The following is a 112,540-nucleotide window of genomic DNA, read 5'->3' on the forward strand; positions in this document are numbered from 1 at the left end:
GTCGCCATCACCTTGCGCCACTGCTCGTTGGTGATTTCAGCCAAGTCGCCGCCCTCATAGACGCCGGCATTGTTGACCAGGACGTCCAGCCGCCCAAATCGCTTCACCACCGTCGTCACCATGGCGTCGACGGCTTCGCTATCCGAGACGTCGGCGAGGTGAGACAGGGTGAACTGCGCCGGCAGATCTTTCGAGACATCGGCCAGCGGCAATTCGTTGCGATCCACCAGCGCGACGCATGCGCCTTCGGACGAAAAGCGCCGCGCGGTGGCTTCGCCAATGCCGGAGGCCGCCCCGGTTACGATGACGACCTTTCCCTCAAAGCGCTTCATGCTCGCTCATGTCACAACAGGGGCATTGCACAGATCAAACTTGTGTATGCTGCCCGCCAGGCCGTGAAATTTCACTCAATGCCGCGCCCGTGCCATTGCCGCTCTGGACCAGCGCGATGTCGCCCAGCGCAATGATGCCGACGAGCCGCTTGTTGCGATTGAGCACTGGCAGGCGGCGGACCTGGATGTCGCCCATGTTCGCGCTCACCTCGTCAAGGTCCTGATCCTCGTAGCAATATTTGACGTCGGCGGTCATCACGTCGCCGACCCGTCCCTCCGGGCCTCGGCCCATGCCGATCCCGCGGATCGCGATATCGCGGTCGGAGATCATGCCGACCAGGCGCTCGTTATCGGTCACCGGCAGCAACCCGACGCCGAGCGCCGCCATCGCCTGCGCGGCGTCCTTTAACGTGTCATCGGGAGTGCAGAGCTGTACTTCAGGTGTCATCGCATCGGAAACTTTCATAGGAGCCTCTCCTTTTGCTTTGTCCGTTGCTTCATCCGCTAACAGGCGCCGCCGCCCGCCGTTCCTGAAAGGAAAATGAAATATTTCCGACGCGGGCGGAGAGACTTCAGACTGAGCTGAAGTCTCTCACCGACCCGTTTCTCTTCGTCCGCCTACCAGCGATCGTTGTCGACGCCGACGCCCACGCTTACGCCAGGTGCGCGAATGCCGACGCCGGCTCGCGGCCCATCATCCCAGTCACGGTAGCGTCGATGCTCGATATATCGCTCGCGCGGCGCATAAGCGTATGAATCGCGGACGACCGTGCGGCTGCTGCCGCGGGTGCGATAGCAGCGTCCGTTATCGTCACAGACCATACGAACCTGCTGTATCAGGTCGGAGTTGCTATATTCGCTGCTGGTGTAGATGTCAGACGCATTTGCGCTGCCGGCCAGGAGCGCGCCCGCGCCGGCCAGCAGGCCGATTGCGATCTTCCTCATAAGTTCCTCCTTGCTCGAATGCTGCCCTCGGCCCTCAAAGCATCGCACCCGCTTTGGTTCCGTCGCGGGGAAGCAATGAGACCGGAGTTCCATTCGTGCGCGCGGGAGCAGGCGGTGTTGAGGTGCGGATCATGGTCGGTGACCGGGGCGCCGTCGTCGCAGAGGCAACCACGCGGCTACTCATGCGTTGGCCCACATGGAGGCATCAAGTAATGACAAATGAGTCTACCCCGGTCATCTCCCACAATGCACTCGTTCTGATCGGCGACGGCCAGAAGGCTCTCTTTCTGCGCAACAAAGGCACCGCGCAGCAGGTCAAGCTCGAAGTCGAGCATATCCTGGAGCAGGATAATCCGGCAACGCGCGAGCAGGGCACCGATCGTCCGGGGCGCTCCGTTTCGAGCGTCGGTACGGCGCGAAGCGCGGTAGAGGAGGTCGACTGGCACCACATCGCAAAGGAGCGGTTCGCCGGAGAGATCGCGGAAGCGCTCTACCGTCATGCCCACGACAATCGTTTCGACAAGCTCATCGTCATCGCGCCGGCGAAGATTCTCGGCAATTTGCGCAAGGCATTTCGTGCCGAGGTGACGGACAAGATCGTGGGCGAGATTCCAAAGGAATTGACGTCGCATCCGATCCCGCAGATCGAAAGGTTGGTCGCGGCCTAGCCACGTATCGGCTGGGCCGTGGCGCTTGCAGCCCATTCCGACGATGGGGCGCCGAGCCGTCGTTATGTCACCGGGCCCGGATTGAACAGCGCAAGCGAGTTGGTGAGATTCCAGTGTTCGGCCCAGGTCTCGCGGCCGCTTGCCACGTCAAGCATGAGACGGAAGAGTTCCCAGCCGACATCCTCGATCGTTGCGTCACCGGTCGCGATACTGCCGGCGTCAACGTCGATCAAATCGTGCCAGCGTTGCTTCAACTCACTGCGCGTCGAGACCTTGATGACCGGCACGGCGGCAAGCCCGTAGGGCGTGCCGCGGCCGGTGGTGAAGACATGCAGCGTCATGCCCGAGGCCAGTTGCAGTGTACCGCAGACAAAATCGCTGGCTGGCGTGGCCGCAAAAATCAGCCCTTTTTGGCTGACCCGCTCACCCGGCGCGAGCACGCCCGCGATCGGGCTGGTGCCGGATTTGATCACAGAGCCCATCGCCTTCTCGACGATGTTGGAGAGGCCGCCCTTCTTGTTGCCCGGCGTCGTGTTGGCGCTGCGGTCGGCCTCGCCGCCGGCGAGATAGCGGTCATACCAGGCCATCTCGCGCACCAGGGCGTCCGCAACGTCCTGGTTCGCCGCGCGCGGCGTCAGCAAATGGATGGCGTCGCGCACCTCGGTGACTTCGGAAAACATCACGGTGGCGCCGGCGCGCACCAGAAGATCCGCGGCAAAACCCAGCGCCGGATTGGCGGTCACACCCGAGAACGCATCGCTGCCGCCGCATTGCATGCCGACCACCAACGCCGACGCCGGGCAGGTTTCGCGGCGGCGCCGGTTCAATATCTGCAGGCGCGCATCGGCCATCTGCACGATGTCCTCGACAATTTCGCCGAAGCCGGTGAGGCCTTCGTCCTGCATGCGCATGATGTCGTCGTCGGCGCTCATGCCATCAGGCAGCAACAGCTCGGGCTGCAGCTTCTCGCAACCCAGCCCAACGATCATCACCTCGCCGCCGAAATTGGGATTGCGGGCGAGGTTCTGCAGCGTGCGGATCGGGACCGCAGCACCCGGCGCGTTGATCGCGACTCCGCAGCCATAGGCATGCGTGACCGCCACCACGTCGTCGACGTTGGGATATTTCGGCAACAGCTCCTTGCGAATCCGGTCCAGCGCGAACTCGACCGTGCCGGCGACGCATTGCACGCTGGTCGAGATCGCGAGGATGTTGCGGGTGCCGACCGAACCGTCGGCATTGCGATAGCCTTCGAACGTGTAGCCTTCCAGCGGCGGCAGCTTGATCGCGCCGCCGTTCGGCTGCGGCAGATTGTCGAACGACGGCGCGTCGGGCATCTGCACCAGCGATTCCTTGACCCAGCTGCCGCGGGCGATCGGCGCTGCGGCACGGCCGATGACCTCGCCGTAGCGGCGAATGGCGTCGCCTTCTACAATGTCGGCGAGGGCAACCTTGTGGCCCTGCGGAATCTGCTCGACCAACCGCAAGCCGCACGCGAACTCAGCGCCCGGGTGCAGGCCTCCGCGGTTCGCGACGATCGCAACGTTATCGTCCGCGTGCATGCGGATGTAGAGCGGTTTCGCGGTGACGGGCTGCATGTCGAATCCTTGTTCACGGGCGGCATCAGGCAACGCGTAGCTGCGCGGCATGATCGAGGCAATCAAGGTCAAACCGCGGGTGTGAGGCGTCTAGAGAACTCAATAGTCAAATAATATTACTAGTCAGGGCCGATCTTCCGTGAAATATTGCCCGCGCTGCCGTCAATGGACAGCTTAAACGGTGCCGTGATACCGAATTCGGGCATGCACCCTGAACAACATTTGGGAGAATGCGCCTCATGACCTCCAAAGCCCTCCTTGCGGCCACCGCGCTGGTCGCCATTACCCTCGCGCTTCCGGCAACAGCCGCTGAGCTTACCGTCGGCTTTTCCCAGATCGGATCCGAATCCGGCTGGCGGGCGGCGGAAACCTCTGTCTCAAAAACCGAGGCCACCAAGCGCAAAGTCACGCTCAAGATCGCCGACGCCCAGCAGAAGCAGGAAAACCAGATCAAGGCGATCCGTTCCTTCATCGCCCAGGGCGTTGACGCCATCTTCCTCGCGCCTGTCGTGTCGAGCGGTTGGGACGCGGTGTTGAAGGAGGCCAAGGAAGCCAAGATTCCGGTTGTGCTGCTCGATCGCGACATCGATCCGTCGGGCAAGGAGCTTTATCTCACCGCCGTCACCTCGGACAGCGTGCACGAAGGTGCCGTCGCCGGCGAATGGCTGGCAAAGACCGTGGGCGGGAAGGCATGCAACGTCGTCGAGTTGCAGGGCACGGTCGGCGCGAGCGTCGCCACCAACCGCAAGAAGGGCTTTGACAGCGTCGTCGCCAAGAACGCCAATCTCAAGGTGGTGCGCAGCCAGACCGGCGACTTCACCCGCGCCAAGGGCAAGGAAGTGATGGAAAGCTTCATCAAGGCCGAAGGCGGCGGCAAGACGATTTGCGCCGTCTATGCCCACAACGACGACATGATGGTCGGTGCGATCCAGGCGATGAAGGAGGCCGGCCTCAAGCCGGGCAAGGACGTCCTGACGGTGTCGATCGATGCAGTGCCTGATATCTTCAAGGCAATCGCGGCCGGCGAGGCCAACGCCACCGTGGAGCTGACGCCGAACATGGCGGGTCCGGCGCTGGACGCCGTCATGGCCTTCAAGGCAAAGGGAACGGTGCCGCCGAAGTGGATCCAGACGGAGTCGAAGCTCTACACGGCTGCCGATGATCCGCAAAAGATCTATGACAGCAAGAAGGGCCTCGGCTACTGATCGGCCGGCGCTACGCCGCCGGGCTCAAGCCAGCCCCGGCCCGGCGGCAAAAGCTTTCTCGACGAATCCGCCGCATGAGGCGAACATGCCGGGCGTTCGCGTTGACGCGAGCGTCGGTGGGAGTGATGCCGGCATGACTGCAAGTTCCGATCATGGCTCGGCCCTGCTGGAAGTGCGGGCCTTAAGCAAAAGCTTTGGCACGCTGCGCGCCCTGCAGGAGGTGGATTTCACCTTGCGGGCCGGCGAAATTCACGCGCTGCTCGGCGAGAACGGCGCGGGCAAGTCCACTTTGATCAAGGCCGTGACCGGCGTGTTCCCGCGCGATGCTGGCATCGTCAGGCTCGGCGGAGTGGAGGTTGCGCCGCGCTCGGCCAAGGCAGCGGTCGATGCGGGGATCGCGACCGTCTACCAGGAGGTCAATCTGCTGCTGAACTTGTCGGTGGCGCAAAACCTCTATCTCGGCAGGCAGCCGACGCGGTTCGGCCTGGTGCGCGAGGGCGAGATGCGGCGCCGCGCCACCGAACTGCTTGCGGAGTTCGACCTGCATATCGATGTCGCCGAGCCGCTCGGAAATTATTCGGTCGCGGTGCAGCATATCGCCGCCATCGCGCGCGCCGTCGACCAGTCGGCGCGCGTGCTGATCCTCGACGAGCCGACCGCGAGCCTCGATCGCCATGAGGTCGAGATCCTCTTCGCGGTCATGCGCAAGCTCGCGCGGCGCGGCATCGGGGTCGTCTTCGTCACGCACTTTCTCGATCAGGTCTATGAGATCTGCGACCGCATCACGGTCCTGCGCAATGGCCGGCTGATCGGTGAGCGGACGACTACCGAACTGCCGCGGATCGAATTGATCCGCATGATGCTCGGCCGCGAACTCGCCGAGACGACCAGTGAACGCGCGGCGACGCAGGCGCGGCAAATGGGGGAGGTCTGCGCGCGCTTCGAGGGTTATGGCAAGGCCGGCTATGTCGCGCCGTTCAATCTCGCGCTTCGCCGCGGCGAGGTGGTTGGCCTCGCCGGCCTGCTCGGATCGGGGCGCACCGAAACCGCGCGGCTGGTGTTCGGCGCCGAGCGGGCCGATAGCGGCAGCGCCACCGTCGAAGGCAAGCCGGTCCGGCTGCAATCGCCGCGCGACGCGGTCGCCCATGGCTTCGGCTATTGCCCCGAAGAGCGCAAGACCGAAGGCATCATTGCTGACCTGACCGTGCGCGAAAACATCGTGCTGGCGCTGCAGGCCAAGCGCGGTCTCGCAAAACCGCTGTCGCGCGCCGAGCAGGACGAGATTGCGATGCGGTTCATCAGGCTGCTCGACATCCGCCCGCCGGAACCGGAGCGGCCGATCGGATTGTTGTCCGGCGGTAACCAGCAGAAGGTGCTGCTCGCCCGCTGGCTCGCCACCGCGCCGCGCGTTCTGGTGCTCGACGAGCCGACCCGCGGCATCGATGTCGGCGCCCACGCGGAGATCATTCGCCTGATCCGCGAATTGTGCGATGACGGCCTGGCGCTGCTGGTGATTTCGTCCGAGCTCGATGAGATCGTGACCTATTCGGACCGGGTGATCGTGCTGCGCGACCGCGCCCATGTCGATGAGCTGGAAGGGGAAGCCATCGACGTCTCCAATATTCTGGCAGCGATCGCTGTCGCCGGCACTGCCGGTGCGGAAGCCGGGCAGCCATGATGCCAAGACTTCTACAAAGACTGCTGCAAAGCCGTGGCCTCGCCCAGATCATCGCCTTGCTGGTGATCCTTGCGGTCGACCGCGCCGTCTCACCGCAATTCTTCGATCTGCGGATGCAGGACGGCCGGCTGTTCGGCAGCCTGATCGACGTCCTGAACCGCGGCGCGCCGGTCGCGCTGCTTGCTTTGGGCATGGTGCTGGTTATCGCGACGCGGGGCATTGATCTATCGGTGGGCGCGGTGATGGCGATATCAGGTGCCATTGCCGCGAGCCTTGCCGATGCCCACGGCCTGCCGCTGGCGCTTGCCGCTGCCCTCGGCGCCGGGCTGCTGTGCGGGCTGTGGAACGGCTTTCTCGTTGCCGTGCTCGGCATCCAGCCGATCGTCGCCACCTTGATCCTGATGGTGGCCGGCCGGGGCGTTGCGCAGCTCATTACCGAGGGCCGCATCGTCACCTTCACCGCGCCCGATCTGGTCTGGCTCGGCAACGGCGCCGTGCTCGGCGTGCCGGCGCCGGTGGTGGTCGTGCTCGGCATGCTGATCGTCACCGGCGCGGTGGTCCGTGGCTCGGCGCTCGGCCTGTTGATCGAGGCGACCGGCGGCAATGCAAAGGCGAGCGAACTGGCCGGGATCGGCACGCGCGGCATGATCCTCGCGGTCTATGTCTGGTGCGGCCTGTGCGCGGCGCTCGCCGGCGTCATCGCCGCCGCCGACATCATGGGCGCGGACGCCAACAATGCCGGGCTCTGGCTCGAACTCGACGCTATCCTTGCGGTGGTGATCGGCGGCACCTCGCTGTTCGGCGGGCGCTTCAGTTTGGTGCTGGCGATGGTCGGCGCGCTGATCATCCAGGCCATGAACACCGGCATCCTGCTGTCGGGCTATCCGCCGGAGTTCAATCTGGTGGTGAAAGCGGCCGTGGTGCTGATCGTCCTGCTGCTGCAGTCGCCGCGCTTCGCCAACGCCGGGGCCGTGCTGGGGAGGGCCCGCCAATGAGGGGTCTGCCGCCGGTGGCGATCACGGCGATGGTTTTCGTCGTCGGATTTGCGCTCTGCACGGTGCAATTTCCCAATTTCGCGTCCACCCGCGTGGCCGCCAATCTGCTGACCGACAACGCCTTCCTCGGCATCGTCGCCGCCGGTATGACCTTTGTGATCATTTCCGGCGGGATCGACCTGTCGGTCGGGTCGGTGATCGGCTTCACCACCGTGTTCGTCGCGCTGGCGATCGAGCGGCTCGGCGTGCCGCCGCTCGTCGCCTTCGCCGCGATCCTGCTATTGTGCGCCGCCTTTGGCGCGGCCATGGGCGCCATCATCCACTTCTTCGATATGCCGCCGTTCATCGTCACGCTGGCGGGCATGTTCCTCGCCCGCGGCGCCAGCTTCCTGATGTCGACGGAATCGACGCCGATATCAGCGCCGCTCTATTCGACGGTGTCGGATTTTGCGTTGCGGCTGCCCGGGGGCGGCCGGCTCACGGCCATCGCCCTCATCATGCTGGCGGTGGTCGCGGCGGGCGCCGTGCTGCTGCATTTCACCCGCTTCGGGGCCAACGTCTATGCGCTCGGCGGCAGCCGCGCGACCACGGCCCTGATGGGCATTCCGGTCGGGTCCATGACGGTGCGCATCTACATGCTGTCGAGCGTCCTTGCCGGGCTCGCCGGCATTGTGTTCTCCTTCTACACCGCAGCGGGCTATTCCCTGTCGGCCGTCGGCGTCGAACTGGATTCCATCGCGGCTGTGGTGATCGGCGGTACCTTGCTGACCGGCGGCCAGGGGTCGGTGGTCGGCACGTTGCTCGGCGTGCTGATCCAGGGCCTGATCCAGACCTACATCAATTTCGATGGAACCTTGTCGAGCTGGTGGACCAAGATCGTGACCGGTGTTCTTCTTTTCGCGTTCATCGCCCTGCAGCAGGCCATGCTGGGCATCGCCCGCCGCGCCGGCCCTCGTAAGGCAGGAGTCCTCAAATCATGACGTCCCGGCTTGTCGTCATCCCGACGCGGCGCGCGCATTCCAACCACGCCGAGGTTGCCCGCAGCATCGGCGTCGACATCATCGCCGGCCGTTACGCCGAAGGTGGCCGCCTGCCGGGCGATGTCGAACTCACGGCGATGTTCGGCGTATCGCGGCCGGTGTTGCGCGAGAGCGTGAAAACGTTGGTCGCCAAGGGGCTGCTCACCACCAAGGCGCGGGTCGGCACCGTCGTGCGCGAGCGCGGCGCCTGGAACATGTTCGACGCCGATGTGCTGGCCTGGCATCTCGATGCTGGCATCGACCGCCGCTTTCTCAACGATCTCGCCGAGATTAGGCTCGCCGTCGAGCCGCGCGCCGCCGCGCTCGCGGCTGGCCGCCGCTCGGAGGCCGACATCGCCGAATTGCACCGGAGCATGGCGCGGATGCGGCGCGAGGCTTCCGACTCGGTGGGTTTTGCCGACGGCGATCTTGCCCTGCACCTGGCCGTGGCCAACGCCTCCGGCAATTTGTTCATGCGCTCGATCGGCAACGTCATCGAGGCGGCGTTGCGCGCCTCGTTTCTGCTCAGCGCGCCGGTCGAAACGCAGGACCGCGAGACGGTGCTGTTGTGGCACCAGCGCATTGTCGATGCGATCGAGAGCGGCGATGCCGAGGCAGCCACGGCCGCTATGATCGAGGTGATCCATAATGGATTGCGTCGGCATGAGGGTGGTCCGGCATCGTCCGGAGCCGCACCTGCGACATCAGCGGCAGTCGAGTCCGGAGAGCAATCATGAACCCGCTTCGCGTCGCCATCGTCGGCTTCGGCAAGATCGCACGCGACCAGCACGTGCCGGCGATTGCCGCGGCTGACGGCGTGGAAGTCGTTGCAGTCGCCAGCCGCAACGCCTCGCTTCCCGGCGTACCGCATGCGGCGACGCTCGATGAATTGTTGCGCGACGGTCCGCCGATCGACGCGGTGGCGCTGTGTACCCCGCCGCAGGTTCGCCACGCGCAGGCGGCGATGGCGCTTGCCGCCGGCAAGCATGTGATGCTGGAAAAGCCGCCGGGGGCAACAGTCGCTGAAATCACTCCGCTCGTGACCGCCGCAAGGGCAGCACAACGCACGCTGTTCGCCACGTGGCACTCGCGCTTCGCGCCGGCGGTCGAGCCGGCGCGGCAGTTGCTGGCCCGCCGGAAGGCCACATCAGTCAAAATTACCTGGAAGGAAGACGTGCGGGTCTGGCATCCGGGGCAGGTCTGGATCTTTGAGCCGGGCGGGCTCGGTGTGTTCGACCCCGGCATCAACGCGCTTTCGATCCTGACGCGCATTCTGCCGCAGCCCTTGTTCGTGACGTCGGCCGATCTCGCATTCCCCGCCAATCGCGACGCGCCGATCGCCGCCACGCTCGCGCTCAGCGATGCGCAGGGACTGAAGATCACAGCCGAGTTCGACTTCCTGCAGACCGGCCCGCAGAGCTGGGACATTGATCTCGACACCGACGGCGGCCCGGTCACCCTGTCCATGGGTGGGGCGAGGTTGCGGGCAGGGGGCAAGCAACTCGTCGATGCCGCCGAAGCCGAATATGTCGGGCTCTACCGCCGCTTCCGCGAACTCGCCGCCACCGGCGAGTCCGATGTCGATCTCGCGCCGCTCCAGCTCGTTGCCGACGCGTTCCTGCTGGGGCGACGCCGCACGGTCGAGCCCTTCGAGGAGGCGACATGAACGTGTCTTCGAATCCTCACGTCGCGCGTTCCACCTTCGGGCTGCTGCCCGACGGCACCGAAGTCGAACGCGTTACGCTGCAAGCGGCTGACGGACTGGAAGCGCGCATCATGACCTATGGCGCATCGCTGCAGGCATTGTTGGTGCCGGATACCGCCGGTCGCCGCGACGACATCGTGCTCGGTCATGACACGTTCGAGGGATATCTCGCCCGGCGGCAGTTCTTCGGCGCAACCGTCGGACGCTATGCCAATCGCATCGCCGGCGCGCGCTTCAGGCTCGACGGCGCCAAGGTGCAACTCGCGGCAAATAACGGTGCCAATGCGTTACATGGCGGGCTGGAGGGCTTCGATCGCCGCAACTGGCGGATTGTCGCGATCGAAGATGGAGATCATCCGGCCGTGACGCTTGCCTACACCAGCGCTCATGGCGAGGAAGGATATCCCGGCGCGCTGGAAGTGGAGGTGACCTGGCGTCTTGCCGGGCCGATGGACCTTATGCTCGACATGACGGCGCGGACCGATCGCCCCACCGTGGTCAATCTCACCAATCACAGCTTTTTCAATCTGGCCGGTGCGCGGTCGGGCCGGAATATTCTCGATCATCGCCTCACCGTGGCGGCAGATCATTTCCTCGCCATTGATGCCGGCGCGATCCCGCTGCCGCAGCCGCCCAGTGCGGTAACGGATACGCCGTTCGACTTCCGGGCAGGCGTCGAGGTTGGCGCGCGGATCCGCAACGACCATCCGCAACTGCGAGTGGGCCGCGGCTATGACCATAATTTCTGCCTCGCGCCGGCCAACGGCGAGCCTCGCTTCGCTGCGCGGCTCGCGGAGCCCGCGTCCGGCCGCGTGCTCGAACTGTTCACCAACCAGCCCGGGCTGCAGGTCTATTCCGGAAACTTTCTCGACGGCTCCACCGCCGGAAAGGGCGGCCGCCTCTATCGGCAGTCGGACGCCATGTGCCTTGAGCCGCACGCCTGGCCCGATACGCCGAACCGGCCCGACTTCCCGACCGCACGGCTTTCGCCGGGCGAGGTCTATCGCCACACCACGCTGTACCGCTTCACGCATGCAAACGGGGGCGCAATCGGGACACAATCCGAGGTAGAGTTGCCTGGAGGGGGCGGGCAATGATCGGCGATCGCACGATGGAAGAGGTGCCGACGACCGTTCTCTGTAGCGAGCGGTGCCATCTTGGCGAGGGACCGACCTACGACGCCGCCACCGATACGGCCTGGTGGTTCGACATCGTCGAATGCCGGCTGTTCGAGGCGCGGCTCGATACCGGCCGGATCACGATCCATTCGCTCGACGTGATGGGCAGTGCGCTTGGGCGGATCGATGCGCACCGCCAGCTCCTCGTTGCCGATGACGGCCTCTATGTCCGCGATGCGGCCGATGGTCGGATGACGCTGTACTGTCCGCTGGAAGCCGACAATGCGGCGACGCGTTCGAACGATGCGCGGGTTCATCCGTCCGGCACCTTCTGGATCGGCACCATGGGGCGCCAGGCCGAGCGGGAACTGGGCGCCATCTATGCGCTGCATCGCGGCGAGCTGTCGTGTCTCTATGAGAGCATCACGATCCCGAACGCGATCTGCTTCTCGCCGGACGGGACGATCGGCTATTTCGCCGACACCGGGAAGAACATGCTGCTCCGCGTCGACCTCGATGCGGCGACCGGCCTGCCGCGCGGCGCGCCGGTCGCGCTGATCACCCGGCGAGGTGGCGGCGGCATCGACGGCGCGGTGGTCGATGCCGACGGGCTGATCTGGAATGCGCGCTGGGGCGGCGGCTGCATCGATGTCTACAGCCCGCAAGGCGAGCATCTGCGCACGCTCCGCGTTCCGGCGCGGCAGTCGAGTTGTCCTGCCTTTGTCGGGCCAGATTTCTCACGCCTGCTCGTTACCTCGGCCTGGCAGGGGATGGCGGAGGACGCGAAGCGCGCCGATCCCGATCATGGCCGCACCTTCGTGCTCGATGTAGCAGCGCGTGGCCGCCCTGAACCGGACGTAAAACTTGCAACAGGTTGATGGAGGAAGACGAGGCGCACACAAATGCGCGAGAACGACTGAGTTTCAAGAACCGCATTCAGCGGTCCGACAATCCAGGAACCATAGATCCTCGATATCAAGGGAGTGAAGCATGACTAGTCTGAAGACGACATTGTCGGCCCTGGCGCTGGCAGCAACCGTGGCCGCAACGGCGGTGACCGGCGCTTTCGCCCAGAGCAAGGGAACGGTCGGCATCGCCATGCCGACAAAATCCTCGGCACGCTGGATCGACGATGGCAACAACATCGTGAAAATCCTGAAGGAGCGCGGCTACGGCACCGATTTGCAATACGCCGAGGACGACATTCCGAACCAGCTCTCTCAGGTCGAGAACATGGTGACCAAGGGCGCCAAGGTGCTGGTGATCGCGGCGATCGACGGCACCACGCTGTCGGACGTGCTGAAGCAGGCCAAGGCCAAGGGGATCACGGTTATCGCCTATGATCGGTTGATCCGCGACACGCCCAACGTCGATTACTACGCCACGTTCGACAATTTCCAGGTCGGCGTGCTGCAGGCGCAGTCGATCGAGCAGGGGCTCGGGCTGAAGGAAGGCAAGGGGCCCTTCAACATCGAATTGTTCGGCGGCTCGCCGGACGATAACAACGCCTACTTCTTCTACAACGGCTCGATGTCGGTGCTGCAACCCTATATCGACAGCGGCAAGCTGGTGATCGGCAGCGGCCAGAAGGGCATGGACAAGGTCTCGACCTTGCGCTGGGACGGCGCCACCGCCCAGGCCCGCATGGACAACCTCCTGAGCGCGTTCTATGGCCGCAAGCGGGTCGATGCCGTGCTCTCTCCCTATGATGGCCTGTCCATCGGCATTCTCTCTTCGCTGAAGGGCGTCGGCTATGGCAGCGGCAACATGCCGATGCCTGTCGTCAGCGGCCAGGATGCCGAGGTGCCGTCGATCAAGTCGATGCAGCGCGGCGAGCAGTATTCGACCATCTTCAAGGACACCCGCGATCTCGCCCGCGTCACCGCCGACATGGTGGACGCCTCGCTCAGCGGCAAGGAAGTGACCGTCAACGACACCAAGACCTACAACAACGGTGTCAAGGTGGTACCGTCCTATCTCCTGAAGCCTGTCGTCGTCGACAAGAGCAACTGGGAGAAGGTGCTGATCGACGGCGGCTACTACAAGCGTGCGCAGTTCGACTGAGCGGGACGGCGGCGCCGGCGATTACCGGCGCCGCCACCTGCCTGTGTGCGACCGCAGCGAGATAAACAGATAATGGACGTGATGGCGCGATGACCGCAATTCTCGAAATGCGCGGCGTGAGCAAGAGCTTTTCCGGCGTTCAGGCCCTGCGCGACGTCAACTTCACGGTTGAGGCGGGCCAGATCCATGCGCTGGTCGGCGAGAACGGCGCCGGCAAGTCGACCCTGATGAAGGTTCTCAGCGGCGTCTACCCCCATGGCGATTATGAAGGCAGCATCATCTTCGACGGCGAGGAGCGGCGCTTTCGTGACGTCAATGATTCCGAAGCGCTCGGCATCATCATCATCCACCAGGAGCTGGCGCTGATTCCGCTGATGTCGATTGCGGAGAACATCTTCCTGTCGCATCCGCCGTCCCGTCTTGGCGTGATCGACCGCGACACGGTCTATCGCCGGACCCAGGAACTGCTCGCCCAGGTCGGCCTCACCGAGATGCCCGATACGCTGGTGACGGACCTTGGCGTCGGCAAGCAGCAACTGGTCGAAATCGCCAAGGCCTTGTCCAAGCGGGTGCGACTATTGATCCTCGACGAGCCGACCGCCAGCCTGAATGAGAACGACAGCGCGGCGCTATTGGATCGTCTGCTTGCGTTCCGCGCGCAGGGCATCGCCTCGATCCTGATCTCGCACAAATTGTCGGAGGTCGCCCGCGTCGCCGACCGGATCACGGTGCTACGCGATGGCCGCACCGTCGACAGCATCGATTGCCGGGCCGAGCCGGTGGAAGAGGACCGTATCATCCGCAGCATGGTCGATCGCGACCTGGCCCATCGCTTTCCGCAACGCACGGCCGCGATCGGCGAACCGGTCTTCGCCGTGCAGGACTGGACGGTGTACCACCCACAACACCGCGAACGCCGGGTGATCAAGGAAGTCGATTTCGAGGTCCGGCGCGGCGAGGTGGTCGGGATCGCCGGATTGATGGGCGCCGGCCGCACCGAATTCGCCATGAGCCTGTTCGGCCGCGCCTGGGGAGATCGCATCAGCGGCCGCGTCTGGCTCGATGGCAGGGAAGTCAACCTGTCGAGCGTGGCGGCGGCGATCGATGCCGGGCTTGCTTACGTCACCGAGGACCGCAAGCAACTCGGCCTGATCCTGGACAGCGACGTCCGCAAAAACATCACGCTGGCAAGCCTCGACCGCGTGGCGCGGCAAGGCATGATCGATGACATGTCCGAATTGCGCGTTGCGAGCGAATACCGCAACCGGATGCGGATCAGGTGTTCCGATGTCTATCAGGAGACCGGCCAGCTCTCCGGTGGCAATCAGCAGAAAGTCGTGCTGTCGAAATGGCTGATGACCGATCCGAAAGTATTGATCCTCGACGAGCCTACGCGCGGCATCGATGTCGGGGCAAAGTACGAAATCTATTGTATCATCAACGAGCTTGCCGAGGCCGGCAAGGGGGTGGTGATGATCTCGTCGGAGATGCCGGAACTGCTCGGGGTTTGCGACCGCATCTGCGTGATGAATGACGGCGCCTTTGTCGGCGAATTCGCGGCCGCCGAGGCCACCCAGGAAAGGATCATGCGGGCCATCATGCGCAACAAGGAAATACACAAGAAGGTACTTCAGGGAGATTTGCGGCCATGACCGACAAGGCGGTTGCGCTGCCCGGGCACACCGGCTTCATCAAGAACAATCTGCGCAACTACGGCATGCTGCTGTCGCTGTTTGCGATCATGCTGTTCTTCCAGGTCATGACCGACGGCACGCTGCTGCAGCCGCTGAACCTGACCAATCTGGTGCTGCAGAACAGCTACATCGTGATCATGGCGCTCGGCATGCTGCTGATCATCGTCACCGGGCATATCGACCTGTCGGTGGGCTCGGTCGCGGGCTTCGTCGGCGCCGTCGCCGCGGTGCTGATGGTGCGCTATCACGTGGCCTATCCGCTGGCCTTCCTTGCCTGCCTGCTCGTCGGCGCGGCGATCGGCGCTGCACAGGGCTATTGGGTTGCCTATTTCAAGATCCCGTCCTTTATCGTCACGCTGGCCGGCATGCTGGTGTTCAAGGGCCTTGCGCTCGCGATCCTGGCGGGCCAGTCGGTCGGGCCGTTTCCGCCGACCTTCCAGAAGCTGTCCTCAGGCTTCATCCCCGAACTGTTTCCCGGCGCCGGCACGCTTTATCCGACCTCGCTGTTGATCGGTGCGATATTGGCGGTGGCCCTGGTTTACACCAGCGCCAAGAGCCGGGCGCGGCAGGCGTCGCACGGTATCGACGTGGAACCCTTTGGCTTCTTCGTCGCCAAGAGCGCGGTGCTGTTCGCCGTGATCGTGTTCTTCGCCGGCCTGATCGCCTCGCATCGCGGCCTGCCCAACGTGCTGGTGATCATGACGGCGCTGATCGGGCTCTACGCTTTCGTCACCACGCGCACCGTGATTGGCCGTCATATCTATGCCATCGGCGGCAACGCCAGGGCCGCGAGCCTGTCCGGCATCAAGACCGAACGGCTGACGTTTCTGACGTTCGTCAACATGGGAGTGCTGGCCGCATTGGCCGGACTGGTGTTCGCCGCGCGGCTCAATACGGCGACGCCGAAGGCGGGAGCCGGCTTCGAGCTCGACGTCATCGCGGCCTGCTTTATCGGCGGCGCGTCCGCCTATGGCGGCGTCGGCCGGGTCGGCGGCGCGGTGATCGGGGCCATGATCATGGGGGTCATGAACAACGGCATGTCCATCCTCGGCATCGGCATCGACTACCAGCAGGTGATCAAGGGGCTGGTGCTGCTCGGCGCCGTGTGCCTCGACGTCTACAACCAAAGGCGATAGGGCAGGATGAGCTCAGGTTGGGCCGTGAAGACGGGCCATTTGGTGCTCCAATCCTACCTTGCATGGGGTTGTTTTCGATATTTTGATTCTGGTACGCTGGCCCGTCATTCCTGCAATGGCCAGCGGCCAATGACCCGAAACCGCGCGTTCGGAGTTTCCTGGCGGCACAGGGCAATCGCGTCGATCGCGAGCGGCCCGATGCCCGTTGCCGCAAACCTCTCGCGCAGCATTGCCACAACATGCTCGCGCCGTTCTGCGGGAAGCCGTCCCGTCAGCGTCATATGGAATCGAAATTCCTCGAAGACGTAGGGGTAGCCCCAGCGGTCGAGATAATCGCGCTGGCGCGGCGTCAGCTTGTCGGGCTTTCGCCGCGCACGGTCTTCCGGGCTGAGGGGAGCCCGGAACGGATCGAATGCCTTCGTCGCTTCGGCGGCGAGCAGTTCGAGCTCTGCCGACGGTTCGGCCGGAATCACCGCGATGAAACCGCTGATCGAATCGACCACCGGTTGGATCACCGGTACGGGCCGGGCCAGATCGGCGAATAATTCGCATGCCGCGGCAAGCCGTGCCTCGGCCTTGCCGTCGGCCAGCGCCATCGGCGCCTTCAGCGTGGCGTGAAAGCCGTATTTGCGGGGATCCTGCGTCAGGTCTCGCCAGTCCAATGGGAGCCCATCCGGAAAGGGCAGTTCGTCGCCGCCATGGGCGTCGTAACCGAGCAGCGACGCACCGAACCGGTCGAGCACGCTGCCTTGCGCTGAGGTGTAATAGATCGCGTAACGGGGATAATTTGCCATCGCGCCAGAATAAGGCCGTCTTACGCGGCTGCAACTGCCTTGCGGGAAGCGACGGACGAGCGGACGAGACGGTTTGCCTCTGTCAGATGCACCAGGCGCCCCGCGGCAACGACCGCGACGATTCGTGGCCGCAGCGGCGCCGTGTCGTCGACCAGAACGATGTCGGCGCGCTGTCCCGCGGCGAGCATGCCGCGATCGGCGAGGCCGGCGGCGCGCGCCGGTGCTGATGAGATCAGTTGCCATGCCGCGGCCAGCGGCAGCACACCGTCGGCCGCAAGCCGGAATGCCGCCAGCAGCGGCGCCGGGTAGTAATAATCCGACGCCAGCACCGAACACAGACCCTTGGCGACCATGTCGGAGGCCTTGGTCCAGCCGGTGTGGCTGCCGCCGCGCACGACATTGGGCGCGCCGAACACGATGAAGTCAGAGGCTGCGGCAGCGTCGCGGGCGGTTTCCTCGTTGACCGGAAATTCGGCGATGGCAACGCCCTGCGCACGATAGGCTTGCCGCATCGCCGGGCTTTCATCGTCATGCGAGAGCATCCGGACATCAGCCGCGCGGGCGGCCTGCGCCAGCCGGGCGATCGAAGCCGGCACGTCGTGGCCGCGGGTGACCACGCTTTGCACCAGGCGGTCGAACGCCTCATTGGTGAGCCCCGTGCGCTCAACCATCCGGCTGCGCTTCAGCGGCTTGGCGAGGCTGGCGACGGTCGAGTCCATGTGGTCGTTGAATGCGAACAGGTCGACGCGGCCTTCCGACAGCCAGTCGATGATTTCGCTTTCCGCGTCGAGATTGTAGGTCTCGTGGCGCAAATGGAAGCGGGTGTCGGCGGCGAGCTGCGGCCGCATCTGCTCGATCGCCTCCAGTAACTTTCGCGCATTGTCCGCGCTGCGCAGGCCAGGCTCCCACGACCAGGTCGTGGCGTGATAGACGGTCGTGATGCCGTTGCCGACCGCCTGCCGGTCGCTGTCGATCAGTGCGACGTCGATCGGAAAATCGACGCCTGGCCGCGGCATCATCTGCCGCTCGAAGGCATCGCCATGCAGATCGACGATGCCCGGCAGCACCAGCAAGCCGCCGGCATCGATGCCGGGCGAGCTGTGGCTGTTGTCCGTGCCCACGGCGACGATCTCGCGGCCGGCAATCCGCAACGTGGTTTCTGATATCTCATGGCCGAGCAGCGCCCGGCCACCTTCAATGAACAGTTCGGTCACGATGCGGCACTCTGGTTGAATTGCTGACGGACGGATGCTTCGGCCGATTCGTACTTGTCGAGAAAGGCCTCGACATCGAGCTCGCGGAAATCGGGCAGGGCGCCGGCCATCGGTGTGGGTCCATCAGCAATCGAGGAAAGGATCATTGGCGCCGCCCGTCTTCGATGCGCTTGATGACGGGATCATGACGGATACGTGACGCTGGCCGGGGCTGTGGACGAACGTCGCACCGCAGTAGCCGTGTCACACAACTGTAAGATCGAGCCGTTAGCGATGCTTCACGATCGGAACTCTGGAGCAGCGCATGCTGGTGGTGGAAGGTTTGACGTGTCGGTTCGGCACCAAAGCCGCGGTGGACAACGCGTCATTTTCGATTCAGCCCGGCAGCTTCGTCGGTGTGATCGGCCGCTCCGGCGCCGGCAAGTCGACGCTGCTCCGGATGATCAACCGCCTCGCGGAACCTTCCGAAGGGCGCATCCTCTTCGAAGGCGTCGACGTGACCGCGCTGCGCGGCAAGGATCTGCGGCAGTGGCGTGCGCGCTCCGCGATGATCTTTCAACAATTCAATCTGGTCGGACGGCTCGACGTTCTGACCAACGTGCTGATGGGCCGGCTGGCCGAAATTCCGTCATGGCGCTCGCTGACGCAGCTTTGGCCCGAAGAGGACAGGGCACTGGCGATGTCGGCGCTGGAGCAGTTCGATATGGCTGGTATCGCCGCCCAGCGCGCCGACCAGCTTTCCGGCGGCCAGCAGCAGCGCGTCGCGATCGCACGCGCGCTGGTGCAGGAGCCCGACATTATCCTTGCCGACGAGCCGATTGCTTCGCTCGACCCGCGCAACACGCGGATCGTGATGGACGCACTGCTGCGCATCAACAAGCATTTCGGCATCACCGTGATCTGCAACCTGCATTCACTCGACCTGGCGCGAAGCTATTGCGACCGCCTGATCGGCATGTCGGCCGGGCGCGTGGTGTTCGACGGCGCGCCTGAGACGCTGACCGATCGTATCGCTCGCGAACTGTACGATCTCGAAGCCGATGACGTCATGGGTGCCGCGCCCGCGCAGGCACCCGACGGTGCGGCGATGCCTGAACTGGGCACGGCCGCCGCAGCCTGAGTTTCACTTCGGTACAGGGTAGCCGGTTGCAAACCTGCAACCGGCGAAGAGGCGTAACCACAACAAGAGGGCTCACCATGATCACTCGTCGTATCGTTCTTGCAGGCGCGGTCGCGCTGGCGTTTACCGCTTCCGCCGCGGCGCAGGACTGGAAGAGCAAATATCCGGAACTGACTTTTGCGGTGGTGCCGGCCGAAAACGCTTCGGGCGTGACCGAGCGTTGGACGCCTTTCGTGGCCTATTTGTCGAAGGAGCTCGGCATCAAGGTCACACTGCGCATCGCCAATGACTACGCCGCCGTGATCGAAGGCCAGCGCGCCGGCAACATCCATATCGCAAGCTACGGCTCGGCGTCGTTCGCCCGCGCCCGGCTGACCGGCGTCAAGACCGATGCCTTCGCCAACGACATCAATGCCGACGGTTCGACCGGCTATTATTCCGTGTTCTTCGTCAAGGCGTCGAGCTCTTACAAGAATATCGATCAGTTGAAGGGCAAGAACCTCGGCCTGGTCGATCCGAATTCGACGTCGGGCAACAACGTGCCGCGCTTCGAGCTCGACAAGCTCGGCATTTCCGACGCCGATGGCTATTTCGGCAAGGTCGTGTTCACCGGCAGCCACGAGAACGCCATGCTGGCGCTGTCGCAGGGCACCGTCGAGGTCGCCGCCAACCAGTGGACCAACGACGAGGATTCGACGCTCTCCCAGATGCTGCACAAGGGCATGCTGAAGAATGCCGACGGCTCGCCGGTGAAGAAGGACGATTTCCGGATCATCCACAAATCGGCTCCGATCATCAACGGACCCTATGCCTATAATTCGGATTTACCCGCCGATCTGAAGGCCGCGATTGCCAAGGCGTTCACCGAAGCGCCGACCAAAGACAAGGCGGCGTTCGACCGCCTGTCCGACGGCCAGAAGAAAGGTTTCAATCCGGCCACCACCAAGGATTGGGATGGCACTATCGAATTGATCAAGTTCGTCGATGCGTTGCGTAAAAAGAAGGCGTCCTGATCAATAGACCTAGACGAGCTTGGCCGGGTCCAAGCGACCCGGCCTTTTTTGTCTGACACCCGTTCTGTTTAACACTCGTTGGCACAGTGATCCCGATGGCGAATGCCATATCCATCCTTCCAGACCAGCAACTTGCGGTGCTCAACGATACCTATCGCAAGGCGGTCGCGCGCAAGCGTTTGAAGGTGACTTTGGCGGCGGTGGCATTCTTCGCCGCGTTGATTATCGCAGCGATCGGCGCGGAAGTGAATCTGCGCACGCTCTTCAGCTATTTCGGCAACTTCGTCAGCTATTTCGACCGCATTCTTACCCTGGAAGACGGCACGCGGGTATGGACCAATTTCGGTGAATGGTTCTGGGGCTGGCAGAAGTGGCTCAAGATGCTCGGCGAGACCATTCTCATCAGCTATGTCGGCACCCTGACCGGCGCGGTCATTGCCTTTGCGCTGAATTTCTTCGCCGCGCAAAACACGTCGCCTGCGCCATGGCTGCGGTTCGTCCTCCGGCGTCTCCTCGAATTAGCGCGCACCGTCCCCGGCATCGTATTCGCGCTCATTTTCGTCATCGCCTTCGGCCTCGGGCCGATGGCGGGCGTACTTGCAATCGCCGTACATTCCGCCGGTGCGCTCGGAAAGTTGTTCTCCGAGATCGTCGAGAACGCCGACATGAAACCGGTCGAGGGTGTGCGTTCGACCGGTGCAAGCTGGCTCTCCTGCATGCGCTTTGCGGTGTTGCCGCAGGTTACGGCCGGCTATGCCAGCTACGCGCTGTTGCGCTTTGAGATCAATGTCCGAGAGGCCTCGGTGATGGGTTTTGTCGGCGCCGGCGGCATCGGGCAGGAGCTCGTCGTCGCGATCCGCAAGTTCTATTACTCCGACGTCAGCGCGATCCTCGTCACCATCATCGTCACCGTCTGCGTCATCGATATCACGACCGGCTGGCTGCGCGGAAAACTGTTCGGCAAGGAGGCGCGCGCATGAGCCAGTTGCCGAAACCGGATACAGATGCGCTCCGGACCAAATATCCTGACGTCTTCGACCGGCCCGCATCCGCGCGCCTCGCCATGCCGGCGATGATTTTGGCTGTGTTCGCGATCTTCGTATTCGGGTTGGTCGATCTCGGCTTCTCGCCGGCCAAATTGGTGTCGGGCCTGAGCCAGCTCGGCTGGATCACGGTGATGATGATTCCACCCGATCCCGGCTCCTCGCTGCCCGCCTACCTCGCAGCCCTCGGTGAGACGCTGTCGATCGCGCTGCTTGGTACGACCTTGGCCGCCGTTGCAGCGCTGCCGGTCAGCCTGCTGGCGGCGCGGAACATCATTCCGTCGAACCTGCTTCGCTTCCCGGTGCGCCGGTTCCTCGATTCCGTCCGCGGTGTCGATACGCTGATCTGGGCGCTGGTGTGGATCAACGTCGTTGGCCTCGGCCCGTTTGCCGGTGTGCTGGCGATCGCGCTGTCCGACTTCGGCGCGTTCGGCAAATTGTTTTCCGAAGCCATCGAGGCCGCCGACAGGAAGCAGGTCGAGGGCATCAGGGCTTCCGGCGGCAACGCGCTGCATGAAATACGCTTCGGCCTGATGCCGCAGGTGCTGCCTGTTATAGCGGGGCAGGTGCTCTATTTCATTGAATCGAATACCCGCTCGGCCACCATCATCGGTATCGTCGGCGCGGGTGGCATCGGCTTGCAGCTGGCCGAGCAGATCCGGGTGCTGGAGTGGCAGAAGGTCTCGTTCCTGATCCTGATGATTTTGGTCGCGGTCGCCGCGATCGACTGGATCTCGGGCAAATTGCGCTTTGCCATCATCGGACAGCGGGCAATCGCGTGATGAATCCGTAACTCAGTGGGGTGGGCAAAGCGAAGCGTGCCCACCATCTTTCCGAATCTTTGGCATAAAGGGTGGGCACGCTTCGCTTTGCCCACCCTACGAGCTGTCAACTATTCTCCACCAAAAACTCGACGCGTTCCGCAGCAAAGCGCGAACGCTTGGTCGTCAGCGGCTCGCCGCCGGTATCGACGTCGGTGCTGTCGACCACGAGCACGGGACGTCCGAGCGCGAGGTCCAACCGCGCGGCGTCGGTCGCGTCAACGATACCGGCGGTGATCCGGGTCGACGCACGGCGAAAATCCCGGATACCGTAATGCGCCACTAGCTTGGTCATCGAACGCACATTGGCAAACACCTTCCCGGCGTTGGGAAAGCGTTCGGCCGAAAGCCAGGTGGTGCTGACGCAGATCGGCGCGCGGTCGGCTAGCCGCACCGATTCGATCCGGATCAGGGGTGCCCCGGTCTTCAGTCCGAGTTCCCGCGCCAGCTCGCGCGTAGCGGCTTCCTCGGTCGCGTCGATGAATTGGCCGCGCGGCTCGCGGCCGCCGGCGCCGACGATTTCGGAAAACCGCGTTCGCGAGTGCAGGGGGTAGGCGAGGCGCCGGGTCTCGACATAGGTCCCGCTGCCGCGCTCGGCGCGCACCAGGCCGCGTTCAGCGAGCGTGGCGAGCGCTCGGCGAACGGTGTGGCGGTTGACCCGATAGGTTTCGGCGATCTCCATCTCGCCCGGCAGCTTTTCGCCGCCAACAAAGCGGCCGTCGGCGATGCCGCGTTCGATGCCGTCGGCGACCTGCCGCCACAGCGCGACGCCGGAGGGCGTATCCTGGATGCTCATGGCGTAAAGCGGGCCATCTGGAAAAATCACCTCATTGTCACGAAATCGTCATGGCGCTTCGTTATCAAGTTGTCTAGTATCATAGACAACTTGATTCCGGCAAGGCCGATATGATGGTGAGCGACGAAAGTATGGAAAACAAGGGTGGCGGGCAGGCGCGGCGCAGGGCCGTGATGGCGGTGCTGGCTCATTCTGCAACGGCCGACATAGAAGGGCGTCTCGGAATGGTCGCGTTGCCCGCGCACGAAGACCTGCGCGCGCCCGAGAATGGGCTCGTCATGGTGCGCGGCCGCGTCGGCGGCGACGGCGCGCCGTTCAATCTCGGCGAAGCGACAGTATCGCGTGCCGCGGTGCGGCTGTCGACCGGCGAGGTCGGTTTTGGCTACACGCTCGGCCGCGATCGGGAGAAGGCCCGGCTGATCGCGCTTTGCGACGCCATGGTGCAGTCGGCTGAGCTTGCTGGCGCGATCGAAACCCAGGTCGTTGCACCGCTGCGTGCGGCGATGATCGAAAAACGAAACCGCAAGGTCGCAGAGGCCGCGGCAACACGGGTCGATTTCTACACACTGGTGCGGGGTGAGGGCTGACATGACGAGCGTTGCCGAACTGCCCGCAGGATTTGCCGACAAGGTGTTGTCGGCGCAATCGGTCTTCCGTTCCGTGATGGATGCGATGGCGTGTCCGGGCAGCGTCCAGCGCGTCCAGCTTGCAGCGGGCGGGCCTGATACGATGATGCGTGGCGCCGCCGCCATCGCGCTGACCTTGTTCGACCACGATACGCCGGTCTGGCTCGACGGCCGGATGTCGGCCGCAGCTGATGTCGCCAAGTGGCTCAAGTTCCACACCAGCGCGCTGGTCGTTGTGGATTCGTCGATCGCCAGTTTTGCATTGATAGGCGATCCGCAGAGCCTGCCGGCGCTCGATCGCTTCGCGTTCGGCAGCAATGAATATCCGGACCGTTCGACAACGCTGATCCTGCAGGTCGAGAGCCTGACGGATGGCCCCGTGGTCGAGCTGCAGGGCCCCGGCATCGACGGCTCGGCAGCGCTTCGCGCTTCAATCCAGCCGCGTGATCTGTTCGAGCGGTTGGCCATAAACGCCGCACTGTTTCCGCGCGGCATCGATGTCGTGCTGGTTCATGACGATTCCATCGTCGCCATACCGCGCACGACGCGGCTCGTGAGGGGAGGCTGACCATGTACGTTGCCGTCAAGGGAGGCGAGCGCGCCATCGAGAATGCCCACCGTCTGCTGGCGCATGAGCGGCGCGGCGACCGTGATGTTCCCGAACTGTCGCTGGCTCAGATATCCGAGCAGCTTTCGCTTGGCGTCGACCGCGTCATGACGGAGGGCTCGCTCTACGACCGCGAATTGGCGGCGCTCGCCATCAAGCAGGCGCGCGGCGACTTGATCGAGGCAATTTTCCTGGTGCGCGCGTTCCGCGCCACGTTGCCTCGCTTTGGCGCGACCGAGCCGGTCGACACCAGCGCGATGCAGGTGCGGCGACGGATTTCGTCGACGTTCAAGGATATTCCGGGTGGACAGATTCTTGGTCCCACCTTCGATTACACCCATCGCCTGCTCGACCCCCAGCTCGCCGATGGCTTCTCACCCGAGGTGCCCGCGATCGGAGAGGCGTCCACTGCTGCGACCCCGCGCGTCACCGACATTCTCGGCCGCGATGGATTGATCGAGCCGTCGCCGGCGGCAGATGCCGATGCACCGGTTGGTGATCTCACGCGCGAGCCGCTCAATTTCCCGGCGGATCGCGATCTGCGCCTGCAAAACCTGGCGCGTGCCGACGAGGGCTTTCTGCTGGCGCTCGGATATTCCTCGCAGCGCGGCTATGGCCGCAATCACCCCTTTGCCGGCGAGATTCGCTTCGGCGAGGTGGAGGTTGAATTCATGGCCGAGGATGCCGGCTTTGCCGTTCCGCTCGGTTCGGTCGCGCTGACCGAATGCCAGATGGTCAATCAATTCAAGGGATCGGCGACCGAAGCGCCATGTTTTACACGCGGCTATGGCCTGGCGTTCGGGCAGAGCGAGCGCAAGACCATGTCGATGGCGCTGGTCGATCGCAGCCTGCGCGCTCGTGAGCTCGGCGAGGAAGTGATCGCGCCCGGCCAGGACGAGGAATTCGTGATGTCGCACTCGGACAATGTGCAGGCGACCGGCTTCGTCGAGCATCTCAAGCTGCCGCATTACGTCGATTTCCAGTCCGAACTCGGCCTGCTGCGCAAACTGCGCAAGGAATTCGCCGAGGCGAACGAGGCCCCGCAAGTGCAGGATGCCGCCGAATGAATGCGCCAGCTTACAATTTCGCCTATCTCGATGAGCAGACGAAGCGGATGATCCGCCGCGCGATCCTCAAAGCGATCGCGATTCCCGGCTATCAGGTGCCGTTCGCCAGCCGCGAGATGCCGATGCCCTATGGCTGGGGCACCGGCGGCGTGCAGGTGACGGCGGCGATCCTTGGGCCTGATGACGTGCTCAAGGTGATCGACCAGGGTTCGGACGACACCACCAACGCGATCTCGATCCGAAAATTCTTCGGCAAGACGGCTGGCGTCGCGACCACCACGTCGACGGCGGATGCCACCGTGATCCAAACCCGGCATCGCATTCCCGAAGCGCCGCTGCATGCGGGACAGGTGCTGGTCTATCAGGTGCCGATCCCCGAGCCGCTGCGGTTCCTGGAGCCGCGCGAGACCGAGACGCGGCGCATGCATGCGCTCGGAGAGTATGGCCTGATGCACGTCAAGCTGTACGAGGACATTGCACGCTTTGGTCATATCGCGACCTCCTACGCTTATCCGGTGAAAGTGAATGCGCGCTATGTGATGGACCCGTCGCCGACGCCGAAATTCGATAATCCGAAGATGGACAATTGTCCGGCGCTGCAACTGTTCGGCGCAGGGCGCGAAAAGCGCATCTATGCGATCCCGCCGCACACCGATGTGGTATCGCTCGATTTCGAGGATCACCCGTTCACGCGCTACCGCTTCGACGCGCCCTGCGCGCTGTGCGGCGCCGGCGATTCCTATCTCGATGAAATCGTCACTGACGACAAGGGCGGCCGAATGTTCGTCTGTTCCGACACTGATTATTGCGAGTCTCGCCAGTTGGCCGGTCATCGCGGCAGCGAGACCGCCGCGCCGCACAAGGAGAGGGCGCATGGCTGAGCTGCAAGACGTTGTGCAGGACGATGAGCCGCTGTTGGTCGCCGAACACCTCGGCAAGAACTACGGCCGGCTGACTGCCTGCCGCGATGTATCCTTTGCGCTCTACCCCGGTGAAGTGCTGGCCATCGTCGGCGAGTCCGGGTCGGGGAAGTCGACGCTCTTGCAGTTATTGTCGGCGCAACTCGCGCCGAGCGCCGGGCGGGTGTCCTATCGGATGCGCGATGGCGTGTTGCGCGATCTGGCCGCGTTAGGTGAAGCAGAGCGCCGTTTTCTGTTCCGCACCGACTGGGGCTATGTGCATCAGGACCCCGCGCTGGGTCTGCGGATGGCGGTTTCGGCCGGCGCCAATGTCGGCGAGCGGCTGATGGCAGCAGGCTGGAATCACTACGGCCGCATCCGCGATACCGCCTCGTCCTGGCTGGAGCGAGTCGAGATCGATACCGCGCGCATCGATGACGCGCCGCGGACCTATTCGGGCGGCATGCGGCAGCGGCTGCAGATCGCGCGCAATCTGGTGACAGAACCGCGCCTGGTGTTCATGGACGAGCCGACCGGCGGGCTCGACGTATCGGTGCAGGCGCGGCTGCTCGATCTGATGCGCAATCTCGTCAGTGAGCTCGGCCTTGCCGCCATCGTCGTCACCCATGACCTCGCCGTGGCGCGGCTGCTGTCGCATCGCGTGATGGTGATGAAGGGCGGTCGCGTCATCGAGACCGGCCTGACCGACCAGGTGCTTGACGACCCCCGCGAGCCTTACACCCAATTGCTCGTTTCCTCGATTTTGCCGGCATGAGCGCGCCAATGACAGCGATGATCGACATTACCAACGCCGAAAAGACCTTTACGATGCACCTGCAAAGCGGCGTCGAGCTGCCCGTGGTGCGCGGCGTCTCGTTCCATGTCGAGCCGGGGGAATGCGTGGTGCTGTCGGGTCCTTCAGGCGCCGGCAAATCCTCGATCCTGAAAATGATTTTTGGCAATTACCGCTGCGATGGCGGCCGGATCGGCATCCGCCATCAGGGCGCGGTGATCGATCTTGCCACGGCCGAGCCGCGGCAGGTGCTCAGTGTGCGCCGTTCGACCATCGGATATGTCAGTCAGTTCCTGCGTGCGGTGCCGCGGGTCGCCACCATCGACGTGGTGGCGGAGCCCTTGATCACGAACGGATTCGCGCGCGCGGAAGCCCGCGAGAAGGCGGGCTCGCTGCTGCGCCGCCTCAACATTCCCGAGCGGCTGTGGGCGCTGCCGCCGTCGACGTTCTCCGGCGGCGAACAGCAGCGGGTCAACATCGCGCATGGCTTCATCTCCGACCTGCCGATTTTGTTGCTGGATGAACCCACGGCCTCGCTCGACGCGGCCAATCGCGCGGTCGTGGTGGAGTTGATTGGAGAGAAGAAGCGTCAGGGGGTCGCAATGGTGGCGATCGTCCATGACGATGAAATACGCCATCTGATCGCCGACCGGATCGTTGACGTGACGTCATTTGCCGCTGCGGCATGAAGGAAGAATGTGAGATGACTTCGAAGCACGAAACCATCCTCGGTAACGCCCGCATCGTGCTGGCCGATCGCGTGATAGAGCGCGGCTGGGTTGCTTTCGCCGACGGCCGCATCGCCGAGTTTGGCGAGGGAAGCGCGCCGTCAGGTAGCGAGAACGCCGGCGGCGACCTGATCATGCCTGGCCTGATCGAGCTGCACACCGACCATCTGGAAATGCACTATGTGCCACGCCCAAAGGTATTCTGGAATCCGATCGCGGCGGTGGTCTCCTATGACGGACAGTTGGCCACTTCGGGCATCACCACCGTGCTGGATTCGCTGCGGGTCTGGCGCGAGGATGGCGCCGAGGAGGTTGACGGCAGGGCGGGAGTGCTGGCGGAGGCGATCACATCCGCCCGCGATGCGAACCTGCTCCGTGCCGATCACTTCCTGCACCTGCGCTGCGAAATTCCGATGCCGAGCGTGGTCGAGGAAGCCAGGGAGCTGATCGACCGGCCCGACGTGCGGCTGATGTCGCTGATGGACCATACGCCGGGGCAGCGCCAGTTCCGCGATGAGGTCAAGCTGCGCGACTATTATCGCGGCAAGGGGGGCGGCAAAACCGACGCCGAACTCGATGCGCTGTTCGAGAAGCGCTTCCACTATCAGAAGACCTATGCCGCGAGCAACATGCGCGAAATCGTGGCCCTCGCGCATCAGTATAAAATCCCGCTTGCCAGCCACGATGATACGACCGAAGAAAATGTCGCCGACGCGATACAGGATCGCGTTGCGGTGGCGGAATTCCCGACCACAATGGAAGCCGCGCGCGGGCTGCATCAGGCCGGCATCGGCATTCTGATGGGGGCGCCGAACGTGGTCCGGGGCGGCTCGCATTCCGGCAACATCGCCGCCGTCGATCTCGCCCGCGAGGGGTTTTTGGATATCCTGTCGTCCGACTACATCCCCTCGAGCCTGCTGATGGCTGCACTGCAACTGCCGCGACACGTGCCCGAGATCGATCTGGCATCGGCCGTTCGCACGGTGACAAAAACGCCGGCCGAAGCCGTGGGCCTTGCGGACCGTGGCGAGATCGCACCCGGCAAGCGCGCCGATCTGATCCGGGTGCACGTCGCCCGCGACATTCCGGTGGTGCGCAGCGTCTGGCGGGAAGGGACGCGGGTCGCATGACGGAGACGCTGACACCCACAACCGAAGACAAGACCGCTGCAATCGGGCCGGGCCGCCTGGTGCTCGTGGTCGGCCCAAGCGGCGCGGGCAAGGATACGCTACTCGGCCTTGCCAGGGCAGCCTGTGCCGATGCTGGCAACATCGTGTTTCCGCGCCGCGTGATTACGCGTGAAGCCTCGGCATCGGAGGAAAACGAAGAGGTCAGTGCCGGAACGTTTCAGGAGGCGCTGACGCGTGGCGAATATGCCATGCATTGGGAAGCCCACGGTCATTGCTACGCGCTGTCGCGCGCGATCGATGACGAAATCCGCGCCGGACGCACCATCGTCGCCAACGTATCGCGCACGGTGATCGGTGCGATGCGCCGCGCCTATGCCGACGTGGTGGTGATTTCGATCACCGCGCCGCCAGACGTTCTGGCCGAACGGATTGCGATGCGGGCACGAAGCAGCGACGGCAGGGTCGAAAACCGTCTGCGCCGCACGGTGGAAGACGCCTCGGCAGCGCCCGACGCGACCATCGTCAACACCGGCAGCGCCGAATATCATTCCCGCCAGCTCGTCCGCGTCATCAAGGGCGAGAAATGGGACGATTGAAAGGAGACTGGAAATGACCGTCGTCGCGACCATCGAGCAGCTCGAGGCCATCTACGGCTTTCCCAACGATGCCTCGACGGTCAAGGTCGCGGACAGGGTCACGCCGGCCTATCGGGTGTTGATGGACAAGTCGCCGTTCGCGGCGCTGGCAACCTGCGGGCCGGAGGGACTGGATTGTTCGCCGCGCGGCGACCTGGCGGGCTTCGTTCGCGTCCACGACGAGAAGACGCTGATGATGCCGGACCGCCGCGGCAACAACCGCTGCGATTCGCTGCGCAATATCGTGCGCGATCCGAGGGTCGCGCTCCTGTTTCTCATCCCGGGCTCCGGCAGCACGCTGCGCATCAACGGCCGCGCGCATGTCTCGATCGATCCGGAACTGCTCGCGTCATTCAAGATGGAGGGCAAGGCGCCGCGCACCGTCATCGTCATGACGGTGGAGGAGGTTTACTTCCAGTGCGCGCGCGCCATCGTGCGCGCCGATCTCTGGAATCCCGACAAGCGCGTCGATCCCCGAAGCTTGCCGACGCCGGGCCAGATCCTTGCCGAGATGAGCGATAACACCGTTGGCGGCGAGAAATACGATCGGGAATGGCCGGAGCGCGCGCGGCAGACGATGTGGTGATGTGCTGTCAGGCGTAGCGGATCACCTTTTCCGCGCATTTGAGAAAATTCCGGACCAGCGGATTGAGAGAATCCCTCCGCCAGCAAACCGCGACGTCGATGGCATCGTCGGCGTCGAGGAAAGGCCTGAACACGACGCCGGTCGGGCATCCGAGCTGGGCGCAGGCGGGAAGGATCGCCATGCCCTCTCCGGCAAGGACGAGGCTGAGCGCCGAATGCACCGTCTCGACCCGGTTCGCGACCGGCATGCTGACCTGATGCCGCCGCAGCAGCGACGTGACAACGGAGGTCGACGGATCCTCGGCAGCCCCGGGCAAGCTTATCAGCGGGCGGCCCTGCAGCTTTCTCACCGGCACGGCCGCTGAGCGCGCCAGCTGCGAGCCGGCCGGCATGGCCAGCATCAATCGTTGCTTTCCGATCGTGGAAATCTCGATCTCGCTGTGGCGAATGGCGGGCATGCACAGCGCGACAGTCACGCTGTGATCCAGCAGCCGCGCCTCACGCGTCGATGCGCTCAGTTCGATGAACTCCAGATCGACCTTTGGAAGGGACCGTCGAAGTTCCGGAACGAGCCTCGGCAACACGGCGTGGGCCAACGCGAACATGTAACCGACCGACAATCTTCCCCGGCGTCCCGCCGCCACCGCGCGGGCTGCCTCAAAGCCTTCGGCCGTCAGGGCCAGCGCTTCACGCGCACGCGACAGCAAGGCGCGACCGGCCGCTGTCAGCTCCATTCCCCGCGTGCCGCGGCGAAACAGCGGTGTTCCTACTTCCGATTCCAGCTTGCGGATCTGGACCGACAGTGGCGGCTGCGCCATGCGCAGGCGTACGGCCGCCCGGCCAACGCTGCGTTCTTCTGCGACGGCAACGAAATACCGGAGACGCCGGAGATCCATTTTTGCCATACCAAAATCGTATGGGTCAGTTGTGCGATGGTATTGGACCTGAAGTCAATGTGAATGTCATCCTTGCGTCATTCGACCCTGGGGACTTTAGCGCGATGAGCGATGAACTGTGCTTTCTGCCTGCGACCGAACTCCGCGCGCGGATCGTCCGCAGGGATGTTTCACCGGTCGAAATTACGCGTGCCGTTCTTGCGCGCGCCGAGCGGATGCAGCCCGAGTTGAACTGCTTCATCACGCTGTGTGGGGATGAAGCCATGGCCGAGGCGAGGAACGCAGAGCGCGAGGTGGTGGCCGGGGGGCGGCTCGGCCTTCTTCACGGCATTCCGTTCACCGTGAAAGATCTGGTCAACACCAAGGGAGTGCGAACGACCTTCGGTGCGGTCCCCTACAAGGACAACGTGCCTGACCATGATGCGGTCGCCGTGGCGCGAATGCGGGCAGAGGGTGCCATTCTCGTGGGCAAGACCACGACGCCGGAGTTCGGCACCAAGTGCCTGACGGATTCGCCGTTGTTCGGCCGCACGCGCAATGCCTGGAGTGGCGCACGCTCGAGCGGTGGTTCAAGCGGGGGAGCGGCGGTTGCGGTTGCCAGCGGCATCGCGCCGCTTGCCATCGCGACGGATGGCGGCGGCTCGACGCGGATTCCGGCGGCCTGCAACGGCGTCGTCGGGCTGAAGCAAAGCAACGGCGTTATTCCGCACAGCCAGGTGCAGGACGCGTTCGGCAACCAGACCTATGTGACGCCTACGACGCGCACCGTCGCAGATACCGCCCTGATGATGCAGACGATGTCGGGAGAAGACGCTTCCGATCCGTGGTCGATCGGATTGCCGCCTTGGAATTTTGTCGAGGGATCGGCGCCAAACGGCGATCTGCGCGGGCGCAGGATTGCATTCTGCCTCGCGCCGCTCGGTCGACCGGTTGCGGCCGATGTCGTCGCTGCATTCAAGGTCGCGCTTGCCAGGCTGGAGGCCCTCGGGGCCGAGGTTGAGGAAATGTCCGCCGACGGATTTGAGGTTGAGCCGATCTGGCGCGCCATCAATCACACCGCGTGGCGCGCGCGGTTCGAGAAGCTTGCGGCCGACCATGGCGACGTGCTGAGCGAGACTTTCATGAAGCAACTGGCGCTGGCCACGAAGGTTAGCGGTGTTGACTATCAGCGGGCGATGTTTGACCGTACGGCTCTGTTTCGGCGGGTTCAGACATTGTTGCAAAGGGTCGACATTCTCGCGATGCCAACCATCACCCGAACCGCACTTCCGATCGACCAGGACCTGTTCGGCACGATCGAAATCGACGGCCGGGTCTTCAGCGACGTGCGGCCGAGCTGGTTTCCCTGGACGATGCCGTTCAACATGACCGGTCATCCCGCCGTCAGTCTGCCCTGCGGCTTTGATGCGGACGGCCTGCCGATCGGCATCCAGTTGGTCGGGCAATTCCGTGGAGACGTCGAATTGCTGCGCGTCAGCGCGCTGTTTGAGGCCTCGCAAGATCTTCTCGGCCGGTGGCCGAATCTAGCCGGCTAAACGAAAATGCGGCTGCCACCACACCTGATCGCTAACAAGGGATTGGCCGCTAACAAGGGAATCGGGACTTGAGCGTCTTCATTTTCCGCCGCTTTCTGACGCTGATAGCGACGCTGGTCGGCGCGTCGCTGATTATCTTTCTGGTTCTGGATGCCTTGCCCGGCAACGCCGCGCAGATGCTGATGGGCGCAGATGCTTCGCCCGATGCTGTCCGGGCGCTGACGATCAAGCTCGGGCTGGATCAACCGTTGCACTATCGGTATGTCCATTGGATCGCGGGGATGCTGACGGGTGATCTCGGCAACAGCTATGCCTATGGCACGCCTGTTGCAGGATTGATCGCCGAGCGTCTCACGCTGACAATTCCATTGGCGATCATGTCCATGTCCATGACGGTTGTGCTGGCCCTGTCCGCCGGCATCTATACGGCGGCAAATCACAACAAGCTCGGCGATGTGGGCGTGATGTCGCTGACGCAGTTCGGCATAGCGCTTCCCAACTTCTGGTTCGCCATCCTGCTTATTCTGTTGTTCTCGGTGAAGCTGCAATGGCTTTCGGCCGGCGGATTTGCGGGCTGGGACGAAAGCATCATTGCCGGGATCAAGTCGCTGCTGTTGCCTGCGATCTCGTTATCGGTGGTGCAGGCGGCGATCCTCGCTCGCGTCACGCGCTCCGCGGTGCTCGAGGTGCTGCGCGAGGATTTTGTGCGCACCGCGCGCGCCAAGGGCTTGAGCAAGCGCGACGTATTGTGGCGGCACGTGCTGCGCAATGCGATGATCCCTGTCATGACGGTGATGGGCCTGCAGTTCGCCAACCTGCTGGCGGGCACGATCGTGATCGAGAACGTGTTCTATCTGCCGGGTCTTGGCCGGCTGATCTTCCAGTCGATCGCCAATCGCGACCTGATCGTGGTGCGCAACTGCGTGATGCTGCTGGCAGCCGTGGTCGTCATCGTGAACTTCGTGGTCGATGTGCTCTATGCCTTCATCGATCCGCGCATCAAGGTACACAACCTATGAGCACCCCGCTGAGCGCCTCAGTCGAGGTTGCGGCCACCACTGCGCGTCCGCGGCTTGCGAACGGCTTCTGGCGCCGCGCGCTGCGCCATCGCAGCTTCGTTGCGGGCGGCACGCTCAGCCTGATGGTGCTCTGCGCCGCCTTGCTGTCGCTGGTCTGGACGCCGTGGTCGGCCTATGAAATCGACGTGGCCTCCAAGCTGCGGCCACCGTCGGCGGCGCACTGGCTCGGCACCGATGTGCTTGGCCGCGATATCGTGTCGTTACTGCTGGTCGGCGCCCGCTCCACCATCATGGTCGGCATCATCGCGGTCGGGATCGGCCTCACCTTCGGGGTGTGTCTCGGGCTGATCGCCGCCGCGCGCAAGGGCTGGACCGAAGAGCTCATCATGCGGATGAGCGATTTCACCTTCGCGTTTCCCGCGGTGCTCTCGGCCATCATGCTGGCAGCCGTCGCCGGCCCGGGCATGGTGACCTCGATCATCGCCATCGGCATCTTCCAGATTCCAACCCTGGTCCGGCTGACCCGTGGATCGGCCAATGCGATCTGGGCGCGGGAGTTCGTGCTGGCCGCGCGCGCCTCCGGCAAGGGTGGCTTCCGCATCACCATCGAGCACGTGCTGCCGAACGTCCTGCCGATCCTGATCGTGCAGGGGACGATCCAATTCGCACTCGCGATCCTGGCCGAAGCGGCGCTATCCTATCTCGGGCTCGGCACGCAGCCGCCGCAGCCGTCCTGGGGCCGCATGCTGAACGATGCACAGACGCTGTTGTTCCAGTCGCCGATGCTCGCGGTCTATCCGGGCGCTGCGATCGCCGTCGCCGTGCTTGGTCTCAATCTGCTCGGCGACGGGTTGCGCGATCTGCTCGATCCCCGGCTGGCGCGGGAGCGTTGAATATGAGCAAGTCCGCCAACGCACCTCTGATCGAAGTCCGGGATCTCGGCGTCCGGCTCAACACAAGCCGCGGGCCCGCGCAGGCCGTTCGTGGCGTCAGCTTCGCGCTGAAGCGTGGCGAGACCTTGGGCCTCGTCGGCGAATCCGGCTGCGGCAAGTCCGTCACCGCGCTCGCGCTGATGGGCCTGCTGCCCGACAGCGCCGTCGTCAGCGGCAGCATCCGGCTCGATGGCAGCGAGCTGGTGGGCCTGTCGGATACGAATTACTGCAAGCTGCGCGGCAATCGCATCAGCATGATCTTCCAGGAGCCGATGACCGCGCTCAATCCGATGCACACGATCGGCCGTCAGGTGGCCGAGCCGTTGCGGCGCCACACCAATTGCTCGGCGGCAGAGGCCCGCAAGGAAGCCATCGCCTTGCTCGATCGTGTCGGGCTTCCCGATGCGGCGAAACGCGTCGATGCCTATCCGCACCAGTTCTCCGGCGGACAGCGGCAGCGCGTCACTATTGCCATGGCGCTGGCCTGCCAGCCCGACGTGCTGATCGCCGATGAGCCGACCACCGCGCTCGACGTCACCATCCAGGGACAGATCCTCGACCTGATCGCAGACCTCGTTGCCGAGCGCGGCATGTCGATGGTTCTGATCTCGCACGATCTTGGCGTCATCGCCGAGAATGTACAGCGTATGATGGTGATGTATGGCGGCACCGTCGTTGAGAGCGGCGCGACGAATGCCGTGTTCACGCGCATGGGGCATCCCTATACGCAGGGCCTGTTTCGCGCTCGCCCGCGCCTCGGTGCGCGGAAGGGGACCCGGCTGCAGACCATTGCCGGCACCGTGCCCGAGCTTGCCGATCTGCCCTCGGGATGCACCTTCGCGGACCGTTGCGCGATCGTCGAAGACCGTTGCCGCGTGGCGTTGCCGGCGGCGGTTGATGTCGGCGCCGGCCACGGCGTGCGCTGCCTCAGGACGGATGTTTCGATGGCTGAGGCGGCCGGAGTTTTGAGTGCATGACCATGCTGGACCAGGCGTCACCGTCCGCCGAACCGCCGCTGCTCGAGGTCAAGGATCTGGCCCAGCGCTATACACTGCCGCGCGAAAGCGTGTTCAAGCCGGCCGGGCAGGTGCATGCGCTCAACGGCGTCACCGCGCAGGTGATGGCGGGCCGAAGCCTCGGCGTGGTTGGCGAGTCCGGATCGGGCAAGTCGACCTTCGCGCGGCTGGTGATGGCGCTGGAACAGCCGTCGTCGGGATCGGTGTCGCTGATGGGCCGTGACCTGCACCGGATGCCGGCTGCCGAGTTGCGCCGCGCCCGGCGCGATTTCCAGATGGTGTTTCAGGATCCCTATGGCTCGCTGGACCCACGACAGACCATTGCGCGTATCGTCGCGGAGCCTTTGACCGCGCTCGGGCGCATGGATCGCGCCGCGCTGCGTCAGCGCGTTGCCGGCGTGCTGCGCCAGGTCGGCCTGCGCGACGCCGACATGGACAAGTTCCCGCATGAATTCTCCGGCGGCCAGCGCCAGCGCATCGCGATCGCGCGTGCGCTGATCACCCAGCCAAAACTGATTGTCGCCGACGAGCCGGTCAGCGCACTCGATGTCTCCGTGCAGGCGCAGGTGCTCAATCTCCTGCAAGACCTGCAGGATGAGTTTGGGTTGAGCTACATCCTGATCAGCCACGATCTGGCGGTGGTGGATTATCTCTGCGACGAGATCGCGGTGATGTATCTCGGCCGGATCGTCGAGCAGGGCCGGCCGGAAGATCTGTTCGCGCACTGCGCCCATCCTTATACGCGAGCGCTGCTTGAGGCCGTGCCGCGCGCCCGCGCGGGTGGGCTACGCCGCCGCCGCGGCGCCCAGTCGATCGCCTCCCAGTCGACCGGCGCGACAGGATGCGCCTACGCATCGCGCTGTCCACTGGCTGACCAGCATTGCCGCGACACCGCACCGGCGCTGAGCAATTTCGGCATAGCGCACCTTGCGGCATGCCATCACGCGGAGGCCGTGATGGCATTGCCTCCAGTGTCGTCGGAGGAGAGTTAGTCTTTTGTGCGGGACTGGCTTAGTCTGGTCACGCGATATGTCAGGGGAGCAAGCGAATGTTCAGGAAGCTAGCCGTTTTTGCACTTATCGCCGCGTTCGCCGCAACGCCGCTGCCGAGCCTGGCGCAGGGCAAGAAGGACAGCGTCGTCATGGGCATGGGGCTGGAGCCGCCGGGGCTCGATCCCACCAACGCGGCGGCGGCGGCGATTGCCGAGGTCACGCTCTATAACCTCTATGAGACGTTGACCAAGATCAACGAGGACGGTTCGGTATCGCCGTTACTCGCCGAGAGCTGGCAGGCGTCGGCCGACCTGAAGACCTATACGTTCAAGCTTCGCAAGGGCGTCAAATTCCATAACGGCGAGCCGTTCGATTCCGCGGCGGTAAAGTTCTCCTATGATCGCAACGCGGTGCCGACCAGCACCAACAAGGACAAGAGCCTCTACCAGGCGTTTGAGCAGGTCACCGCGCCCGATGCGGAGACGATCGTGGTCGCGCTCAAATATTCCGAACCGAACCTGCCGTTCCTGCTCGGTCAGGCGGGCGGCTCGATCGTCGAGCCGAAGAGCGCGCCGACCAATGCGACGCAGCCGGTCGGCACCGGACCCTATACGCTCGGCGCCTGGGCCAAGGGATCGTCGATCACCCTGAGCAAATGGCCGGATTATCGCAACGCCGCCGCGATCAAGCTTTCCAAGGTGACCATCCGCTTCATCAGCGATCCCTCAGCGCAGGTCGCGGCGCTGCTGTCGGGCGACATCGACGCATTTCCGCGCGCCGCAGTGGCGCGCAGCGTGGCGCAGTTCAAGGCCGATCCGCGCTTCAATGTGTTGATCGGCGGCTCCAAGGCCAAGACCATCGTCGGCATCAACGAACGGAAGAAGCCGCTCGATGACGTGCGGGTTCGCCGCGCCATTCTCGCCGCCATCGATCGCAAGGCGATGATCGACGGCGCCGTCGATGGCTTTGGCACGCCGATCGGCAGCTTCTATACGCCGGGATCGCTAGGCTATGTCGACACGACAGGCATCAATCCCTACGACCCCGAAAAGGCCAAGAAGCTGCTGGCGGAAGCCGGCGTGAAGACGCCGCTTGAGCTCAGCCTCAAGCTGCCGCCGCCGCCCTACGCGCGGCAGGGCGGCGAAGTCCTCGCAGCCCAGCTCGCCAAGGTCGGCATCATCGCCAAGATCGAGAACGTCGAATGGGCGCAGTGGCTGTCGCAGGTGTTTGCCGGCAACGGTCCGCATAACTTCGATCTCACCATCGTCTCGCATGTCGAGCCGTTCGATCTCGTGAAGATAACCGAGTCCGATTACTATCTCGGCTATAACAACGAGGCCTTCAACGCGCTTTACCAGCAGATCAGGGCAACACCGGCCGAGGCCGAGCGCGCCAAACTGCTCGGCGACGCACAGCGCATGCTGGCGACCGACGCGGTCGCCGGCTTCCTGTTCCAGCCGCAATGGATCACCATCGCGAACAAGAAGCTGAAGGGCGTGTGGAAGGAAGTCCCGCAATTCGAGAACGACTTCTCCGCCTGGTCCTGGGATTAGCCGCCTGGGATTAACCGCGGCGGGCACGAGCCCGCCGCCGCTTTGGCTTCCATCGCACGGCTGATGCCGTGCGGCTGAACCGTGGCACTGCTTGAGTTCAGTCGGTCGGTGTCGCCGTGTCGCGGACAGCGCGACGGCGCTGGATCACATTGCGCAGCCGTGGCGTTGCACCGTCGTCGCCGATCATCCCGACGGAACATGCGGGCAGGTGCTGGATCGTGGCCTGGTCCCGCGCTTGTCGATCGGCACGTTGCAATTGTCGATCCGTTGCTCGTCCATCCACTTCTTGCCCATGCGCTCTTTTCCGGTCAGTGACAGCCCGTTGACGGGATCAGCGGTCTCGGCCTTTGGTGCGGTTTGGTCAGGCTGCCTGTCCTGCGCAAAGGCCCCCGACGCAAAGCACACCGCGAAAAGAAAACTGATCAACCCTCGGTGAATCGGTTCCATCGGCTGTCCTCACCAAAAACCCGGACGTCAGATTAAACATGCCGCGATTCGCGTAGCCACCCGGAACCTGCAGGCAGCGGGTCGGTTGCCTCTCATCATGTCGTGCGTACTTCACGAGAACAGGAGTGAGACAGATGAAAATGAAACAGCTCATGATTGCTGGTTGCTCCGTCCTGGTTTTGAGCACCGGCGCAGCATTGGCTGGTCCCTGTGATACGAGCCGTGCCGCCAACTTGAAGGATGCAGGCTCCGGACCGGCCAAGATGGGCGACAGCCAGACGACGGGTATGGCCAGCAGCACCGATCGACATCCGCCGACCGAAACGATGAATCAAAAGACCGGAGACGTTGCGGCGTCTTCGCAGGATACGCAGCGGCAGATGCAGGGCGAACCAACGGCGGCACAGCAGGCCGAAGGCGCCAAAGCGGACAGCAAGACCGCAGACGCAGACAAGGATTGCTGAGGCGTGTAGCTGAGGCGGTGTCGGATTGTCGGCGCTTCGGCCGGCGCTCCGACATCCCCGAAGTGTCCGACTGCAACAGACAGTTTTTGTCAAGCGAACCGAATTCGCCAATCGTGACCGACGCGACGTATACGTCGATTCGTCGCTTTCGCTCGTTCGCCTTGTCCAAGAGCGAAGTGGCTTTGCCCAAGAGGGAAGTTTCCGGCGTCAGATGCGCCGGGATGCCGTCAATGTCTGATGTTCCGAGCTTGCGCTACGTTCGAGGTCAACCTAGTTTTGGTGCCGGCACGAATGTCGTGCCAGCACTGCTTGGGAGAAACCCTGATGAGTTGGAAAACTCCGAAGATTGTGGAAGTGCCGGTGGGCATGGAAATCAACATGTACGCCTGCGCGGCGCGTCAATAGACGCGTCGAAACGGTCTGCCCGGCTCCGACAACAGCTTGTTGCTGCGGGCCGGGCAAGCTGTACGATCCCAAGCTGTACGACCCAGGGAAGTTCTCCACTGCCTGCAGCAAGAGCAGGGCGCGGATCCTGCAAGGTGGACAGGACCCCCCTGTAGACGGCCGCCGGAAGGCGATCCGGTCCTGATTCCTCTCTCCCACATGTTCGCATGGCTCGCCCACGGTCCCCGCACCATGCTAGGGTATGTTCTCGGCTGACGCCGCCGGAGTTACCCGTTTCAACCCCATGACCTGCTGAATGCGAATATCTACGCGTGCAAAGACCTTCCAGGCGGCGGTCGTGTCTCTTGCTGCGCTGCTGCCGGTCTGCGTCCATGCCGAGGGCATCGATACCGAGCATCTGTTCGGCTTCATGATCGGTACCGATGTCGGCAATGTCGGCGAACGAGAGTTTCAAAGCGAGACGACCGGCCGCTTCGGCAGGAACGGCGGGCGTTATCGGGCCGTCGGCCAGGAGTTCGAGCTTGAGTTTGTGCCGGTCCAGAATTTTCGAATCGAGATCGGGAGCGCGTTTGCGTCACATCTGATCAATGGCGTACCAGGTCTTGACGACCAGCGCCGGACGTCGTGGCAGGGCGGGTCCGTCGATTTGCGCTACCGCTTTCTCGATCGGGAAACGGCCCCATTCGGGCTCACTTTCGCGACGGAAGCGCATGCTCATCGGATTGATGAGACAACGGCAGAAAGGGTCCGGAGTTTCGGGACGGAATTCAGGCTGGCGTTCGACCGGGAGCTCGTGCCGAACCGCGTCGTCGCGGCGTTCAACCTGATCTACGAACCGGAGTGGACGCGCCTTGTCGGCAGTGGTGTGATGGAGCGGGAATCCACCGCAGGTGCGGCGCTTGGGCTAATGGCGCAATTGCATCCCGCTTTCCTGTTGGGCGGCGAAGCGCGTTACCTGCGGAAATATGAGGGGATCGGCCTGGAGGAACTGGCAGGACAGGCATTGTTTGTCGGTCCGACCGCTTATTTCCAATTGTCGAAACACTCGCGGCTGACCGCAAGCTGGAGCGTTCAGGCGTGGGGGCGTCCGGCCGGGTCAATTGCCAGCCTTGATCTCGTCAATTTCGAACGCCATCAGGCACGGCTGGTATTTGGCGTTAACTTTTAGGGTTGACGCGCGGCCGGGTTCCGACTTTTCACGGGGTAGTGAAACTTTACGCCGCCCGTTACCGTAGCTTTTGCGTTATCTATTCGGGAGCAATTCAAGGGATATCGAGCATGACCCCTATAGATTTGATCGTGACCGTCTGTGCGGTGCTCTCGCCGGCCACCTGCGAGGAAACCCATCTGGTGTTTTCTTCAGATGTTTCGTTGCGGCAATGTGCCATGGCCGCGCAGCCCTATATCGCCCAGTGGGTGGGCGAACATCCGAAATGGACCGCGGTCAAATGGCGTTGCGAATACCCCCGCAACAACCAAAAGGCTTCTGGAGAGGCCGTGTGGTCTCTCGGCTGAATATTCGTCCGGTCGTAGCGGCTACTTGTTGCAGTCTTTCAAATCCTTGTCTGCGACCGAAAACACGGCGTCAGCCTTGATATCAATGTCGCGAACGAAGCAGTGCTTTGCGCCGCGATAGCCGACCTTGGCGTCATAGCGTCCCGGCTGTACCCCCGTGATGCGCAGGCGCTCGTCGTGATCAACTTCCTTGTCCTTGTCGTTCAGGGTCTGGTTGGGGCCCCAGTCGCTCTTTCCGGCCGGGGAAAGCTGAAACTCCGAAATAGTCGCGGTGGTCAGATTCCACAATCGGATGCCTTTTCCTTGCGCGGCCAGTTCATTGACGCTCGCTGACAACAGCGCCACCAAAGCCAGGATCCATCGCATCGGGCAGTCCTTCATCAGGGAATGTCTAGAGCAGTCATTGCTTTATCAGGCGCTCTCGATTTTTTGCTTTATCGAAGTTTTTCGCCCGGTCGAGGCCGATTGGGGCGATCAACCTGGCTGAATCGAGATCGGCACCATCGAAATCGGTATCGATGACGGTGATGCCGGTCAAGTCGGCTCCCCCGAGCTGGGTTCCCTTGAGAGAGGCGCCCGTGAGGTCGCTACCCTTCAGCGCGGCAAATTCGAGGTCGACGCGGGACAGGTCGGCGCCGCGCGCATTCAGCCGTTCCAGATTGGCGGATTTCAGTATTGCGCGCATCAGGCCCATCGACTGGTTACGCATGTCGGCGCCCAAATTCGCGCCCGCGATCGAGGCTCCGACGAGGCTCGCGCCGGTGAGATCGGCGGCGATGCGCGAGCCTGAGAGATCGGCGCCGTCGAGGCGGGCGCGAGGCATCTGCGAGGCGAACAGGTTTGCGCCCTTCAGGCTTGCGCCGGTCAGGTCCGCCTCCAGCAGCCATGCCTGGTCGAGGATGGCACGGTCGAGCCTGGCGCCGGCGAGCCTTGTCTTGTTGAGCCGTGCCGCGCGGAAAATTGCGCCGGACAAATTGAGCCCGGAGAGGTCGAGGCCGGATAATCTCTTTCCCGTGAAATCGGCGGGCGCGACGGTGGTCGCCGCAGCGAGCGCTGCCTCGACCTCGGCGCGGGTCATTTCGGCAGAGACCATGTCGGGCGACGACAGGTCCACATGACGCATCATGTCCTGCGCCGTTGCCGTTATGGTCAGAAGCGCGAGACCGAGCGTTGCGATTCCGATCGAGCGTTTCATCTCCAACCCCGTCGGTGCTGCATGTTAGCACTGGTCTCTGGCAATGCCTATGAGGCATCCCGCTCGGCGGGAGCGCCGTTGATCCGCCGCATGACGTCCAACTTGATCGCGGCGATCTCGGCGTCGCCGCGCTTGCTGCGCGGTGTGCGGATAGGCAGCTGGGCGAGAATCCGAGCCGGTCGCGGCGAGAGCAGGAACAGGCGGTCGCCCAGACGAACCGCGTCGTCCACGTCATGGGTGACCAGCAGCGTTATCATGGAACGGCCGTCCATCAACATGGCAATCTCATCGCGCAGACGGGCGGCGAGGGCGGCATCGAGCGAGGCCAGTGGTTCGTCGAGAATGAGGAACTCCGGCTCGACGGCGAACGCACGGGCGAGCGCAACGCGCCGGGCTAGACCTAGCGATAGTTCGCCGGGAAAGTGATTACGATGCGCTTTCAGTTCGAGAGTTTCGAAGAGGGCTGAAAGCTTCGCTTCATCGGCCAGGGGCGCAGCAAGCCGCACATTTTCTTCGACCGACCGCCAGGGCAGCAGCCGTGGCTCCTGAAAGACGAAGCCTACTCGTGCGCCAGCGGGGCGCGAGACGCGCCCTTGAAATTCGTGGTCGAGGCCGGCGAGAATCCTGAGCATCGTACTCTTGCCGCAGCCGGATGGACCGACAAGGACGCCTACCTCTCCGGCATCAAGCGCGAAGGCCACGCCGGCGATCACGTCGTGCTGCTCGCCCGCCGCGTTCTTGAACGTCTTGCTGGCGATATCGACCTCAAGCCGCACGGGGACGCCACCGGGATAACCGGGCCTCAAACGGCTGCACCAACACGGTTTCAATGAGGAGCACGACCACAGCGAAGCTCAGTGAATAGGCCAGCAATAGCGGAATGTCGAACAGCTGGAACGCCACGCCAATCTCGAAACCAACCCCGTTCGGACGTCCGAGTAACTCCGCAACAAGGACGATCTTCCAGACCAGGGAAAGTCCTGATCGTGCGGCGGCTGCAATGTAGGGCGATAGTTGCGGCAAAATAACGTGCCGGAATTTCTTCCAGCGCGACAACGCAAATACGGTCGCCATTTCGTCGAGCGCCGCATCGAGGGCGCGCGCCCCCTCGCGCAGCGTAACGACGGCGGTCGGGAGCTTGTTGATGGCGATTGCCGCAATTGCGGCGACTTCAGTCAATCCAGCCCAGATGTAGGCGAGCACGATGACCACGAGCGCCGGCAGATTGAGCAGCAGGATCAGCCAGGGGTCGCCCAGCCGGTCGGCAAGCCGTACCCGGCCCATCAAATATCCAATCGCGGCGCCCAACGACATCGCCAGCGTGAAGGCGAGCGCAACGCGCGCCAATGTCACGCCGAGATGGAAGAACAAATTACCCGATCTTGCTTCCGCAATCATGACCGCGAGCACGGTGGGGGGAGGTGGCAGTTTCGCATCACCGGCAAGCAGCGAGCCGATCCACCAGGTTGCGAGGAGCACGGCGAATGACAGCAGGCGCGGCACCTCAGCCTCCCGGGATCGCGTGATAGAATGTTCCGGAATCGAGCTCAGGCGCCGGCCCGACAAGTTCGCGGCCGCCGATCTCAGCCAGCACGCGGTAGAGAATGCGTGCGTCGGCTTCTTCGTCGGCGACCGGGCGACGCGGAATTCCTTCCCGATAGCGATCGCGATAGGCGCGCAACGTTGTGGCGTCGGGAGCACCGGTTAGGGGCACAATTTTCTCCCATTCCGCATCCGAGGTCGACAGGATCTCTTTCGCCGCGCGGGTGATGGCGATGAAGCGGGCAAGCTTGTCCTGGTTTGCGTTCGCCCATTTTTCGTCGAAGACGTAGCCGATCATCGCGGTGCGGCCTTTGGCGCCGAGTTTCGGCAGCAGATCTTCAATGCCGGCGACGCGGCGGAAGCCCTTTGCTTCCAGTGCGGCGCAGAAATTCCAGTAGTTCAGGGTCGCATCCATTTCGCCGCTGAGCGTCTTCGCAGCCAGCAGCGGTGGCGCGCCGTAGGCGATTGTCGCCTCCGACTTCAGGTCGATTCCCCCTTGCTTCAACCACGCCAGCAGCAGCAGCCAGCTCTTGTCGATCGGGCCACCAGCGACGGCGAGCTTGCGGCCCTTGAGATCGGCCAGGGTCTGGATCGGTGATGGGGCAGGTACCATCACGGCGCCGAGCGCGCTCGAATAAGGATAGAATGTCAGCTTGGCGCCAAGCCCGCGTTCGCGCGATACCCAAAGCCAATCGGTGACCACAATGTCGGCGTTTCCGGCGCGAAGCGCGATCTTGCCCGCCTCGGGGCTCGCCAGTTCGAGAACCTCGACCGAAAGGTTGGCCCGCTTGTCGAGCCCGTGCGCACGGATGACAGCGAGTTCCCAGGCGAATGTTCCGGTCTTCTGCACCGCAACGCGCAAAACCTCGGCGCTGCAGCACGTGCCGAGCGAGACTGAAACAATCGCAGCGAGCAGCATGCGAACAAAAAACTTCATGGTGCCTTGAGCCGTTTCCTCGAACATCCGCTTTTCTGTGGGACAGTCATAGCATAGCTTCCACAATTACTAGCGGGAGGAAGACGATGACGCTTGTCGGATTGGTACGACCTATTGTCGCCGTGTCGACGGCGCTGTTGACGATGACAGCGGTCACGCGCGCCCAGGACTTCAACGATTATCCGACGTCGACGCGCGTCGAATACGCGTTTGGCTGTTTGAAAGCGAACGGCGAGAGCCGGCAGTCGATCGAGCAATGCTCCTGTTCGATCGACGTTATCGCTTCGCTCGTGCCCTATGATCGCTATGTCACGGCCGAAACCGTGCTCAGCCTGTCGCAGGTGCGGGGCGATATGGGCGGCCCGTTCCGCACGTCGGAGCAGGCGGCAAATGCGCTCAACGAGCTCAGGCGGGCCCAGGCCGAAGCGGAAGTGCGCTGTTTCTGAGGCGCTGCACGCGGCCCTGCGTCACATCCCGGAATCGTCGATCTTCCATTCGCGCTGGAAGACATGTCCCTCGGTATCCTTGGCCTCGGCGCGGAAGCGCTTCGCGCCATTCGAGACATAGGTGAACCTGATATTGGGATCCTCCGAAATTGAAATGCCGCCTTCCATCGTCAACACCAGGCTGTCGTCCTGCCAGAGACGCAGTTCGTTGACGAAGAATGCCGGCACATACAATTGCGTGACCTGGTCCATCTGCAGGCCGGAATTGTTGGGATGCCCGATCATGATCTGGGCCTCGCGCGCGCCGCTGGCGGGGCCTTCGCCGGTTTTTGCGAACTGCCGGTAGCGCATCTGGCCGAGCCTGCCTTTGGCTTCATCGGCGTTCTTGGCGGCAGGCGCCGAGCAGCCGCCGGATGCCTTTACATAGGTCTTGGTCATGTACAGTTTGCCGTCGCTGAGTTCGGCCACCGCATGAACATCGGTGTAATTGTTAACGCGGACGCGGGTGGAGATCTCAGACACCTTGGCGTCCGGCCCGAGCTGGAATTTGGCCGCCATCGGCGCAGGGTTCTGGTCGATGACCAGCGTAATGCTCAGCACCTGCCTGCTGTCGCCGGGCGACAGCTTCGTTCGCAAGGTCACCGGGACGATTGCAGCATCCTCGGCACGGGTGGGCATTTCGATGCCGATCACGTCGTTGCCGTCGTTCATCGGGCGGTTGTTGAAGATGTCTTGCGCCAGGCCGGGCCAAGGGTCATTCGCCTCGGCCGCGAGCGCCAGCGGCGCGCCAAACAGCAGCAGGCCAGCGACACCGAACAGGCGGAAGAGAGATCCGGGCATGCACCACCTTCACAGGGATGAAAGCAACGAAAGGGCAATATAGGGCAATGCGCCTGCTATTCCCATTCAATTTCCGAAAATGCTGCGGTTGCGTTGCGGGTGTTGAAGTCGTCGAACAATTCCCATCGGGATCGCTCGGAGCCCGCTGCCGTGCCTGCCGCCGCAATCGGCTCGCCGCGAGCGACGAGCCCGCGTATGTCTGCGGCCAGTGTTTGGAGATAGCGGCGCTCGTCGGCGAGGGCGGCCGGCCATCCGCTCACAGGGCCGTGACCGGGAACCACGCGTAGCGCGGGCAGGGCGCCGAGTTCGCCGAGTACGCCCAGCCAGCCGCGGATGCTGCCGTCCAGCACGGGCGTGTGGGCCAGAAACACCAGATCGCCCGCAAACAGGGTTCCGGATTTTTCATCGAGCACCGTGAGATCGCAATCGCTATGCGCAGCAGGCCACGCCCGCAGGACGAGGGTTCGTGCGCCAAGATCCAGATTCAGCGTGCCGCTGACGAGCAACGTTGGCGGCACGATCCGTATCTCGTCGATCAGCTCGTCGCCCATGGTACGGCGAAATGCATCGAGATAGAATTGTCCGCGCGTGGCCAGGGCGCGTGGCAGGTTCGCGTGGCCGACAAAGGTCGTTTCGTTCTGCACGAAAGCGCCATTGCCGAAAAAATGATCGGGGTGGCCATGCGTATTGATAACGTACCGGATCGGCTTGTCGGTCCGGGCACGAATAGCTGCCATCAATCGTCGTCCCTCGCGGACGCTGCCGCCGGTATCGATCACCGCGACTGCATCCTCTCCGACGATGAAACCGACATTGGCGATCGCACCGTCGTTCTCACGTGTCATCTGCGCGGTTCGGCCGTTGTGAACGAATACGCCATCCGCAATGGAGTTGACGGGCAACTCCTGTTGCTGCGCGCGCGAAGTTGTCATCGTAGCGAGCATCGCGAGCGCAGTCAGGATCCATGCGGCATGAGCCATATTTGGGCCTCGGCAATTCCATGTTTCATCGCAGCGACGTTTGCGTCGCAGCACAGGCGGCGAGTCCGCTACGGGGATTATTCCTGTTGCGCGCTCCAATTGACAAGCATAGCATTTTGCTCATCTGCGGCTTCAACGGAACTTGGTTCGTCGAGGTTGCCGATATTTTCTGAAGCAACCATGGTGGACCGGAAGTGCAGCAACTTTCGATGACATATGCCGGACAAAGGCGCTGGCTGGCGATCGCAATATTGGCGGTCCTCGCCATACTCGTCGGGCGCGACTGCGCGCGTGCGCAGATCAAGGAAACCGGCGATCTGTCGATCGAGCTCGTCGATCCCAAGGTGTTGCGCGTCTGCGCCGACCCGCACAATCTGCCGTTCTCCAACGACAAGGGCGAGGGATTCGAGAACAAGCTCGCCGAGCTGTTCGCCGAGAAGCTGAACAAGAAGCTGGACTACATGTACTTCCCGCAGGCGACCGGATTCGTCCGGATGACGCTTGGGGCCCATCGTTGCGACGTCATCATGGGCTTTCCGCAAGGCGACGACCTGGTCCAGGGTACCAATCCCTACTACCGCACCGCCTATGCACTGGTCGCCAAGAAGGGCAGCGGCCTCGAGGACGTTGCGACGCTGGAAGACGAGCGCCTGAAAGGCAAGCATATCGGCATCGTGGCCGGCACGCCGCCTGGCACGAACATGGCAGTCAACGGCCTGATGGCGAATGCCAAACCCTATCAGTTGATGGTCGACACGCGTATCGACTCGTCAGCGGAGGCCATGATCGGCGACCTGATGGCGGGCAAGATTGACGCCGGCATCCTGTGGGGGCCGATGGCGGGCTTCCATGCGAAGAATGCGAACCCGCCGCTCCATGTCACGCCGCTCGTGAAGGAAAAGACCGGCCCGCGACTGGCCTTCCGCATCGGCTTGGGGGTGCGGGCGGCTGACCAGAACTGGAAGCGGCAGCTCAACCGCCTGATCCAGGAGAACCAGCCCGCCATCAACAAGATATTGCTGGACTACGGCGTTCCCTTGCTCGACGACAACGACCGGCCGATCGGCGCAGAGACCGCAACGAAAGCGCCATGAAGGAAGCGCTCGCGGGCCTGATCCTTGCGGCACTCACATTCATCGTTTCGACATCAGCGCAGGAAAAACCTCCCGAGCCCGACGGGTATCGCATGGAAGACTATCGTGCGCCGGTTCCCGCGACCCTTGCCGGCGCGCGTGTTCTAGCGACAGCTGAGGCCGAGGCGATCTGGCGAACCAAGGCGGGCGTATTCATCGACGTCATGCCGCGCGCGCCGAAACCGCCAAACCTTCCTGAAGGAACGGTCTGGCGCGACCAGCCGCGGCTCAACATTCCTGGCAGCGTGTGGCTGCCCGATACCGGCTACGGAAAGCTGGCGGCTGTGACGGAAGACTACCTGCAGCGCGGGCTTGTCCGCGCGACGGCAGGCAACAAGACCGCGCTGGTGGTGGTTTACTGCCTGGCCGATTGCTGGATGTCCTGGAACGCGGCAAAGCGAATCCTGACCTTCGGCTACTCCAACGTTGCGTGGTACCCCGAAGGAACGGATGGTTGGGAGCGGGCCGGCCTGGCTCTGACGGAGTCGCAACCGGAACCGCGGGCAGGTGGGGCGACGCCGTCGCCGCACTAGAGCGGAACACAAAATCGCGAAAACAACCCCATGCAAAGTAGAATGGCCCCGGGGGGCGCGGCCCTCAAGCCGCTTGGGTCGGGGGCACGAGAGGGTCCGTCACGGCCCAGCCCAATCTCATCCTGCTGGCGATTATTCGATTTCCTGCTGAATCGTTCGTCCGAGCGCGAACAGCCGCTGATCGATCGCCGTCGGCACCTCGCAGACGAATTTGATGACGCGCTGCCGGTCCTCGAAGATGCGCGTCTGCCAAACAAGCTGATTGCCGAGGTCGTCGACCTTGGCCTGGTCGGGCGGCGTTTCGCCCTGCAACGCATGCAAGGCAAGCGTGTCGCTGCGGATTTTCTCCGCCGCCTCGCGCTGCTTGCGGGTGACGCGTTCCAGCCCGTTCAGAACCTGGGAGCGTTGAGCATTGAGGGAGTCGAACAGGCCGGCAAACAGCAGCTTTCCGCTTCCGGTCTTGTCGGCCGCACCGTTCAGATATTCCGCAATCGCCTTCTGTGCTTCCTCGAGCGGGGTCCGCCGTGCCGCCAGCTTCGCGACCAGCGCGCTGACCTTGGCATCGTCCTTCCATTTGCCGGAAACGTCGTCGAGCGGCGGGCCTGTCCACACCGCTGCGAGAGAAATCTCCGGTACCTTGGCCTGGGTACACGGCCAGTCCGGATAGCGCGGATCGGCATGGGCGACGCCGATCGTCGCCGTAACGGCAAGCCATGCTGCTATCGCGGTCCGATATTTCATGTCTCGCCTCCGGCCGGCCCGCGGCGGATCAGGCCGCGCGATGGATCGTAGGCGAGGATTGCGCCGACCATGAAGGCGATCGTGCAGCCCCCTACGACCGCGAGCGCAATCCAGTTGATCTGTCCGTACAGCGCAAAACGTATCAGCTCCACGGCATGCGTGAACGGATTGAACAGGCAGACATAATAGAGCATCGGGCTGCTCTCCAGGATACGCCACAGCGGATAGAGCGCTGAAGAAGCGAAGAACATCGGAAAGATGACAAAGTTCATCACGCCCGCAAAATTCTCAAGCTGCTTGATGCCGGAGGAGATCAGCATCCCCAGCGCGCCGAGCATCAGGCCTGATAGCACCAGCGCCGGCAGCACCGTCAGATAGCCGGCCGGCGGCGGCGCGATATCCCAGAACCAGGCAATCAGCAGGAAGGCATACACCTGGAGCAGCGAGACCGCGGTTCCCGCCAGAAGTTTGCAGGACAGGAGAAACCATCGCGGCAGCGGGCTCACCAGCAAGGTGCGCATATTGCCCATCTCGCGGTCGTAGACCATGGAGAGCGAGGACTGCATGCCGTTGAAGAGCTGGATCATCGCCATCAGGCCGGGCGCGATGTAGACCTCGTACAGGATGTAGGTTTCGTATGGCGGGATGATGGAGAGGCCGAGCACCTGACGGAAGCCGGCGGCGAAGATGAACAGCCATACCAAAGGCCGCACCAGCGCCGAGATGAAGCGTTCGCGCTGATGGAGGAAGCGAAGCGCCTCGCGCCAAACGATGCCGTTGAGGCAGGTGAGATACTCGGCGAGCGAGAAGCCGCTCCTGACTGGCCTTATGGTTGCGGAAGTCATGATGTCGGGCTCCCGCTCTGCGCGGTGGAGCCGGTCAGCCGCATGAACGCCGTGTTGATATCGCTGCCACCGGCATCGGCGATGACCTGCGCGACTTTGCCCTTGGCCAGTACCCGGCCCTGATGCAGGACAACGAGATCATCGTTCGAACCGATCTCGTCGAACAGATGGGTTGCCCACAGCACGCTTATTCCCTGTTCGGTAACGAGCTGGCGGACGTGGTTGAGGATGTCGGCGCGGGCCTTGACGTCGAGGCCGACGGTTGCCTCGTCGAGCAGCAGCAGGCGCGGGCGGTGCAGCAGCGCCCGCGCGATTTCCAATCGCCGCATCTGGCCGCCGGATAGGTCGCGTACCTTGCTGCCGGCGCGATCGGCAAGGCCGATGCGCGCCAGCACCTCGCGGCTTCGTTCGCGGGCATCGCGCCTGGCGATGCCGTGCAAGGCTGCGTGATAGAGCAGGTTCTGCGTCACCGAGAGGTCGAGATCGAGCGTGCGGGGCTGAAACACCACGCCGAGCAGCCGCAATGCTTCGCCGGGCGCTTGTGCGACGTCATGGCCGAAAATGCCGATATGTCCGCGCTGGATTCCGAACAGCCGCGTGATCAACGAGAACAGGGTGCTCTTGCCGGCGCCGTTCAGGCCGAGCAGCGCGGTGAAGCTTGCCGGTGCGACGGTGAAGCCAATGTCGATCAGTGCCTGCCGCGCGCCATAGGAATGGCTGACGCCGTCGATCGACAACGCAGGAATCTCCGCGGCGTCCAGCCGGGAAGGGATGTCCCGCTTATCGTGACCGGCGGAAAGTGCGTCAGTGGCCATCATGGCTGTGCAATCGTGATACCCCAGGGCAACTCGCCGACCTGGATCGTCTTGATGACTTTTTGCGCGGCAACGTCAATCACCGAGACGTCGTTCGACACGCCATTGGTAACCATCAGATATTTCTCGTCCGGGGTGAATGCCATGTGCCACACCCGCTGACCCACCAGCAGATACTTCGTGACCTTGTGGCTGGCGGCATCCACAACTGCGATGCGATTGGCAGGGCCGAGCGCGACGAAAGCGGTCTTGCCGTCTTTGGTCATGCCGATGCCGACCGGCTGGATGGCTTCGCTCCGCAGGCCTGGAATGTTGAAGGTGATCTTGTCCGTCACCACCCGCTTGACCGGATCGATGATCGAAACGGTGCCGCCGATCTCCGACGACACCCACACTTCGGAATTGTCACGCTTGAACTCGGCGAAGCGCGGGCGCGCATCGACCAAAACGTTGGCGACGATCTGGCGCGTCGTGGTGTCGATGAAATGCGCCATGTTGGTCGTCTCGGACGTATTGATCAGGATTTTACCGTCCGGACTGATCGCCATGCCCTCCGGCTCGACGCCGACCTGGATTTCGCCGAGACGGGCGCGCTTCTCGACGTCGATGATTGTCACTGTATTGTCGTTTTCGTTGGCGACGTAGAGCATCTTGCCGTCAGCATCGAGGGCGAACAGTTCGGGGTCCGGACCGGAGGGCAGAGTATCGACGACCTCCTGCTTCGCAACGTCGATGACCTGAATGCTGTCGTCGTCGCCGACGGCCACGAATACAAACTTTCCGTCCCTCGTGAACTCAATGCCGCGCGGCCGCTGGCCGACCTTGATGGTCTTGGTAACGGTCCAACTGTCCGTATCGATCACGGTTACGGTGTTGCTCTTCTCGTTCGACACATAGGCGATGAAGGCCGAGGCGGGGGCCGCCGTCGCGAGCAGGAAAGCCATTCCGGAAAGCAGGCAATAACGCCACATACGCAATCTATCCTCCTTCATTGCAGCCTGCATTTGGTTTCGGGCCGATCGCCGCCAAGCGTATCGAGCTCCGACACCTGGTGCAAAAATCCTTCCTGCGGCGAAACCGAAACCACCATGCGTCCATCGACCAGCAGGATTGGCTGACGAAGCTGCAGGTTCCAGTCCCGCAGCGTCAGCCGCCGGCCCTTGAACGCCGCAATGGAAAAGTCGGGCCCTTTAAGGAACGCCGATACCGCCTTTGGGTCGCCAGACTTCGTGCGCGACGCCGCTTCGCCGATCATACGCACGGCCGTCCAAGCCTGCATGTCCAGTGCGGTCATGTGTCGCGAGTTTAATTTTGCAAACCGGTTCTGGATCTGGATCGCGCCCCACTGATCCTGTGCGGCGTGCCAACTGGTTGGAACCAACCCCGCTGAGCCGGCAACCGGCCGCGGATCCCAGGTGCGGTAGGGCAGGTAGGATGCGAACACCTCGCTTTCATCGGAAGCGACGAGGACGTCATAGGCCGGTGCTTGCTGGGTAAATACCGGCATCTGCCGCTGGATCAAGGTGACGCCGCTATCGGTACGACGCGCGCCGCCGGTATCTTCGAAGGTTCGCTCCTGAACGATCTTGGCGCCGAAGCGCGTCGCTGCGCGACGCAATGCGTCGGCGTACAGCCTGTCCTGCTCATGCGAGCCGACAACGAGCAGCCAGCGCTTCCATTGCTTCCATACCAGATACTGGGCGAGCGCATCCGCCAGCATCGAGCGCGTCGGCGCGACGTGAATTACGTTGGTGCGACAGTCCTGCTCGCGCAGCCGGTCGTCGATCGCGCCGGCATTCAATAGCAGCGTACCGCGATCGCGAAGCGCGTCGGCGGCCTTCAACAACTCGTCCGCCGGAAGGTCGGCGATGATGAAGCCGGTGCGCTCGGCGAGTGCTGCTGCGGCCTTCGCGACATCCTCACCATCCTTCAGCCGGACTTCCTCCAGCGTGAAATGCTGGTTGAGGAACTTGCCCGTGGTGTTGTTGTCCTCGATTGAAAGGCGCGCGCCGGCAAAACCGTCGTTTTCCGTCGGCAGTTCGACGAGTGATAATTTCGCTTTGACCCCGGCGCGGCCGAGATAGCCGATGCCGATCTCGATCGGATCGGCCGCGAGCACGGGGTTGGCCGCGACGCTCAAGCCGATCGCAATGACCAACCATCGGAACATGGCTTCTCCCTGACAGGTCTTCTCGAATTCGCCGTATGGCGGACCGTTTGACCTGAACCATGACCGAATTGTTTTGGCTTGCAACCACAATTCTCTGTGGGGCGGCTTCAGCCCTTCAGGCGCTCCGCGTGCCAGCGCAGATGATCGGACATGAACGTGGAGATGAAGTAGTAACTGTGGTCATAGCCGGGCTGCCGGCGCAAGGTGAGGGGGATCCTGGCTTTCTCGCACGCGGCCTGCAGCAGCTCCGGGCGGAGCTGCTCGGTCAGAAACGGATCGGCATCGCCGTAGTCGACCAATAGATCGGACACTCTGGCGCCGTCCTCGATCAACGCAACGGTATCGTGCTTGCGCCATGTCTGCCTGATGTCGCCGAGATAGCCGCCGAGCGCCTTGATGCCCCACGGCACCTGCGAGGGCGCGACGATCGGCGCAAACGCGCTTGCCGCGCGATAGCGCCCGGGATGACGCAGCGCGACCGTCAGTGCGCCGTGACCACCCATGGAGTGGCCGAGGATGGATTGTCGATTGGGATCGACTGGAAAGTTCTCGGCGACCAGTTTCGGCAGCTCTTCCGTGACATAGCTCCACATGCGGTAATTGCGCGCGAACGGCTCCTGCGTCGCATCGACATAGAAGCCGGCGCCTAGCCCAAAGTCGTAGGCATTGGCGCGATCGCCGGGCACGCCTTCGCCGCGCGGGCTGGTGTCGGGCGCAACGAAGATCAGTCCAAGCGCGGCGCAGGCGCTGCGGAATTCACCCTTTTCCGTGACGTTGGCGTGGGTGCAGGTCAGGCCGGAGAGATACCAGACCACCGGCAGCCTGGCGCCGGCGGTGTGCGGCGGGACATAGACCGAGAAAGTCATGTCGGTCCCGGTTTCGCGGCTGGCGTGTCGATAGACGCCCTGCGTTCCGCCGTATGACATGTTGAGCGAAACCGTCTGCATGGTCATGATCTCAAAACTCCTGCGCCGCGCGGCACGCGCTTACGCCACGCCGCTTTCAATTGCCAGCCGTACCAGTTCGGCGGAGGTTCGCACGCCGAGCTTCTGGCGCATGATCGAGGACGTGTTGGCAACCGTCTTGTACGAGGAATGAACCATCCACGCGATCTCGGAAAGGCTCTTGCCGGCGCTGAGCAGGCGCAAGATCTCCATCTCCCGCGAGGTGAGCCTGGAAAGCGGGCTGCGGGCGAATGCAGGACCGGCGAATGCGATGCTCCGGGCGATCGCGGAGGGCAGGTAGACCCCGCCCTTGCCGACTTCACGAATCGCCTCGACCAGATCCTGCGGATCGCCGGTCTTGGCGACATAACCCTTGGCGCCGATGTCGATGGCGCGCGCGGCGAAGACCGGATCGTCGTTCATGCTGAACATGATGATCCGAGCGGAAGCGGCGCGTGCAAGAATGCGCCGCGCCAGTTCGAACCCCGACACGGTCGGCAGGTTGATATCGATCACGCAGATGTCGGGGCGCTCAGTGACGAACACGCGTTCGCCGCTTTCAGCGTCGGCGGCCTCCAGCAGCACGACCTCCGGGTCGTCGGCAAATACGGTACGGCAGCCCGAAGCAACGATGGGATGGTCGTCGACGATCAGAACACGCATTGCATCGATCCCCGAACTGCTTCCGTTCCGTTGCTGTATCACGTCAGGCCATACTGACGCCGGCGCGAGGTCGAATATGCAACACCCGCGAGATTACTGTACGCTTCAATCTGATCGTCGGTTTTTCGACTGTCAACGGTCCTCTCGAGGGAGGAACTGATTGCGACGCGATTGGGGCAAACCTCATGTGGCAGAAATTATCGTTGCGTGGGCGGATCAATTTGCTGCTGGCGTTGGGCCTGACGCTCGGTCTGGCCATCAATATCGCGCGGCTGGTGGTGGAGGCGGCACCCCGCGTGCGGGCCGAGGATCAAAGCGTGATACGGCTGGCGCGCGAATTCGTGGAGACGATCGTTCCCGGTCTCAACGAGGCACCGGACCCGGATGCGCGGCTGAACCAGATCGTTCGCGACCTCAGCCGGCTCCGGCACGTCAGTATCACGCGGCAGGGTGATACCTCCGCAGGCGAGCGCTCCGGTAGCGGCGATGACCAACGCTCGCCGCCGGCCTGGTTCATCGCGCTCGTTCATCCGGAAACGACCGCCGTGAGCGTACCGATCACCATCCATGGAAAGCCGCAGTCGCTCGTGATCACGTCGCATCCGAACGATGAAATGGCCGAGATATGGGACGGAATCATCACCCAGCTTGCGGTCAGTTCCGCCCTCGCCATCGCGCTCTTTCTGGTTACCATGATGGTGGTCGGCCGCGCGTTGGCGCCGCTGCAGGCACTTTCGCAGACCATGGCGAATATCGAGGCCGGGCAATATGCTTCACGCGTCGAGCCCGGCGGCGCGCCCGAACTGGCGGCGCTCTGTGCCAAGCTGAACCACCTTGCGGGCGTCCTCGGCGAGGCGATCGAGGACAAGCGCCGGCTCGCCGAACGCACGGTCTCGCTGCAGGATCTGGAGCGCAAGGAGATTGCGCGCGAGTTGCATGACGAATTCGGGCCCTATCTTTTCACGCTGCGCGCCCATGCCGGCGCCCTGATGCGGCTTTCGGAAGACGGGCGCTCGGTCGCTGCGGATGCACTGCGCAAGCATGGCACCGCCATCATGGAGCAGATCAATGCGCTCCAGCAATTCAATCGCAGGATACTGGAAAAGCTGCGGCCCGTCGGGCTGGCGGAGCTCGGATTGCGCGAGGCGCTCGGCGTGCTCTTGCGTTTGTGGCGTGAGTCGCGTCCCGACGTGACCATCGACGCGAACATTGCATGCGCGCCTGAAGCGACCGGAGAAGTCACCGACTTGACGGTTTACCGCATCGTTCAGGAAGCTCTCACGAATGCCTTCCGCCACGCCGACGCGACCTCCGTCAGCGTCACGGTCGAACAGGCCACGGGAATGCATGGAAATCGCGGCTGCGCCCTGGTGCGCGTCAGCGACAACGGGCGTGGTTTGGCGCCGGATCACAAGCACGGCTTCGGCCTGATCGGCATGCGCGAAAGAATATTGGCGCTGGGCGGAACGCTGAATGTCGTCTCCGACCACGGAGGCGTAACGGTAGAGGCGGTCGTTCCCCATGGGTCGCACCATTGATGGATTCGACGCGCCGTTCGGGAATTTCTCCCGGTCTCTTCCGGGACGAATGCATTTCGGGAACCCGACCTTTTGCGGCTAGCGCGCGTCGTTGCCTTCTCACTAGTATCGTCCGCAACCTGACCGGCGGGACAATGCCGGAACGTAGTGGGTGGGGACAGAGTGGGGGTGGGGTACATGGGCACGCGTTTAGTGTTGGTCGGGACAATCTCGATGTGCCTCGTCCCCGGCTGTGCTCAGGCCCAAACGGTGTCCCGCGATAGCGAAGTCTTACCGGCCATCGAGGTAACTGCCCCAACGACATCAGCCAGACCAGCGACCCGACCAGCCCGCGGCAGTACTGCACCTCGAGCCACCCGAAATGTGCGCAGGGTCTATGTCTATCCGACCGCGCCGACGCCGACGGTCGGCTCTGGAATGGACGTCGACAAGGTGCCGGCAGCGGTCAACGCCGTTGGCGCCGGGCAGATCGCGCGCACGGGCTCGCTGAACATCGCGGACGCACTGCAACAACAGGTACCGGGTATCATCATCAGTGATACTACCGGCAATCCGTTCATGCCGGACATCCAGTTTCGCGGTTTCGTTGCATCGCCGGTCGCCGGTACCCCTCAGGGACTGGCAGTTTACCAGAACGGCGTGCGAATCAATGAGGCGTTCGGCGACACCGTCAACTGGGACTTGATCCCGACCGCGGCGATCAGGTCGGTCACCGTCGTGACCAATAACCCCGCGTTCGGCCTTAATGCGCTGGGCGGCGCCGTCAACGTCCAGATGAAGGATGGATTCAACTATAAAGGTGCCGAAATCAACACGATGGGTGGCTCGTTCGGACGCATCCAGAGTTCGGCGCAGTATGGCAAGCAGATCGACAATTTTTCCGTCTATGGTGCGCTCGAGGGAGTGCGTGACAACGGCTACCGCAATTTTTCGGAATCGGCTATTCGGCGCTTCTATGGCGATGTCGGCTACCGGACCGACAGCAGTGAATTTCACCTCAACGTGGGTGTCGCCAAGAACAATTTCGGCGCCTCTGCAGCGGTTCCGGTCGAATTGCTGCAGAAGTACTGGGGCGCGACCTATACGACGCCGCAGACTACGGACAACCGCGTTGCCTACGGCAATCTGACCGGAAAGGTCGAGGTCACACCGACCTGGACGATCGAAGGCTCGGCGCGAGTCCGCACGTTCCGGCAGAAGACGGTGGACGGAAACCCGACCGAGACGGCGCCATGTGCGGCCGATCCGGGGCTGCTTTGCTTCAACGAAGAAGACACCACGCCGGGAGCGCCGGCGAACGGGCTCAACGGAGTCCAGCTTGCAAATCCGTTCCCCACGGATGCGGTGCTGGGCCAGATCGACCGGACGACCACCCGTTCGACCACGACCGGGGCGACCCTGCAGGCAACCAACACCGACCAGTTGTTCGGACACAACAACCAGTTCATGGTCGGCACCAGTTTCGACTCCGGCGTTACCCGCTTCGGGGCCAGCGCGGAATTGGGCACGATAGGCTCAAATTACGTCGTCAGCGGCAGCGGCATATTCCTCGGCCGGTCCGGCGAACCCGTATCCATCGGCCCGGTCTCGCTTCGTGCCACCAACCGATACACCGGACTCTATGCGCTCGACACGTTCGACGTGACGGATGCGTTTTCAATCTCGGGCGGCGGCCGGTTCAACTATGCAAGCATCGTCCTTCAAGATCTGATCGGCACCGACCTCAACGGCAACCATACGTTCAGCCGCTTCAATCCGATGATCGGCGGCACCTACAAGATCACGCCTGAAATGACGGCCTATGCTGGATACTCCGAAGCCAATCGCGCACCGACCCCGCTGGAACTCGCATGCGCCGACCCTTCGCGCCCCTGTATCGCCGCAGCATTCCTCATCGCCGACCCGCCCCTGAAACAGGTCGTGTCCCGCACCGTGGAAGCCGGTTTCCGCGGAACAAAGGAGCTGAATATCGGCACGCTCGGGTGGAAGGTCGGAGCCTTCAGTGCAACCAACGCTGATGACATCCTGGCGATTCCCAGTCCGGAGGTGCAGGGATTTGGCTATTTCCAGAACGTGGGCAGGACGCGGCGCCAGGGTATCGAGGCGCAGGTGAATCTGACGTCGAAGACGCTGCAACTATACGCCAGCTATGCCCTCGTCGATGCGCGCTTCCTCGATCCCTTACAGCTCAACTCTCGCAGTCCGTTCGCCGATACCGATGGCAATATCCAGGTCCTGCCGGGAAACCGGATTCCGGCGATTCCCCGCAACCGGGTCAAGTTCGGTATCGATTATTCCGTCACGGACGCCTTCAAGGTCGGGGGCGATGCGCTGTTCGTCGGCAGCCAGTATTTTGTCGGCGATGAATCCAACCAGGCCGCGAGGCTACCAGGGTATTCGGTCTTCAACCTGCACGCCTCATATCAGATCAACAAGACGTTTCAGATCTACGGCCGCGTCGACAATATTTTCGACAATCGCTATGCGACCTACGGGACGTTCTTTGATACTGGTGACGTGCCCAATTTCGCCAATGGCGGCGCGGAGTTCACGGACCCGCGCTCTGTCAGCCCGGCGCGGCCGCGGGCGTTCTATGCAGGGCTGAAGGCAACCTTCTAGGCCAGCGAAACGGATTGCAGTTTCCGTTGCCCGATGCAGGGGGAGGCAGCGCTGAGGCGCCGCAAAATATCGGCTTTCCGCAACCGTGACGTTCCGCTTTCAGGAAGCGCTGGGCGACGGATCGGCGCAATGCGCCTTGTGGATCGCCGAGGGTACGAAGCCAAAGTGCTTCCGGAACACGCGGCTGAAGTGCGACGAACTGGAAAAGCCCCACGAAAATGCGACATCCGTGATGGTCTTGCCGTGCTGCGTCTCCAGCTCCTGGCGGCAGTGCAGCAGCCGCGCCCGCCAGATATAATCGCTGACGGTCATGCCCTTGTCGCTGAACAGCATGTGCAGATAGCGCTTGGTGCAGCCCAATGCCGCCGAGATCTGGTCGATGCACAGCTCCGGGTCGCGCAAATGTTCGCGGATGAAGGCTTGCGCCCGGATGTACATCGCCTCGGGACCGACGCGATCGAACATCGTGTCGGCCTCGCGCAGCGGCAACAGCAGCAGATCGATGAGCGAATCAGCGACGCCGATGGCGTTGTAGGGCGACAGCCGGTTCGCTTCGTCGAACGCGGTGTGCACGAAGTCATAGGCGATGCGGCCGGTGCCGTTACGCGCCGAGAGCTTGCACGGCAGCATCTTCGCCGTGCGGAAGCCGCGCTCGTGAAGCAGTGCCTTTGGCACGATCACGACCTCGTGCCGGGTCAATGAGGGGCTGACGATCGTGTGCGGGCAGGAGACGTCATAGGCGAGGCAATCGCCGGGCATGATGTCGATGCGACGGCCGCTTTGTTCGAAATGCGAGATGCCGTAGGTCTGGAACAGTATCTTGACGTAGGGATGTTCGCTCAGTTTTGTGCCTGAAACCGTGTGCGCGATGCGATGCTGGCTCGCCTCGATCTGACACAGTTTCAGCTGCGAGACGGTTGTGTAATTTATCCGCGCCTCGAGCGAAGAACCCTCAAGTGGATCGACATCAAACTGGCCGCAGAGATCGGTCAGCGCATCTGACCAAGTTTGGATCTGCCTCTTCGGCGTTAACCCGGAAGTGCTGAGTGAACGAACTGTATCAGACATTGCCCAGCCACCAATTTGAGAACAGGCTACGACCTCCGCCAAAGCGTCGGTCAGATGGTCGTACCATTTGGCCCCAATTTAGGCAGTCGTCCGGGAAGTTGCGCAGATTCTTCCCAATATCCCTTTGACAATCCTCCAACTTAGTTTCAGCGGCGTCAAGGGAAACCTCGACCGAGGGCCGCGCAGGGAAGGTCGTGGGAACACGCCCACGGAATGATGCTTCGCAGCATCACGGCAGAGCCTGAACGTCGCGCGCCGGTCCGAAATTAAAAAAATGATTAAGTTTCGCTATTGAGCAAACGCGCTTCGCTCTTGGGCAAGTTTCCTATTTCCGAACGGGATAGGAATAGGGACCAAGAATGGAAAATGGGCCGTCTCGGCGGAAACCCAAAACTCTTAATCTGGGAGGAAACCACTATGCGCAAGGTGCTACCCGCAGCCTGTCTCGGCGTCATGGCGGCATTCGCCGTCGGCGTCGCGTATGCCAATGAAGAGCTGAGCAAGATGGCGCAGAACCCGAAAGATTGGGTGATGCCGGCCGGCGACTACGCAAATACACGCTACTCGAAGCTGAACCAGATCACCGCAGCCAATGTCGGCAAGCTCCAGGTTGCCTGGACCTTCTCGACCGGTGTGCTGCGCGGCCATGAAGGCGGGCCGCTCATCATCGGCAACATCATGTACGTCCATACGCCGTTCCCGAACAAGGTCTACGCTCTTGACCTTTCGCAGGAGAACAAGATCGTCTGGAAGTACGAGCCGAAGCAGGATCCGAACGTCATTCCGGTGATGTGCTGCGATACGGTCAATCGCGGCGTGGCCTATGGCGACGGCAAGATATTCCTGCATCAGGCAGACACCACGTTGGTCGCGCTCGATGCCAAGACCGGGCAGGTGGCGTGGAGCGTCAAGAATGGAGATCCGGGCAAGGGCGCCACGGGCACCTCCGCGCCGCTCGTCGTCAAGGACAAGGTCCTGATCGGCATCTCCGGCGGCGAGTTTGGCGTGCAATGTCACGTCACGGCCTACGACCTCAAGAGCGGCAAGCAGGTATGGCGCGCCTTCTCCGAAGGGCCGGACGATCAGATCATGGTCGACCCCGTGAAGACGACCGAACACGGCAAACCGATCGGCAAGGATTCGAGCGTCAAGACCTGGCAGGGCGATCAGTGGAAGATCGGCGGCGGCTGCACATGGGGCTGGTTGTCCTATGACCCCAGTCTGAACATGGTCTATTACGGGTCCGGCAACCCCTCGACCTGGAACCCGAAACAGCGTCCGGGCGACAACAAGTGGTCGATGACCGTCTTCGCGCGCAACGCGGATACCGGCATGGCCCACTGGGTCTACCAGATGACGCCCCATGACGAATGGGACTACGACGGCGTCAACGAAATGATCCTCAGCGACCAGCAGATCAATGGCCAAGAGCGCAAGCTGTTGACCCATTTCGACCGCAACGGTTTAGCTTACACGATGGACCGTACCAACGGCGAACTCCTGGTCGCCGAGAAGTACGATCCGAAGGTGAACTGGACCACCGGCGTCGACATGAACAAGAGCTCGCCGACCTACGGACGTCCCAAGGTTGTCGATCAGTATTCGACCGAAAAGGGCGGCGAAGACAAGAACACGAAGGGTATCTGCCCGGCGGCGCTCGGCACCAAGGACGAGCAGCCGGCAGCCTATTCGCCCGATACGCAACTGTTCTACGTGCCGACCAACCACGTCTGCATGGACTACGAGCCGTTCAAGGTGAGCTACACCGCGGGCCAGCCCTATGTCGGCGCGACGCTCTCGATGTATCCGCCTCAGGGCGAGAGCCACATGGGCAACTTCATCGCCTGGGACAACAAGACCGGCAAGATCGTCTGGTCGAACAAGGAGCAGTTCTCGGTGTGGTCGGGAGCGCTCGCGACAGCCGGCGGCGTGGTGTTCTACGGAACGCTCGAAGGCTATCTGAAGGCAGTCGATGCCAAGACCGGCAAGGAGCTTTACAAGTTCAAGACCCCGTCGGGCATCATCGGCAACGTCACGACCTATGAGCAGGGCGGCAGGCAGTATGTGGCTGTGCTGTCCGGCGTCGGCGGCTGGGCGGGTATCGGCCTTGCCGCAGGTCTGACCGATCCGACGGCAGGACTCGGCGCGGTCGGTGGCTATGCCGCGCTGAGCAACTACACCGCGCTCGGCGGCACGCTCACCGTGTTCGCACTGCCGCAGTAAAGCAGGACCACCTCGTCCGGCGCGTGGCTCGTTCCACGCGCCGGTTGATCTAGATCTGATATCGAGGATGAGCTCTTGCGTAGAATCTGTTTGATTGTAGCCACTCTCATGCTTGTGGCGCCGGGATTGGTTGCCCACGCTGCGGACGATCCGACCGCCATCAAGTCCGAGGATGGCAAGTATCTCGACAAGGAAGGAAACCCGACCTTCAAGGTCGGGGCCGACGGGACGGTCGATTGGTACACCTATTCCGGATACCGCCGCTATCACTCCGAATGCCATGTCTGCCATGGCCCTGACGGGATGGGATCGACCTACGCGCCGGCGCTACAGGAGTCGTTGAAGACGATGAGTTACGGCGATTTCCTCGGTGTGGTCGCCAGCGGTCGCAAGAACGTCAACACCGCGCAAGAGAGCGTCATGCCGGCGTTCGGCGATAACCCGAATGTCGCCTGCTACATGGACGACCTCTACGTCTATCTGCGTGCCCGCGCTTATGACGCCGTCGGGCGCGTGCGGCCTGCCAAGCGTGAAGACAAACCCGAGGCCTACACTGAGGCAGAGAAGTCCTGCATGGGAGCCAAATGATCATGCCGAACATGCGAGGTTTGCGTCTCGGCAGGTCCGTGCAGCGACTTGAAAAGAAAATGTGGAGCTTAAGATGAAGACCCGCGCTGCTGTCGCATTCGAGGCCAAAAAGCCTCTTGAAATCGTTGAGGTCGATCTGGAAGGCCCGAAGGCCGGTGAAGTCCTCGTCGAGATAAAGGCGACCGGAATCTGTCACACCGACGCTTACACGCTCGATGGATTCGACAGCGAAGGAATCTTTCCTTCGATTCTCGGTCATGAAGGCGCAGGCATCGTCCGCGAGGTTGGGCCGGGTGTGACGTCCGTCAAGGCCGGCGATCACGTGATCCCGCTCTACACGCCGGAATGCCGCCAATGCAAAAGCTGCCTGAGCGGCAAGACCAATCTTTGTACCGCCATCCGCGCCACGCAGGGCAAGGGGCTGATGCCGGACGGCACCTCGCGCTTCAGCTATAAGGGCAAGCCGATCTACCACTATATGGGTTGCTCGACCTTCTCGAACTTTACCGTGCTGCCGGAAATCGCGGTGGCAAAGATTCGCGAGGACGCGCCGTTCGACAAGAGCTGCTACATTGGTTGCGGGGTGACGACGGGCGTTGGCGCCGTGGTGAATACCGCCAAGGTGACACCGGGCGCCAACGTCGTCGTATTCGGTCTAGGCGGCATCGGGCTCAACGTCATCCAGGGCGCGAAGATGGTGGGCGCCGACAAGATCGTCGGCGTTGACATCAACGACTCCAAGGAGGATTGGGGTCGCCGTTTCGGCATGACGCATTTCGTCAACCCGACCAAGGTCAGCGATATCGTCCAGCATCTGGTCGGACTTACCGACGGCGGCGCCGATTACACCTTCGACTGCACCGGCAACACCACCGTGATGCGGCAGGCGCTCGAAGCGTGCCATCGCGGCTGGGGCGTCTCGGTCGTTATCGGGGTCGCGGAGTCCGGCAAGGAAATCGCCACCCGGCCGTTCCAACTGGTGACCGGCCGTGTCTGGAAGGGAACGGCATTCGGCGGCGCGCGCGGCCGAACGGATGTGCCGAAAATCGTCGACTGGTACATGAACGGAAAGATCGAAATTGATCCGATGATCACGCACGTCCTCAAGCTGGAGGAGATCAACCACGGCTTCGATCTCATGCACCAGGGCAAGTCGATCCGCTCAGTTGTCGTGTTCTGAAATTAGAGAACCTAAAACACAAGGAGGATAGGCGCATGACTGTTCATATTCATCCAGCGATTGATAGCGGCGTAAAGAAGGGGACCGGCAACTTTGCCGGCGGCACTCTTGTCTGCAAATGCACGGACAGGCCGGTCAAGGTCGCCATCAAGGGCGATGTCGCCCACAACCACGCATGCGGCTGCACCAAGTGCTGGAAGCCCGCGGGGGCGACATTCTCCGTTGTCGCCGTCGTTCCGCGTGACAATGTGAACGTGACCGAGAACGGCGACAAGCTGCAGATTGTCGACGCGTCGGCGGCGATCCAGCGCTATGCGTGCAAGGCCTGCGGCACGCATATGTATGGCCGGATCGAGAACACCGGGCATCCATTCTACGGCCTCGACTTCATCCATCCCGAACTGTTCCAGGAAGGTGGATGGGCAGCCCCTGGGTTCGCCGCATTCGTGTCGTCCGTGCTGGAGTCCGGCGTTCAGCCGGCCGAGATGGACGGAATCAGGGCCCGGCTGAGGGAACTCGGGCTCGAGCCCTATGATTGCCTGTCGCCGCCTTTGATGGATGCGATCTCGAGCCATGTGGCAAAGTCCAAGGCCAAGGCAGCCTGAACAAGGCGGCCTGAACCGGGCGCTGGCCTGATCCTCCGCGATACCGGACTCGCGCTGATGGCGATCGCCATCAGCGGAGCCGGACGCCGGGAGCGCCACGCGGTTGTGCCATTGCTTCGTTGATGTCGGTAGGCGAAGAACGCCTGCCGGCCAACGAAGCCATGCACCCGTCTCGGGCAGGCGGCTCTCCGGCGCGGCCCGTCCGGCGCATAATTCCCTGACATCGATGCCCTCCGAGGTCTTTGCTCAATCGCCATGCAGTCCATGGCGAGGTGCGGCGTGGCCCAATCGGCTGCACTTGACCGATCGTCTGATTTTGCATGCTGCAGCGCGATGAACTTTGTCGTGGCGGCCACAATGCTGCAGGCGGATATCTCCGGGGTGTTGACCCGTCGCGTGGTTCCCTTCTATGGACGATGCTGCCCTGACCGCACAGGCGCTACCTCGCGAGGATTCCCCACGATGCCGATCGTCACAGATGCCGCATTCATTTTACCCGACGATTTCGCCGGCGCCGCGCTGATGGGGCGGATCTGGCGTCCCGATCTTGCCGGCCCGTCGGTGGTTGCGATCCGCCAGGACGGCGTGTTCGACATCACCGAGGATTTCCCGACCGCCAGCCAGCTTGCCGCCGCCGCCGATCCGGCGCGGGCGCTGCGCGCCGCGCGTGGCGAGCGGGTAGGCACGCTGCAGGATCTGTTGAACAACACGCCGCCCGACACCCGCGATCCGACCAGGCCATGGCTGCTCGCCCCGATCGATCTGCAGGTGATCAAGGCTGCCGGCGTCACGTTCGCCGTATCGATGCTGGAGCGGGTGATCGAGGAGCGGGCACGGGGCAATCCGGATTCGGCGCAAGCCATCCGGGCCGAGGTAACACGGATCGTCGGCACCGACCTGTCGCGGCTGAAGCCGGGCTCGGCGGAAGCGCAGCACGTGAAGGACGTGCTGGTTTCCCAGAATGCCTGGAGCCAGTATCTCGAAGTCGGAATCGGGCCGGACGCGGAAGTGTTTACCAAGGCTCCGGTCCTGTCGGCGGTGGGTACATGCGTGGATGCGGGCCTGCATCCGAAATCGACCTGGAACAATCCAGAGCCCGAGGTGGTGCTGGTGGTGACGCACGACGGGCGTATCGTCGGCGCGACGCTTGGCAATGATGTCAATCTGCGTGACTTCGAGGGACGCTCGGCGCTGCTGTTGTCCAAGGCCAAGGACAACAACGCGTCCTGCGCCATCGGGCCGTTCGTGCGGTTCTTCGACGCGGACTTCACGCTCGACGACGTCAGGAAGATGGATATCTCGCTGGAGGTGAAGGGGCCGGAGGGTTTCGTCCTGCATGGCGCATCTTCCCTGACTCAGATCAGCCGCGACCCGGCCGACATCGTCGGGCAGACGATCAACGAGAACCATCAATACCCCGATGGTTTCGTGTTGTTCCTGGGCACCATGTTCGCACCGATCCAGGACCGTGCCGAGAAGGGGCAGGGGTTCACCCATGTGGAAGGCGATCTGGTGACGGTCGCCACGCCGAAACTCGGCCGGCTGACCAACCGCATGCGCCACAGCGGCGATTGCGAACCTTGGAAATTCGGCCTGACCGAGCTCTTCGCCGCGTTGATGCGCCGCAAGGGTGTTGGCCGAAGCGGCAATTAGCCTCTAGCCGCGACAGCCGGGAGGCACTTCGCAATGGCGAAAATCAGGGTCGGCCTGGCGGGGTGCGGCTTCGTGTCCGAGCTGCACATGCATGCCTACCGGCGCGTCTACGGCGTGGATGTCGAAGTCAGGGCCGTTGCGGCGAGGGGCGATCATGTCGTCGAGTTTGCCCGTCGTCACCAGATTCCGACGGCGTATCGCAGCTTTCGCGACTTGGTCGCCGACGCTGATATCGATGTCATCGACATCTGCACGCCGCCCAATTTGCACACGTCGATGATTGTCGACGCGATGCAGGCCGGTAAGCATGTGATCTGCGAAAAGCCGTTCGCAGGCTATTTCGGCCGGGGCGGCGACAAAGCGCCGATCGGCAAGCATGTGTCGAAAGCGTTGATGTATGAGCGCGTGCTGGAGGAAATGGAAAAGACCCGCGCGGCGATCAACCAGACCGGCAGGCTCTTCATGTATGCGGAGGATTGGATCTACGCGCCGGCGGTGACCAAGACCGTGGAGATCCTCAAGGCCACCAAAGACAAGATCCTGTTCATGAAGGGGGAGGAGAGTCACTCCGGCTCGCATGCCGCGCACGCCGCGCAATGGGCGATGACCGGCGGCGGTTCGCTGATCCGGATGGGATGCCATCCGCTCTCGGCGGTACTTTATCTCAAGCAGGTAGAAGCGAAGGCGCGCGGCGAGGCGATCAGTGTCGCGGGCGTGACGTGTGACGTCGGCAACGTCACGGCATGCCTGCGTTCAGATGAACGAGCCGTGCTCAAGGCTAATCCCGTCGATGTCGAGGATTGGGGCATGCTCACGGCCACCTTCTCCGACGGCACCAAGGCCACGGTTTTTTCCGGCGACATGATCCTCGGCGGCGTGCGCAACCTGATCGAAACCTATACCAGCAGCGGCGCGCTATTCGCCAACATCACGCCGAATACGCACATGATGAGCTATCAGACCAGCGAGGAGAAACTCGCAAGCGTCTACATCACCGAAAAGGTCGACCGGAAGACCGGCTGGCAATATGTCTGTATCGAGGAGGAATGGACGCGCGGCTACGTGCAGGAAATCCAGGACTTCATGGAATGCGTCGCGACTGGCCGGCAGCCGCTTTCGGATCTGGCGCTGGCCTTTGAGACCATCAAGGTCAACTACGCCGGCTATTGGGCTGCCGAAGAGGGCCGCCGCGTCACGCTGTGATCGGCACCGGTGCTCGTGTCACCTCGCCCCGCGTGCGGGGAGAGGTCGGATCGCATCGAAGATGCGATCCGGGTGAGGGGGACTCTCCGCGCACTCACGTCTTTCGAATTTGCTGAGACAGCCCCTCACCCCACCCTCTAAGAGCGAGCTTCGCTCGTCTCGACCCCGCAAGACCGGGGCGAGGGAGATCGACAGCAATGGCGGAGCTACGCCGCGTACACCGACGATTTCGGCAGCGGGAACACCGGATCCTGCGTTCTTATGCTGGTCGGCCAAACCACCGAGATATGCTCGCCGGCATTCTGCATCACGACCGGGGTCGAGCGCTCGTTCTGGCCGGAGAGCGGCGTGCCGGGTGGATAGAATTTCACGCCATAGCCCTGAATGGTGCCGCCCGGCGGGATATCCACGTCGAGCGCCGCCTTGCGAACCGCCTCGGGATCGAAGCCGCCGTATTTCTCTTTTGCCACGGGCAGCACATTGTTGAGCAGGATCCAGGTCTGGTTGAATCCCATCGAACAATGCGGCGGCACGTCGGTCGCGCCGGTCTTCTCCTTGTAGCGTGCGACCATAATTTTGGTGAGATCGCCGATCCCGGGAGCGAGTTTCGAAGCATCGAGCAACTGCGCCGGCACCGGATCGATATTGCAGAAATTGTCGATATCGGCGCCGAACGTCGCGCGCAACTTGTCGAGCTGGCTGTAGCCCGCGCCGGCGCCGAACAGCATCTTGAACTTGAGGCCGTTCTCGCGCGCCTGACGCAGGAACAGGGTGATATCAGGATTGTATCCCGCGTGTGAGATCACGTCGGCCTTGGCGCGCTTGAGCTTGGTCACCAGCACCGAGAGGTCGGGCGCGGATGCGGAATAGCCTTCCTTGAGCACGACCTGGAGGCCGCCCTGCTTCGCATAGGCCTCGTCGGCGGCCGCGACGCCGACGCCATAGGGGCCGTCCTCGTGAATCAGTGCGACCTTGACGTCCTTGGGCTCCATGCCGAGTTTGGCTTTAGCGTGCTCGCTGATGAAGCTCGCAAAGGCCTGGCCATACTGGTCGGAATGGATCTGCGCGCGGAACACGTATTGCAGGTTCTTGTCCTTGAACACGGCGGTCGAAACCGCGGTCGTGATCCAGAGGATTTTTTTCTGCTGCTCGACCTTGGCGGCGAGCGGGACCGCGTGCGAACTCGCATAAACGCCGTTGATGATGTCGATCTTCTCCTGGTCGATCAGGCGATTGGCCTCATTGATCGCGACATCAGGCTTGCTCTGGGAATCGGCGGCGATGGGGGAGACCTTGTACTTGCCGCCGATGCCGCCCTTCTCGTTGACGAGGTCGATGGCAATCTGCGCGCCGATCGAGGAGGCGACCGAGCCGCCGGCAGCAAAGGGACCGGTCAAGTCGTAGATCAGGCCGATGCGTACCGTTTCGGCTTGAGCCTGTGCGCGCGTCCAATCGAGGCTGAATGCGGCGGCGGCAGCGGCGGAAGTCTTCAGCAGCGTTCTGCGTGAAGTCGGCATCGTGTCCTCCCACTGAATTATCATTATCGCCGGGACCGGTTTTTCCGGCTTTCAGGCAAGTATTTGGACAATGCGGAAAGAAGTCAACCTACGGACGCGCTCCATAGGGGCGGTCATGGCTGCGGAAACGTGTGGTTACGTGGGCAGGGGCGGCGAGGCTCGGCAAGGCTCACTAACTAAAGTCTGAGAGGGAAAGGCGGAGGCGGCCCGCCGCGGGGAATGGTCCACCGCGAAATGAGCATGAAGCGCGCTGCTTGCTGTCATTGCCAGGCCGACCAGTTTGGCGCTCGATTAGTCGGCATTCGCATATCGCGCTATCGGCGTCCGCTGCGCGCCGACGTCCGGGTGATCCTTATCCTGCCTTGGGTTCGCGGCAGAAATTGCGCGCCGCGTGCGCTGAGGAATTCCAGCATGGCGCGTGCCGGCGGCAGCAGGATCTTGTCCTTGCGGGAAAGGGCGAACCATTGCCTGATGACGGGAAGACCAATCACGTCGAGCGTGACCAGTCGCCGCTCGTCGAGTTCGGTGGCAACCGTGTGTGCCGAAATGAACGCAATTCCGAGACCGGCGATCACAGCCTGCTTGATTGTCTCGTTGCTGTCCATCGCCATGCCGATTTTCGGCCGGATTCGCGCCGTTTCGAACAACTGCTCCATCAGGCCGCGCGTGCCGGAACCGGGTTCGCGCGTCAGGAATGTTTCGTCAGCAAGGTCGCTCAACGGGATGCGGGATTTTCGCACCAGGCGATGGCTGGTCGGCGCGATAATGACATGGGGGTGATCGCCGATCGGGTGGACGTCCATGTCGATGTCCGACGGTGGGCGGCCCATGATCGCGAAATCGAGATCATAGCCGCGTAGCGCCGTGCCGATCTCCTGCCGGTTTCCGATCGAGAGCGCAACATCGATGGTCGGGTGGCGTTTTGAGAATCCGGAGATCATGAACGGCACGAAATATTTTGCGGTGCTGACGGCTCCGATGGAGATGCGGCCCGCGGTCTTTCCCGCCATCATCTCGAGCGAGGTCTCGCAGTCCGCAATCGCCGCTTCGATACGCTCGGACAGCGAGAGCACCTCCCGCCCGGCGTCGGTCAGCAGCATCCCGTCACTGGTGCGCTGAATCAGCGGCAGACCTGCAAGCTCCTGCAGATTGCGGATCTGCAGCGTGACGGCCGGCTGCGTGAGATGCAGGTGTTTGGCGGCGGCGGTAACCGACCGGTCCCGGTGAACGGCTGCGAGCGCGCGCAGCTGGCGAATGGTCAATTCCCGCGGAAACCTGCCTGCCATGGCTCACCCAATATAAGAAAAACTTTGCCAAAGCCAAAGATAAGAAAATTTCACTAATTTTGCAAACTGGGGTGTTGTTAGGCGCGGCGTGCCTGATGGCATGACGCATTGGAGTGGCTCCGAAGAGGGCGCCAATCGGGGAACGGCCATGGACGCACGCATAACCCTATGCTCGCATCTCGATCATGCAGGGTCGGAGACGCCGACCGGTCCCGCCGTGGCCGCCGTGATCGAGACGATTGCCACTGCTGCGATCGGGCTTTCCGATCTCATCGCCGACGGACCGTTGGCCGGCATCACCGGACAAACCCGTGGCGTCAATTCCGATGGCGACCATCAGAAGGATATCGACCTCGTCGCCGACGCGATGATGCGCGCAGCGTTGCGTGCGGCCCCGGTCGCCGCCGTCCTGTCCGAGGAATCGGACCTGCCTGAAGTGCTCAATGCCGAGGCATCTCTCTGCGTCGCCATCGATCCGCTCGACGGATCGGCGAACCTCGAAAACAACATCTCGGTCGGAACCATCTTTTCGATTCGCTCGCGCGGCAACGATATCATCTCCACCTTCTTCGAGCCGGGCACGGCGCAGTGTGCCGCAGGTTTCGTGGTCTACGGCCCTCAAACCACGCTGGTCCTGGCGTTCGACGAGCGCGTCGACATCTTCGTTCTGGACAGGCGTGCCCGGGAATTCCTGCTGATTGCGCGTCGCGTGAGGATTGCGCCCAATACGCCGGAATTCGCCATCAACGCGTCGAACCGGCGGCACTGGCATGGGCCGGTGCGGGCCTATATCGACGAATGCCTCTCGGGTACGAGCGGCAACGGTTCGGTCGATTTCAATATGCGCTGGATCGGCTCGCTGGTTGCAGAGTCGCTTCGCATTCTCGTCCGCGGCGGCGTGTTCCTGTACCCGGCGGATGCGCGGCCGGGATATCGCGACGGACGTCTCCGCCTGCTTTACGAAGCGCATCCGATGGCCCTCGTGATGGAGTGGGCGGGCGGAGCCGCGACCACCGGCCGCCGGCGCATTCTCGAACTTTCGGCGAAAACACCACACCAGCGGGTGCCGCTGATCATGGGCTCGATGCGTGGCGTTCGCGACGTTGCCGCCATTCACGAAGCGATCGAGCCGATGTTCGACAATAGCGATGCGCCGCTGTTTGCGCGTCGCGGCCTGTTTCGCTGACCGGAAAGAGCAGATGTCACGCAGTTATCCCATCATATCGATTACCGGATCATCGGGTGCCGGCACGACCTCGGTGAAGAAGACGTTTGAAAACATCTTCCGCCGCGAGAAGGTCGAAGCCGCCTATGTCGAGGGCGACGCCTTCCACCGCTACAACCGCTTTGAGATGCGCACAAAAATGGCCGAGGAGGCCGAGCGCGGCAACAAGCATTTCAGCCATTTCAGTCCGGAAACAAACCTGTTCGAGGAACTGGAGAAATTGTTCCGCGACTACGGCGAGTCGGGGACAGGAACGACCCGGCACTATGTCCACGACCACGAAGAGGCCAGGCTCTATGGCGCAGATCCGGGCACGTTCACCGAGTGGGAGCCGTTGCCGGAGAAGTCAGATCTGTTGTTCTATGAAGGTCTGCATGGCGCTGTTGTGACCGACAAGGTCAATATCGCGCAGCATGCCGATCTCAAGATCGGGGTCGTTCCCGTCATCAATCTGGAGTGGATCCAGAAGCTGCATCGCGACCGCAGCGACCGCGGCTACACCGCCGAGGCGGTCACCGATACCATCCTGCGGCGGATGCCGGACTACATAAACTACATCTGCCCGCAATTCACCGAGACCGACATCAACTTCCAGCGCGTGCCGACGGTGGACACGTCGAACCCGTTCATTGCGCGCTGGATACCGACGCCCGACGAATCGATGGTGGTGATCCGCCTCAAAAATCCGCGCGGCATCGACTTTCCCTACCTCCTGTCGATGATTCCCAACAGTTTCATGTCGCGCGCCAATTCGATCGTGATCCACGGATCGAAGCTCGATCTCGCGATGCAGCTCATCCTCACCCCGCTGATCCTGCAACTGATGGAACGCAAGAGGCGCATGCTATGACCGATTCCGCTCTGTCCCGTATCGCCGTCCAGCCGGTCGTTTCGCACGCTGAAATGGCGAACGCGATCCGCTTTCTGGCCATCGACGCCGTCGAAAACGCGAAGTCGGGCCATCCCGGCATGCCGATGGGCATGGCCGATGTCGCCACCGTGCTGTTTTCGCGCTTCCTAAAGTTCGACGCTTCCGATCCGGCGTGGCCGGATCGCGACCGGTTCGTATTGTCGGCCGGCCACGGCTCGATGCTGCTGTATGCGTTGCTGCATCTGACTGGTTATGCGGGCGTGACGACGGACGAGTTGAAGGCGTTCAGGCAGTGGGGATCTAAAACCCCCGGCCATCCGGAATACGGGCATACGCCCGGCGTGGAGACGACGACGGGACCGCTGGGGCAGGGGATCGCGGCCGCGGTCGGGATGGCGCTGGCGGAGCGCCTGATGAATGCGCGCTTCGGCGACGATCTTGTCGATCACTACACCTATGTGATCGCCGGCGACGGCTGTCTGATGGAGGGCATCAGTCAGGAAGCGATTTCGCTGGCGGGACACCTCAAGCTCGGCCGGCTGATCGTGCTGTATGACGACAATGAAATCTCGATCGATGGATCGACTTCACTGTCATGCTCGGATGACCAGCTTGCGCGCTTCAAGGCGTCAGGCTGGTCAGCGAGCCGGATCGATGGCCACGACCCCGAGGCGATTGCCGCGGCGATCCGGCACGCCCGGCACGATAGCCGACCGTCCCTGATTGCCTGCCGTACGGTGATTGGCTTCGGCGCACCCAACCGCCAGGGAACAGAGAAGGCGCATGGCGCGCCGCTCGGTGCGGCGGAAGTCGAGAAGACGCGCAGCGCGTTGGACTGGCCGCACGCGCCATTTCAGGTTCCGGGAGCCATAGCCGATGCCTGGCGCGAAACAGGTGCACAGGGACATGCGGCACGGCGGGTATGGATCGAGCGCAGCAGGCGCCAAAGTTCGATGGGACGGTCGCCGTTCCACGACGCACTGAATCGAAAGCTGCCGTGTGGATATGCCGACGTCATGGCGCAGATACGGACTCATTTCGGTACCGAACAGCCGAAAATCGCGACCCGGCAGGCGTCGCAATTGGTGATCGACGTGATCGCGGAAGCGCTGCCCAATCTGCTTGGAGGCTCGGCCGATCTTACCCATTCGAACCTGACGCGCGCGAAGACGCAGCAACCGGTGCGGCCAGATGCTTTCGATGGCAGCTATATCCATTACGGCGTCCGCGAGCATGCCATGGCGGCTGCGATGAACGGCATCGCGCTGCATGGAGGCTTTATCCCATATGGCGGCACGTTTCTGAGCTTTGCCGATTACAGCCGCCCTGCGATCAGGCTGGCTGCGTTGATGGGGATCCGCGTCATCCATGTGATGACGCATGACTCGATCGGGTTGGGTGAAGACGGTCCGACGCATCAGCCGGTCGAGCATCTGGCATCGCTGCGGGCGATACCGAACCTGCTGGTATTCCGCCCAGGCGACGCGGTCGAGACGGCCGAGGCGTGGGACTGCGCGTTGCGGGCAGATATGAATCCGTCGGTGCTGTGCCTGTCGCGGCAGGCGCTCCCCACGTTCCGTGACGTTGCGGGCGAAACCAATCTGGTCACGTTCGGCGCCTACGTCGTTATTGAACCGGAGGAAGGCCGCGACATCACCTTGATCGCAACCGGCTCCGAAGTATCGATCGCGCTCGAAGCGGCAAGACTGCTCGAGAAAGACAACGTCCGCGCCGCGGTCGTCTCGGCGCCGTGCTTCGAGCTGTTCCGCCGGCAATCCCGCGAGTACCGCACCGCCGTTCTCGGACGCGTGCCGAGGGTCGGTGTCGAAGCCGCGATCGAGGGCGACTGGGCGCGCTGGCTTGGCGATGACGGCGAATTCATCGGCATGACCGGCTTCGGCGCCTCGGCGCCGGCGGAAACGCTCTACCGCGAATTCGGCATCACCGCCGATGAGGTGGCGAAGGCCGCGCTGCGCAGCATCGCGCGCTCGCGGATGGCGTTGACCTGCGCATGACACCACGAACGACGATCAACGACACGGAGGCTCAGATGGCGCGAATTACCCTGAGGCAGTTGCTGGACCATGCCGCCGAGCACGGTTACGGCGTGCCGGCATTCAACATCAACAATATGGAGCAGGGACTCGCGATCATGGATGCGGCGGCTTCTGTCGATGCGCCCGTGATCATCCAGGCCTCGCGGGGGGCACGCTCATATGCGAACGACATCATGCTGTCGAAGATGATCGACGCGCTGGAAGAGATGTATCCGCAGATTCCGCTCTGCCTGCATCAGGACCACGGCAACGAGGAATCGACCTGCGCTACCGCTCTGCAACACGGCTTCACCTCCGTGATGATGGACGGTTCGCTGAAGGCCGATGCCAAGACCGCGGCGAGCTATGAATACAACGTCGACATCACCCGCCGCGTGGTCGACATGGCGCACTGGATCGGCGCCTCGGTCGAAGGCGAGTTGGGCGTGCTCGGCTCACTGGAACACGGCGGCGGCGAGCAGGAGGATGGCCATGGCGTCGAAGGCGAGGTCAGCCACGATCAGCTGCTGACCGATCCGGACCAGGCTGTCGATTTCGTTCGCGCCACCAGGGTCGATGCGCTGGCGATTGCGATGGGCACCTCGCATGGCGCGTATAAGTTCTCACGCAAGCCGGATGGCGACATTCTAGCGATGCGGGTGGTGGAGGAAATCCACCGCCGGCTGCCCAATACGCATCTGGTGATGCACGGCTCGTCGTCGGTGCCGCAGCCGCTGCAGGACGCCTTCAACGCATTCGGCGGCGAGATGCCGCAGACCTGGGGGGTGCCGGTCGAGGAAATCGTCCGCGGCGTCAAACATGGCGTCCGCAAGGTCAATATCGACACTGACTGCCGGCTAGCGATGACCGCGGCGTTCCGCAAGGTGGCTGTGCAAAACAGAAACGAGTTCGATCCGCGCAAATTCCTCAAACCGGCGATGGACGCACTGCGCGACCTCTGCCGAGAGCGCTTCGAACAGTTCGGCACCGCAGGCCACGCCTCAGAGATCAAGGTCATTCCGTTGGCCGAGATGGCAAAGCGCTACCGCTCGGGCGCGCTAGATCCACGTATAGGAGGAATGGCCGATGCCGCCGAATGAGCTGATGACCGCCTCGATCCCGACCAGTCGCCGCACACCACCTGAGGAGAGCAACATGAACATGCACTCGATGACCGTTCGCGGCAAGGATCGCTACAAGTCCGGCGTCCTCGAATACAAGAAAATGGGTTATTGGGAGCCCGACTATCAGCCAAAGGACACCGACATCATCGCGCTGTTCCGGGTGACGCCGCAGGACGGCGTCGATCCGGTCGAAGCCTCCGCAGCGGTGGCCGGCGAATCCTCGACCGCGACCTGGACGGTGGTGTGGACCGACCGGCTGACCGCGGCGGAGAAATACCGCGCCAAATGCTTCCGGGTCGACCCCGTGCCGAACTCGCCGGGACAGTATTTCGCCTATATCGCCTATGACCTCGATTTGTTCGAGTCGGGATCGATCGCCAATCTGTCGGCCTCGATCATCGGCAACGTGTTCGGCTTCAAGCCGCTGAAGGCGCTGCGGCTCGAAGACATGCGGTTGCCGGTGGCTTACGTGAAGACCTTCCAGGGACCGGCGACCGGCATCGTGGTCGAGCGCGAGCGGATGGACAAGTTCGGCCGGCCGCTGCTCGGCGCCACCGTGAAGCCGAAGCTTGGCCTCTCGGGGCGCAACTACGGACGCGTGGTCTATGAAGCGCTGAAGGGCGGGCTCGACTTCACCAAGGATGACGAGAATATCAACTCGCAGCCCTTCATGCACTGGCGGGAGCGGTTCCTCTATTGCATGGAGGCCGTCAACAAGGCGCAGGCCGCGTCCGGCGAGATCAAGGGCACCTATCTCAACGTCACCGCGGGCACCATGGAGGACATGTACGAGCGCGCCGAATTCGCCAAGGAACTCGGCTCGGTCATCATCATGATCGATCTCGTGATCGGCTACACCGCGATCCAGTCGATGGCCAAATGGGCCCGCCGCAACGACATGATCCTGCATCTGCACCGGGCAGGGCATTCGACCTATACGAGACAGCGCAGCCACGGCGTCTCGTTCCGCGTCATTGCGAAATGGATGCGGCTTGCGGGCGTCGACCACATCCATGCCGGCACCGTGGTCGGCAAGTTGGAGGGCGATCCCGCGACCACGCGCGGCTATTACGACATCTGCCGCGAGGACTATAACCCGGCGCGGCTGGAGCACGGCGTGTTCTTCGACCAGCATTGGGCGAGCCTCAACAAGCTGATGCCGGTGGCGTCGGGCGGCATCCATGCCGGGCAGATGCACCAATTGCTCGATCATCTCGGCGAAGACGTGATCCTGCAGTTCGGCGGCGGTACCATCGGCCATCCCATGGGCATTCAGGCCGGCGCGACCGCCAACCGCGTGGCGCTGGAAGCGATGATCCTCGCCCGCAATGAGGGCCGCGACTATCTGCACGAAGGCCCGGAGATTCTGGCCAGGGCGGCAGAGACCTGCACGCCGTTGAAAGCGGCGCTCGAGGTCTGGAAGGACGTCACCTTCAACTATGAATCGACCGACATGCCGGACTACGTCCCCACGCCTTCGGTCGCAATGTGAGGAGTGGAAATCATGCGTATTACCCAAGGCTGCTTTTCGTTCCTGCCCGATCTCACCGACGAGCAGATTTCCCGCCAGGTCCAGTATTGCCTGGAGCAGGGCTGGGCGGTGAACATCGAATTCACCGACGACCCGCACCCCCGCAACAATTTCTGGGAAATGTGGGGATTGCCGATGTTCGATCTCCGCGACGCCGCCGGCGTGATGATGGAGCTGAATGAATGCCGCAAGGTGTATGGCGAGCGCTACATACGCCTGTCGGCGTTCGATTCCAGTCACGGCTGGGAATCGGTGCGGCTGTCCTTCATCGTCAACCGGCCAAAGGAGGAGCCCGGCTTCCGCCTCGAGCGGCATGAAATGGCCGGGCGCAATATTCGCTACACGACCAGATCATATGCCGCCGATCGTCCTGAGGGCCGGCGGTACGGTTAGGCACGCGTTCGATCCGGCGGACGAGTTCTCCCTGAACGTGCCTGCGTCTGCCGGATGCACTGCTCCGTCGCCGCGGAAGCGGCGACGGAGTCTTTTCCGAAGCGACGCGTGCAGCGCATTGAGGTTAGCAGATGGACGTGGATACCACCCCAATGACTGATGCGGTTAATCTGCGCGATGAACTCGAGGCCGTCGGCATCGAGGAAATCCTCTCGCAGCTTGACCGCGAACTGATTGGCTTGAAGCCGGTAAAGACGCGTATCCGCGAGATTGCGTCGCTGCTGCTGATTGAACGGATCCGCAAGCGCATGGGACTGGCGTCGGGCGCGCCGACGCTGCACATGTCGTTTACGGGAAATCCCGGAACCGGAAAGACGACGGTGGCGCTGCGGATCGCCAGTATCCTGCACAGGCTCGGTTTCGTGCGCCGCGGCCAGGTGGTGTCGGTCACGCGCGACGAACTGGTCGGACAATATATCGGCCACACCGCGCCGAAGACCAAGGAGATCCTGAAGAAGGCGATGGGCGGCGTGCTGTTCATTGACGAGGCTTATTATCTGCACCGGCCCGACAACGAGCGCGACTACGGCCAGGAGGCGATCGAGATCCTGCTGCAGGTGATGGAAACGCAGCGTGAGGATCTGGTCGTGATTCTCGCCGGCTACGGCGACCGCATGGACAAGTTTTTCGCCAGTAATCCCGGCTTCCGTTCGCGGATCGCGCACCACATCGACTTTCCGGACTATGCCGACGATGAATTGCTCGCCATCGCAGAGCTGATGCTGCGCGACATGAACTATCGCTTCACACAGGATGCGCGCGCGGAATTCGTTCGCTACATCGCATTGCGCAAGAACCAGCCGCTGTTCTCCAACGCGCGCTCGATCCGCAACGCATTGGACCGTTTGCGGCTGCGCCAGGCCAATCGCCTCGTCGCAGATCTCGATCATTTCCTGACGGTGGATGATATCAGGTCGATCGAGGCGTCGGACGTGCTGGCGAGTCGTGTGTTCGGGAAGGGCGGAAAATCCGCCGAGGCGGGTTAGCGTCCGCCTTCTCTGGATGCCGAGTCAACTGCGACAGACGAAGCTAACGCTGTAACGCCGTTTCAGGGATCGCCCTGCGAACCACTTCGCGCATCGCAAAGCTCGAATGGATACGCGCGACGCCGGGCATCCGCGACAGATGCTGCTTGTGGATGCGCTCGAAGTCCGCGATGTCGCGCGCGATCACCTGCAGATGATAGTCATCGCTGCCCGACATCAGGTGACAGGACACCACGTCGGGACAACGGGCGATCGCTGCTTCGAACGCGGCGAGATATTCCTCGCTCTGTTTTTCCAGCGTGATGGTGACGACAACCGTTGTGACGAGCCCGAGCGCAGTCGGTTCGAGATCGGCTCGATAGCCGCGAATGATGCCGGCTTCCTCGAGCTGACGAATGCGACGCGCGCAGGCGGTTGGCGACAGGCCGACCTTTTCGGCGAGTTCGATCTGGCTTGCCCTTGCATCGGAGAGCAATTCAGTCAGAATCCGCAGATCAATACGATCTAGCTCAGTCACGCCGTAATTCCCTAATATTTGCACACAACGCGCAGGATATCTGCGCGAATTCCTTCCGACAAGCCGCAATTCGCAGAGAAGCGCTTCTCGTTCACAGGTAGGTTCCTGGCATCGGACAGCAGCTTCCAATGCAGGAGCAAGGCGATGCGGATCGGTGTGCCCAGGGAGATCAAGGTCGAGGAATATCGCGTCGGCCTGACGCCAGCCTCGGTGCGGGAATATGTGATGCAAGGACATGACGTGATCGTCGAGCAGGGCGCCGGGCTCGGCATTGGCGCCGGCGACGAAATCTACCGTTCGGCTGGCGCTGCGATCGTGGACACGGCAGCGGAAATCTTCGCGACCGCCGACATGGTGGTCAAGGTCAAGGAGCCGCAGCCGACGGAGTGGTGCCAGCTTCGCGAGGATCAAATCCTCTTCACCTATTTGCACCTGGCGCCGGATACGGCGCAGACCAAAGGGCTCCTGGCATCCGGCTGCACCGCGATCGCCTACGAGACGGTGACCGACGCCCATGGCGGACTTCCGCTGCTGGCGCCGATGAGCGAGGTGGCGGGGCGGCTGGCGATCGAGGCGGCGGGCGCCGCGTTGCGAAAGTCGGCGGACGGCATGGGCAAGCTGATCGGCGGGGTGCCCGGTGTTGCGCCGAGCAGGATCGCCGTGATCGGCGGCGGCGTGGTCGGTACGCACGCCGCGCGGATGGCTGCAGGTCTCGGTGCCGACATCGTCATCCTCGACCGCTCGCTGCCGCGCCTTCGTGTCCTCGACGAGATGTTCCTCGGGCGCGTTCGCACACGCTACGCGACGCTGGAAGCGATCGAGGAGGAGGTGACCGGCGCGGACGTCGTCATTGGCGCTGTGCTGGTGCCGGGCGCCAGCGCGCCGAAACTCGTCACCCGCGCGCATCTCGCCCGCATGAAGCGCCGCGCCGTGCTGGTCGATGTCGCGATCGATCAAGGGGGCTGCTTCGAGACGTCGCGGCCGACGACCCATCAGGCGCCGACCTATCTGGTCGACGAGATCGTGCATTATTGTGTTGCCAACATGCCGGGCGCCGTGCCTGTCACGTCGAGCCACGCGCTCAACAATGCCACGCTGCCGTTCGGCCTTGCGCTGGCCGGGAAGGGCATCCGCGCCCTGATCGAGGATCCGCATCTGCGCGCCGGGCTCAACGTGCATCGCGGTCAGATCACCAACCGCGCAGTTGCCGAGAGCCAGAATTTGCCGGCGGCGGTGCCCGAGAAGATTCTGGCGGCGTGACGTCCGCCGGCTGAAAGGCGAGAGCAGGGCCGTGCGAAGCCTCAGGAAGGGCTGATGGCGGCTTGCTGCGGTAGGCCCTCAGCGCTCGTAGCTTGCGGGGTCCGGACTATCCGACGGATGCGCAAATGCGCTGCGCAGTACCGCCGTCATCGGAGTCTTGAAATTGAGACCGTTGGCCGGGACCGGCGATTCGAACCACTTTTTGTAAATCGCCTCGATCTCCGGGCCGCGGTAAAGGTCGGCAGTTACACGGTCTGCCACGGCCTTGAAGGGCGCATCGTCCTTGCGCAGCATGATCCCGTAGGGTTCGGCTTTCGAGAAGGCTTCGTCGCTGATGATGTAGGCAGACGGGTCTTTCGACCTTGCGATCGCGACGGCAAGCTGCACGTCATCGAGGACGTAGGCGGCGGCGCGGCCGGTCTCCAGCATGAGAAAGGCTTCCGCCTGATCCTTTGCCGCCAGCGGCGTGACGCCGAGATTACGCGCGGCGTTGGCCTGGTTGAACTGCACCATGTTGGTCGAGCCCGATATCGCAACGACCGGCTTGCCCTTCAACTGGTCGATCGTGCCGATGTTGTCGGCCTTCCGTGCGGCAAACCGCGTCGCCGACAGAAAATGTGAATTAGTGAACGCCACCTGGCGCTGCCGTTCCGCATTGTTGGTGGTGGAAGAGCAGACGAGATCGACGGTGCCATTCATCATGAGCGGAATGCGGTTGGACGACGTCACCGGCAGCGTTTCAACGGTCACGTTGGAGAGGTTGAGTTCGTGCTTAGCCGCGTCCACGATTTTCATGCAGATGTCGACGGCGTACCCGATTGCCTTCTGGTTGCCGTCCAGATAGCTGAAGGGCACCGAGGCTTCCTGGATGCCGAGGATGATCTTGTTGCTCTCCCTGACTTTCTGGAGTGTCCCGGTCAGTTCGCTTGCATACGCAGGGACGGCAATCAGGGCAACGGCAAGCATGGTCAATGGCAGGCGCATCACGGTGGACCTCATCGGATAGTGAACGGGTTTGCAGCGACCGAGCGGATGGCCGTCGTGCCAATCGATAGCGGGCGACCGTAGTCGATCAGCCGCCATTGCTGAATTAGTGACTGTGAAAACCGGCTATATCAAGTTGCATTGCTGGCGGGCGCTGCAGCGCAGCCGGATTTGGCGTAGGCGTTAACGGGCAACGCATCTACGATGCGTTGGCGACCACAATAGTGTAGGTGTCGAGGACAACGTGCCGCACGGCGGCGTCGTTTGGGTGTTCGCGATCGGTAGGCATTGCGCCAGCTCGGTATTGACCAGAGATCAGAAAACGGGCGGCCGGCGAATCTGCGCCGCCGCCCTTCGTTGCTCGTGGTTTCCGGTGCTGGCGCTACTTGCCTTTGGTCTCGACCTTCTGCTTTTCGTTCTCGTTCATTTTCTTCACGACGGGGTCGCGACTGGCTTCGCCGGTGGTCTGAGTTGTGCTGGCCGGCGGGTTTTCGTTTGGCATGGAGGTTTGCCCCGGCGCTGTCGTCGCCGGCCGTGTTGCGGTTGTGCTCGGTGGCGACATCGTTTGAGCGGTCGCCGCCTGAGCGTTCAATAGAAGCACGCTCGACAGTAGCGACACCGCGAGCGCCGTTACGTTGGGTTTCATCGATCTGAACTCCTCTCAGATCAAGGAAAACGGTCCGCTCGGTCTAGCGTTCCCCTTACGCCTCCAACTGCTTGCCGATCGGCAGTGCGCGGATGCGCTTGCCGGTCGCGGCGAAGATCGCGTTGATCAGCGCCGGCGCAAAGGGCGGCACACCCGGCTCGCCGACGCCGCTCGGCGGCGTGTCGGAGCCGGCGGGTACGATGTAGACGTTCGTGACGGCCGGGGACTCGTCGATCCGGATTACCGGGAAGTCGTCGAAATTGCCCTGTTGCACCTTGCCGTCCTTGAAGGTGATCGCGCCATGTTTGACGAGGCTCATGCCCATGATCGCGGCGCCCTCGATCTGCGACTGGATCCGCTCCGGATTGACGTAGGTTCCGCAATCTATGGCGGTATCGACCCGCGGCACGGTGAGCTTGCCCTTGTCGTCAACGGCCACCTCGACGATCGTCGCGATATAGCTGACGAAGCTGCGGTGCGCGGCAATGCCGAGCCCGTGTCCCTTGGGGACGGACCGGCCCCAGCCGCCCTTGTCCGCGACCAGCTCGACGACCTTGCGAAGACGCGCGGTATCGATCGGATAGCTCTCATAAGGCTCGCCGTAGTTCCAGAGGTCTTTCACCGAATCGAGCTTGACGATCCGGGGCGAACCGATCAGCTCCAGCAGCATGTCCTTGGGATCGCGGTTGGTAGCTTTAGCTATTTCGGCGACCATCGACTGCACCGCGAAGGCGCGCGGAATGTTCGATACCGAGCGGAACCAGCCGATGCGGGTATGCGCCGCCGCTTCCGGATTCTCGCACTGGACGTTGGCGATCTCGAAGGGCATGTCGACAAGCCCCATGCCGAGTTCAAACGGCGCCTGATGCACCGTATTGGCGGCAAAGGTCGAGGCGATGCTCGGCGCGACGCTGCGATGGCGCCAGGCCGTCACCTTGCCGCTCTTGTCGAGGCCGGCCTCGATGCGTTCCACCGAGACGGTATGCAGGAAGCCGTTGCGAACGTCGTCTTCCCGCGTCCATTGCACCTTTACGGGGGCGCCGAGCTCCTTTGAAAGCAGGGCGGCTTCGATGGCGTAATCGCACTTCGACTTGCGCCCGAAACCGCCGCCGAGCAGGGTGACGTTGACGGTGACATTCTCCTCGGGAATGCCAAGCGTTTTGGCGACGTCCTCGCGCGTTCCGCCCGCGCTTTGCACCGGTCCCCAGATCTCCGCCTTGTCGCCTTTGACGTCCGCGACTGCAACCGGCGGCTCCATGGCGACATGGGCGAGATGCGGCAGATAGTATTCACCCACGATCACCTTGTCGGCGCCCTTCAGGGCGGCTTCCACATCACCCTCCTTGCGTACGACCAGGCCGGGCTTCCGTGCGGCTTCCTCCAGTTGGGTCCGGTAGGCGACCGATTCGTATTTGCCGTTGGCGCCGTCGTCCCAGACGATCTTCAGGGCGTCGCGGCCCTTGATCGCCGCGCCGGTGTTGCGTGCGATCACTGCAACGCCGCCGAGCGGCTGGAATTTTGAGGGCCACGGCCAGCCCTTCACTTCCATGACCTTCTCGACGCCGGAAACTTTCATCGCCGCCGCCCCGTCAAACGACGCGACCTTGCCCCCGGTCACCGGCGGCCGTGCAATAACGGCGTATTTCATGCCGGGCAGGCGGACGTCGGCGCCGTAACGCGCGGTGCCTACCGTGATGTCGCGGAGATCGACCATGCTGATCTGGCCTTTGCCCAGATAGCGGAAGTCCTTTGGGTCTTTCAGCTTCAGGCCTTCGACGCTCGGCACCGGCTGCTTGGCGGCATCGGCTGCCAGATCGCCAAAGCCGATGCGGCGTCCGCTGGCACTGTGGACGACCTCGTGATTGACCGCCTTCACCTCCATTGCCGGCACGCCCCAGCGTTTCGCCGCGGCCTGCTCGAGCATCGTGCGGGCCGAAGCGCCGATCTGACGCATCGGCATCAGGTAGTGACGCGTGCTGCGCGATCCATCGGTGTCCTGGTTGCCGAATTTGACCTCGTCGCCATGCGCCTGCTGGATGCGAACGCGCGACCAGTCGGCCTCCATCTCTTCGGCCACGATCATCGGCAGGCTGGTGCGGACGCCGGTTCCCATCTCGGCGCGATGGGCGACGATCGTGACAATGCCGTCCGGTGCGATCGCGACGAACACGCGCGGGTCCACCACGGTGCCGTGCGGCATCTTGTCGGCGCCGGTCTGGTAGGCGGCAAGGCCGGGGCGCGACATTACGGGGGCGGCCAAAACGAAGCCGCCGGCCAGCCCGAGGCCCTTGAGGATGCTGCGGCGTGAAACGTTGTCGACTTTGACGTATCGCTCAAAGCCACGGAGCTTCTTGGGATTGGTGAGAATGTTCATGGTCAGACCCCCGTCGAGGCGAGGTGGACCGCGTTCTCGATGCGCTGGTAACAGCCGCAGCGGCAGATATTGCCCGCCATCGCCTCGCGTATCTGATCGTGCGTCGGTTTCGGGTTTTCGATCAGCAGCGCGGCCGCCTGCATGATCTGGCCGACCTGGCAAAAACCGCATTGCGGGACGTTGAGTTGGCGCCAGGCCTTCTGAACCGCGTGATCGCCCGTCGGATGAAGGCCTTCGATCGTTGTGACCTCCCGATCGACCACGTCGGAAACCGAGGTGATGCAGGCGCGTATTGCCTGCTTGCCGACGATCACGGTGCAGGCGCCGCAAAGCGCCTGGCCACAGCCGTATTTCGTACCGGTCAATCCGGCTTCATCCCGGAGAAACCAGAGCAGTGGAAGATCGGGATCGCCGTCCCAGTTCTTTTGCTGGCCGTTGATCTTCAAAGTAATCATGATCGATTCTCGCTCTTCGTAAGCTGCTGATGGTAGCTCCGACCTGAGCGAAAAACGTTACGGCTGACCGCTCAATGCCGGCGCTTCGAAATTCCTTGCTATCTGGCTGGGATTTCTTTGAGCCATCCTCCTGATCATTATTATTGGCTGTTGTTCAGTAGGTCGCGCTTGGCGGATCGCCGCCGCAAGGTGTTCTCCATTTGCGTCCGCATGTTTGGCGAAAGCGGGGCATCGGCAAAGAATTGCATTTGGTCAGTAACGCTGACGCAGCGACACAGCAAAACAAATTTTCGTTAAACTTGAACATCGTTGTCATGACACACGATGCAGGGATTCGTCTCTTCCACGTCGCCCGGCGCTGCACGGTCTTTACCATTGCACGCCACGGACACCGGCGTTCGCCGAACGCTTCACGACGACTCCTGCAATTCTCGATCTTGACCGCACGCGCGATAACGCACCGCACACTGCGGAAGGCTGAGCTGTTCTGCGAAATATGCATGAGGAGGCAAGCTGCAGTGATGATCGCATGAAATGCAATGGACGCTTACTATTGCTGGCTTTTCCTGGAATCGGCGATGCAACCGGAAGGGGAATTGCGCGAAAGACAAATTTGTCGGTCGCCATTTTTTTGACCGACTCCCTCCATCAGTTTGCGTGATGTGCAAATCCGATCAGCCCACAACATCGATCACAAGCACAGACGCGGAACTCGCGACAGCGATGTGTCAGGATCCGACGCGGCGCGCGCTCATCCTGACGGCTCTCGCCACCGGGGCCTGCCTCGCGTCGCCCAAGTCCTCCATTGCCGAGGAAGATTCGCCGGGCAGCAACGAGCGACCCCAGAAAGCCGACGTTCTGGTTTTCGCCGAAGGGGACCAGGCGGGCGAGGTGATCAAGCCGCAGGATCTGAAAGCCGGTGGACCGCCGGTGCGGGCCTGGCCAAAGGATCCCAAGACATCGGTTGTCCGCAAGGGCTCGCGCCTGAACGAGGTGCTCGTCGTAAGGCTAGACCCGGCCGAGCTGGACGAAGAGACGCGCTCGCGCGCTGCCGGCGGCGTCGTGGCCTATTCGGCAATCTGCGTCCACACGGGCTGTCCGATCACGGCATGGGTGAAGGCGGTAGGCGGCGACAAGGACGTGTTCAAATGCGTTTGCCATAATTCGGAATTTGACCCCAGGCAAAGCGCGCAAGTTGTGTTTGGGCCGGCGCCCCGGCGCCTGCCGGCGCTTCCGCTGGCGGCAGGCGACGGTCCGCTGACGGTGGCCGCAACATTTGTTGGAAAGGTAGGTGCGCAACAAGCCAGGTGACGGCGGGCCGCTGTCGATCCACGACAAGTACAAAAAACAGAATTCGTGAGATGAAAACAAAGGGGAGGTTGCCTTATGGCCTTGAAGCAATGGCTTTTGTCGGGTTTGTTCGCGTCCACATGCCTCGTTTCGATCGCTGCCGCCGGCCCGATCGAGAACTACAGCCCGGTGACGGCCGAGCGACTCAAGAATCCCGAACCCGGCAACTGGATGCATTATCGCCGGACCTATGACGGCCAAGGGTACAGCCCGCTCGACCAGATCAACACCTCGAACGTGAAAAACCTGGTGCCGGTGTGGACGTTCTCGACCGGTGTGGTCGAGGGACACGAGGCGCCACCGATCATCAACAATGGCGTGATGTTCGTCGCAACGCCGATGGGGCAGGCGATCGCGCTCAACGCCAAGACCGGCGACGAGTACTGGCGATACAAACGCCAGCTTCCCGACGACCTCTTCCAATTGCACCCGACCAACCGCGGCGTGGGACTGTGGCAAGATAAACTATATCTGGCTACGACGGACGACCACGTGGTCGCGCTGGATGCCAAGACAGGAAAAGTGGTCTGGGATACCAAAGTCCAGGACTACAAGAAGGGTCAGTATTTGACGCTGATGCCTCTGGTTGTCGACGGGAAGGTGATCGTCGGCGGTTCCGGTGGCGAGTTGGGCGTGCGCGGTTACGTCGTTGCCTTCGATGCCAACACCGGCAAGGAGCTGTGGCGGACCTTCACCATTCCCGGCACGGGTGAGCCAGGTAACGAAACGTGGAAAGGTGACGACTGGAAAACGGGCGGCGGATCTGCCTGGATGACAGGCAACTACGATCCAGACACCAAGACAGTCTATTGGGGCACCGGCAACGCCGCACCCTGGCCGGGCGACACTCACCCCGGCGACAATCTTTACACAAGTTCAGTGCTCGCGCTCGATCCCGATAGCGGCAAGATGAAAACTTACTTCCAGTACCATCAAAACGATTCCTGGGATTGGGACGAAGTGGACGCACCCATGCTGGTCGACCTGCAAAGGGATGGCCGCACCATCAAGAGTCTGATCCATCCGGGACGCAACGCGATTTTCTGGATACTGGAGCGCAAGCCGGACAGCATCAAATATGTGGCCGGCTGGCCTTTTGTTCATACCGACGTCTGGAAAGGCATTGAGCCCGAGAGTGGCAAGCCGATTGTCGACCCGGCTCGCAAGCCGGTTATTGGCAAGCGGGTCGAATTCTGTCCTTCGTTATGGGGCGGCAAGGATTGGCCGTCGGCGGCGTATAGTCAGAAAACCGGATTGGTCTACGTTCCGGCCAACGAGAATTTCTGCGGCGGCTTCACCGGCGAGAAAGTGCCGCTGGTTGCCGGCCAGCTCTGGCTCGGGACCAAGCCCGAGGATATCGGCTTGACGCCTCGTCCCGGCGCTACCCACTTTGGCGAACTGCAGGCGTGGGATCCGGCCACGGGCAAGAAAGCCTGGTCACATAATTTTCCCAAGTCACATCTGTTCGGTTCGGTGACCGCTACCGCGGGCGACCTCATCCTTGTCGGCGGCACCAATGACCGGATGTTCCGCGCCTTCCATGCCAAGACCGGCGAACTGCTGTGGGAGCAAAAGACCAACTCCGGCATCATGGGCATGCCGATCGCCTATGAGGTGGACGGCACGCAGTATGTCGCCGTCCAGTCGGGCTGGGGCGTCGACGCGCAGCGCATCCAGGATGCATTGGTGGGCAAGGTCCCCGGCCTGGAGAATAACGTGCCGCAGGGCGGCGTCGTGTGGGTGTTCGCCGTCAGGAAGTGACCGCGAGAAAGATCCGGCGCCTGGCCGCTGCAGGAAGCGGCCAGGCGTCGCTGCGATCCTGGCAACCCGCGCCGCGGCTGTAATGCAATCTGATCGCTGAAGCAGAGATCGGTCTTCAATACACTCGTCGACACGCGCGCGGCCATTTAGGCATCAACCGCAACCTTCAATGCCTCGGCCCGGATTTCCTCGACGAGCCGTTCCTTCAGCGCGACGAATTCAGGCGCGGTTTTGATCTTGTAGGATCGCGGGTGGGGTAGATCGATCGCGATCTCGGCCTTGATGCGACCGGGGCGGGCGCTCATGACGATGACGCGGCTGCCGAGGAAAATCGCCTCCTCGATATCATGGGTGACGAACAGCACGGTCTTCTGCTCGCGCTCCCAGATGCCGAGCAGCATTTCCTGCATCAGCACGCGGGTTTGATTATCCAGCGCCCCGAACGGTTCGTCGAGCAGCAGGATCTTGGGATCGTTGGCAAGCGCGCGGGCGATCGCCGTGCGTTGCTGCATGCCGCCTGAGAGTTGCTTCGGCCAGTGATTCTCAAAGCCGGACAAGCCGACCCGGTGGATGAATCCATCGGCGATCCTGCCGCGATCCGCCTCAGATATCCCGCGCTCGCGCAGGCCGAACGCGATGTTTTCTCGCACGGTCAACCACGGGAACAGCGTGTAGGATTGAAACACCATGCCGCGATCGGCGCCGGGGCCCGTGACCTCGTGGCCGTCCAGAATGACGCGGCCGCTGGTCGGCCGGTCAAGGCCTGCGATGATCCGTAGCAGCGTGGATTTTCCGCAACCGGACGGGCCGAGGATGGTGACGAAATCGTTGTTGCCGACGCTGAGATTGGTCGGTTCCAGCGCCCGCGTCGGCGCATTGCCCTGTCGCGCGGGGAAAATGCGTGAGACCTGATCGATCTTCAGCGTGGTCACGCTAATCTCCACGGAAACAGCCAGGCGTTGAAGGCCTTGAACAGGAAGTCCGAGACGAGGCCGATCAGGCCGATGACGATGATGCCGAAGATGATCTGGCCGGTGTTGAGCAGCGCCTGGCTGTCGGTGATCATGTGGCCGATGCCCGACGATGAACCGATCAACTCGGCGACGATGACGTAGGTCCACGCCCAGCCGAGGACGAGCCGAAGGATTTCCGCGATCTCGGGGGCAGACGAGGGCAGCAGCACGCGGCGGATGATACCGCTGTCGCCGGCGCCCAGCGTGTAGGCGGCTTCAACGAGGTCGCGCCGCGTATTCCCGACATTCACGGCAATCATCAGGATAATCTGGAACACCGCGCCGATGAAAATGACCAGCAGCTTCTGCAGTTCGCCGATGCCCGCCCACAGGATCAGCAGCGGGATGAAAGCCGAGGCGGGCAGGTAACGGGCGAACGAGACGAACGGCTCGAGGAAGGCCTCGATCGGTTTGTAGGCGCCCATCAGAACGCCGAGCGGCACCGCGATGACGGCCGCCAGCACGAAGCCGCCAATGACCCGCCAGATCGTCATGCCGATGTCGAACAGGAAGCCGTGCTTGGTCAGGAGTTCAAAGCCCTCCTGCAGCATGGTCAGCGGGTTCGCAAGAAACGTTTTCGACACGTAGCCACCAAAAGTTGCCCATGCCCACAGGGCAACGAACAGGACGAAGAACGCAAAGCCATAGGCTGCGCGTTGCTTCGACGTCACGGGATCCAGGGGACGCATCACAGGGCGTGTTCCTCAAAGCGGTGCGCTGATCGCGGACAGCCCCGCATCCACATGTGTGGATGCGGGACCAGCGCGGCGCTGAACGAACCTACTTGATGAAGCTCGTGTCAACGAGGTCGTCGATTTTCGGAATCGATTTGATGATGCCGATCTCGAGCAACAGGTCTGCGGCTTCCTTGGTGAAGGCCTGGAACTCGCCCGCGAAGAACTTCTGGTTTGCGGCCTTGTCCTGCCAGCGCAGATATTTTGCCGAGTTGCCGAACTGCTCGCCGGACTGCTTCACGTCGGAGCCCATGATCTCGTAGGATTTTGCCTGGTCTTTTTCAATCAGGGCAACCGCCTCGAAATAGCTGTCGGCCAGCGCTTGCGCGGCTTTCGGATTTTCGGTCAGGAATTTCGGCGTGCAGCCGAACGTGTCCATGATCATCGGGTAGTCGAGCGTGGTGGCGATGATCTTGCCCTTGTCGGGTGCCGCCCGCACGGTCGAGAGGTAGGGCTCATACGTCATGGCTGCATCGTTCTGACCGGCCACGAATGCCTGCGCGGCTGCAGCCGGCTCCAGGTTCACCACGGTCACGTCCTTGACCGAGAGGCCGTTCTTCTTGAGCATCCAGGCCAGCGTGAAATAGGGTGCGGTGCCGGGCGCGGACGCGGCGACCGTCTTGCCCTTCAGATCCTTGATCGACGCGACATCGTTTCGCGTGGCCATGCCATCGGCGCCGTAGCTCTTGTCGAGCTGGAAGATCTGCTTGGTCGCAACACCGTTGGCATTCCAGGAAATCCAGGTTTCGACCGTGGTCGCCGCGCACTGGATGTCGCCCGATGCAACAGCCAGATGGCGGTCCTTCTGCGGGATCTTCTTGATCGTCACATCGAGGCCGTTCTTCTTGAAGATGCCGGCCTGGCTTGCAAGCGTAAGCGGCGCAAAACCGGTCCATCCCGAAATGCCGATGGCGAGCTTGACGTCTTGTGCGACGGCTGGCGCGGACACCAGCAGAGCGGCGGTTGCGGCGAATACTCTATAACTAAGCATGATTGTCTTCCCTCTGTCGGTTTATGGATTGCGTCCTGTTCGTCCTACTGCTGCATGAACTGTTGCATAAATTGTGCCGGACTTTATTTTGCATTGATATCCCTCTCAGCCGCCCTTGAAGCGGGCAACCAGTTTGTGGGACTCGCCGGGATAGACGAGGCGCACGGCGGTCAGCGTCCGTGCGCTGCGCCAGGTGTGCCGGTCGATCACGAGGCAGGGCGCGCCGATCGCAATGTCCAGCGCCGTTGCGGTCTGCTCGTCAGCCACGATCGCGCTGATCGAATGTTCGGCCTCCGTCCAGGGGACATGGTGGAGCAGCCACGTGCCGGGCGGCTCGATCGCAAAATCCGCCGTGGCGGCTTCGGGCACCGCATCGAGATCGATCAGCCTGTCCTCGATCGCGAACGGCACGCCATCGGCGCTGTGGCGGCACGAGATCGCGATCACCTTGCCGGTTTTCCGTACTCCAAGGCGTTCACGGTCGGTGGCGTTTGCCGCCCGGCGCGAGCTTCGGATCAACTGATAGCCATAGCTGCGGCCGAGCGCGGTAATCTCCGCGCGAATGTCTGGAATCGTCAGGACTGCTGACAGGAATTTGGGACGGCGCACAAACGTACCGGCCCGCCGCCGCCGCTCGATGAGATCGGCTTGCGCCAGTTCTGACAGCGCCTTGCTGACAGTCATTCGCGAGCAGCCATAGCGCGTCATCAGTTGGTGCTCGAACGGGATGCGATGACCCGGCGGCCATTCGCCGGTCAGGATGCGGCGCTCGATGTCGAGCCGGATCTGCTTGTACAGCGTCGGCTTGTCGGCGGTGTCGCGATCGATCGAGAGGCTCATGCTACGAGCCTTCGTACGGTCGAGTTGAATGCGTCGCGCGCTTTCTGGCGGAGCCGGTGGTGTCCACCCTCGACGACCTTGTTTCCGCCCGCCCACACACATGCGACGGCACCCGAGCCCGCTGCAAAAATCCAGCCGTCGAGTACGGTATCCCTGCTGCGCCCGGCGAGCGAGGGATGCGTGGTGTCGAGGGTCACGATATCGGCGCGTGCACCCGGCTGGAGTCCGACGATCGGCTGCGCGAGCGCCTGGGCGCCGCCGGCCATCGCAGCGTCGAATAGCGCCCGACCGGTCGAAATGCCGGGACCGCCGGACAACACATTGCGCTCCCGGTGCTTTAGCCGCTGGCCATATTCGAGCTGACGCAATTCGTCGGCCACGCCGACCAGGACATTGGAGTCTGTGCCGACGCCGAACCGGCCGCCCGCGTCGAGGAATTCACGCGTCGGAAAAATGCCGTCGCCGAGGCTTGCTTCGGTAATCGGGCAGAGGCCTGCGACGGCGCCGCTCCTGGCAAGCGCGGCGATCTCGGTCGCGGTGGTGTGGGTCGCATGGATCAGACACCAGCGCCGATCGACGGGCGCATGTTCGAGCAGCCACTCAACCGGCCGCCGGCCCGACCAGGCGATGCATTCCTCGACTTCCCTGATCTGTTCGGCCGCGTGGATATGAACCGGCCTGCCTTCGGCCGCCGGTATGATTGCCGTCAATTCGTCCGGCGTCACGGCGCGCAGGCTGTGTGGAGCGATACCGACATTGGCCCCGGGTAATTCGCGAACGGCCACCTCCGTCGCGGCAATCAGCTTGGCGAACTGGTCGATCGAGCAGATGAAGCGGCGCTGGCCGGCATGCGGTGCGGCGCCACCAAAGGAGCCGTGCGCGTAGAAACTCGGCAGCAGCGTGAGTCCGATGCCGGTGACCTCGGCGGCTCGCGCAATTCGCGTCGCCATTTCGGCAGGATTGGCATAGGGCGTGCCATCGTGGTCGTGATGGAGATAATGGAATTCCCCGACGCGCGTATAGCCCTGCTCGAGCATCTCGACGTAGAGCAGCGTTGCGACAGCTTCCGTGTCTTCGGGGGTCATTTCCAGCGCGAAACGATACATCGTCTCGCGCCATGTCCAGAACGTATCCGCCGTGTTGCCGCGTGTTTCGGCGAGGCCGGCCATGCCGCGCTGGAACGCGTGACTATGCAGGCTCGCTATTCCCGGGATGGCCAATTGATGGCGCTCATCGTCGGCTCCCGGCGCCGTGCCGGCCGTCACCTGCGTGATGGTTCCATCGGCAACAACCACCTGCACATCGTCAGCCCAGCCGGAGGGGAGTAGTGCTGATCCGAAATGCAGAGTGGACATGTTTCCAAACCGGGTGGACAGAACACTAACACGGGAATATGTATAGACATATTGATGCCCCCGTCAAGTTTCTGCCCTTGAGGGAAATGCTGCATGGCCGAGCGCTTTGATCGAATCTGGCATAATGCCCGGCTCGCCACCGTTCGGGGGGATCTGCCCGACCTCGGCGTAATCGAGCGTGGCGTGATTGCCGCGCGGGATGGCCGTATCGCCTTTGCAGGCAGCCATTCCGACTTTCCATCTGACGTCGACGCGGCTGAACGGATCGATTGCGGCGGGCGGTGGATCACGCCCGGACTGATTGATTGTCATACCCATCTGGTTTTCGGTGGAAACCGCGCCCACGAGTTCGAGCTGCGGCTGCAAGGAGCGAGCTACGAAGAGATCGCACGCGCCGGCGGCGGCATTGTCTCGACGGTCGCAGCGACGCGGGGCTCCAGTGAGGCTGAACTCGTCGCCGGCGCGCTGCTGCGGCTCGACGCCCTGATCGGCGAGGGCGTGACGACGGCCGAGATCAAGTCCGGCTATGGGCTCAACACGGAAACCGAGATGCGGCAGTTGTCAGCCGCGCGCGCGGTGGGCCGCAACCGGCCGGTTGACATCCGGACGACGTTTCTTGGCGCGCATGCGCTGCCGCCAGAAGCCGATGGCGACAAGGATCGATACATCGACCTGGTTTGCCGCGAGATGCTTCCGGCGGTGGCTCAGGCCGGACTTGCAGACGCCGTTGATGCCTTCATGGAAGGCATTGCGTTCTCGGGAGAGCAAACGGCGCGTGTGTTCCGGGCGGCAAGGGCGCTTGGACTGCCGGTCAAATTGCACGCGGATCAGTTGTCGAACCTTGGCGGGGCGGCGCTTGCGTCGGAATTCTCTGCTTTGTCCGCCGATCATCTGGAGCACACGGACGAGGCCGGCGTCGCGGCCATGGCGCGGGCAAGTACGGTGGCCGTGCTTCTGCCGGGCGCGTTCTATTTCATTCGCGAGACGACGAAGCCACCGGTCGAACTGTTCCGTGCCCACGGCGTGAACATGGCGCTCGCTACCGACTGCAATCCCGGCAGTTCGCCGCTGACGTCGCTTCTGCTGGCCATGAATATGGGCGCGACGCTGTTCCGGATGACCGTTGCCGAATGCCTCGCCGGCGTGACGCGGGAAGGCGCGCGAGCGCTGGGCATTCTCGGTGAGACCGGCACGCTCGAGGCCGGCAAATATTGCGATCTCGCGATCTGGGATATCGACCGGCCGGCCGAGCTGATTTACCGGATGGGCTTCAATCCGCTGCACCGCCGGGTGTGGAGGGGACAATGAGCGACCGGGACGCATCCATTGTCGTTTCGCCCGGGAGGGTCAGTCTCGACGATCTGGCGCAGGTGCTTGCCGGCGCTGCCGTCGTGCTCGACTCATCGTTCTGGCCGCGCGTCGAGGCAGCATCGGCCATTGTTGCGAAGGCCGCGGATGCGCATGCGCCGGTCTACGGCATCAATACAGGGTTCGGAAAATTGGCGTCGAAACGCATTCCGCCGGATCAGACGACGCTGCTGCAGCGCAACCTCATTGTGTCGCATTGCTGCGGGGTGGGGCCGCCGACGCCCGAACCGATCGTTCGCCTGATGATGGCGCTCAAGATCGTCTCATTGGGGCGGGGCGCGTCGGGCGTGCGCCGCGAAATCATTGATCAACTCCAGGCCATGCTGGCGCGCGGCGTTTGTCCGCTGGTGCCGCAGCAGGGATCGGTGGGCGCGTCCGGTGATCTGGCGCCGCTTGCGCATATGACCGCCGTCATGATCGGCGAGGGGCAGGCGCTCGTCGACGGCAAAGCTGTGCCGGGTCGCGATGCGCTGGCCGCGGCCAATCTCGTGCCGATTGCCCTCGGGCCGAAGGAAGGCCTCGCCTTGATCAACGGTACGCAGTTCTCGACGGCCTATGCCATTTCCGGACTGCTGCGCGCCCATGGCCTGGCGTGCACGGCGCTGGTGACGGGCGCCTTGTCGGTCGACGCGGCAATGGCATCGACGGCGCCGTTCCGCCCGGAGATCCAGCAGTTGCGGGGGCATGACGGACAAATCGCGGCCGGGGTCGCCTTGATGGCGCTGCTCGAAGGCAGCGACATCCGCATGTCGCATCTCGAAGGCGACGAGCGCGTGCAGGATCCATATTGCCTGCGCTGTCAGCCGCAGGTGGCCGGCGCCGCGCTTGACCTGTTGACGCAAGCCGCCCGCACACTGACGATCGAGGCCAACGCCGTCACGGACAACCCGCTAGTGCTGGTTGAGAGCGGCGAGATCGTCTCGGGTGGAAATTTTCACGCCGAGCCGGTCGCATTTGCTGCGGACCAGGTCGCATTGGCATTGTCCGAGATCGGCGCGATCAGCGAGCGGCGCATCGCCACACTGGTCGATCCCGCGCTGAACTTCGGCCTGCCGCCGTTCCTGACGCCTGATCCCGGCCTCAACTCCGGCTTCATGATTGCGGAGGTGACGGCGGCAGCCCTCTATGCCGAGAACAAGCAGCGCGCCGCGGCCTGCTCGATCGATTCGACGCCGACCAGCGCCAACCAGGAAGATCATGTGTCGATGGCGGCGCACGCGGCGCGCCGTTTGTCCGACATGGCGGACAACCTTGCCGCCATTCTCGGCATCGAGCTGCTTGTTGCGGCGCAAGGCATCGGATTGCGCGCGCCACATACGACCAGCCCTGCGCTTGCGGCGGTCATTGCGGTGTTGCGCGAGCAGGTGCCGGCGCTGGGCGGCGATCGCTACATGGCCGATGATCTTGCAAAGGCAACGGCGCTGGTCGCAGCCGGCACATTGCCGGCCGCCGCAATGTCGGTGCTCAAAAAGAGTCCGTTTCCAATATTTGCCGAGAGAGGTCATCTGTCATGAACCGCCGACTGGACAACGACCGTACGATCCGCGCGCCCCGCGGATCCGAGATCAGCGCCAAGAGCTGGTTGACGGAAGCGCCGCTCCGGATGCTGATGAACAATCTCGATCCTGATGTCGCCGAACGGCCGAGCGAACTTGTCGTCTATGGCGGCATCGGCCGCGCAGCTCGCGACTGGGACAGTTTTGATCGGATCGTTACCTCATTGCGCAAACTCGAGGCCGATCAGACGCTGGTGGTGCAGTCGGGCAAGCCGGTCGGAATTTTCCGCACCCATCCCGATGCGCCGCGCGTGCTGATCGCCAACTCGAACCTGGTGCCGCACTGGGCGACGCTCGATCATTTCAATGAACTCGACAGACTCGGGTTGATGATGTTCGGTCAGATGACGGCCGGATCGTGGATCTACATCGGCAGCCAGGGCATCGTGCAGGGCACCTACGAAACCTTTGTCGAGGTGGGCCGACGTCATTACGGCGGCAGCCTCGCGGGCAAATGGATCTTGACGGCAGGGCTCGGCGGCATGGGCGGCGCCCAGCCCCTTGCAGCGACGATGGCTGGAGCGTCGATGCTTGCGATCGAATGCCAACCGAGCCGTATCGAGATGCGGCTGCGCACCGGTTACCTCGATCGGCAGGCAGGCACGCTTGATGAGGCGCTCGCAATCATGGCGCAGGCGGCAGAGAGCAAGAAACCGGTCTCAGTCGGGCTGCTCGGCAATGCCGCCGATATTTTTCCCGAACTGGTGCGCCGTGGCGTAAAGCCGGACATCGTTACCGACCAGACCAGCGCGCACGATCCGATCAACGGTTACCTGCCGAAGGGATGGACGCTCGCGGAGTGGGAGTTACGACGCAACGCCGATCCGAAAGCGGTTGAAGCGGCGGCCAAGAGCTCCATGGTCGGCCACGTCCAGGCCATGCTGGATTTCCACGCGCAAGGCATTCCCACGCTCGACTATGGCAACAACATCCGCCAGATGGCGAAGGACATGGGATTGAAGAACGCGTTCGATTTCCCCGGCTTCGTTCCGGCCTACATCCGTCCGCTGTTCTGCCGCGGCGTCGGGCCATTCCGTTGGGCGGCGCTCTCAGGGGATCCCGAAGACATTTTCCACACCGACGCCAAGGTCAAGGAGCTGATGCCCAACGACAAGCATCTTCACAACTGGCTCGACATGGCGAAGGCACGGATCAAGTTTCAGGGCCTGCCGGCGCGGATCTGCTGGGTGGGCCTTGGCGATCGCCACCGGCTGGGCCTGGCGTTCAATGAAATGGTGGCGCGCGGCGAACTGAAGGCGCCGATCGTCATTGGCCGCGATCATCTCGACAGCGGCTCGGTGGCGAGCCCGAACCGCGAAACCGAAGCGATGCGCGACGGTTCGGACGCGGTGTCCGACTGGCCGCTCATCAATGCGTTGCTCAACTGCGCTAGTGGGGCCACGTGGGTCTCGCTGCATCACGGCGGCGGCGTCGGGATCGGCTATTCGCAGCACGCCGGCATGGTGATTGTCGCTGATGGAACCCCGGAGGCCGCGCGCCGCATCGAGCGGGTGCTCTGGAACGACCCGGCGACGGGGGTCATGCGTCACGCCGACGCGGGCTACGAATCTGCGATAGAATGCGCCCGTGCCAACGGGCTCGATCTGCCCGGTCTGGCGTCGTAGCGCACCGGAGACTTTGCGCCGCCGATGGTGCGTGCCGGGCTCGATGTTCCCTCAAGACAGCGAGAGCGATCATGGTGAAACCGTTTCCGTCAAAGACCCACATCGGCAACCACGTGCTGCATCCCGAAACGCTGATGCTGAACTACGGCTACGATCCGCAACTGTCGGAAGGAGCCGTCAAACCACCGGTCTTCCTGACCTCGACCTTCGTCTTCAGGACTGCCGAAGACGGGCAGGACTTCTTCGATTACGTTGCGGGCCGGCGCGAGCCGCCCGAGGGGATGGGCGCGGGCCTCGTCTATTCGCGTTTCAATCATCCCAACAGCGAGATCGTTGAGGATAGGCTCGCCGTCTACGAGCGCACAGAGTCCTGTGCGCTGTTCTCATCCGGCATGTCGGCGATTGCGACCACGATTCTCGCATTCGCACGGCCGGGCGACGTGATCCTGCATTCGCAGCCGCTCTATGGCGGCACCGAAACGCTGCTTGCGAAAACGCTTGCCGGCTTCTCGATCAGCGCGGTGGGCTTTGCCGACGGCATCGACGAAGCCGCTGTCGAGCTGGCGGGGCACGACGCCATGCGAAAGGGCCGGGTTGCGATGATTCTCATCGAAACCCCGGCAAATCCCACCAACGGCCTCGTCGATATCGCGATGGTCCGCCGCATCGCCGGCAACATCGGCAAGGCGCAGGGCCACGTGCCGATCGTCGCGTGTGACAATACGTTGCTCGGGCCGGTATTCCAGCGACCGATCGAACATGGCGCGGATCTCTCGCTGTACTCGCTGACCAAATATGTCGGCGGCCATTCCGACCTGATCGCCGGCGCTGCGCTCGGCTCAAAGGCCCTCATGAAAGACATCAAGGCGTTGCGAGGCGCGATCGGCACCCAGCTGGATCCGCATTCCTGCTGGATGCTCGGCCGCTCGCTCGAAACGCTGAGCTTGCGCATGGAAAAGGCCAACCAGAATGCGCGGCTCGTGGCGGATTATTTGCGCGACCACGACAAGGTGGAGAGGGTTCACTACCTCGCTCATCACGAGGAAGCCTCCCAGGCCGGCCGTCTGTTCGCGAGACAATGCCTTGGTGCTGGCTCCACGTTTTCGTTCGATATTGTCGGCGGGCAGGCCGCCGCATTCAAATTCTTGAACTCGCTGCAAATCTTCAAGCTGGCGGTGAGCCTGGGCGGCACGGAGTCGCTTGCCAGCCTGCCGGCAAGCATGACACACTCCGGCGTTCCGGTTGAAATCCGTCAAAAGATAGGCGTTCTCGACTCCACGATCCGATTGTCGATCGGCATCGAGCATCCATCTGACCTAATCGCAGACATTGGGCAGGCTTTGAACGAGGCGTAGCTGCAGCCCGCTTGGGGCCACCGCTGCGTGATATTTCTTTCGATGACCAAATGTGGTTGCAGTTGCTGGACCAGGCAGCGCGAGTTCGTCGACGGTGTGCTGCATGGGTGCCCGGCAAAATAGCTGGGCATGTCTCCGCGGGCGCAATCAATGGCATGGAAATTGCTGAACATTTGGCTACAGTTCGTCGGCCAGCACGCGGAGGTTTTGGAATGCTTGAGGGAGCCGAAGTGCGGCTTGCCGTCGATATCGGAGGCACGTTCACGGATATCGTCCTGGATGTGGGTCAGGATCGCAGAACACGCAAGGTGCTGACGACGCCCACGCGACCGGAGCAAGCGGTGCTGGACGGGATGCGTCTCATTCTGGCCGATGCGCGCGCCCACATATGCGATATCGACGTCTTCATTCACGGCACGACGCTCGCGACCAACGCCATCATTGAGCGCCGCGGCGCGAAGACGGCGCTTGTCGCAACGCAAGGTTTCCGCGACGTGCTCGATATCGGTACCGAGAGCCGCTACGATCAATACGACCTTGCGATCGACAAGCCGAAACCGCTGGCGCCGCGCGCCCTGCGTTTCACGGTCCCCGAGCGCATCGACGCACAGGGCGCCGTGAGGTTGCAGCTCGACGAAGCCGCCGTGCGTGCACTGGTGCCCGAACTGCGCGCGCAGAATGTGGAAAGCGTCGCTTTCGCCTTCCTGCACTCCTATGCCAATCCCGAGCATGAACGGCGCGCCGCCGCGATCCTGAAAGAGGAAATGCCGGGCGTCTGGGTAACGCTGTCGTCGGCGGTGTGCCCTGAAATTCGCGAATACGAGCGGACCTCGACTGCGGTGGCCAATGCCTATGTGCAGCCGTTGATCGACGGTTATCTCGCGCGCATGGCCGAGGGGCTGCAGGCCGAGCAGTTTCGCGGCGCCATCTATCTCGTGACCTCGGGCGGCGGCGTCACTTCGATCGAGACGGCGCGGCGCTTTCCGGTGCGCTTGGTCGAATCGGGACCGGCGGGCGGCGCGATTTTTGCGGCGCAGATCGCGGCGCGTCTCGGCGAGAGCAGGGTGCTGTCCTTCGATATGGGTGGCACCACCGCGAAGATCTGTCTGATCGAAAAGTACCAGCCCGAAACCTCGCGAGTGTTCGAGGTCGATCGCGCCGCCCGCTTCCTGAAAGGGTCGGGCCTGCCGGTGCGTATTCCCGTGATCGAGATGGTCGAGATCGGCGCCGGCGGCGGCTCGATCGCACGGGTCGACGCCTTGAAGCGCGTCACGGTCGGCCCCGAGAGTGCATCATCCGAGCCGGGACCGGCCTGCTACGGCCGCGGCGGTCAACGCCCCGCCGTGACTGATGCGGACGTCGCGCTCGGCAAGATCGATCCGGACGCATTTGCAGGTGGGACGATCAAGCTTGACCCCGAACTGTCCAGACAGGCTTTATTGCGCGACATTGGCGAACCGCTGGGACTGTCGGCGGAAACGTCGGCCTACGCCGTGCATGAGGTCGTGTGCGAGAACATGGCGAGCGCCGCGCGCGTGCATGCGGTCGAGCGTGGCGCCGTCGTCGGCCAGCACACCCTGATCGCCTTCGGCGGCGCCGCGCCGCTGCATGCGGCCCGCGTCGCCGAGAAGATCGGCGTCTCGCGCGTGATCGTACCGTCCAATGCCGGCGTCGGCTCGGCTGTCGGATTTCTTGCCGCGCCCATCGCCTATGAGTTGGTGCGCAGCCGTCATGCCAGGCTCGATGCATTCGATGTCACGGCTGTGTCCGAACTGCTGGATGAGATGGCGACCGAGGCGCGCGCCCTTGTCGAGCCCGGCGCCGCCGGTGCGCCCGTGCGCGAACGCCGCGCCGCCTTCATGCGGTACGTCGGGCAGGGACACGAGATCACGGTCGAGCTGCCGAACCGGCGGTTGACGGCAGCGGATCTCGAAGGCCTGCGCCAGGCCTTCGAGATGGATTATGCGGCGTTATTCGAGCGGTCGATTCCGGGGGCTGCGATCGAGGTGCTGAGCTGGTCGGTGCTCGCGACCACCGAGCCGCGCAATCCGTCGCGCGTTGCCGAGGTGACGCGCAAGCCGGCCGGAAAAGCCGCGGGCAGCCGCAAGTTTTTCGATGGCCGCGCGGGGGTGGTCGTCGAGATTCCGCTGTACCACCGCGACCAGATGGCGCCGGGAGCGACCATCGCAGGACCCGCTGTGATCGCGGAAGATGAGACATCGACATTCGTCTCGACGAACTTTGACGCCCATATCGACGGTGCCGGCAGCATCGTCATGGAACGGAAGGCGGCATGACCATGAATGAGTCAAGCGGCGCGAGCCTGATCGATCTGCAGATCATGTGGCACCGGCTGATCGCCGTGGTCGAAGAGCAGGCACAGGTGCTGCTGCGCACGGCCTTCAGCCCGATCGTGCGCGAATGTGGCGACCTCTCAGCCGGTGTGTTCGACCTCAAGGGGCGCATGCTGGCGCAGGCGGTGACGGGTACGCCGGGCCACGTCAATTCCATGGCCGAGTCGGTCAAGCATTTCATCGCGCATTTCCCGATCGCGACGATGAAGCCGGGCGACGCCTACATCACCAACGATCCCTGGATGGGGACCGGCCACCTCAACGACTTCGTCGTCACCACGCCTTGCTTCAAGGACGGCAAGGCGGTCGCGCTGTTTTCCTGCACCAGCCATTTGATGGATATCGGCGGTATCGGTTTCGGGCCTGATGCCACCGACGTCTTCATGGAGGGGCTCTATATCCCGATGCTGAAGTTGATCGATCAGGGCGTCGTCAATGAAACGTTGATGGCGATGATCCGCAGCAACACGCGTCTGCCGATCGACACCGAGGGCGACACCTATTCGCTGGCCGGCTGCAACGATGTCGGCTGCCAGCGCCTTGTCGAGATGATGCGCGAATTCGAAATCTCTTCGCTCGATACGCTTGGCGATTTCATCTGTGACCGCTCGCGGGAGGCTGTGCTCGCCGAGATCGCCAAGCTGCCGAAGGGCGTCTGGCGCAACAGCATGGTCGTCGACGGCTATGATGCGCCAGTCACGCTCGCGGCGACGCTGACGATATCAGAGCGGGGCATTCACGTCGACTTCGACGGTACCTCGGGCGCCTCGAAGTTCGGCATCAATGTGCCGCTTTCCTATACCACCGCTTACACCGTGTTCGGCCTCGGCTGCGTGGTCGCCTCGCAGATTCCGAACAATGCAGGGTCGCTCTCGTTGCTGACCGTCGCGGCACCCGAGGGCTCGATCCTCAATGCGCCGAAGCCGGCGCCGGTGGCGTCGCGCCATGTCATCGGCCAGATGCTGCCCGACGTGGTGTTCGGCTGCCTGCGTCAGATCATTCCCGAGCGGGTGCCGGCCGAAGGGACATCCTGCCTGTGGAATCTCAATGTGCGCGGACAGACGCGCAGCGGCGCCGGCGGCAATTACGGATTCTCGATGGCGGTGACGAGCAACGGCGGCACCGGCGCGCGTTTTGCCAAGGATGGTTTGTCGGCCACGGCCTATCCCAGCGGCGTACGCGGCACGCCGGTCGAGATCGCGGAGACGCAGACGCCGTTGATCTTCTGGCGCAAGGAGCTGCGTCCGGATTCGGGCGGCGCCGGCCGCACGCGCGGTGGTCTCGGCCAGATCATCGAAGTCGGCAGCGGCGTGGATGCTCCGTTCGACATTCTGGCAGCCTTCGACCGCATCGATCATCCGCCCCGCGGCCGTGATGGCGGCCGTGACGGCGAAGCCGGCTATGTCGGACTGAAGTCGGGACAGAAGCTGCGCGGCAAGGGTTTTCAGACCGTGCCGCCGGACGATCGGCTGGTGGTGATGACGCCCGGCGGCGCCGGGATCGGCGACCCCGGGGAGCGCGCGCCGGAAAGCGTTCGCGACGACATCGAAAGCGGCCTGGTGTCGGGCGCGAATGCGGTTGCGGTTTACGGTTTCGCGGGCTGACGCATCCGGCGACGGCGCAGCACTTCAATTTCAATATGACGGAGAGAACGGATGATTACGCGACGGACTTTCACAGCGGGAGCAGCAACGATGCTCGCCGCCGGCCATCTCTCGACGCGCGCCACGGCGGCAACGGCAAGCTGGGACCTGTCGACGGTGTGGCCCGACGGCAACTTCCACACCCATAACGCCAAGGCTTTCGCCGATGCGGTCAAGAAGCAGACCGACGGCGGCGTCAACATTACGGTGAAGGCCGGCGGCCAGCTCGGCTTCAAGGGGCCTGAACATCTGCGCGCCGTGCGCGATGGTCTGGTTCCGCTCGCCGACGTGCTCAATATCCAGCAGGTTGGCGACGAGCCCTTCATGGGCGTCGAAAGCATTCCGTTTCTCGCCGTCTCCATGGACGAGCTGAAGATCCTGCACAAATATGTGCGACCCGAATACGACAAGGTCGCCGAGCGCAACAATCAGAAGATCCTCTATATCGTGCCCTGGCCGACGCAGTATCTTCACCTCAAGGTGAAGGTGGCGGGCGTCGAGGGGCTGAAGAACATCAAGATTCGCGTGCCCGACAAAAACGCCGTCGACATGCTGAACGCGGTCGGCATGGCGCCGGTCATGATTCCCTGGGGCGAGACCATTCCGGCGCTGGCGTCGGGCGCGGTCGCCGGGGTTTCGACCTCGGCGGTATCCGGCGTCGACGGCAAGTTCTGGGAGTTCATGAAGTACATCTATCCGACCAACCATGTGTGGTCGTCGCAGATGGTGACCGTCAATCTCGATTCCTGGAAGGCTTTGAGCGCGGATCAGCAGAAGCTGGTCGCCGGCATCGCCGCGAAGATGGAGCCGGATTTCTGGGCCAATTCGCTCAAGGCCGACGTCGACAGCCTCAACCGCCTCAAAGAGGGCGGCATGGAGGTGGTGCCGGTGACGGATGCGATGATGACGGATATCCGCGCTCGGACCGCGCCGCTGCTGGAGGCGTTCCTCAAGCGCGTGCCGGCGGCGGACAAGCCGGTGCGGGCCTATCTCGCCGAAATCAAGCGCTAGGAGCGTGGCCGTGGTGAGCGTGCTGCCTGCTCCGCCGGAAAGCCTCAACGCAGCGGCGCCGGCGCCGCTGCGCATCCTGCTCGACGCGATCGATCGCCTCGGCCGGCTCGACGGCTGGATCGGCGGCGGCTGCCTGCTGGCGCTGACGCTGCTGATGCTTGCCGAGGTCGCGACGCGCTTGCTGTCGAATTTCCTGCCGTTCTTTCCTCCGAGCATGTCAATCGCCTGGGAGTATTCCTCCTATCTGATGGCGGCCTCCTTCACCTTCGGCGCGGCCATGACGCTGCGTGTCGGCGGCCATATCCGTGTCGTGCTGCTCTTGAAGAACGTACCGGCGCCGGTCCGGCGTGCGCTGGAGATTCTCTCGGCGTTCGCCGGCTTTGTCTTCATGGCGTTCCTGACCTCGGCGATGGTCAAGTTCGCCTGGGGGTCCTTCACGCGCGGGCAGCTGTCGACGGCAAGCGACACGCCGCTGTGGTTTCCGCAAGCCGTTGTCACCTTCGGGATGCTGCTGCTGACGCTGCAATTTCTGGCGCGCGCCATCCAGGCGGCGCTCGGGCTGCCGCTCGAAGATCATCGCATGAAGGCTTCGCCCGTCGAATGACCACGCGCGCAACGAAGGCCAGCGCCGCCGCTCCCGCCGCCGGAAAGCGAGTTTCATGAGTATCGAAGTCGTCAGCCTGTTCGCCATTCTGTTCGCGCTGCTGGCGGGGGGCCTCTGGATCGGGTTGACCCTTGCACTCACCGCGACCTTGCTGCTTGCGATGTTCCGGTCGATCCCGCTCGACAAGCTGCTACCGCAATACGCCTGGAACATCCTGACCACGCAGGAGCTGCTGGCTCTGCCGCTGTTCATCCTGATGGGCGAGCTGTTGTTCCGCACCAAGTTGTCGCGATCGCTGTTTCAGGGGCTGGCGCCGTGGGCCGGACTGCTGCCGGGACGTCTGTTGCATGTGAACGTGATCGGCTGCACGATCTTCGCGGCGATCTCGGGTTCGTCGGCGGCGACGACGCAAGTGATTGGCCGCATGTCGCTCAACGAACTGCTGCGCCGGGGTTATTCCAGGGATATCGCGATTGGCTCGCTCGCAGGCGCCGGCACGCTCGGCTTTCTGATTCCGCCCTCGAACATCATGATCATCTATGGCGTGCTCGGCGACGTCTCGATCCTGAAGCTGTTCACCGCCGGAGTCCTGCCGGGCCTGCTGCTGGCGGGGACTTTCATGGCCTGGGTGATGCTGCATACCACCCTGAACCGGACGCTGGTGCCGGAGGCCGAGGCGAAGCTTGCGCTGGTCCCCTGGCGTGAACGCTTCGCCGCGCTGAAGGACCTTGCACCGGCTTTGTTTCTGATCGCATGCGTGCTCGGCTCGATGTATGGCGGCCTTGCGACGCCGTCGGAGGCGGCGGCGGTCGGTGTACTCGGCGCCGCGCTGGTTGCCTGGGGCCAGGGATCGTTGTCGCAGCAGGTGATGCGCGATGTGGTCATTGGGTCGGTGGTTACCTGCTCGATGATCGCGCTGATCGTGCTCGGCGCGTCGATCCTGGGGAACGCCGCGGCGTTCCTCGGCATTCCGCAATCCGTGGCCGCGTTTGTGAAAAGCCTTGGCCTGTCGCCCTTCATGCTGATCGTCGTGCTGATCGGCTTTTACCTTGTCCTCGGTTGTTTCCTCGACGGCTTTTCGATGATCGTGATGACGTTGCCGATCGTGCTGCCGATCGTGAAGGCCTCGGGCTTCGATGAGATCTGGTTCGGAATCTTCCTCGTGCTTGCCGTCGAGATGGCGCAGATCACGCCGCCTGTCGGCTTCAACCTGTTCGTTATCCAGGGCCTGACGGATGACGGGCTCGGCTATATCGCGCGCGTGACGTTACCCTACCTGACCATCATGGTCGGCTTCGTGCTGCTGCTGACGCTTTTTCCGGGCATCGTCACGATCCTGCCCAAACTTCTCTACGGATAAACCGCCCCCACGCCGCGGAAGACTGCCGCGACTGACCCCGATTGGCACACCGGCTTTCCAGGGTGAGCACGGCAGAAAGGTGTTCCGCGATTTTAGCCTTGCTTTGCATGGTGGTTTACTTTGGAAAACGCCTGTCTTGCGCTAGAGTTTGGCGATCAAGACAATCGCAGGTCCAGAATGCAGATCCGACCAGGCAACGATGATTTGTTGCTGATTATCGACGTGCAGAACGATTTCTGCCCTGGTGGTGCGCTTGCCGTCGCCGATGGCGATGCCGTGGTGCCAGTCATCAATCGCCTCGCCGAACGCTTCGATCATGTGGTGCTGACCCAGGACTGGCATCCGCCAGGCCACAGCTCTTTCGTCACATCGCATCCGGGAGCGAGCCCCTTCGAAAGTGTCGCTATGCCATATGGTCAGCAAACGCTTTGGCCTGATCATTGCGTCCAGGGCACCGCCGGAGCGGCGTTTCATCCGGAGCTCGCGGTCGACCGGGCAGAGCTGATAATTCGGAAAGGCTTCCGTCCCGAAATCGATTCTTACTCTGCCTTTTTTGAAAACGATCGGCGCACGCCTACCGGTCTGGCGGGTTATTTGCGCGACCGCGGCTTGCGGCGAATCTTCCTCGCCGGGCTCGCCACCGATTTTTGCGTCCACTATTCCGCCGTGGATGCGCGCCGGCTCGGCTTCGACACCGTGCTTGTTGAGGCCGGATGCAGGGCCATCGATCTTGCGGGCTCGCTCGACGCCGCCTGGGCAGGGATGGCTGCCATCGGCGTGCAGCGTGTCAATGATCTTTAGTGCGAGCCGTCGCTTAGGCGACCTCCCGGCTGGCTTCGATCCGGCTGAGCGCGCCGGCAACCCGGACGCGGACGCGCAGTGAATTGCCCGGCAGGTAAGCGATCGGCATATCCTCGATCTCGATTGTCTTCAGGCTGCCGGGATCGGCGCCCGCGTTGATAGCCTTGCGTTCGGCGATTTCCAACGCCGCCGCAATGGCCTCGTCGCGTGCGAGATCGCGGAAGACCTGATCGGCCTCGCCGCTGACGCGGGCAATCGCTGCGCCGACAGCATTGGCGCAATCGCCGAAGGGGACCCGGATGATCTGCGAAACGCCGGCGAGCTTTTTGGGCACCAGGAAGGCGCCGCCGCCTACCGCAATCAGGGGCGCGTCGCCGGCCTCGGTTTTCATGCGGTCGATATTTTCTTCGAGCTGCCGCGTGGCGTCGGCGAGCGCCGCGGCGATCATATCCTTCGAGATCGACGCTGTGCGGGAGCGGTCGCCGACATCGAGCAGTCCGGCGGCGACTGCGATATCGGTCGCGGTCAACTGTTCGCCACCGAAGACAAGCCCGTCCTGCGTCAGACGGTAGCCGACGCTGAGCGGGCCGACCCTCGCCGATGCTGGGTCGATATGGCTGCCGCCACCGAGACCGATCGACAGCAGGTCCGGCATGCGGAACAGCGTGCGCACGCCGCCGATCTCGACGACCGCATTCGCCTCGCGCGGAAATCCATGGCGCAATTGGCCGATATCGCTTGTTGTGCCGCCGACGTCCACGACCAGGGCGTCTTCCAGCCCGGACAGATGCGCCGCGCCGCGCATCGAGTTGGTCGCCCCGGAGGCAAAGCTCATCACGGGAAAGGCGATGGCGGTTTCGGCCTGCATCACCGTGCCGTCGTTCTGGGTGAGGAACAGCGGGGCGTCGATGCCACTTTCGGCGGTCGCCTTGCGGAAGGCGGCCACCGTTTCGACGGCGAGGTCGTGCAGTACCGCATTGAGAAGCGCCGCATTCTCGCGCTCAAGCAGGCCGATCCGTCCAAGATCATGCGACAGTGTAACGGCGACGTCCGGGCAGATCTCCTGCAGGATATCGCGTGCCGCAATTTCGCAGCTCGGATCAAGCGGCGAGAAGATCGACGAGACTGCCACCGAGCGAAGCCCGAGATCGCCGATGCGCCTTGCGGCCGCGCGCATGCCGGCGGTGTCGAAAGGTACGATCGGCCGGCCGTCATAGTCGTGGCCGCCTTCGAGCATGAAAATCTCGCCGCGCACGCCTTCGGCGAGGTCCTGTGGCCAATCGCAGAATGGCGGCAGCGAAGCGCTGGCCGGCATGCCGATCCGGATGGCCGCGACTTTCATCAAATTCCGGCGTTGGACCACGGCATTGATGAAGTGCGTGGTTCCGATCACGACCGCGTCGACCGGCCCCCGCGCGGCGGGATCGGCGCGCAACGCCTTCAGGGCGTCGAGGATGCCTGATGTCACATCCTTCGTGGTGGGACGTTTGACAGCGAAAACCACCTTGTCGCCGTCCAGCAGCACGGCGTCGGTATTGGTGCCGCCGACGTCAATTCCAATGCGTCGCATCAATCTACACTCCAGCGCCAGCGCGCTCTTCGAAAACGGAACAGAAATCCAGGTCGTAGCCAAAGGCTCGGGGCCCGACGAATTCGAGGCCGCGCGGGCTCGTCAGGACGGCGGGAGCGGGCAGGGCCACCACGGTGATACGCTGGCCGTAGCGGACCGTCTCGGTGCCGACCGCATGGCCCGAGACGCTCTCGAGCACGCAGATCAGGTCTGGCGACATCGCAACAGCCTTAGCTTCGCGCCAGGCGACGATCCACTCGTTCTGGAACGAGAGTTCCAGCCGCGAGCCGCGGTCGTCATCAATGCCCTCGATCGCGACAGAGCCGCGCAGAAAGCCTTCCGTCGTCCGGCGGGCGACATCGACCACCTTGCCAGTGAAGAGCCGCTTGCCGCCTTCGCTTTCGAGCAGGGCTGCGATCGGATCGGTATGCAGGCGGTTGGCTTCGCGCACCAGCCGTCCGATCCGGATCGCGGCCGTGGTCGTGAAGTGAATGCCCCAATCCTTCACTTCCCGGCCGGTGCGGGGTGCCTTGCTGGTCGAAGCGATCGAGCCCATCTCGACGCAGATCTTGCGACTGGCCCGCTCCATCCATTTCCAGCTTGGCACTTTCGTGACAATCGCTTCGATGCCGCGCGGATCGTACAGTGTGCAGGGGTAGGGTCGCAGCCCGCCGATCGCCACCGAAGTCATCTGCGCCTCCGGGAACGCGCGCCCCATGCAATCGGCGTCGACGACGGGTATATTGAGATGGGCGGCGGCCATCAGCGCCTGCGTGCCGTTGCCGCCACCGATCTCGACCGACATCACGGCGCGGAATTTGAACCCGCCGAATTCCTCCTGCATCTCAACTGCGCGGGCGATGTTGCGGCTGTCGGCGAGGCGCTCCTGACCGATCAGCGGCGCCCCCATGTTGGAGACAACCGCGACACGATCGTCATCATCGAGATCCAGCGGCGACATCAATTGCACGCGATAGCCTTCCGCGTAGAGCCGGCGCAGGTTGAGCAGGCCCAGATAGGGGCTGCCGCCGCCGCCGGTGCCGAGAATCCAGGCGCCGACGGCGAGGGATTCGATATCCTCAAGCGTGATCTCGGTGAGAACCGGCTCATTCATGCGACCAGCTCCTCGACGGCACGTGCGGCGGCGGCGATGGCGAGGATGACCGGCCCGCCATAGCTCTGGCGTACACGCGCCTTGTTGGCCCGCGTGTAGCTCATGCAATCCATCACGACGAGATCCGGCGACAGGACCGCCATTTTCCGAGCGGCCTCATCGACGGCCCCGGCATCGGAACCCGGCCGCAACGTCACGCCGACAACTTCGACGTCCGGTCGCTGCCATTTTCCGGTGATCAGCGCGGTCTGTTCCGGCAGCGGCGAGAAGATTCCGAGACGTCCCTTCGGAAAAACCGCCTCGACCATATGGTGCAGCACGGCCGAGGGCAGGATCACCAGACCATCCGGCGCAAGATTTGGAAATTTGCCGGTGCAGGCGAGCATGGCGACCTTGACGCCCTCGCGCGCGAAATTCTCGATCTGGATCGCCGCTCGCGCCTCGACCGCCTTCTTGCTGATGGTGACGCTATCGCCATCCGGCAGCAGGGTGAACAGGGCGTCGTGGCCGTCGCTCGGCGGAATCGCGTCTATTTCGGCGCGCGTCATGCCGTCGAGCGCGCCGCGCAGATCGATCTCCAGCCCGGGTGATAGCACCGCTGCGATTTCGTCCACGACGGAAGGCCGCGGGCTCTGGCCGATGACGACCACGCCCATGCGTTGTTGTTGCATGATATCAAATCCCTCAAGATCACGATGTCGGACGGTTTCCAGCGCAGGGCCACGGCAGCGCCGGCTTGAAACAGCTCAAGTGAGCCATTGTTGGGTTGTTGCGCGAGCACGCGCCTGCCGCCGGCCGTCTCGATGCGGTAAAGCACCGAGCCGCCCTGGAAATTAGCGCTCTCGACGACACCATCGAGGCCATGTCCGGTTCGCGCGGACGGGGTGGCCAGACTGATCTTTTCCGGCCGAAGCGCGATTGAAACCGCACCAGTCGCCTCTGGCGGGGCGGCAAGCTCGATCGACAGACCCTTGTCGACCTGCAAGACGGAACCGCCCCCTCCATCGCGGATCACTTCGCCGCGGAACAAGTTGGTGTCACCGATGAAATCAGCGACGAAGCGCGTGCTTGGCCGGTCGTAGATATCGGACGGTGCGCCGATCTGCTCGACCTTGCCGGCATTCATCACGGCGATCCGGTCAGACATCGCGAGCGCTTCTTCCTGGTCGTGGGTGACGAAGACCATGGTCAGGCCGAGTTTGCGCTGCAACTGCTTCAGCTCGAACTGCATCGCTTGCCGCAGCTTCTTGTCGAGCGCACCGAGCGGTTCGTCGCAAAGCAATACCCGCGGCTCGATCACAATGGCGCGGGCCAAAGCGACGCGCTGCTGCTGGCCCCCGGAGAGCTGGCCGGGGCGGCGGTCCTCGTATCCGACGAGCTCGACCTGTGCCAACGCATCCGCGACCTTGCGGGCAATCGTGGTGCGCTCCATGCCGCGCATGCGCAAGCCGAAGGCAACGTTTTCGCCGACCGTGCGATGCGGAAACAGCGCATAGTTCTGGAATACCATCCCCATGTCGCGCTTGTGTGCCGGCACATGGGTGACATCGACCCCACCGACCTCGATGACGCCTTCGGTCGGCGTCTCGAAGCCGGCTATCATTCGGAGAGTCGTCGTCTTGCCGCAGCCGGAGGGCCCGAGCAGCGAGAAGAATTCTCCCTCTCGAATGCTCATATCGACGGCATCGACGGCACGCGTGTTGCCGTCATAGGTCTTGGTGACGGCGACAATGTCGATACGGGCGCTCATGCGCGGAAGATGCGGTTGACGCGGGAATCGATCTCGTCCTTGCGCGCGTTGTACCATTTCCAGTCGGGCTGGATCAGCTTGGCGACCTTCTCCGGCGTGGTCAGAAGTTTTTCATTGTACTTGTCGTCGAGCTTCACCTTGCTGTTGGCAGGCGAATACCAGACCGACTCGGCCAGCGTTTTCTGCACGTTCGGGCGCAGCATGTAGTTCACATAGGCGTTGGCGAGTTCGCGAACCTTGGTGCCCGGCGTGAGCGTGAGGACTTGTTCAAGCGAGAGAACGCCCTCGGACGGCGCGACGAAGGTGGTCGGCTGGTTCTGGCCGTCATAGCGCAGGATGCCGGAATCATGGATCACCGCAAGCCCCACTTCGCCTGAAAGGATCATCTTTTCCATCGTGCCGGTGAAGTCGACGAGCTTGATCGGCTTCAGCTTTTCCAACGCCGCATAGGCGGCGTCGAGATCGGTCATGCCCTTGCCAAAGAGGGCGCCGCTCATCATCAGGAAGGCCTGGCCGAGGCTGTTCACCGGAATGACATAGCCGCCGCGCACGCCGTCATAGGCGCGATCCCAGAGGTCCTTCCAGGACGAGACCTTGCCGTAACCCTTGTCGGTGCGCATGCCGAGGCCGATGGCGCTGGTGAAGATGCAGACGCCGACCATCTTGTCGCTGACGGCGTAGGGATAGACATCGGCGATATTCGGGACCTGCTTGGCGTCGATCTTGGGTTCGACGATTCCCATTTCCCGCGCAGCCCATTGCTCGTTGGAATTGGTGTGCAGCACATCATAGACCGGCGCTGAACGTGGGCTGGCCTGGAGCTTGGGCAGGTATGGAAAGGCCGAGTCCGTCTCGACCTTGCACTTGAACTCCTTCTCGAAGGCGGGGATCAGTTCGCTCGACATGGTCTGTCCCCATTTGCCGCCCCATCCGGTGATGCGCAGCGTTGCCGCATCGGCGCGGGCGATGTGCGGAGCGGCGATCGCGCCGATGCCGGCGGCGGCGCTGGTGGCGAGGAACTGACGTCGGTTCAGCGGCAGGCGGGTCATGGGATGATCCTCTCTCTGGGAATGACAGTCATAGTTTTGCGTAGGATCTGAGCCCGACCGTGCGATCGAGCCCGAAGACGACCAGCACGGCGAGCAGAATCGAGACCACCGAGGCGGCGCCGATCGTTCCGTCCAGATCGAACTTCAGATAGTTGAACAACGTGATCGGCAGCGTTTCGCGGCCCGGGGAGACCAGGAAAAGCGATACCGGAAACTGATCGAAGGAGACGATGAAGGCGAACACGGCTCCCGCCATGACGCCGGGCTTGGTCAACGGCAGCGTCACCTCGAAATAAGTGCGCAAGGGGCCGGCGCCGAGATTACACGCAGCTTCTTCCAGGCGGGTATCGAAGTTCTGCAGAACCGCCAGCGTCGTGCGCACCACGTAGGGAATCGACACCAGCGTATGGCCGAGCACCAGTCCCCAGAGCGGGCGGCCAACATCCAGCAGGACGTAGGACTGGAACAGCGCAAGGCCGGTCAGGATCGCCGGCAGCATGAGCGGAGACAACATGATCGCGGTGATGACGCGCGAGCCGGGCAGTCCGCCGCGCGCCAAGGCGAGGGCGGCGCTGGCGCCGAACAGGGTCGCGGCGATGGTCGTCATCGCGGCGACCTCCAGGCTCAACCACAAAGCATTCATGAAGTCGCGCGAAGCGAAGAATTTTTCGAACCAGCGCAACGAAACGCCAACCGGCGGAAACTGGATATAGGGGGTCGGATTGAGGGCGAATACGAAGACGATGGCGATCGGTGCCAGCAGGAAAACCACCACCGCGACATTGAGGGCCAGGTAGCAGAAGCGGCC

Annotated in this window: 108 protein-coding genes (2 of these 108 running past the window's edge); 66 read left to right on the forward strand and 42 right to left on the reverse strand. The window is 63.0% G+C overall.

The window, feature by feature from the left end:
- The 3 genes from V1294_RS16905 to V1294_RS16915 all read right to left on the reverse strand — a co-directional run.
- A protein-coding gene (locus tag V1294_RS16905) for an SDR family NAD(P)-dependent oxidoreductase (protein WP_334498730.1) crosses the window boundary here: on the reverse strand, positions 1 to 332 show its start. It extends 433 nt beyond the left edge of the window; the window shows 332 of its 765 coding nt (coding positions 1-332); it begins with the start codon at positions 330 to 332; the stop codon falls past the left edge of the window.
- Between the two features lie 34 nt (positions 333 to 366).
- The gene (locus tag V1294_RS16910; protein WP_334481965.1) at positions 367 to 798 is read right to left on the reverse strand and encodes a CBS domain-containing protein; all 432 of its coding nucleotides are present in this window, start codon (positions 796 to 798) and stop codon (positions 367 to 369) included.
- A gap of 152 nt (positions 799 to 950) precedes the next feature.
- Positions 951 to 1,277 carry a hypothetical protein gene (locus V1294_RS16915; protein WP_334481964.1) on the reverse strand — a complete coding sequence of 109 codons (327 nt, stop codon included), beginning with the start codon at positions 1,275 to 1,277 and terminating at the stop codon, positions 951 to 953.
- Positions 1,278 to 1,489: 212 nt separating this feature from the next.
- Between V1294_RS16915 and V1294_RS16920 the strand changes: the two genes are divergently transcribed.
- Positions 1,490 to 1,945, forward strand: coding sequence for a host attachment family protein (locus tag V1294_RS16920; protein ID WP_334481963.1), 456 nt, complete (start codon positions 1,490 to 1,492; stop codon positions 1,943 to 1,945).
- Positions 1,946 to 2,007: 62 nt separating this feature from the next.
- On the opposite strand, the gene garD is transcribed toward V1294_RS16920, so the two are convergent.
- The gene (gene garD / locus V1294_RS16925) at positions 2,008 to 3,543 is read right to left on the reverse strand and encodes a galactarate dehydratase (protein ID WP_334498731.1); all 1,536 of its coding nucleotides are present in this window, start codon (positions 3,541 to 3,543) and stop codon (positions 2,008 to 2,010) included.
- Positions 3,544 to 3,782: 239 nt separating this feature from the next.
- Here garD and ytfQ point away from each other — a divergent pair, with 239 nt between their 5' ends.
- From ytfQ to mmsB, 11 genes are all read left to right on the forward strand, one after another.
- Positions 3,783 to 4,748 (forward strand): galactofuranose ABC transporter, galactofuranose-binding protein YtfQ, encoded by a 966-nt coding sequence (gene ytfQ / locus V1294_RS16930; RefSeq protein ID WP_334481960.1) that lies wholly within the window; start codon positions 3,783 to 3,785, stop codon positions 4,746 to 4,748.
- A gap of 133 nt (positions 4,749 to 4,881) precedes the next feature.
- Positions 4,882 to 6,426, forward strand: coding sequence for a sugar ABC transporter ATP-binding protein (locus tag V1294_RS16935; RefSeq protein WP_334481959.1), 1,545 nt, complete (start codon positions 4,882 to 4,884; stop codon positions 6,424 to 6,426).
- Positions 6,426 to 7,421 (forward strand): ABC transporter permease, encoded by a 996-nt coding sequence (locus V1294_RS16940; RefSeq protein ID WP_334489795.1) that lies wholly within the window; start codon positions 6,426 to 6,428, stop codon positions 7,419 to 7,421. The genes V1294_RS16935 and V1294_RS16940 overlap by 1 nt, the downstream gene beginning before the upstream one ends.
- Positions 7,418 to 8,401 carry a galactofuranose ABC transporter, permease protein YjfF gene (gene yjfF / locus V1294_RS16945; protein ID WP_334498732.1) on the forward strand — a complete coding sequence of 328 codons (984 nt, stop codon included), beginning with the start codon at positions 7,418 to 7,420 and terminating at the stop codon, positions 8,399 to 8,401. The genes V1294_RS16940 and yjfF overlap by 4 nt, the downstream gene beginning before the upstream one ends.
- The gene (locus tag V1294_RS16950) at positions 8,398 to 9,177 is read left to right on the forward strand and encodes a FadR/GntR family transcriptional regulator (protein ID WP_334481955.1); all 780 of its coding nucleotides are present in this window, start codon (positions 8,398 to 8,400) and stop codon (positions 9,175 to 9,177) included. The genes yjfF and V1294_RS16950 overlap by 4 nt, the downstream gene beginning before the upstream one ends.
- On the forward strand, positions 9,174 to 10,106 hold the full coding sequence (locus V1294_RS16955) for a Gfo/Idh/MocA family protein (protein WP_334498734.1): 933 nt from the start codon (positions 9,174 to 9,176) through the stop codon (positions 10,104 to 10,106). Before V1294_RS16950 ends, V1294_RS16955 begins: the two co-directional genes overlap by 4 nt.
- On the forward strand, positions 10,103 to 11,242 hold the full coding sequence (locus V1294_RS16960) for an aldose epimerase family protein (protein WP_334498736.1): 1,140 nt from the start codon (positions 10,103 to 10,105) through the stop codon (positions 11,240 to 11,242). The genes V1294_RS16955 and V1294_RS16960 overlap by 4 nt, the downstream gene beginning before the upstream one ends.
- A gap of 14 nt (positions 11,243 to 11,256) precedes the next feature.
- Positions 11,257 to 12,141 (forward strand): SMP-30/gluconolactonase/LRE family protein, encoded by an 885-nt coding sequence (locus tag V1294_RS16965; protein WP_334504674.1) that lies wholly within the window; start codon positions 11,257 to 11,259, stop codon positions 12,139 to 12,141.
- Between the two features lie 112 nt (positions 12,142 to 12,253).
- Entirely contained in the window at positions 12,254 to 13,327 is a 1,074-nt protein-coding gene (chvE, locus tag V1294_RS16970; RefSeq protein WP_334498738.1) for a multiple monosaccharide ABC transporter substrate-binding protein, read from the forward strand.
- 89 nt (positions 13,328 to 13,416) lie between these two features.
- Positions 13,417 to 14,979, forward strand: coding sequence for a multiple monosaccharide ABC transporter ATP-binding protein (gene mmsA / locus V1294_RS16975; RefSeq protein WP_334498740.1), 1,563 nt, complete (start codon positions 13,417 to 13,419; stop codon positions 14,977 to 14,979).
- On the forward strand, positions 14,976 to 16,157 hold the full coding sequence (gene mmsB / locus V1294_RS16980; RefSeq protein ID WP_334498743.1) for a multiple monosaccharide ABC transporter permease: 1,182 nt from the start codon (positions 14,976 to 14,978) through the stop codon (positions 16,155 to 16,157). The genes mmsA and mmsB overlap by 4 nt, the downstream gene beginning before the upstream one ends.
- A gap of 104 nt (positions 16,158 to 16,261) precedes the next feature.
- On the opposite strand, the gene V1294_RS16985 is transcribed toward mmsB, so the two are convergent.
- Both V1294_RS16985 and V1294_RS16990 read right to left on the reverse strand, forming a co-directional pair.
- A complete protein-coding gene (locus tag V1294_RS16985; RefSeq protein ID WP_334498744.1) occupies positions 16,262 to 16,951 on the reverse strand; it encodes a DUF1045 domain-containing protein in 690 nt (229 codons plus the stop codon).
- A 20-nt stretch (positions 16,952 to 16,971) separates the two neighbouring features.
- Complete coding sequence (locus V1294_RS16990; RefSeq protein ID WP_334498745.1) at positions 16,972 to 18,165, reverse strand: alpha-D-ribose 1-methylphosphonate 5-triphosphate diphosphatase; 1,194 nt, start codon at positions 18,163 to 18,165, stop codon at positions 16,972 to 16,974.
- Between the two features lie 304 nt (positions 18,166 to 18,469).
- Here V1294_RS16990 and phnC point away from each other — a divergent pair, with 304 nt between their 5' ends.
- From phnC to phnE (V1294_RS17010), 4 genes are all read left to right on the forward strand, one after another.
- A complete protein-coding gene (gene phnC / locus V1294_RS16995; RefSeq protein WP_334498747.1) occupies positions 18,470 to 19,285 on the forward strand; it encodes a phosphonate ABC transporter ATP-binding protein in 816 nt (271 codons plus the stop codon).
- A gap of 77 nt (positions 19,286 to 19,362) precedes the next feature.
- A complete protein-coding gene (phnD, locus tag V1294_RS17000) occupies positions 19,363 to 20,298 on the forward strand; it encodes a phosphonate ABC transporter substrate-binding protein (RefSeq protein WP_334498748.1) in 936 nt (311 codons plus the stop codon).
- 95 nt (positions 20,299 to 20,393) lie between these two features.
- Positions 20,394 to 21,278 (forward strand): phosphonate ABC transporter, permease protein PhnE, encoded by an 885-nt coding sequence (phnE, locus tag V1294_RS17005; protein ID WP_334498749.1) that lies wholly within the window; start codon positions 20,394 to 20,396, stop codon positions 21,276 to 21,278.
- Positions 21,275 to 22,123, forward strand: coding sequence for a phosphonate ABC transporter, permease protein PhnE (gene phnE, locus V1294_RS17010; protein WP_334481934.1), 849 nt, complete (start codon positions 21,275 to 21,277; stop codon positions 22,121 to 22,123). Before phnE (V1294_RS17005) ends, phnE (V1294_RS17010) begins: the two co-directional genes overlap by 4 nt.
- A gap of 106 nt (positions 22,124 to 22,229) precedes the next feature.
- On the opposite strand, the gene phnF is transcribed toward phnE (V1294_RS17010), so the two are convergent.
- Positions 22,230 to 22,958: a phosphonate metabolism transcriptional regulator PhnF gene (phnF, locus tag V1294_RS17015; RefSeq protein WP_334504676.1), complete on the reverse strand. Its 729-nt coding sequence runs from the start codon at positions 22,956 to 22,958 to the stop codon at positions 22,230 to 22,232.
- A 113-nt stretch (positions 22,959 to 23,071) separates the two neighbouring features.
- Here phnF and phnG point away from each other — a divergent pair, with 113 nt between their 5' ends.
- The 9 genes from phnG to V1294_RS17060 are packed head-to-tail and all read left to right on the forward strand — an operon-like array spanning position 23,072 to position 30,029.
- Positions 23,072 to 23,545 (forward strand): phosphonate C-P lyase system protein PhnG, encoded by a 474-nt coding sequence (gene phnG, locus V1294_RS17020; RefSeq protein WP_442895451.1) that lies wholly within the window; start codon positions 23,072 to 23,074, stop codon positions 23,543 to 23,545.
- Position 23,546: 1 nt separating this feature from the next.
- Positions 23,547 to 24,152 (forward strand): phosphonate C-P lyase system protein PhnH, encoded by a 606-nt coding sequence (gene phnH / locus V1294_RS17025; protein WP_334498750.1) that lies wholly within the window; start codon positions 23,547 to 23,549, stop codon positions 24,150 to 24,152.
- Between the two features lie 2 nt (positions 24,153 to 24,154).
- Positions 24,155 to 25,258 (forward strand): carbon-phosphorus lyase complex subunit PhnI, encoded by a 1,104-nt coding sequence (locus V1294_RS17030; RefSeq protein WP_334498752.1) that lies wholly within the window; start codon positions 24,155 to 24,157, stop codon positions 25,256 to 25,258.
- Complete coding sequence (locus V1294_RS17035; protein ID WP_334498753.1) at positions 25,255 to 26,139, forward strand: alpha-D-ribose 1-methylphosphonate 5-phosphate C-P-lyase PhnJ; 885 nt, start codon at positions 25,255 to 25,257, stop codon at positions 26,137 to 26,139. Before V1294_RS17030 ends, V1294_RS17035 begins: the two co-directional genes overlap by 4 nt.
- Positions 26,132 to 26,932, forward strand: coding sequence for a phosphonate C-P lyase system protein PhnK (gene phnK, locus V1294_RS17040; RefSeq protein ID WP_334498754.1), 801 nt, complete (start codon positions 26,132 to 26,134; stop codon positions 26,930 to 26,932). Before V1294_RS17035 ends, phnK begins: the two co-directional genes overlap by 8 nt.
- Positions 26,933 to 26,940: 8 nt before the next feature.
- Positions 26,941 to 27,639, forward strand: coding sequence for a phosphonate C-P lyase system protein PhnL (gene phnL / locus V1294_RS17045; RefSeq protein ID WP_334498755.1), 699 nt, complete (start codon positions 26,941 to 26,943; stop codon positions 27,637 to 27,639).
- 14 nt (positions 27,640 to 27,653) lie between these two features.
- Positions 27,654 to 28,808 carry an alpha-D-ribose 1-methylphosphonate 5-triphosphate diphosphatase gene (locus tag V1294_RS17050; RefSeq protein ID WP_334498756.1) on the forward strand — a complete coding sequence of 385 codons (1,155 nt, stop codon included), beginning with the start codon at positions 27,654 to 27,656 and terminating at the stop codon, positions 28,806 to 28,808.
- Positions 28,805 to 29,404 (forward strand): phosphonate metabolism protein/1,5-bisphosphokinase (PRPP-forming) PhnN, encoded by a 600-nt coding sequence (gene phnN / locus V1294_RS17055; protein WP_334481924.1) that lies wholly within the window; start codon positions 28,805 to 28,807, stop codon positions 29,402 to 29,404. Before V1294_RS17050 ends, phnN begins: the two co-directional genes overlap by 4 nt.
- Before the next feature lie 13 nt (positions 29,405 to 29,417).
- On the forward strand, positions 29,418 to 30,029 hold the full coding sequence (locus V1294_RS17060) for a pyridoxamine 5'-phosphate oxidase family protein (RefSeq protein WP_334498757.1): 612 nt from the start codon (positions 29,418 to 29,420) through the stop codon (positions 30,027 to 30,029).
- 7 nt (positions 30,030 to 30,036) lie between these two features.
- Here the strand turns inward: V1294_RS17060 and V1294_RS17065 are convergent, their stop codons facing one another.
- Positions 30,037 to 30,924 (reverse strand): LysR family transcriptional regulator, encoded by an 888-nt coding sequence (locus V1294_RS17065; RefSeq protein ID WP_334498758.1) that lies wholly within the window; start codon positions 30,922 to 30,924, stop codon positions 30,037 to 30,039.
- Positions 30,925 to 31,028: 104 nt separating this feature from the next.
- Here V1294_RS17065 and V1294_RS17070 point away from each other — a divergent pair, with 104 nt between their 5' ends.
- From V1294_RS17070 to V1294_RS17095, 6 genes are all read left to right on the forward strand, one after another.
- Complete coding sequence (locus tag V1294_RS17070) at positions 31,029 to 32,459, forward strand: amidase (protein WP_334498759.1); 1,431 nt, start codon at positions 31,029 to 31,031, stop codon at positions 32,457 to 32,459.
- Positions 32,460 to 32,527: 68 nt separating this feature from the next.
- Positions 32,528 to 33,478: an ABC transporter permease gene (locus tag V1294_RS17075; protein ID WP_334498760.1), complete on the forward strand. Its 951-nt coding sequence runs from the start codon at positions 32,528 to 32,530 to the stop codon at positions 33,476 to 33,478.
- Positions 33,475 to 34,371: an ABC transporter permease gene (locus V1294_RS17080; protein WP_334481919.1), complete on the forward strand. Its 897-nt coding sequence runs from the start codon at positions 33,475 to 33,477 to the stop codon at positions 34,369 to 34,371. Before V1294_RS17075 ends, V1294_RS17080 begins: the two co-directional genes overlap by 4 nt.
- Positions 34,372 to 34,373: 2 nt before the next feature.
- A complete protein-coding gene (locus V1294_RS17085; RefSeq protein ID WP_334481917.1) occupies positions 34,374 to 35,387 on the forward strand; it encodes an ABC transporter ATP-binding protein in 1,014 nt (337 codons plus the stop codon).
- Positions 35,388 to 35,389: 2 nt separating this feature from the next.
- Positions 35,390 to 36,418 (forward strand): ABC transporter ATP-binding protein, encoded by a 1,029-nt coding sequence (locus tag V1294_RS17090; protein ID WP_334504681.1) that lies wholly within the window; start codon positions 35,390 to 35,392, stop codon positions 36,416 to 36,418.
- A 56-nt stretch (positions 36,419 to 36,474) separates the two neighbouring features.
- A complete protein-coding gene (locus V1294_RS17095; RefSeq protein WP_334498761.1) occupies positions 36,475 to 37,971 on the forward strand; it encodes an ABC transporter substrate-binding protein in 1,497 nt (498 codons plus the stop codon).
- Between the two features lie 183 nt (positions 37,972 to 38,154).
- Here the strand turns inward: V1294_RS17095 and V1294_RS17100 are convergent, their stop codons facing one another.
- Entirely contained in the window at positions 38,155 to 38,418 is a 264-nt protein-coding gene (locus V1294_RS17100; protein ID WP_334498762.1) for a hypothetical protein, read from the reverse strand.
- Between the two features lie 134 nt (positions 38,419 to 38,552).
- Here V1294_RS17100 and V1294_RS17105 point away from each other — a divergent pair, with 134 nt between their 5' ends.
- The 4 genes from V1294_RS17105 to V1294_RS17120 all read left to right on the forward strand — a co-directional run bounded on the left by V1294_RS17105 (position 38,553) and on the right by V1294_RS17120 (position 40,802).
- A complete protein-coding gene (locus tag V1294_RS17105; protein ID WP_108512901.1) occupies positions 38,553 to 38,882 on the forward strand; it encodes a hypothetical protein in 330 nt (109 codons plus the stop codon).
- A 324-nt stretch (positions 38,883 to 39,206) separates the two neighbouring features.
- A complete protein-coding gene (gene pqqA / locus V1294_RS17110) occupies positions 39,207 to 39,287 on the forward strand; it encodes a pyrroloquinoline quinone precursor peptide PqqA (RefSeq protein WP_108512900.1) in 81 nt (26 codons plus the stop codon).
- Positions 39,288 to 39,582: 295 nt separating this feature from the next.
- Positions 39,583 to 40,455 carry a hypothetical protein gene (locus V1294_RS17115; RefSeq protein WP_334498764.1) on the forward strand — a complete coding sequence of 291 codons (873 nt, stop codon included), beginning with the start codon at positions 39,583 to 39,585 and terminating at the stop codon, positions 40,453 to 40,455.
- Positions 40,456 to 40,565: 110 nt separating this feature from the next.
- Positions 40,566 to 40,802 (forward strand): hypothetical protein, encoded by a 237-nt coding sequence (locus V1294_RS17120; RefSeq protein WP_108512898.1) that lies wholly within the window; start codon positions 40,566 to 40,568, stop codon positions 40,800 to 40,802.
- A 21-nt stretch (positions 40,803 to 40,823) separates the two neighbouring features.
- Here the strand turns inward: V1294_RS17120 and V1294_RS17125 are convergent, their stop codons facing one another.
- From V1294_RS17125 to V1294_RS17145, 5 genes are read right to left on the reverse strand one after another with little or no spacing between them, the layout of a single operon-like run.
- Positions 40,824 to 41,168, reverse strand: coding sequence for a hypothetical protein (locus tag V1294_RS17125; RefSeq protein ID WP_334498765.1), 345 nt, complete (start codon positions 41,166 to 41,168; stop codon positions 40,824 to 40,826).
- Between the two features lie 34 nt (positions 41,169 to 41,202).
- Positions 41,203 to 41,997, reverse strand: a complete 795-nt coding sequence (locus V1294_RS17130; RefSeq protein ID WP_334498766.1) for a pentapeptide repeat-containing protein — start codon at positions 41,995 to 41,997, stop codon at positions 41,203 to 41,205.
- A gap of 47 nt (positions 41,998 to 42,044) precedes the next feature.
- The gene (locus V1294_RS17135) at positions 42,045 to 42,773 is read right to left on the reverse strand and encodes an ABC transporter ATP-binding protein (protein WP_334481906.1); all 729 of its coding nucleotides are present in this window, start codon (positions 42,771 to 42,773) and stop codon (positions 42,045 to 42,047) included.
- A complete protein-coding gene (locus tag V1294_RS17140) occupies positions 42,763 to 43,500 on the reverse strand; it encodes an ABC transporter permease (protein WP_108512895.1) in 738 nt (245 codons plus the stop codon). The genes V1294_RS17135 and V1294_RS17140 overlap by 11 nt, the downstream gene beginning before the upstream one ends.
- 1 nt (position 43,501) lies before the next feature.
- The gene (locus tag V1294_RS17145; RefSeq protein WP_334504683.1) at positions 43,502 to 44,458 is read right to left on the reverse strand and encodes an ABC transporter substrate-binding protein; all 957 of its coding nucleotides are present in this window, start codon (positions 44,456 to 44,458) and stop codon (positions 43,502 to 43,504) included.
- A 104-nt stretch (positions 44,459 to 44,562) separates the two neighbouring features.
- On the opposite strand from V1294_RS17145, the gene V1294_RS17150 reads away from it, so the two are divergent.
- A complete protein-coding gene (locus V1294_RS17150) occupies positions 44,563 to 44,922 on the forward strand; it encodes a hypothetical protein (protein ID WP_108512894.1) in 360 nt (119 codons plus the stop codon).
- A gap of 21 nt (positions 44,923 to 44,943) precedes the next feature.
- Here the strand turns inward: V1294_RS17150 and V1294_RS17155 are convergent, their stop codons facing one another.
- A complete protein-coding gene (locus V1294_RS17155) occupies positions 44,944 to 45,762 on the reverse strand; it encodes a quinoprotein dehydrogenase-associated SoxYZ-like carrier (RefSeq protein ID WP_334498767.1) in 819 nt (272 codons plus the stop codon).
- 56 nt (positions 45,763 to 45,818) lie between these two features.
- Positions 45,819 to 46,742 carry a quinoprotein relay system zinc metallohydrolase 2 gene (locus tag V1294_RS17160; protein WP_334504685.1) on the reverse strand — a complete coding sequence of 308 codons (924 nt, stop codon included), beginning with the start codon at positions 46,740 to 46,742 and terminating at the stop codon, positions 45,819 to 45,821.
- A gap of 209 nt (positions 46,743 to 46,951) precedes the next feature.
- Here V1294_RS17160 and V1294_RS17165 point away from each other — a divergent pair, with 209 nt between their 5' ends.
- Complete coding sequence (locus V1294_RS17165) at positions 46,952 to 47,836, forward strand: substrate-binding domain-containing protein (RefSeq protein ID WP_334498768.1); 885 nt, start codon at positions 46,952 to 46,954, stop codon at positions 47,834 to 47,836.
- On the forward strand, positions 47,833 to 48,408 hold the full coding sequence (locus V1294_RS17170) for a PQQ-dependent catabolism-associated CXXCW motif protein (protein WP_334498769.1): 576 nt from the start codon (positions 47,833 to 47,835) through the stop codon (positions 48,406 to 48,408). Before V1294_RS17165 ends, V1294_RS17170 begins: the two co-directional genes overlap by 4 nt.
- 132 nt (positions 48,409 to 48,540) lie before the next feature.
- Here the strand turns inward: V1294_RS17170 and V1294_RS17175 are convergent, their stop codons facing one another.
- From V1294_RS17175 to V1294_RS17205, 7 genes are all read right to left on the reverse strand, one after another.
- Positions 48,541 to 49,149 carry a hypothetical protein gene (locus V1294_RS17175; protein ID WP_334498770.1) on the reverse strand — a complete coding sequence of 203 codons (609 nt, stop codon included), beginning with the start codon at positions 49,147 to 49,149 and terminating at the stop codon, positions 48,541 to 48,543.
- Positions 49,146 to 49,994, reverse strand: coding sequence for an ABC transporter permease (locus V1294_RS17180; protein WP_334498772.1), 849 nt, complete (start codon positions 49,992 to 49,994; stop codon positions 49,146 to 49,148). Before V1294_RS17180 ends, V1294_RS17175 begins: the two co-directional genes overlap by 4 nt.
- Positions 49,991 to 50,812: an ABC transporter ATP-binding protein gene (locus V1294_RS17185; protein WP_442895347.1), complete on the reverse strand. Its 822-nt coding sequence runs from the start codon at positions 50,810 to 50,812 to the stop codon at positions 49,991 to 49,993. The genes V1294_RS17180 and V1294_RS17185 overlap by 4 nt, the downstream gene beginning before the upstream one ends.
- Complete coding sequence (locus tag V1294_RS17190) at positions 50,809 to 51,780, reverse strand: YVTN family beta-propeller repeat protein (protein ID WP_334489775.1); 972 nt, start codon at positions 51,778 to 51,780, stop codon at positions 50,809 to 50,811. Before V1294_RS17190 ends, V1294_RS17185 begins: the two co-directional genes overlap by 4 nt.
- Positions 51,781 to 51,797: 17 nt before the next feature.
- Positions 51,798 to 52,979 carry an ABC transporter substrate-binding protein gene (locus tag V1294_RS17195; protein ID WP_334498773.1) on the reverse strand — a complete coding sequence of 394 codons (1,182 nt, stop codon included), beginning with the start codon at positions 52,977 to 52,979 and terminating at the stop codon, positions 51,798 to 51,800.
- Positions 52,980 to 53,086: 107 nt separating this feature from the next.
- Positions 53,087 to 53,932 carry an S-formylglutathione hydrolase gene (gene fghA / locus V1294_RS17200; RefSeq protein ID WP_334498774.1) on the reverse strand — a complete coding sequence of 282 codons (846 nt, stop codon included), beginning with the start codon at positions 53,930 to 53,932 and terminating at the stop codon, positions 53,087 to 53,089.
- A 33-nt stretch (positions 53,933 to 53,965) separates the two neighbouring features.
- Complete coding sequence (locus V1294_RS17205; RefSeq protein WP_108512885.1) at positions 53,966 to 54,586, reverse strand: response regulator transcription factor; 621 nt, start codon at positions 54,584 to 54,586, stop codon at positions 53,966 to 53,968.
- Between the two features lie 185 nt (positions 54,587 to 54,771).
- Here V1294_RS17205 and V1294_RS17210 point away from each other — a divergent pair, with 185 nt between their 5' ends.
- Positions 54,772 to 56,124 carry an ATP-binding protein gene (locus V1294_RS17210; protein WP_334498775.1) on the forward strand — a complete coding sequence of 451 codons (1,353 nt, stop codon included), beginning with the start codon at positions 54,772 to 54,774 and terminating at the stop codon, positions 56,122 to 56,124.
- A gap of 177 nt (positions 56,125 to 56,301) precedes the next feature.
- The gene (locus V1294_RS17215; RefSeq protein ID WP_442895348.1) at positions 56,302 to 58,743 is read left to right on the forward strand and encodes a TonB-dependent receptor; all 2,442 of its coding nucleotides are present in this window, start codon (positions 56,302 to 56,304) and stop codon (positions 58,741 to 58,743) included.
- A 99-nt stretch (positions 58,744 to 58,842) separates the two neighbouring features.
- Here the strand turns inward: V1294_RS17215 and V1294_RS17220 are convergent, their stop codons facing one another.
- Entirely contained in the window at positions 58,843 to 59,811 is a 969-nt protein-coding gene (locus V1294_RS17220; RefSeq protein WP_334481888.1) for a helix-turn-helix domain-containing protein, read from the reverse strand.
- Between the two features lie 417 nt (positions 59,812 to 60,228).
- On the opposite strand from V1294_RS17220, the gene xoxF5 reads away from it, so the two are divergent.
- From xoxF5 to V1294_RS17250, 6 genes are all read left to right on the forward strand, one after another.
- Complete coding sequence (gene xoxF5, locus V1294_RS17225; protein ID WP_334498777.1) at positions 60,229 to 62,034, forward strand: lanthanide-dependent methanol dehydrogenase XoxF5; 1,806 nt, start codon at positions 60,229 to 60,231, stop codon at positions 62,032 to 62,034.
- Positions 62,035 to 62,142: 108 nt separating this feature from the next.
- Complete coding sequence (locus tag V1294_RS17230; protein WP_334489770.1) at positions 62,143 to 62,622, forward strand: c-type cytochrome, methanol metabolism-related; 480 nt, start codon at positions 62,143 to 62,145, stop codon at positions 62,620 to 62,622.
- Positions 62,623 to 62,695: 73 nt separating this feature from the next.
- Positions 62,696 to 63,802 carry an S-(hydroxymethyl)glutathione dehydrogenase/class III alcohol dehydrogenase gene (locus tag V1294_RS17235; protein ID WP_334481885.1) on the forward strand — a complete coding sequence of 369 codons (1,107 nt, stop codon included), beginning with the start codon at positions 62,696 to 62,698 and terminating at the stop codon, positions 63,800 to 63,802.
- Positions 63,803 to 63,837: 35 nt separating this feature from the next.
- Entirely contained in the window at positions 63,838 to 64,407 is a 570-nt protein-coding gene (gene gfa, locus V1294_RS17240) for an S-(hydroxymethyl)glutathione synthase (protein ID WP_334481883.1), read from the forward strand.
- A gap of 462 nt (positions 64,408 to 64,869) precedes the next feature.
- Positions 64,870 to 66,060 carry a fumarylacetoacetate hydrolase family protein gene (locus V1294_RS17245; protein WP_334498780.1) on the forward strand — a complete coding sequence of 397 codons (1,191 nt, stop codon included), beginning with the start codon at positions 64,870 to 64,872 and terminating at the stop codon, positions 66,058 to 66,060.
- Positions 66,061 to 66,093: 33 nt separating this feature from the next.
- On the forward strand, positions 66,094 to 67,263 hold the full coding sequence (locus tag V1294_RS17250) for a Gfo/Idh/MocA family protein (protein ID WP_334498781.1): 1,170 nt from the start codon (positions 66,094 to 66,096) through the stop codon (positions 67,261 to 67,263).
- Positions 67,264 to 67,469: 206 nt separating this feature from the next.
- Here the strand turns inward: V1294_RS17250 and V1294_RS17255 are convergent, their stop codons facing one another.
- Together V1294_RS17255 and V1294_RS17260 are read right to left on the reverse strand one after the other, a co-directional pair.
- A complete protein-coding gene (locus V1294_RS17255) occupies positions 67,470 to 68,780 on the reverse strand; it encodes an ABC transporter substrate-binding protein (protein ID WP_334498782.1) in 1,311 nt (436 codons plus the stop codon).
- Between the two features lie 314 nt (positions 68,781 to 69,094).
- On the reverse strand, positions 69,095 to 70,066 hold the full coding sequence (locus V1294_RS17260) for a LysR family transcriptional regulator (protein ID WP_334498783.1): 972 nt from the start codon (positions 70,064 to 70,066) through the stop codon (positions 69,095 to 69,097).
- 148 nt (positions 70,067 to 70,214) lie between these two features.
- Here V1294_RS17260 and V1294_RS17265 point away from each other — a divergent pair, with 148 nt between their 5' ends.
- From V1294_RS17265 to cbbX, 7 genes are all read left to right on the forward strand, one after another.
- Positions 70,215 to 71,252, forward strand: a complete 1,038-nt coding sequence (locus V1294_RS17265) for a class 1 fructose-bisphosphatase (RefSeq protein WP_334481874.1) — start codon at positions 70,215 to 70,217, stop codon at positions 71,250 to 71,252.
- A 13-nt stretch (positions 71,253 to 71,265) separates the two neighbouring features.
- Positions 71,266 to 72,141: a phosphoribulokinase gene (locus V1294_RS17270; RefSeq protein WP_334498785.1), complete on the forward strand. Its 876-nt coding sequence runs from the start codon at positions 71,266 to 71,268 to the stop codon at positions 72,139 to 72,141.
- Positions 72,138 to 74,177: a transketolase gene (tkt, locus tag V1294_RS17275; protein WP_334498787.1), complete on the forward strand. Its 2,040-nt coding sequence runs from the start codon at positions 72,138 to 72,140 to the stop codon at positions 74,175 to 74,177. The genes V1294_RS17270 and tkt overlap by 4 nt, the downstream gene beginning before the upstream one ends.
- Positions 74,178 to 74,212: 35 nt before the next feature.
- On the forward strand, positions 74,213 to 75,298 hold the full coding sequence (fba, locus tag V1294_RS17280) for a class II fructose-bisphosphate aldolase (protein ID WP_334498790.1): 1,086 nt from the start codon (positions 74,213 to 74,215) through the stop codon (positions 75,296 to 75,298).
- Between the two features lie 55 nt (positions 75,299 to 75,353).
- Entirely contained in the window at positions 75,354 to 76,814 is a 1,461-nt protein-coding gene (locus V1294_RS17285) for a form I ribulose bisphosphate carboxylase large subunit (RefSeq protein ID WP_334489768.1), read from the forward strand.
- Positions 76,815 to 76,826: 12 nt separating this feature from the next.
- Positions 76,827 to 77,246 carry a ribulose bisphosphate carboxylase small subunit gene (locus V1294_RS17290; protein ID WP_334498792.1) on the forward strand — a complete coding sequence of 140 codons (420 nt, stop codon included), beginning with the start codon at positions 76,827 to 76,829 and terminating at the stop codon, positions 77,244 to 77,246.
- Positions 77,247 to 77,398: 152 nt separating this feature from the next.
- Complete coding sequence (gene cbbX, locus V1294_RS17295; RefSeq protein ID WP_334498796.1) at positions 77,399 to 78,292, forward strand: CbbX protein; 894 nt, start codon at positions 77,399 to 77,401, stop codon at positions 78,290 to 78,292.
- A 43-nt stretch (positions 78,293 to 78,335) separates the two neighbouring features.
- Here cbbX and V1294_RS17300 read toward each other — a convergent pair whose 3' ends face one another.
- A complete protein-coding gene (locus V1294_RS17300; protein ID WP_334481866.1) occupies positions 78,336 to 78,809 on the reverse strand; it encodes an Lrp/AsnC family transcriptional regulator in 474 nt (157 codons plus the stop codon).
- 144 nt (positions 78,810 to 78,953) lie between these two features.
- Here V1294_RS17300 and ald point away from each other — a divergent pair, with 144 nt between their 5' ends.
- Positions 78,954 to 80,069, forward strand: coding sequence for an alanine dehydrogenase (ald, locus tag V1294_RS17305; protein ID WP_334498798.1), 1,116 nt, complete (start codon positions 78,954 to 78,956; stop codon positions 80,067 to 80,069).
- A gap of 78 nt (positions 80,070 to 80,147) precedes the next feature.
- On the opposite strand, the gene V1294_RS17310 is transcribed toward ald, so the two are convergent.
- The 4 genes from V1294_RS17310 to V1294_RS17325 form a co-directional block, all read right to left on the reverse strand.
- Positions 80,148 to 81,053 (reverse strand): amino acid ABC transporter substrate-binding protein, encoded by a 906-nt coding sequence (locus V1294_RS17310; protein ID WP_334498800.1) that lies wholly within the window; start codon positions 81,051 to 81,053, stop codon positions 80,148 to 80,150.
- Between the two features lie 382 nt (positions 81,054 to 81,435).
- Positions 81,436 to 81,699 carry a hypothetical protein gene (locus V1294_RS17315; RefSeq protein ID WP_334498802.1) on the reverse strand — a complete coding sequence of 88 codons (264 nt, stop codon included), beginning with the start codon at positions 81,697 to 81,699 and terminating at the stop codon, positions 81,436 to 81,438.
- A gap of 55 nt (positions 81,700 to 81,754) precedes the next feature.
- Positions 81,755 to 84,073 carry a xanthine dehydrogenase family protein molybdopterin-binding subunit gene (locus V1294_RS17320; RefSeq protein ID WP_334498804.1) on the reverse strand — a complete coding sequence of 773 codons (2,319 nt, stop codon included), beginning with the start codon at positions 84,071 to 84,073 and terminating at the stop codon, positions 81,755 to 81,757.
- A 2-nt stretch (positions 84,074 to 84,075) separates the two neighbouring features.
- Positions 84,076 to 84,528, reverse strand: a complete 453-nt coding sequence (locus V1294_RS17325; protein WP_334498806.1) for a (2Fe-2S)-binding protein — start codon at positions 84,526 to 84,528, stop codon at positions 84,076 to 84,078.
- A gap of 723 nt (positions 84,529 to 85,251) precedes the next feature.
- Between V1294_RS17325 and V1294_RS17330 the strand changes: the two genes are divergently transcribed.
- Positions 85,252 to 85,839: a QcrA and Rieske domain-containing protein gene (locus tag V1294_RS17330; RefSeq protein WP_334504691.1), complete on the forward strand. Its 588-nt coding sequence runs from the start codon at positions 85,252 to 85,254 to the stop codon at positions 85,837 to 85,839.
- A 75-nt stretch (positions 85,840 to 85,914) separates the two neighbouring features.
- Positions 85,915 to 87,639 (forward strand): methanol/ethanol family PQQ-dependent dehydrogenase, encoded by a 1,725-nt coding sequence (locus V1294_RS17335; RefSeq protein WP_334498808.1) that lies wholly within the window; start codon positions 85,915 to 85,917, stop codon positions 87,637 to 87,639.
- A 146-nt stretch (positions 87,640 to 87,785) separates the two neighbouring features.
- Here V1294_RS17335 and V1294_RS17340 read toward each other — a convergent pair whose 3' ends face one another.
- The 5 genes from V1294_RS17340 to V1294_RS17360 all read right to left on the reverse strand — a co-directional run bounded on the left by V1294_RS17340 (position 87,786) and on the right by V1294_RS17360 (position 92,572).
- Positions 87,786 to 88,571, reverse strand: a complete 786-nt coding sequence (locus V1294_RS17340; protein WP_334498810.1) for an ABC transporter ATP-binding protein — start codon at positions 88,569 to 88,571, stop codon at positions 87,786 to 87,788.
- Positions 88,568 to 89,341, reverse strand: coding sequence for an ABC transporter permease (locus V1294_RS17345; protein ID WP_334504693.1), 774 nt, complete (start codon positions 89,339 to 89,341; stop codon positions 88,568 to 88,570). Before V1294_RS17345 ends, V1294_RS17340 begins: the two co-directional genes overlap by 4 nt.
- Before the next feature lie 91 nt (positions 89,342 to 89,432).
- Positions 89,433 to 90,377, reverse strand: a complete 945-nt coding sequence (locus V1294_RS17350; protein ID WP_334498812.1) for an ABC transporter substrate-binding protein — start codon at positions 90,375 to 90,377, stop codon at positions 89,433 to 89,435.
- A 105-nt stretch (positions 90,378 to 90,482) separates the two neighbouring features.
- Positions 90,483 to 91,217 carry a histidine utilization repressor gene (hutC, locus tag V1294_RS17355; RefSeq protein WP_334498814.1) on the reverse strand — a complete coding sequence of 245 codons (735 nt, stop codon included), beginning with the start codon at positions 91,215 to 91,217 and terminating at the stop codon, positions 90,483 to 90,485.
- A complete protein-coding gene (locus V1294_RS17360) occupies positions 91,214 to 92,572 on the reverse strand; it encodes a formimidoylglutamate deiminase (RefSeq protein ID WP_334498816.1) in 1,359 nt (452 codons plus the stop codon). The genes hutC and V1294_RS17360 overlap by 4 nt, the downstream gene beginning before the upstream one ends.
- 93 nt (positions 92,573 to 92,665) lie before the next feature.
- On the opposite strand from V1294_RS17360, the gene hutI reads away from it, so the two are divergent.
- From hutI to pncA, 10 genes are all read left to right on the forward strand, one after another.
- On the forward strand, positions 92,666 to 93,880 hold the full coding sequence (gene hutI / locus V1294_RS17365; RefSeq protein WP_334498818.1) for an imidazolonepropionase: 1,215 nt from the start codon (positions 92,666 to 92,668) through the stop codon (positions 93,878 to 93,880).
- Positions 93,877 to 95,454: a histidine ammonia-lyase gene (gene hutH, locus V1294_RS17370; protein ID WP_334498820.1), complete on the forward strand. Its 1,578-nt coding sequence runs from the start codon at positions 93,877 to 93,879 to the stop codon at positions 95,452 to 95,454. Before hutI ends, hutH begins: the two co-directional genes overlap by 4 nt.
- The gene (hutU, locus tag V1294_RS17375; RefSeq protein ID WP_334498822.1) at positions 95,451 to 97,121 is read left to right on the forward strand and encodes a urocanate hydratase; all 1,671 of its coding nucleotides are present in this window, start codon (positions 95,451 to 95,453) and stop codon (positions 97,119 to 97,121) included. The genes hutH and hutU overlap by 4 nt, the downstream gene beginning before the upstream one ends.
- Before the next feature lie 71 nt (positions 97,122 to 97,192).
- Positions 97,193 to 98,476: a cystathionine gamma-synthase family protein gene (locus V1294_RS17380; RefSeq protein WP_108512851.1), complete on the forward strand. Its 1,284-nt coding sequence runs from the start codon at positions 97,193 to 97,195 to the stop codon at positions 98,474 to 98,476.
- Between the two features lie 212 nt (positions 98,477 to 98,688).
- Positions 98,689 to 100,773 carry a hydantoinase/oxoprolinase family protein gene (locus V1294_RS17385; protein WP_334498824.1) on the forward strand — a complete coding sequence of 695 codons (2,085 nt, stop codon included), beginning with the start codon at positions 98,689 to 98,691 and terminating at the stop codon, positions 100,771 to 100,773.
- 2 nt (positions 100,774 to 100,775) lie between these two features.
- Positions 100,776 to 102,434 carry a hydantoinase B/oxoprolinase family protein gene (locus V1294_RS17390; RefSeq protein ID WP_334504696.1) on the forward strand — a complete coding sequence of 553 codons (1,659 nt, stop codon included), beginning with the start codon at positions 100,776 to 100,778 and terminating at the stop codon, positions 102,432 to 102,434.
- Between the two features lie 51 nt (positions 102,435 to 102,485).
- Positions 102,486 to 103,484, forward strand: a complete 999-nt coding sequence (locus tag V1294_RS17395; protein ID WP_334481846.1) for a TRAP transporter substrate-binding protein — start codon at positions 102,486 to 102,488, stop codon at positions 103,482 to 103,484.
- 10 nt (positions 103,485 to 103,494) lie between these two features.
- Entirely contained in the window at positions 103,495 to 104,088 is a 594-nt protein-coding gene (locus V1294_RS17400; RefSeq protein WP_334481844.1) for a TRAP transporter small permease subunit, read from the forward strand.
- A gap of 55 nt (positions 104,089 to 104,143) precedes the next feature.
- Positions 104,144 to 105,448 carry a TRAP transporter large permease gene (locus tag V1294_RS17405; RefSeq protein WP_334498825.1) on the forward strand — a complete coding sequence of 435 codons (1,305 nt, stop codon included), beginning with the start codon at positions 104,144 to 104,146 and terminating at the stop codon, positions 105,446 to 105,448.
- Positions 105,449 to 105,625: 177 nt separating this feature from the next.
- On the forward strand, positions 105,626 to 106,249 hold the full coding sequence (gene pncA, locus V1294_RS17410) for a bifunctional nicotinamidase/pyrazinamidase (protein WP_334498827.1): 624 nt from the start codon (positions 105,626 to 105,628) through the stop codon (positions 106,247 to 106,249).
- Positions 106,250 to 106,262: 13 nt separating this feature from the next.
- On the opposite strand, the gene V1294_RS17415 is transcribed toward pncA, so the two are convergent.
- The 6 genes in view from V1294_RS17415 to V1294_RS17440 are tightly spaced (at most 28 nt apart) and all read right to left on the reverse strand, a layout consistent with a single transcriptional unit that may run on beyond the window.
- Entirely contained in the window at positions 106,263 to 107,819 is a 1,557-nt protein-coding gene (locus V1294_RS17415) for a hydantoinase/oxoprolinase family protein (protein WP_334498829.1), read from the reverse strand.
- 4 nt (positions 107,820 to 107,823) lie between these two features.
- Positions 107,824 to 108,933 (reverse strand): DUF917 domain-containing protein, encoded by a 1,110-nt coding sequence (locus V1294_RS17420; protein WP_334498831.1) that lies wholly within the window; start codon positions 108,931 to 108,933, stop codon positions 107,824 to 107,826.
- Positions 108,930 to 109,589, reverse strand: a complete 660-nt coding sequence (locus V1294_RS17425; protein ID WP_334504699.1) for an AroM family protein — start codon at positions 109,587 to 109,589, stop codon at positions 108,930 to 108,932. The genes V1294_RS17420 and V1294_RS17425 overlap by 4 nt, the downstream gene beginning before the upstream one ends.
- Entirely contained in the window at positions 109,478 to 110,683 is a 1,206-nt protein-coding gene (locus tag V1294_RS17430) for an ABC transporter ATP-binding protein (RefSeq protein WP_334498833.1), read from the reverse strand. The genes V1294_RS17425 and V1294_RS17430 overlap by 112 nt, the downstream gene beginning before the upstream one ends.
- Complete coding sequence (locus V1294_RS17435) at positions 110,680 to 111,732, reverse strand: extracellular solute-binding protein (protein ID WP_334498836.1); 1,053 nt, start codon at positions 111,730 to 111,732, stop codon at positions 110,680 to 110,682. Before V1294_RS17435 ends, V1294_RS17430 begins: the two co-directional genes overlap by 4 nt.
- 28 nt (positions 111,733 to 111,760) lie before the next feature.
- Positions 111,761 to 112,540, reverse strand: the 3' portion of a protein-coding gene (locus V1294_RS17440; protein WP_334498838.1) for an ABC transporter permease. Its footprint extends 42 nt past the window's final position; 780 of the gene's 822 nt are visible here — the last part of the coding sequence; the start codon falls outside the window, past its right edge — the gene reads right to left on this strand; its stop codon occupies positions 111,761 to 111,763.

The sequence above is a fragment of the Bradyrhizobium sp. AZCC 1678 genome (assembly GCF_036924765.1).
Taxonomy (GTDB): domain Bacteria; phylum Pseudomonadota; class Alphaproteobacteria; order Rhizobiales; family Xanthobacteraceae; genus Bradyrhizobium; species Bradyrhizobium algeriense.

What these genes read in the sequence shown, in the direction of transcription:
- V1294_RS16910 (WP_334481965.1), bottom strand. Translation starts at nt 798, where the DNA reads ATGAAAGTTTCCGATGCGATGACACCTGAAGTACAGCTCTGCACTCCC.
- V1294_RS16915 (WP_334481964.1), bottom strand. Translation starts at nt 1,277, where the DNA reads ATGAGGAAGATCGCAATCGGCCTGCTGGCCGGCGCGGGCGCGCTCCTG.
- V1294_RS16920 (WP_334481963.1), top strand. Translation starts at nt 1,490, where the DNA reads ATGACAAATGAGTCTACCCCGGTCATCTCCCACAATGCACTCGTTCTG.
- garD (WP_334498731.1), bottom strand. Translation starts at nt 3,543, where the DNA reads ATGCAGCCCGTCACCGCGAAACCGCTCTACATCCGCATGCACGCGGAC.
- ytfQ (WP_334481960.1), top strand. Translation starts at nt 3,783, where the DNA reads ATGACCTCCAAAGCCCTCCTTGCGGCCACCGCGCTGGTCGCCATTACC.
- V1294_RS16935 (WP_334481959.1), top strand. Translation starts at nt 4,882, where the DNA reads ATGACTGCAAGTTCCGATCATGGCTCGGCCCTGCTGGAAGTGCGGGCC.
- V1294_RS16940 (WP_334489795.1), top strand. Translation starts at nt 6,426, where the DNA reads ATGCCAAGACTTCTACAAAGACTGCTGCAAAGCCGTGGCCTCGCCCAG.
- yjfF (WP_334498732.1), top strand. Translation starts at nt 7,418, where the DNA reads ATGAGGGGTCTGCCGCCGGTGGCGATCACGGCGATGGTTTTCGTCGTC.
- V1294_RS16950 (WP_334481955.1), top strand. Translation starts at nt 8,398, where the DNA reads ATGACGTCCCGGCTTGTCGTCATCCCGACGCGGCGCGCGCATTCCAAC.
- V1294_RS16955 (WP_334498734.1), top strand. Translation starts at nt 9,174, where the DNA reads ATGAACCCGCTTCGCGTCGCCATCGTCGGCTTCGGCAAGATCGCACGC.
- V1294_RS16960 (WP_334498736.1), top strand. Translation starts at nt 10,103, where the DNA reads ATGAACGTGTCTTCGAATCCTCACGTCGCGCGTTCCACCTTCGGGCTG.
- V1294_RS16965 (WP_334504674.1), top strand. Translation starts at nt 11,257, where the DNA reads ATGGAAGAGGTGCCGACGACCGTTCTCTGTAGCGAGCGGTGCCATCTT.
- chvE (WP_334498738.1), top strand. Translation starts at nt 12,254, where the DNA reads ATGACTAGTCTGAAGACGACATTGTCGGCCCTGGCGCTGGCAGCAACC.
- mmsA (WP_334498740.1), top strand. Translation starts at nt 13,417, where the DNA reads ATGACCGCAATTCTCGAAATGCGCGGCGTGAGCAAGAGCTTTTCCGGC.
- mmsB (WP_334498743.1), top strand. Translation starts at nt 14,976, where the DNA reads ATGACCGACAAGGCGGTTGCGCTGCCCGGGCACACCGGCTTCATCAAG.
- V1294_RS16985 (WP_334498744.1), bottom strand. Translation starts at nt 16,951, where the DNA reads ATGGCAAATTATCCCCGTTACGCGATCTATTACACCTCAGCGCAAGGC.
- phnC (WP_334498747.1), top strand. Translation starts at nt 18,470, where the DNA reads ATGCTGGTGGTGGAAGGTTTGACGTGTCGGTTCGGCACCAAAGCCGCG.
- phnD (WP_334498748.1), top strand. Translation starts at nt 19,363, where the DNA reads ATGATCACTCGTCGTATCGTTCTTGCAGGCGCGGTCGCGCTGGCGTTT.
- phnE (WP_334498749.1), top strand. Translation starts at nt 20,394, where the DNA reads ATGGCGAATGCCATATCCATCCTTCCAGACCAGCAACTTGCGGTGCTC.
- phnE (WP_334481934.1), top strand. Translation starts at nt 21,275, where the DNA reads ATGAGCCAGTTGCCGAAACCGGATACAGATGCGCTCCGGACCAAATAT.
- phnF (WP_334504676.1), bottom strand. Translation starts at nt 22,958, where the DNA reads ATGAGCATCCAGGATACGCCCTCCGGCGTCGCGCTGTGGCGGCAGGTC.
- phnG (WP_442895451.1), top strand. Translation starts at nt 23,072, where the DNA reads ATGGTGAGCGACGAAAGTATGGAAAACAAGGGTGGCGGGCAGGCGCGG.
- phnH (WP_334498750.1), top strand. Translation starts at nt 23,547, where the DNA reads ATGACGAGCGTTGCCGAACTGCCCGCAGGATTTGCCGACAAGGTGTTG.
- V1294_RS17030 (WP_334498752.1), top strand. Translation starts at nt 24,155, where the DNA reads ATGTACGTTGCCGTCAAGGGAGGCGAGCGCGCCATCGAGAATGCCCAC.
- V1294_RS17035 (WP_334498753.1), top strand. Translation starts at nt 25,255, where the DNA reads ATGAATGCGCCAGCTTACAATTTCGCCTATCTCGATGAGCAGACGAAG.
- phnK (WP_334498754.1), top strand. Translation starts at nt 26,132, where the DNA reads ATGGCTGAGCTGCAAGACGTTGTGCAGGACGATGAGCCGCTGTTGGTC.
- phnL (WP_334498755.1), top strand. Translation starts at nt 26,941, where the DNA reads ATGACAGCGATGATCGACATTACCAACGCCGAAAAGACCTTTACGATG.
- V1294_RS17050 (WP_334498756.1), top strand. Translation starts at nt 27,654, where the DNA reads ATGACTTCGAAGCACGAAACCATCCTCGGTAACGCCCGCATCGTGCTG.
- phnN (WP_334481924.1), top strand. Translation starts at nt 28,805, where the DNA reads ATGACGGAGACGCTGACACCCACAACCGAAGACAAGACCGCTGCAATC.
- V1294_RS17060 (WP_334498757.1), top strand. Translation starts at nt 29,418, where the DNA reads ATGACCGTCGTCGCGACCATCGAGCAGCTCGAGGCCATCTACGGCTTT.
- V1294_RS17065 (WP_334498758.1), bottom strand. Translation starts at nt 30,924, where the DNA reads ATGGATCTCCGGCGTCTCCGGTATTTCGTTGCCGTCGCAGAAGAACGC.
- V1294_RS17070 (WP_334498759.1), top strand. Translation starts at nt 31,029, where the DNA reads ATGAGCGATGAACTGTGCTTTCTGCCTGCGACCGAACTCCGCGCGCGG.
- V1294_RS17080 (WP_334481919.1), top strand. Translation starts at nt 33,475, where the DNA reads ATGAGCACCCCGCTGAGCGCCTCAGTCGAGGTTGCGGCCACCACTGCG.
- V1294_RS17085 (WP_334481917.1), top strand. Translation starts at nt 34,374, where the DNA reads ATGAGCAAGTCCGCCAACGCACCTCTGATCGAAGTCCGGGATCTCGGC.
- V1294_RS17090 (WP_334504681.1), top strand. Translation starts at nt 35,390, where the DNA reads ATGCTGGACCAGGCGTCACCGTCCGCCGAACCGCCGCTGCTCGAGGTC.
- V1294_RS17095 (WP_334498761.1), top strand. Translation starts at nt 36,475, where the DNA reads ATGTTCAGGAAGCTAGCCGTTTTTGCACTTATCGCCGCGTTCGCCGCA.
- V1294_RS17100 (WP_334498762.1), bottom strand. Translation starts at nt 38,418, where the DNA reads ATGGAACCGATTCACCGAGGGTTGATCAGTTTTCTTTTCGCGGTGTGC.
- V1294_RS17105 (WP_108512901.1), top strand. Translation starts at nt 38,553, where the DNA reads ATGAAAATGAAACAGCTCATGATTGCTGGTTGCTCCGTCCTGGTTTTG.
- pqqA (WP_108512900.1), top strand. Translation starts at nt 39,207, where the DNA reads ATGAGTTGGAAAACTCCGAAGATTGTGGAAGTGCCGGTGGGCATGGAA.
- V1294_RS17115 (WP_334498764.1), top strand. Translation starts at nt 39,583, where the DNA reads ATGCGAATATCTACGCGTGCAAAGACCTTCCAGGCGGCGGTCGTGTCT.
- V1294_RS17120 (WP_108512898.1), top strand. Translation starts at nt 40,566, where the DNA reads ATGACCCCTATAGATTTGATCGTGACCGTCTGTGCGGTGCTCTCGCCG.
- V1294_RS17125 (WP_334498765.1), bottom strand. Translation starts at nt 41,168, where the DNA reads ATGCGATGGATCCTGGCTTTGGTGGCGCTGTTGTCAGCGAGCGTCAAT.
- V1294_RS17130 (WP_334498766.1), bottom strand. Translation starts at nt 41,997, where the DNA reads ATGAAACGCTCGATCGGAATCGCAACGCTCGGTCTCGCGCTTCTGACC.
- V1294_RS17145 (WP_334504683.1), bottom strand. Translation starts at nt 44,458, where the DNA reads ATGCTGCTCGCTGCGATTGTTTCAGTCTCGCTCGGCACGTGCTGCAGC.
- V1294_RS17150 (WP_108512894.1), top strand. Translation starts at nt 44,563, where the DNA reads ATGACGCTTGTCGGATTGGTACGACCTATTGTCGCCGTGTCGACGGCG.
- V1294_RS17155 (WP_334498767.1), bottom strand. Translation starts at nt 45,762, where the DNA reads ATGCCCGGATCTCTCTTCCGCCTGTTCGGTGTCGCTGGCCTGCTGCTG.
- V1294_RS17160 (WP_334504685.1), bottom strand. Translation starts at nt 46,742, where the DNA reads ATGGCTCATGCCGCATGGATCCTGACTGCGCTCGCGATGCTCGCTACG.
- V1294_RS17165 (WP_334498768.1), top strand. Translation starts at nt 46,952, where the DNA reads ATGACATATGCCGGACAAAGGCGCTGGCTGGCGATCGCAATATTGGCG.
- V1294_RS17170 (WP_334498769.1), top strand. Translation starts at nt 47,833, where the DNA reads ATGAAGGAAGCGCTCGCGGGCCTGATCCTTGCGGCACTCACATTCATC.
- V1294_RS17175 (WP_334498770.1), bottom strand. Translation starts at nt 49,149, where the DNA reads ATGAAATATCGGACCGCGATAGCAGCATGGCTTGCCGTTACGGCGACG.
- V1294_RS17180 (WP_334498772.1), bottom strand. Translation starts at nt 49,994, where the DNA reads ATGACTTCCGCAACCATAAGGCCAGTCAGGAGCGGCTTCTCGCTCGCC.
- V1294_RS17185 (WP_442895347.1), bottom strand. Translation starts at nt 50,812, where the DNA reads ATGATGGCCACTGACGCACTTTCCGCCGGTCACGATAAGCGGGACATC.
- V1294_RS17190 (WP_334489775.1), bottom strand. Translation starts at nt 51,780, where the DNA reads ATGTGGCGTTATTGCCTGCTTTCCGGAATGGCTTTCCTGCTCGCGACG.
- V1294_RS17195 (WP_334498773.1), bottom strand. Translation starts at nt 52,979, where the DNA reads ATGTTCCGATGGTTGGTCATTGCGATCGGCTTGAGCGTCGCGGCCAAC.
- fghA (WP_334498774.1), bottom strand. Translation starts at nt 53,932, where the DNA reads ATGACCATGCAGACGGTTTCGCTCAACATGTCATACGGCGGAACGCAG.
- V1294_RS17205 (WP_108512885.1), bottom strand. Translation starts at nt 54,586, where the DNA reads ATGCGTGTTCTGATCGTCGACGACCATCCCATCGTTGCTTCGGGCTGC.
- V1294_RS17210 (WP_334498775.1), top strand. Translation starts at nt 54,772, where the DNA reads ATGTGGCAGAAATTATCGTTGCGTGGGCGGATCAATTTGCTGCTGGCG.
- V1294_RS17215 (WP_442895348.1), top strand. Translation starts at nt 56,302, where the DNA reads ATGGGCACGCGTTTAGTGTTGGTCGGGACAATCTCGATGTGCCTCGTC.
- V1294_RS17220 (WP_334481888.1), bottom strand. Translation starts at nt 59,811, where the DNA reads ATGTCTGATACAGTTCGTTCACTCAGCACTTCCGGGTTAACGCCGAAG.
- xoxF5 (WP_334498777.1), top strand. Translation starts at nt 60,229, where the DNA reads ATGCGCAAGGTGCTACCCGCAGCCTGTCTCGGCGTCATGGCGGCATTC.
- V1294_RS17230 (WP_334489770.1), top strand. Translation starts at nt 62,143, where the DNA reads ATGCTTGTGGCGCCGGGATTGGTTGCCCACGCTGCGGACGATCCGACC.
- V1294_RS17235 (WP_334481885.1), top strand. Translation starts at nt 62,696, where the DNA reads ATGAAGACCCGCGCTGCTGTCGCATTCGAGGCCAAAAAGCCTCTTGAA.
- gfa (WP_334481883.1), top strand. Translation starts at nt 63,838, where the DNA reads ATGACTGTTCATATTCATCCAGCGATTGATAGCGGCGTAAAGAAGGGG.
- V1294_RS17245 (WP_334498780.1), top strand. Translation starts at nt 64,870, where the DNA reads ATGCCGATCGTCACAGATGCCGCATTCATTTTACCCGACGATTTCGCC.
- V1294_RS17250 (WP_334498781.1), top strand. Translation starts at nt 66,094, where the DNA reads ATGGCGAAAATCAGGGTCGGCCTGGCGGGGTGCGGCTTCGTGTCCGAG.
- V1294_RS17255 (WP_334498782.1), bottom strand. Translation starts at nt 68,780, where the DNA reads ATGCCGACTTCACGCAGAACGCTGCTGAAGACTTCCGCCGCTGCCGCC.
- V1294_RS17260 (WP_334498783.1), bottom strand. Translation starts at nt 70,066, where the DNA reads ATGGCAGGCAGGTTTCCGCGGGAATTGACCATTCGCCAGCTGCGCGCG.
- V1294_RS17265 (WP_334481874.1), top strand. Translation starts at nt 70,215, where the DNA reads ATGGACGCACGCATAACCCTATGCTCGCATCTCGATCATGCAGGGTCG.
- V1294_RS17270 (WP_334498785.1), top strand. Translation starts at nt 71,266, where the DNA reads ATGTCACGCAGTTATCCCATCATATCGATTACCGGATCATCGGGTGCC.
- tkt (WP_334498787.1), top strand. Translation starts at nt 72,138, where the DNA reads ATGACCGATTCCGCTCTGTCCCGTATCGCCGTCCAGCCGGTCGTTTCG.
- fba (WP_334498790.1), top strand. Translation starts at nt 74,213, where the DNA reads ATGGCGCGAATTACCCTGAGGCAGTTGCTGGACCATGCCGCCGAGCAC.
- V1294_RS17285 (WP_334489768.1), top strand. Translation starts at nt 75,354, where the DNA reads ATGAACATGCACTCGATGACCGTTCGCGGCAAGGATCGCTACAAGTCC.
- V1294_RS17290 (WP_334498792.1), top strand. Translation starts at nt 76,827, where the DNA reads ATGCGTATTACCCAAGGCTGCTTTTCGTTCCTGCCCGATCTCACCGAC.
- cbbX (WP_334498796.1), top strand. Translation starts at nt 77,399, where the DNA reads ATGACTGATGCGGTTAATCTGCGCGATGAACTCGAGGCCGTCGGCATC.
- ald (WP_334498798.1), top strand. Translation starts at nt 78,954, where the DNA reads ATGCGGATCGGTGTGCCCAGGGAGATCAAGGTCGAGGAATATCGCGTC.
- V1294_RS17310 (WP_334498800.1), bottom strand. Translation starts at nt 81,053, where the DNA reads ATGCGCCTGCCATTGACCATGCTTGCCGTTGCCCTGATTGCCGTCCCT.
- V1294_RS17315 (WP_334498802.1), bottom strand. Translation starts at nt 81,699, where the DNA reads ATGAAACCCAACGTAACGGCGCTCGCGGTGTCGCTACTGTCGAGCGTG.
- V1294_RS17320 (WP_334498804.1), bottom strand. Translation starts at nt 84,073, where the DNA reads ATGAACATTCTCACCAATCCCAAGAAGCTCCGTGGCTTTGAGCGATAC.
- V1294_RS17325 (WP_334498806.1), bottom strand. Translation starts at nt 84,528, where the DNA reads ATGATTACTTTGAAGATCAACGGCCAGCAAAAGAACTGGGACGGCGAT.
- V1294_RS17330 (WP_334504691.1), top strand. Translation starts at nt 85,252, where the DNA reads ATGTGTCAGGATCCGACGCGGCGCGCGCTCATCCTGACGGCTCTCGCC.
- V1294_RS17335 (WP_334498808.1), top strand. Translation starts at nt 85,915, where the DNA reads ATGGCCTTGAAGCAATGGCTTTTGTCGGGTTTGTTCGCGTCCACATGC.
- V1294_RS17345 (WP_334504693.1), bottom strand. Translation starts at nt 89,341, where the DNA reads ATGCGTCCCCTGGATCCCGTGACGTCGAAGCAACGCGCAGCCTATGGC.
- V1294_RS17350 (WP_334498812.1), bottom strand. Translation starts at nt 90,377, where the DNA reads ATGCTTAGTTATAGAGTATTCGCCGCAACCGCCGCTCTGCTGGTGTCC.
- hutC (WP_334498814.1), bottom strand. Translation starts at nt 91,217, where the DNA reads ATGAGCCTCTCGATCGATCGCGACACCGCCGACAAGCCGACGCTGTAC.
- V1294_RS17360 (WP_334498816.1), bottom strand. Translation starts at nt 92,572, where the DNA reads ATGTCCACTCTGCATTTCGGATCAGCACTACTCCCCTCCGGCTGGGCT.
- hutI (WP_334498818.1), top strand. Translation starts at nt 92,666, where the DNA reads ATGGCCGAGCGCTTTGATCGAATCTGGCATAATGCCCGGCTCGCCACC.
- hutH (WP_334498820.1), top strand. Translation starts at nt 93,877, where the DNA reads ATGAGCGACCGGGACGCATCCATTGTCGTTTCGCCCGGGAGGGTCAGT.
- hutU (WP_334498822.1), top strand. Translation starts at nt 95,451, where the DNA reads ATGAACCGCCGACTGGACAACGACCGTACGATCCGCGCGCCCCGCGGA.
- V1294_RS17380 (WP_108512851.1), top strand. Translation starts at nt 97,193, where the DNA reads ATGGTGAAACCGTTTCCGTCAAAGACCCACATCGGCAACCACGTGCTG.
- V1294_RS17385 (WP_334498824.1), top strand. Translation starts at nt 98,689, where the DNA reads ATGCTTGAGGGAGCCGAAGTGCGGCTTGCCGTCGATATCGGAGGCACG.
- V1294_RS17390 (WP_334504696.1), top strand. Translation starts at nt 100,776, where the DNA reads ATGAATGAGTCAAGCGGCGCGAGCCTGATCGATCTGCAGATCATGTGG.
- V1294_RS17395 (WP_334481846.1), top strand. Translation starts at nt 102,486, where the DNA reads ATGATTACGCGACGGACTTTCACAGCGGGAGCAGCAACGATGCTCGCC.
- V1294_RS17405 (WP_334498825.1), top strand. Translation starts at nt 104,144, where the DNA reads ATGAGTATCGAAGTCGTCAGCCTGTTCGCCATTCTGTTCGCGCTGCTG.
- pncA (WP_334498827.1), top strand. Translation starts at nt 105,626, where the DNA reads ATGCAGATCCGACCAGGCAACGATGATTTGTTGCTGATTATCGACGTG.
- V1294_RS17415 (WP_334498829.1), bottom strand. Translation starts at nt 107,819, where the DNA reads ATGCGACGCATTGGAATTGACGTCGGCGGCACCAATACCGACGCCGTG.
- V1294_RS17420 (WP_334498831.1), bottom strand. Translation starts at nt 108,933, where the DNA reads ATGAATGAGCCGGTTCTCACCGAGATCACGCTTGAGGATATCGAATCC.
- V1294_RS17425 (WP_334504699.1), bottom strand. Translation starts at nt 109,589, where the DNA reads ATGGGCGTGGTCGTCATCGGCCAGAGCCCGCGGCCTTCCGTCGTGGAC.
- V1294_RS17430 (WP_334498833.1), bottom strand. Translation starts at nt 110,683, where the DNA reads ATGAGCGCCCGTATCGACATTGTCGCCGTCACCAAGACCTATGACGGC.
- V1294_RS17435 (WP_334498836.1), bottom strand. Translation starts at nt 111,732, where the DNA reads ATGACCCGCCTGCCGCTGAACCGACGTCAGTTCCTCGCCACCAGCGCC.